Below are 115,343 nucleotides of genomic sequence, written 5' to 3'. Positions count from 1 at the left end.
TCGTCCAAGTTAAAGTCGAAAGTGTTTTCTCCACTGGCCACTTCGAACTTCTTCTCGATCTTGATCACTTGAGGAGGAGCAGCCATCGGAGGAGGCGTGGGATTGCTGTCGTCCTCGGATGCTTCAACGCTTGGCACACCAGCAGTGATTTGAACTCGATGTGTTCCGATCACAGCTCCCTTGAAGTCATCGTAGTCAAGTTCGTAGGTCCCGTCCGATTTTGTAATTGCTGTCGATGTTCGTCCATTATCAGGGATGAACTCCACAATCGCTCCAGCGACGGGCTGTCCTTCCTTAGTCACTTGCCCCTTGACGACACCCAGGTCGATGCCGCTGCCACAACCCAGTGAGAGAAGTGGAATGGCCAACAGGAGGGCACTGATTTGATTCTGCTGCCAGAAAGTCATTGAAATCACCTCTTAAAACACTTAGTAAAGTAAATTGAAGTTTGCAGATAATAAGATGCGTAGGTTTTCTTAGAACTCGCTGATGACGGTTCGGTCATTCCGAATGCTCAAAGCGAGCAGTGTATCGAAGTCGATGTTCTCGGAGAGGAATCGAACCGATCCATCGGCGAGAGTCACTTGAACTCCCCCAGTGTGGTTCGAGCGGAATCCAGTGTGGCCACCATAAGGGATGTCGTGGCCGTATCCGGGGCCGTTGTAGTTAATCTGATATCGAGGCACGGTGATGTTGAGCGACCATCCCAACCATGCGTGGTTGGCAGGTCCTGCTCCCCAGAATCCACCTGCCCAGTTGCTTGGTCGTGCATCGACATCGGCACCGTCTGAGTCACGAATTGTGTAGCTGGAGTGCTCTCCGATGGCGATCGTGTTCGTCGTTCCATCGAGGAACATTGCGATGCGAATCGGTTGCGTGTCGCCGTTCATGTTGATGATTGCACCAACTTGATGATCCCAACCGTATCCAGTCCAAATTCCTCCAGAAGGAACCGTCGTCGTTTCAGGTTTCCAGTAGCCACCTGAAACTCCGGAGTAGTCCATGACCTGGTAGCGGATGTCTTCGGGAGCATCAGGTAATGCGCGAGTTCCTCCATTTGTCGTTTGCAGGCGAGTCGTTGGAAGATCGCTCGACGGGCAGTTGAAACTGGAGACGCGAGTCTGTTGCATCAGGTCCCAGTTGAGGTTTGCCCCGCTCTGCATCGTCCAGTCAGTCCCTTCCCAGATGATTTTGTTGTAGGCAGGTCCCTGATCGATGTATGGAAGGATCATCGTGACCCAAGATGCATTGCGTTGATCGTCAGCGGTCATGACGATGTTGCCGGGAAGCATCGAGTAAACGTCGTGATAGTTGTGGATCGCGAGACCAAGTTGTTTCATGTTGTTCTTACATTGGGTCCGCCTTGCTGCTTCACGTGCCTGCTGGACTGCGGGGAGCAGTAGGGAGATGAGAATTGCAATGATCGCAATCACGACCAGCAATTCGATCAGCGTGAATCCGTTCCGTCTCGATTTTTTGGTAAACATTCTTAGCAACTTACTTCTCTATAACGTCTGAGTGTTGAGCGCTTGTTCGGTGCTCGATCGAGAAAGCAAAGCAGATACCATTGAACTATGTCGATCAATCTATGTGATCGTCGAAGCTCCGTTTCACTAGGTAATTCGCTGGTCGAATACGCAGGTGTCTGATTCCCCTGCATGAGAAACGCCGTTGCATACACAACCAAACGGACCATTCAATCAGAGTGGACTGATGTCAGTAGGGATTTCATGCAGTCAACGTCGGCACTATTGCGCAGCAATGAAGCACGGCTTCTGACAGTGATGCATTCGATGTCTCGCTCCGTACAGAAGCTCTCTGCGACGCATGAAGTTCTCTCTTCGTGATGCTGTGACTGATTGAAGAAGTGCAGAGATCAACGCGCGTCACTTCGAACATGATGCATGGGAAAGAACAGCAGTCTCGTCTTTGTTTTGGAGCGATGTTTGAGTGTCCATGCAGCATTCAGCAAGTGAACTCTGCTTGTGAGGAAGCAGAATTCGCACCGGAGTTGTAGAGCATTTTCTAGTCTTGTGTGCACGATCTCGCACGAGCAAGCACAGCGTTGAATTTATAGAACAGTGCAAGCGAGTGCACAGGAAAGAGCAACTTGCTCTAGTTGGTCACGTTCGCTCCGGGGAGCACGAGCGGGTTGAATCGATCGACTGGTTCCCCTGCTGACCAGGAGATTCCACGCAACAGGAGAATTCGAAAAAGTGGATCGTCAAACGTCCATGAGTAATGACCGGGGATCGAGACGAAGACCCGTCCACCGGAGTGTTGCTTTGCCCAGAACATCGGACGTGGTTGATTTTCCTCAATGGAATGCCCCAGAACACTTACTTCAGTGAGCTCGCCGGTGAGATTCCAGTAACTCTCGTCAACCATTTTTAGCACCCTGAAACCGCGTGCGATCGGATGATCCTGTGCGTCGAAATCTACTTTCAGCGGACCGTGACGAAAGCGAGATCCCGGTCCCCACGCCTTTCCAATTCGACCAGCGAATTCGGGAGCATGCTCACGGCCATCGACTGCCCAGTGAATATACGTGAGGCCTCCACCTCGGCTCAAAAAGCTATCGATTTTGTCGCTTCGCTCCTGGTTCCAGTCTCCACGTTGATAGAAGACCATGGCATCGGCTTTCTCAAGTTCGTCATCGTCAGGCCATTCCATGGCTTGAACGACCGTGACGTTTTCGGCAATCGAAAACAACTCGCTCCAACTCTTCAGCCAAGCTGGGTAGTCGTGTTCGCCCGGTCCATGGTCTTTCGCCCCGCCGACCAGAACGACTCGCAGCGGCTTCCATGAGTTCGGTTTGAGTGGCGATTCCGACAGAAAGCTTTGGACTTCAGCGAAGCTGCGCGGCGAAGGTGGATCGACAGCAACTCCTACAGTGGGCATCGACGGTCCGCGAGTCAGGAGGAATGTCAGAAGATCACGTTGTTCCTGATCGGAGAGCGTTTTGAGCAGCCCTTCAGGCATGACCGATTTACTCGATGGTTTGACTAACTCAATCTCATCAGGATCGATGACCGTCGTTTTTCCGGCTGAATCGCTGACATGCAGTTGCCCTTTTACGGTCTGTGAGAATCCTTGAATGACTCGACCATCATCCAAAAGATAAATCGAAGTTAAATAGTCAGGGTTAATTGCAAAGCTGGGATTCGTAATATCTCTGAGAACGCTCGCGTAATCTCGGTGGATCAAGTTCGAGAGATCCGGACCGATCGAGTTTCCACTGCCGTGAATCGAATGGCACTTCGCGCAACCCTTCTCGGAGTTGTGAAAGACGCTCCAGCCTCGAGCCCAACTCCCTCCCTTCAGTTCCGGGATCTCGGCAAGATCTTTACTCTGCACTTCGTGGTTTTCAGTTTTGGCCCAAGGCAGCAGGACGCGACTCGGGGGCATTGGACGCAACCGCTCATCTTCATTGGTTCTGTATGCGATCGAAAATTTCAGCGCTTGTTCGAGAGAGTCGGACTCAAAGCGCACGTTAACATCCGCCAAATCTCCGGATTCAACAGCGATCCCGGAAGCCTCAGAGATTGTGCCACCCTCCCGGTGAACTTGTAGCTCGGTTCCACCGGGGACGTCTAGATGAACAACTTCTGGAGGCAATTCGTATTCGATTTGAGATCCAGGTTGGACTTTCGGGCGGAGCATCGCATCGAGTCGCATTTGCGCAGATAGTCTCCATTCTCCGGGCTCTTGTGCGACTCGCCACAACTGATCATGAAACGCCGAACCGGTGGTCCATTCTCTCGCTGCTTTCAAGTCGAGAGTTGGAAGCCAACCACTCCAGACGACTTCGCCGTGTTGAGAGAATGCAGCCTCACATCCCGAGAGGTTAAATCCGAGGTCGATTGCATCGATTTGTTGCGACTCGTCTTTGCTTCCCTGTGTTTCTTGTGCCTCACATATCGATCTTGGAAGCGTGAGTGAATAGTGTTCCGCAACGGACAATTGATCGGTGGCAATCACCAATGTTCGCAGGTCAGCTGTTTGCTGAACCGAATGAATTCGAATCCGCCGTCGCGGCGAACGTTGCTGGGCATGGACGACCGAATACCCGGGCCACAACGATTCAAACCGATCCCCAGCACGAACAAATGGACCTGCTGTGATTTCGACTTGTTCCATGGTTCCACGCAATCGCTCGGCCGGAATCGGACGGTCAAACTCGACACGCAGTTCGTGGGAAGATGCTGGCCAAACCAGTGTGGGCTGCGGACTTTCTGGCTCTCGATATTCGACTTTTAAGAGCTTCCCGATCCCGGCTGGACCGCTTCCCCAGTCAGGTCCGCCGCTGTGGACTGCTACAAGCAATCCGCCATCGGGAGTGAGGCAACAATCAACCGGGAGCATGTTCAGGCAAGCGAAGAGATGGTTCCTCGCGACATAGCCAGCTTCCGTTTTCGACAGCTCCGTGCGATACAGTTTTCCTCGTGAGTATCCAGTCACGAAGGCATCACCGACCCAGTGATCTGGACCGAAGGTGTTGCCGTCAGGAGTGATCGGTTCATTAAAACAGAATCCGCACGTTGACTGATGTTGCGGCCCGTAGTCGAACGTGCTTGGTTCATCGATGACATCAGGGAGATGCTTCGGATGCCGAGGAGGAAAGCCATAGTGCCTGCCGGTTTGGATGTGCAGCAACTCATCGAACGGATTTCCATTCGCCAGCCATGTAGCCCCCTCCTGGTCAGTGCAGAACAAATCACCTGCCCTGTTAAATCGAAGACCGACCGGAAAGCGAATCCCGGTGCAGACGATCTCCCGTTGCTTTCCGTCAGGAGAAATCCTGAGGATCGTTCCTCGCTCGCTGCTCAGATCGAACTGCGACTCACCCTTGTCGTTGATGAGGTATGCATTCGTGAAATCGGTAGTTCCTCGCCCGAAATAGACACTGCCATCTTTCGGGCTAACAGCGACTCCCAGGCAGTCAACGTTGTGCTGCAGAGGTTGCCAATCGTTGGCGAGAATGCGTTCTTCATCAGCACGTCCATCACGATCGGTGTCCAAAATGAGAGTGCATTTGCCCTTGCACGCCACGTAGACTCCGTCGCCATCAGGGAACCCAGGCGTGGTCAGATCCATTCCGATGGGCGACAGGATCTCGCCATGATTCTCCCAGAACAGCGAATACTGATCCGGAAGTCCATCGCCGTTTGTGTCCGTTAATCGCCAGATGTTTCCGTTGTAGCCCAATGCGATCAGTGTTCCGTCCGGGCGATATAGAATGTTATTAATATTTGGCAATTCGATCGGAACTTCACGCACCGCGAATCCGGGGACAAAGACCTGCGCCAACGGAGGGTTTTCAACGCGAACGAGTGGTTCACCTCTGTCTGTTCGAATCGGAACCGGCAACTTCTTTGTCGTGCGGTATTTGTGCTTGAGGTACTCTTCAACCCTTCTTCGTTGATCCTCAGTCAGTAAGCGGTCATAGACGAGAATTTCTGCGATGTCCCCGTCGAAAAAAGCCTGCGGCTCAGGTGATCCTCCACTATTGTTGTATCTACGACCACCCAGCACGACTTCTTCTGTATGAATCGAGGAGTCAGTCTGACGCGGACGACTTCCTTGAAAGTCACCATTCACCCAGACACCAATTCCGTCAGGGCCACCGCTTGATGTGACGCACATGTGAGTCACTGATCCGAACTCGATCGGGCCTTTCAACAGATTGGATTCCCCACCTGCGCCGACACCTTCGACATTAATACTTCGCTGGGTGGAGGCAGAACCACTTCCCTGATCGATGTTGAGTCCACTCTGATAGTCATTTCGATCCTTCGCGCTGAACGAAATCCACGCGGAGTACGGAGCCGGAGTTGAGTACGTCGCTGAGACGATGAAGACTGTCAGCTCGTCACATGTCGTTTCTGCGATCGAAGATGAAAGAAAGTCATCGCCGGAAAAAAGGACTGATCGAAAGTCTCCGGTTTGGTGAAAAACTGGCTGCCGATCGGTTTCCGTTTGCGTCAGATCACGGCGATTTCCAGAAGCATCCGGCCAAACTGAGACAGGCTCGCTCTCAGCAGGCGCGGTCACTCCGCGAGCTTCGAAGGCGGAATCTATCCGTGAAGCATCCAGCCAAAGCATTAAATTATCTTTGATTGGCAATGCAGGATCGGACCACATTTCTGTGGCTGGGACTAACTGACGAAGAGTCTCTTGACCCACCGATTCCGTTGTTGCCCAGACGAGCAACATGAACGTCAAAGCGATGGCAGATGGATTCGCCGCGCGCGCAGCAACGAAGATTTTGTTCACGAAAGAATCTCGATTGAAGACAAGTTTTTAAGCAAGGTCACGCACAGGAATTCGTGACAATGGTTTTAGATCGAACTTAGTTTGTTCGATTTAGCTTTAAGTCGACGAACTGTTGGACTTGGTCTCGAATCGCGGTTTCGGTCGGTAAACGTTCCATCGAACTCGCTCCGTAGAAGCCGTGGATGTCGCAGTTCTCCAGCATGAACTTTGCATCTTCCGGCATCGAGATAGGGCCGCCGTGACAGAGGACCAGAATATCCGTGCGCACGCTACGCCCCGCTTCGGCAATCTCGCTGACGCGGCGGACACAGGCGTCGAGTGAATTCGCCGTTTCAGCGCCGATGGCACCGCCGGTCGTTAAGCCCATGTGAGCGACCAGGATATCGGCACCAGCTTCGGCCATTTGTACTGCTTGCTCTGGATCGAAGACGTAAGGAGTTGTTAATAGTTCCAGCTTGCGGGCAGCGGCGACGCACTCAACTTCCAGGTCGTATCCCATTCCGGTTTCTTCGAGGTTGGCGCGAAAAGTTCCGTCGATCAAGCCGACCGTTGGAAAGTTCTGGATGCCCGAGAATCCGAGATCGATGAGTTCTTTCAGAAAATGGTCTCGAAGCATGAAGGGGTCGACACCACACACGCCAGCGATGACGGGCGTTGATTTGACAGTCGTCAACACTTCCTTCGCCATGTCTTTGACGATTTCATTTGCATTCCCAAAAGGCAAGAGTCCGGATAGAGATCCGCGGCCAGCCATGCGGAATCGTCCGGAGTTGTAGATCACGATCAGGTCGATTCCGCCCGCTTCTTCGCACTTGGCACTAATTCCAGTACCTGCCCCACCACCGACGATTGGTTTGCCTTCAGAAATTTTGGCATGGAAACGGTTCAGGATTTCGGTTCGATTTTGTCGCATGATTTTAGTCGTTTCAAAGAGGTAAAGAATTCAAGTGGAAGATCATTCGCTCGGCAAATCTACGAGCTTGCTTTCGCAGAGAGTTCGCTGAAATGCTGAAGGAGAGCTTCGGAAAACTCGGGAGCATTGATCTCATAGGGCAATCGAATGCATTGCCGTGTGTCAGATTGTTGAAGGTGTTCTTCGAGGGAATCGAAAAGTGCGTGATCTGCTTCCGGATCGTGAAACGGTTGTCCGGGAACGTCGAGTAGAGACAGGCCACCTTCAGGAATGAGTAAGCGTAACGGCGCGACCGATTGATTCAGCTTGTCAGCGATCCAGCGTCCAATTTGTTTGCACTCGACTGCATTCGTCCGCATCAATGTGACTTGGGCATTGTGGCAGTGCAACAATCGGTCTTGGAACTGTGGAGGAACTGTTTCGCGGGCTCCAAAGTTCACCATGTCCAATGCACCCAAGCTTAGTATATAGGGGACGCGGCTTCTGAGAACACGATCGAACCGCTCCGGACCGGCGGCGAAGACTCCGCCAACAATTTCGTCAGCCACTTCGGTTGTTGTGATGTCCATGACTGCTGTGAGAAATCCTGACTCGACAAGCTGTTCCATGGCTCTGCCTCCGGTGCCTGTTGCGTGGAAGACCAGACACTCATTGTTGTCTGCTTCCAACTGCTGGCGAACCTGAGTCACACAAGGAGTCGTCACACCAAACATTGTCAGCCCAACAGTGTTTCGCGGCGGAACTTGTGAGTCAGTCGTTTTTGATGTCGTCGCTTTTGAATCGGGAAGAACCATCCCGGCCATTGCATCTGCTGCGTTGGTGAGAATTCTTTTCGACACGACATTCAGCCCTGCGATGTCGACCACCGAGTAGAGCATGAAAATGTCGGAGCAATCGACGTACGGTGCGACGTTACCGCTGGCGACAGTCGAGACCAGAATCTTCGGCATTCCGATTGGAAGTATTCGCATTGCCGGAGCGATGAGAGATGTCCCTCCGCTGCCTCCGATTCCGATGACTCCCTGTACCCTGCCCGCTCGTTGCTCACTCAACATGAATTCGCGGAGGCATGCCGACATTTTCGCGATGGCTTGTCCGCGATCGCCTGACGTCGACTCGTTTTGTGTGACCGTAGATTGAATCGCAGACGCTGCTAGGACTTCTTCCCGCGACACATCTGCCTCAGCGGTCAGTTCCGGATCCGTTCCAACATCGACTGTTCGGACAGCGACGCCACGATGGCGCAATCGATCAGCCAGAAAGCCCAGTTCGGCTCCTTTAGTGTCCATTGTGGCGAGCAGATAAACGGCAGCAGATTCACGTTGACTATTCACAGGGTAACACCTTCGTAACAGTTGAATCGTCTGTTCTCTGATAAGCAACTTCTGGTCCAATGCCTCTGAGAGCATGCGATGACATGAACATCAGCTAGTGATTGTCATGAAAAACACTTCGATATCGTCAGGAGCGTCGCTTTGGAAGCGCTTCGGTAGTTACAGTTAAGTGACAGTCGGTAACAATTGTTACCCACGACGAAACAGCTTCGAACTCCCTTCTTCCCATCAAGAACTATTGAATTGATGACTACGATACAATCGCGAGCTGAGAAACAGGAAGCTCGACCACTTGTCGCCGTCGTGGCGGGCTCGGGTTTGGTGGCTCGCTGCGCCATCGATGCTGGGGCGGATTTGCTTTTGGCTCTCAACGCCGGGATGTATCGAACGCACGGAGTCGGGACGCTGGCTGCGTTCTTGCCGCTTGGTGATGCGAATGAACAAACAGACCGACTGTTGCGATGGGATGTCTTGCCTCATGCGAAGAGCACTCCTGTCTTCGCCGGTCTCTTCTGCGGAGATGATGAGTCCAGCCTGATCGCATACCTCGATCGCTGGAGAGAATGGGGAGTCGGGGGAATCGTCAATTGGCCCGCATTGGGGTTTGTCGATGGCGAGTATGGGCGAGTTCTACAGGAGAATGGCTTCAACACGGAAGCAGAATCAAAGTTGTTGACGCTGGCGAAAAGTCGCGGATTTCAGACGCTCGGCTTTGCATTGTCGAATGATCAACTTGAGTCGTTTCTCGATGCAGGAGTTGATGGCCTGATCTTGAATCTGGGTCTGACGAAGCAGTTGGACGACGTCCGGGATCGTCGCGATCAGATGCAGCAAGCAGTGACGCGCATGAATGAGATGCTCAATCTGGCCAACCGGTTGAAGCCAAACGTCCCCTGCCTGGCATTCGGTGGTCCGATCACGACGGCAGACGATCTCAAGACTCTCATGCGGCAGACTTCCGTTCACGGATTCGCAGGAGGGTCAGTCTTCGAACGATTGCCAGTGGAAGCCGCGATTACGTCGACAATTCATCGATTTCAAAGTTCGATGGAAACGGTGGACTATGAACGCAGTGCTCGAGGCTTCGGCCCGATGATCGGTCGCAGCCCGGAAATGCTCGAAGTCTTCGACTTAATTAAGCGTGTGGCTGGGCATAGCGTGAATGTGTGCATTGAAGGCGAATCAGGAACCGGTAAAGAACTCGTCGCTGCTCAGATTCATCGTTTGAGCCGAAGACACGCCGGACCGTTCATCACGCTTAACTGCGGAGCGATTCCGGACAGCTTGCTTGAGTCGGAGTTATTTGGCCATGAGAAAGGTGCGTTCACGGACGCAGATCGCCGTCGACGCGGAAAGTTCGAACTGGCCGACAGCGGAACTCTGTTTCTGGACGAAGTGGCGGACCTCAGCCCGCGAGGACAAGTTGCTCTGTTGCGAGTGATTCAACAACAGGAAGTCACTCCCATTGGTAGTGAGGTCTCGCGATCGCTTGATGTCCGAGTGCTGACAGCTTCGAACCGACCATTGCGAGAACAGGTCGAACAGGGGCTGTTTCGTGAAGATCTTTACTACCGATTGAACCAGATTACGTTGAAGATTCCGCCACTCCGATCTCGTCGAGATGATTTGACTCTGCTAGCTCAGGAGATCGCTCGTCGATTGCACTCAGAGATGAATCGAAAGTCATTCGACATCAGCCCGGCGTTTCAGAACAAGCTGCTTCAACATTCGTGGCCCGGGAATTTTCGTGAGCTAGAAGGAGTGTTGCGCGAATCGGCAATTCGCGAAGATGGAGATGTGCTGCACGGTCGACACTTCATTCCGGACGGGATCTCATCGTCATCCGGCCGGCAAAGTGACGATTCGCATCGACCAATTACACCTGTGCTCGATCTCGAGAACTCTCTCGCAGGTGATACGACAGTCAGCAACCGCATGAAAGCAGAAGCTGCGGTTCAGCAGTGTCATGGAAATAAAACGTTGGCCGCCAAGACTCTCGGAATATCTCGGAAGACGCTGTATTGCTGGCTGAAGGAAGACAATGTCGATTGAAGTAATTCGATGAAAAACGTCGAGTGGTTGATCGTCGTCCGAATATTGAAACGAGGTCCGACTGGTATCGACCCTCTCCTGCACTTTCTTTCCGATGAATGTTGCAATTGGTGCTTTCTTGTTGTGGAACGTGCGTGTGAATTGCTTCGCAGTCCGCTTCGAATTACTTTCGCAGGGAACATTCATCACTAAGTGCCAGCAATTTTAGATTCATTACACGCTGACAACATTCAGACGGAATCATCATGCATCAATTCACTCCCCAAGCGTGGGTCAACCAAAGCTGTGCAATCGCGAACTTTTGGCGCAAGAGTAAAGCAAGCGGCGTTTGCATTCTATTCGCTGCTGTGGCAGCGCAGTTGTGGTGTGCTGGACTTACATCGGCCGCAGAATCTTCTCATCCGAACGTCATCGTGATTATGACGGACGATCAGGGGTATGGTGAGTTTTCATGTCATGGAAATCCGTTGCTTGAAACGCCATCCATTGATCAACTGGCGAGCGAGAGCGTTCGGCTCACTGACTTTCATGTCTCGCCAATGTGTACGCCGACGCGTGGCCAACTCATGACCGGATTGGATGCTTTTCGAAACGGTGCGATCAACGTCAGCAGTGGGCGAACTCTGTTGCGTCCGGAGCTGAAGACGATGGCGAATGTGTTTCGCGATGCAGGTTATCGGACCGGGATTTTTGGAAAGTGGCATCTCGGCGACAATTACCCGTTTCGACCTGAAGATCGTGGCTTTGATGAGGCTCTGTGGTTCCCGTCTTCGCACATCAACAGCGTTCCTGACTTCTGGGACAACGACTATTTCGAAGATACATATCTGCACAACGGAGAGCGACAAGTTTATGACGGCTACTGCACAGACATTTTCTTTCAGAAAGCGATGGACTGGCTGGAGTCGACCACTTCGGACCAGCCGAGTTTCGCATACATCCCGCTCAACTCCGCCCATTGGCCGTGGTTTGTTCCCGAGAAGTACCGTCAGGCAGTTCAAGCTTCCGTTGACGCGAATCCGGAAGTGACCAAACACCTCTCGCCGGAGAAGCGGAGGAATCTTGTCAGCTTCCTCGCGATGGGAAGCAATATCGATGACAACGTCGGTCAGCTTCTTCGATTCCTCGACGATAAAGGGCTCGCAGACAACACAATTGTTGTCTTTTTGACGGACAACGGAAGCACGATGGGTGCCGACTATTTCAATGCCGGAATGCGAGGAAAGAAGACGACCCTCTGGGAAGGTGGTCACAGGGTTCCCTGCTTTATTCGGTTTCCGAATGCTCTCAAAGCACAGGACGTCGAGACCCTCTCGCATGTGCAGGATTTGCTTCCCACGTTGGCAGACTTGTCGGGATGTGAAGATCAATTGACCGGTGAGCTTGATGGTGAAAGTCTGGCTCCGATTTTTCGCGGCGAGTCCGATTCGATCGACGATCGTATGCTCGTGATTAACTACAGTCGCATGCCGACGTTTCGAGTCACGTATACCGATGGCAATCCGGCGATCCCTCAAAAGGAGGGGGCGTGTGTGATGTGGAAGAACTGGAGACTTCTCGAAAACCGGATGCTGTTCGATGTCTCACAGGATCTGCATCAGGATCACGATATCGCTGCCGAGAACTCGGAAGTCGTCCAGGCGATGCAGGCACATCTCGACCAGTGGTGGGACGGTGTGAAAGATGAAGTCATGGAGCCGCAGCGTGTGGTGATCGGTCACTCGGCAGAGAATCCGATGCTGCTAACCGCGTGTGAATGGCTGGACGTCTTCGTCGACCAGCAGGTGCAGATTCGCAGAGGCGTTCAAAAGAATGGTGTGTGGCACTTGGTTGTTGCAGAACCGGGAACGTACGAGTTTGAGCTTCGACGTTGGCCGCGCGAAAGTGGCCTGCGATTGAGTGATGGATGTCCGCAGCTTCAGGTGACCGACGGGACATACGTGGCCGGCAAAGCATTACCAATTCATCATGGCCGGCTGCGAGTTGGAGACGGTTTCGATCAGACGACCGATGCAAACTCAGAGGGAACGTGTTTCCAGTTCAAGGCCAACCTCAATGCTGGACCAATTGAACTGGAGTCCTGGATGCTCGATTCCGCAGGGAATGAAATCTGCGGAGCATACTATGTCTACGTGAATCGGATCGATTAACAAATCTAATCGAATGGAAGTCGCACGCTTCAACGTGGCTGCGGTAAAGCTGTTACTTCACCACGACGAAGTGCGGGTCCGCCATGATATCTTCGTTGAATTCCTTCCAACTAAAGTTGTCAGCGCGGCCATTAAACGGGTCGACAATTGAAATTGTTGTTCCTGTCGGAGTTCCATCGCCCCACATGCGATAAACCGTGATGACATGATTCAATGAGAGCCGTGGAAAGTCGAAGAAGCCAAACAAAGCCAGTCGACCGCGTTCGAGGTATCGTTTCATAACCGAGACAGTCACAGTCGTCACCGCACCCATTCGGACATCAAAGCATTGCATATTCAATGCGGTCGCCAGCCTTCGAGTGTTGCCAAGATCTTGCACGGGAAGTGTGCCGTCGACATTCACTCGAACGCCATTGTCGCTGGCAATTTGCTTCACGTCAGAGACCATCAGGTGCCGACCGCGATCACGTCCACGAGCCATCGCTGTGGCCGCCGCCCAGCAGTCGTTTTGGGAAGGTTGTCGAATGTGTGCAATCGGGTGTGTAACGCGAAAGGTAGCCATAGGTATCTCCTCATTTCGGGAAAGTGAGCGCGGATTGAGCCCGTCGCTTTAAAATAAGATGCTCGTCTCTAAGCATTGATTCGAGTGGTTTGAAGTCGAAGTCTTCTGCTCTTTCCCTGATGAATTCAGGCAATCGATCGAGCAAATCTCGACAGAGTCAAACACGAAACGGCGAAAGCACAACTGTTTTCGTCTGACTCACAGAAGAGTTGCTAAGAAACTGGACGAAAACGGAAAATTCTTCGTCACAAATCAGCGCGAACCGCGCGGCAGTCGAATTGAAGGCTTTTAGCAGCCCAATGAGGTGCTCGTGAATCCTGAAATGCAAATGGTTTGTTGCATATTTTCAATTGACGTTTGTCTCACCAGCCTTTTACGGTGTGGAAAGTATCATTTTCGACCGGATTGTTCCTGCTCTCGGAAACACATAAGAGGCGAACAAATGCTTCGAAAAACATTTCTCCTGCTGGCAGCAATCTGTAGTGTCGGTGCGAGTCAGGCAACCGTAAATGCAGACATAGTCATTGCAGAAAATGTCGTAACGGGTCCAGGGTCTGGACTTGCGGTATTCACTGGAAACTCTCGTGGTCAATCCTTTACAGCAACCCAGTCAGGCCGGTTGACGACGATTGAATTGCAGGTATGGAGAAGTATTAATGGTACTCCCACGGACGATTTAAACGTCTCTTTGACAACACTGAATTCATCCGGAACACCGGATCTATCAAATGTACTGGCAACTCGAACGCTGTCAGCTGCGGAGATTCCCACTACTTCCTTTTCAACTGCTCTGGTACCGGTTGACTTTTCTTCATCGATGGTCGAATTGATGGCAAATACTGATTACGCGATCCTGCTGACCAGCCTCACAGGAACACTTCCGGATTGGTATCTTTGGACATCAGGGGCAGGGACTGCATATTCAGATGGGATCGGGTTTAGTGGGAATACATCATTCGTGGCGGACACGACTTTCGATTCCGGTTTCCGCGTCAACGGGACTGCAGTCGTCCCGGAGCCAGCTTCGGCACTTTTAATGTTGTCAGGCGTGTGTGGGGTGGGACTTCTTCGTCGACGTTCACGAAATCGTTGAAGTGTACTGAGGACGTGAAGACAAAGCTCTCCTTTCGAAGCACCCTTTCGAGAATCTTTGACTCCAGCAGGCGATCATTTCTCGCCTGCTGGAGTTTTTTATTTCTGGCGACTGTCAACAGACTTTCGTGAGGCTGAATCCTGGGACGATCTCATCGATTGCTTCGTAAGTCTCAAGTGCCCCGGCGGAGCGTTTGACGTCAATTAAATCTCTGAAGTCGGCTCAAGAATAAAGAATCGCGAACACTTTTCCTCTTCCTCCATAAGCGTGATCATTAGGCAGTTGATCACTGTTTGAAGACAGAAGTTACTTCACCTGTCGGGCTTGTCGAAGGGAGAGTTGTTTGAGAGTTCCGAATGATCTCTGGGATCAGCGAATTGTTGAGGTCTGCAGAGAGCGTCAACGTGAAAGCGAGTTTGATCGAATGATCCAGTGGCTGGAGTCGCTACCGCCAAACGCTGAGCGATTCGCCGATCAACTGGTCGAAACACATCCGATCCTCTGGTGGTCGAATTTTATGGGCTGCATCCAGGCGGGGCTCGAGGAGTGTGATGAGGAAGCGTATCGCATTGCGCTCAAGTTTCTCTTGGATGACCTCAAAACACCTTTCGGAAAAATCCACAAGCGTCAATTTCTGAAGCGATTTCGTCGACAGAGACAACTCATCAGTTGGGAAGACCACCGGGCACTCTCTGCGGTTTACGAACGACTATCGAAACTGCGCTATCGCCCCCAAGAGTTTGATGAACTTGAAAAGCTGCTGGCAGAACTCGATTCTGACTCGTCACGTGCTGCGCATTGATTCGATCTATGACGTTCCCTCGGCGCACTTTTTGAAGTCCGAATGCCTGCCTGTTCGAATGCGATTCAACTACGCGAGGATCTCTTCGATCGCTTCGTAAACCTCAATCGCTCCGGCGGCGCGTTTCACGTCGTTGAATTCTCCATAGTCGCGCTGGGCGTGACGAATCGCGAACACTTTTTCCTCATCCTCCATGAACGTGATCATCACGAAGTAGTTCAGCGCTCCCATCGCGGATTGACCCGGTGTTCCCGTTTGAACTTCTTCCAATTCCAGAGACTTGATGGCGTCTGCGGGAATTGTCCATCGCTGTTTCTTGCCTTCAAACAGAACTTCTCTGGTCGCCCTATCGACCTGCAAAAATCCCATTTCGTGAAGCACCTGAATCGTCTTGGCCATCTGGTCAGGTTCCAGAATTTCGATCGGAACCAAGTCCTCAGAATCGAGATCAATACGGACACCTGAGCGCTTCCGAATCTGATCAAGCGCCATGTCCATCAGGTCGAATGAAGCGGCCGCAGTTGCAATGCGATCTGTGTAGGTGCCTGCGACGTAAAGTCCCCCGATTGAGGTCATGATCAGTAGCCCGAATCGCACGACACCAAGGTTGTTCCAATTCTGGTAGCCGTAGTAGCCAAGATATCCCGTCAAGAGCAGCCACAATCCCACAGCCCAGCATTGATGAAAAATCGCTTTGACCATTCCTCCAAAATTCATCAACCCCGGAGTCCCTTCCGGAAGCTCTTCGATAGTTGCGCGGCTGGACGAGTCAGGGGATTCGCTTTTCCACTGAAAGGCTTTCTTGAACTCCTGGTCCTGATCTGGTTCCCAGCCATCGAGTCGCACCGGTTTGCCGCTGTCGTGGATCGCTTGAGCGACGCGAGTCAGTCCAGCCTTGGAGTCGATGCCGATGGCCTGCTCTTCTCCGTCGTAGTGAAAGAAGAGAGCCGGTTCCGGCCACTTCGACTCCTCTGGCAGAACGATCGCGAAGCCAGGAATCTCAGATAGCTTGTACGTCGTGGGCTGCGAGTACTTTCCCATATCGCCCCCGACGACGATTGAATCATCCAGCAGAACTGCTTGCCGACGAGTTTCGACGCCATCGATCACCCACCAGATGGCGGCCGCGAATCCGATACTCATCCCGATGATTTCAAACCAGTTCTTGGGCTGACCGGCTGGGGCTGCGAAGAAGAAAACAAGTCCCACAACCGCCGCAGCCGCTCCGAGAATGAGGACCAGATTGAGCCAAGACCTTGAGGTGCGAATCCGTTGCTGAAAAAACCAGGGTTCATTCCAGACAAATCGTTTTCGCTCAAAAAGTGCCATGTCGCTAGCCTGCCGGAGTGTTGACGAATTCTGTTTGGATCTCTGTCCAAAGGAGCGGTCAACCTAGCGGTTCGAACGTACACTCGCAACGCATTTGTTGCAGTTGATGTGAGAAAACGAGTTAGCTGACGGAGGATGATTAAGAAGCGGTGAACGGAGAACTCAGCTATCGATGGAAGTCGGGACTGCTGCCTGAGCAAGGTTCTCGTCGACGTGCTGGCTTTTGCTTGACGGCTTTTCGGAAGTTGCTTTTAGTCCGATGATGGCAGCCACGAGCAGAAGCAGAAAGAAAATACGCGTTGCAGAAACCGACTCGTTGAGAACGAACATTCCAAAGAGCGCTGACCCCACAGCCCCGATCCCGACCCAAACTGGATAAGCTGTCCCGATGGGAAGATCACGAACAGCGATCGACAACAGAATCATGCTCGCAATGAGTGCGATGATCGTCCAGACAGAGGCCCAGAACTGTGTGAAACCGTCGGTGTATTTGAGTCCGACTGCCCAACCGGTTTCGAGGAGACCGGCAACAAAGAGAATGATCCAGGAAAGATTCATGACGCTCCTACGGGTTTGAGTCCAGTAAGTGCGTCGTCTTGTCGTAACCGGGTACGGCGCGTCTCGTCCGGGAGCGAAATTCTACGCACCAGGTTGTGCCTAGCCAAGATCGTTGAGCAAATTGCCGACTCTTTTCTTCAGGAAGAAGAACTAGAAAGAGGTCGCACACCAGCTCAACATTTGGGGCGAATGACATTCTCAGCGATGAGTGACTTGAGGCTACGGAAACCTACCTGTTCTTTGGAGTCTTGCGGTTCCGAGGGGCCCGCAGAAGAGGCAGGCAACCGATGATGAACAGCGCAAACGACGACGGTTCCGGAACGACGGAGTTGGCATTGACGGTGACTTGCCAGTTGTCGATTCCCGAATCGGTCATCGTTTGCAGCGGCGACCCTGTTCCGTTGGAAACGCCGTATCCAAACTGAATCGTCGTTCCTGTCGCCGAAAAGTCTGGAGTTTCGCCCGCTCCTCCTATGCGGCTAAAACCACTCGCAACGAGATTCGGAAGAGTGAAGCTGTTCCATTGATTCGCAGGTGCTTGAATCAGTGGATAGCTGTTCGAAGAGTAATAGAACCCGTCCTGGAACAGCAGAGCTGTGTAAGCGACGGCGTTTGAGGCTCCGAAGTCGAATCCAATTAAATCAAACGCAAAGTCGAGGCTCTGAATTTCCCCTTGAGTGGACGGATCATAGATCGCCGCACTGCGTAAGTGGCCGGTGAAGATGGAACCGGTCGGTTGAGTCCCGCCGTAAGTGTTTTGAATTTGCCGAAAAGTTCCCGGATTCCCTCCCGAAGCGGTCTGCCCAACATTGAAAGATGTGCCCCCGGTCGAAGCAATGGTGGTGGCAGTCCAGTTGGCGTCTTCGAATGTCCCATCCGAAAAGGTCATCCCAGCGCGACATGTCGTCGCACAAGCCAACAAGAATGAGACACAGACAACTTTGTGCATGCACATGACAGGCCCTTCCGTTTGAAGTGATCCTTGTTCAGGTCTCCTGACTTCACCCTACCCGTGCAAAAAGTCGCGTGCAAGAAATTTCCAGACTTTGCACGGAACGTCCAGTCGCTTGGAACGATAGTGATCATGTTCTAATCTACCCGTTCACACCACACTGTAGAGCACTGCGCCGCAGTTGGATTCGACGCCACTTTACATAACTGGAGCACTGACAGTGTCAGAACTTGGACTCGCCAATTTTCGCAAGGAGACCGACTTTCTGATCGGAATCGATTCAGATGGCTGCGCGTTTGACTCAATGGAAATCAAGCATAAAGAATGCTTTATTCCAAACTTCATCAATTACTTCGGGTTGCAGCCCATCTCAAAGTACGCTCGCGAGGCTGCCGAGTTTACGAATCTCTACTCCAAAACTCGCGGAGCTAACCGGTTTCCAGCATATCTGCTGGCGTTGGACCTGCTCGAAGAACGCGATGAAGTCAAACGTCGTAACGTCACTCTGCCCAAGCTTCAGGGAGTTCGTGACTGGGTCGAACGAGAAACCAAACTCGGCACAAAAACCATCGGTCCAGAGTCAGAAAAGACCGGCGATGCTGATCTGAAACAAGCTTACGCCTGGTCGAAAGCAGTCGATGAGACCGTCAAGGACATGGTCCATGGCGTCCCACCGTTTCCGGGTGTTCGTGAAGCTCTTCAGAAAATGAAGGAACAGGCTGACCTGATCGTGTGCTCGGCAACTCCCAACGAAGCCTTGCAGAAAGAATGGACCGAGCACGACATCGATCAGTTCGTCAAATCGATCTGCGGACAGGAAGCTGGCAGCAAGAAAGAGTCTCTCTCTGCTTGTCAGAAGATGGGCTACGAGCCTGAGAAAATGCTCATGATCGGTGATGCTCCCGGCGACATGAATGCCGCACTCGCCGTGGGGGCTTTGTTCTACCCGATCAATCCCGGACACGAAGAAGACAGCTGGTCACGCTTCCTCGACGAAGCTTGCGATCGATTCTTCGCTGGCACCTACGCCGGAGACTATCAAAAGAAAGTCATCGCCGAGTTTGACAAGTACCTTCCGGAACAGCCTCCCTGGAAGTAATTCGGCAAATTGAATGAAGCATTGAGCCACCGGGAGATTTCCTCGGTGGCTCTTTCGTTTTTCGAAGGGAATAAGACGAATGAAAGAGTATCGCGTCGCGATTCCTCAGGAAGACTTGTATCTGATCGACTTTTCTCAAGAAGGTCATCCGGGTGTCGGTGTCGTCAACGCAGCCCTCCACAATTTCGAACCCAAGGTCGTTTTCGGTTGGCATTTGACGTTGATGATTGAATTCGCCGACCTGATCGATAATGGAATGCCCTCCAAGGAGGAGCGAGAGCTCGTCGATCCATTTTGTGACCGTGTTGATTCATTGATCAAAGGCACAGATGGAAATCGGCCGAATGCCCTGTTTCTCGCGAGGCTGACCTGGAACGAAACCCGTGAACTCATCTGGCGCGTTCACGATCCCGAAGCAGCAGACGCAGTTCTTCAGAAAATCATCGAAGAACACCAGTTCCCGCGACCATTCAATTACGAGATGGATCACGATCCCGAATGGGAGAAAACGAAGTGGCACCTCAAGGATGTTGAATCAAATCGCTGATTCTCGTGAACTGAGGCAAAGTTGGTGTCGCAACAGACTTAAATCCGGTCGTCGAGCCTCACGTTCCGCGGCCAATACTGGACGCATCGACGTGTGGTTGTTATCAAATGCGATTGCAGAACGATCGTCGTTGAATTTGAAATTTTTTCAGGAGAAATCTCTCAATGTCATTTCATGTTGGTGAAGCCCTCGTCGGTGAAGGTAACGAAGTCGCTCATATCGACCTGATCGTTGGAGACAAAAGCGGTCCTGCGGGAATCGCATTCGCAAACGCACTGTCAACTCAGTCCGCTGGACACAGCAACCTGCTGGCCGTTCTTGAGCCAAATCTCGCTGTCAAACCAGCGACTGTCATGATCACTAAAGTGACGATCAAAGGCGCCAAGCAAGCCGTTCAGATGTTCGGTCCTGCTCAGCGTGCAGTTGCCGATGCAGTCGCAAACTGTGTCGCTGAAGGCACAATTCCAAAGGACCAGGCAGAAAACTTGTGCATCGTCTGCGGTGTCTTCATCCACTGGGAAGCTGAAGACGATCAGAAGATCTACCAATACAACTACGAAGCGACCAAGCTTTCAATCGAACGTGCCATGAAGAACGAGCCATCTGCAGAAGAGATGGTTGCGAAGAAAGATACTTCATCGCACCCATTCTTCAGCAAGAGCTAAAGCACGTTCAATTCTGGTTTTGCAGCGATGCGTTCGAGTGACTCACTCAGAGTTCTCGCTGAGCCAGGCTGGGGATTACAATCTGTGAGCACCCCCGACCATTCGATCTGGGGTGCTCATTTGATTATTTTCTATTGAAGCCTCGCTCAATGATCGGAGTCGCTTCGTTGAATCTTCCTTGCCGACCAGAGACTTCGAGTTAGAAACTGTTCTGGAGTGTCATGAGACTCTGGCTTGCAGTCATTTCAGTTTAGAACAGAACTCGTCGCGAGTTCCTCACTCCCTGCCGACACCGGACTTGGTATGAAAAAGATCCTCATCCAACTCGACACCGATGCCCTCCCTTCTTCGTTCGACCGCGTTGTCGCCATCGATGCAGGTGTTGACGAACTTCTCAGCTATGGAAACGTGACACCCGAGAACGTGGCCGGTCTCGTTCACGGAGCAATCTTCACTCGAAAACCCGATGACCTCAGCCAGACGGCGCTGTTCATCGGTGGCAGTCACGTTGAGTCTTGCCAGCGTCTCCAGCAGAAAATCCTCGAAACATTTATCGGCCCGATGCGGGTCTCCATGATGCTTGATCCAAATGGATCGAACACAACAGCAGCAGCAGCTGTGCGTTGTGCTGCCCGTCACCTCGATTTGAAACAAGCCGAAGTCCTCATTCTCGGCGGAACAGGACCTGTTGGCCGTGGCTGTGCAGAAATTCTGGCCACCCTTGGAGCTAAAGTTCGTGTAGCATCGCGAAGCTTGGAACGGGCTCAAGCTGTCTGTGCCGAAGTCCGGCATTCCGCCCCGGAAGGCAATCTCAGTGCAGCCGAATTTTCAGATGAAGGCATCGCCGCTGCCGTTGATGGAGTCAGTCTGATCATCGCAGCTGGGGCGGCTGGCGTTCGTTTTCTGACCGCTGAAGAGCTGGAAGGAATCGACACCTTGAAAGTCGCGATCGACGTGAACGCCGTTCCACCCACCGGGCTGGAAGGAATCGACCCATCAGCCGAAGCCACCGACCTCAACGGCGTCACCTGCTACGGAGCTTTGACCGTGGGAGGTTTGAAAATGAAAACCCATCGATCCGCCATTCGCACTCTCTTTTCATCGAATGATCAGGTCTTGGACTCAAAAGCGATCTACGCAATTTCAGGCGACGCTTCCTGATTCGTCAGGATGTCTCAACGTGAGGTCGATCTGAAACACTCCTCTCAGAGTGAGCGAGTTTTCGATTGAACATCACCCTGCGCCAAAACGCATTCAGGAACTCCTTTGTCCCGATGAATGCGGCGTTGCAGCGATCGCTGATCTCATATTGCGAAAGCGACAACCTCGACGCCGATTTTCAGACTTCGAGTAAGCGTACATCGTTGACGCAGTCCCTTGGCACTCAATAGTCTTTCGAATGTAAGTTTAGTGTGGCGGTTTTGTGATTTGGAGGTGTATCATGCGGTTTGGAGTTTGCCTCGCGGATCGTAACGACGAAATCAATCGATGGCTGGAAGACAATCCCCTGGTCCTCGGAGGCGGCGCGATTGTCCTTGGACTCGTTCTACTCGGTTCAGGAGTTTACGAATTGAAGTCAGGCGTGACACGAGACAAGAAAGGCCGAGTCGTCGAAGGCCAAATGGGAAAGACACTCTCAATCGTCCGAATCGTGATCGGAGCAGCCATCTGCCTGTTCGGTGTCTATAAACTGATCGCCTGACGATTTATCGTCAGGACTTTCATTCGCAGGACTGTGTCAGAAGACTTCTCGTTGGAGTCAACTATGAACAATTTAGGAAGTAGACACTCAGATATCATCGTCATCGCTGTCAATATCTACACCGGCTTCCACGAGTTCTCTTTCGGTTTCGACAAATTCATCAGGTGAGATCTGGAGGGTGTCCCGGTACTCAAGTGCCTCAGGTTCTGCCACATACTCGACGGTCCCGTGATGATGCTCGACTGCTTCGACGATGGTCGAAAGATCAACGTTGAAGTATTCCTTTCGAAAGTTCACACGGTTGACTCTGTACCGTGCTAATTCACGATGTAGTCGCTTTTCTAAGTTTGGAGCATCGTCGCATCTGATCATTGCATGGACGTCAAATGGGAATGGCACGCTTGCATCTCCGAGTTCTTTTACTCGGTCCATCGGATCGCGTCGCCGCGTCATGCCAACTTTATAAACATTCTCGCCAAACGAACCGATGTTCGACAAGATGTAGACATTCCCCTTCTTCGTCAGTTGAGCCATTGACTTCGCTCGCTCAGCGTTGGATTGGGCTTCTTCAAGCTGTCTTTGTAACTCTTCGATTTCCGAACTGTATTGCCCTTGCTGAAGTTTGAGTGCTTCTTCAAGTCGATCCTGAATTTCCCGTTCCTTATCCTCTGCTTCTTTGACAGCCAACTCATGTTCTCTGCGGGCCCGTTCTTCTTCCCGCATTTGTTGTCGAATTTGTCGCTGTTCTTCTTTCAGGACTTGTTCACGTACCTTTTCTTTGTACTGAGCCTTGAGGTTGGCGAGAGATGATTGTCTCAACCCATCGGGAATCTCGTAACCAATCGAGTCAACAAAGTCGAAGGTTCGGTTGAGAGCCATTTTCTGACGCTGGTAGTTTTCCGGATCTGCACGAAGTTTTTGTGATGTCCATTTCAGATGATCTTCGACCAAACGCTTTGCCATTGTGTAAATACGCTGCTCAATGTGCTCGACTGCCTGTCTGTCCTCAGTTGCTAATTTACGGAGGTGCTTTGCTTCATCCCGGGCTTTCTCAGCCTGAACGTAGATCTCCTCATAGTAGGTTTCGATCCGAACGTCACCAATTCGGAGCAGGTTCTTGTAGCGTTGAGTGAGTTCGCTATTTCGTTGCTCAAGAATTCGGATGTAGTCATACGCTTTCTCAACGTTCTCCAGCTTGATTTCTAACTCAGTTGTTTCCGCATGCCGGATGAATCCGAAGATACCGAACCCGATTGAGATCATGGCCGAGATGACAACAACGATCCAGCTGTTGAAGACACCGAGAAGTGTGATGAAGGCAAGAAATCCCAAGGTAATCGCAATCACCATCGAGAGTTTCTCTCTCCAGACAGTGCGTTCAGAGGGCTCCGGTTTCGGAGGCGGTTGAGGAGGATTCCGGTAGTTGAAGAACCAAACTGTTGAGCCACATTTGGGGCACTTCATCCGTCGTTCGTTTTGAAGCCTCGATTTTGAGTGACACTTTGGACAGATCCGCAGTTCATCATCCCAAAACTTCATCATTGTGCCCTTAAGATATAGATGCCAACAGCGAGTTCATCATGTGTCGCCAGATCTTAACACTTGAGAAATTCTGTTCCAGTCCACGGGTTGCGCCTGCAGTGTTCACTGCCCGGGAGAAGTGTTTGAAGTGAACACACATCGTCGATGTCAGGTCGACATTTCAAAGACGCCTCGGATCGAATTAGATCGGTCGGACCAGATGACACTCAATCACCGCAAGAGAATCTCAGTCTCTAACAAAAGAGCACGCTAAGACCGAAGTCAAAGCGTGCTTTATTGCTTTGCAAAATCGTTCTGTGTCTAACTGGCCTACGCGATGATCGGTTGGATCGGTTGAACGTGTTCAACACCGACGAGTTTTTGGTCGAGGCCGCTGAAAAAGTAGCTGAGGCGGTTGGGGTCGAGTCCCATTTGGTGCAGGATGGTCGCGTGCATGTGTTTGACATGCAGACGGTCTTCGACAGCTGCGCTGCCGAGTTCGTCGGTTGCTCCGTAGCTGACGCCGCCCTTAATTCCTCCACCTGCCATCCAGGTTGTGAACCCGTATGAGTTGTGGTCTCTTCCGGTGCCTTTGGCGTATTCAGCGGTTGGCTGGCGTCCAAATTCGCCTCCCCAGACAACTAGTGTTTTGCCGAGAAGCCCGCGTTGTTTGAGGTCTGCCAGCAAGCCCGCGATTGGCTTGTCTGTTTCGGCAGCGTGCAGGTTGTGGTTCGTTTCCATGTCCGTATGGGCGTCCCAGTTCGCGTCGTTGTGGTGGCCTCCGGAATAGATTTGAATGAAACGCACGCCGCGTTCAACGAGTCGACGGGCGAGCAAACATTGTCGACCGAAGTGAGACGAAACGGGATTGTCGAGCCCGTACATCTTCTGCGTCGATTCAGTTTCATCCGAGATATCGACTGCCTCCGGAGCATGGGCTTGCATCTTGTATGCAAGTTCGTAGCTGGCGATTCGGGCAGAGAGGTTTGTGTTGTCGAACCGCGATTCAAGATGCTCTTCGTTGTATTGCCGAAGCGTGTCGAGCATTTTTCGCTGGGCGGAAACCGAAAGGTCCTGAGGAGGTTTCAAGTCGAGAATTGGTTCTCCGTTTGATCGCATGACCGTGGCTTGGTACGAAGCTGGCATGTACCCCGAACTCCAGTTCTTCGGTCCCGAGATCGGGCCGCCGCGTGGGTCGAGCATGACCACGAATCCGGGCAGATTGCTGTTCTCAGTTCCCAAGCCGTAGTTGAGCCATGAGCCGAGGCACGGACTTCCGGACAGAATCTTGCCGGAGTTCATCATCAGCATGGCTGAACCATGAATCGGGCTGTCAGCCGTCATGGAGTGAAGAAATGCGATGTCGTCAACATGCTGGCCAACATTTGGAAACAGGTCACTGACCGGTTTTCCGCATTCGCCGTACTGTTTGAATTTCCAGCGTGGCTCGATCAGACGTCCCTGATTCCGGTGCCCTCCCCGACCGAACGTTTTGACTTCGATGGTCTGGTTGTCTCGACCGTACATTTCAGGCTTGTAGTCGAACGTGTCCATATGGCTTGGTCCGCCATACATGAACAGGAAGATACAAGCTGTCGCGTCGGGATCGTAATGCGGTTCCTTCGGAGCGAGAGGATTCTTGAACTCGGAAATGCCATCAGCTGCGACGGCTTGCGAAGCGAAAAACTCTTCATCAAGCATTCCGGCCATCGCGGCACCGGTGAATCCTGCACCAGCTTGCCAGAGAAATTCGCGACGGGTACGTCCGCAGAAGTTTTGAGGTTGTGACATAAGATTGCTCTTCAGAATGTCATTCTTCAACAGGCTCGGTCATCACCTTCGATGGTAAATTGGGTGACCGGCGAATTGTTGAATGTTTTCAATGAGGCGGGGGAATGCAAACAAACTGATTTCAGGCAGATTCAATGCCGCCCAAGATGTTGGTCTTCATTCCAATCAATCGAGGATCTTCGATAGATTATCTGCGACAGGCGATTTGCTGTCCAGTTGCGATCGTCAAATCAGCGAATTACAACGGTTGTTTGCAGGATTTTCTCAGCAGATTTTCACCTGCTTGTCAGTCACTCATTCAACTTTCAGAAGTCTTTTCCTTATGCCTTTGACGTTTCGGCTGCACACGGAATCATCAATCCCTCTGGAGGTCGATTCCCTGAAACTTGAGACATTGAGGGATCAAAGCCTTCCGGAAATTGAAAAGACAGAAATCTTTCGTGGGAATCAGAAAGTTCCTGTCTCGGAGTTCTTCGACGTTTCCGGATCAGCAAATGAGGATCAAACCGTCGTCTGGGAGGGAAATCTCGCCAAGGTCAAATTGATTGGAGCGCACCTGACGGAAGGAACAGTCCACGTTGAAGGAAATGTCGGGATGCATCTTGGGGCATACATGACTGGCGGAGAGATTCGAGTCGTTGGTGATGCTGCGGATTGGGTCGGGGCGGAAATGTCGGGCGGAAGAATTCACATTCAGGGAAATGCCGGAAATCTGCTCGGTGCCGTCTATCGCGGAGGCAGGAAAGGGATGAGAGGCGGAGAGATTCTCGTTGAAGGAAATGTTGGGAGTGAAGTCGGTCACACTATGCGACGAGGGTTGATCGCCATTGGCGGAAATTGTGGAGACGCTGCCGGAGTCGGAATGATTGCGGGAACGATCTTTGTGTTTGGCAAGTCCGGAATTCGCAACGGAGCGGGAATGAAGCGGGGGACCATTGGTTTGTTTGGAAGTGGTCATTCTCCCGAAGTGCTTCCGACCTTTCGCAAAGCCAATGTCTATTCGCCGTCATTCCTTCAACTCTATTTCCGGTTTCTCTCGGAGTGTCGCTTTTCAGTTCCGGAGAATGTCTTGCGTGGTCCTTTCCAACGCTACTGCGGAGACCTGTTAGAGATGGGTAAAGGAGAAATCCTGACGCTTGTCAATTGAATGTCGCTGCATAGCCTTTGCGATGTGTGCGTCGATTGTCTTTCTCTCCTTTCGCTTCGCCAATGAGATACGTTCTTCATTCGAAGCTGCAGTGATCGGACAACCGCGATGAATTTTGCTAACCTGAAGCACCGTTAAAGTTGGATTGCAGCGATGAGTGTGAGCAATCGCTGTATCCAGCAAATGAACGAACTCAGGTGAGTGCAGAGAGACCATGAGAGTGGTCGAGCGTTCGAATTGCTGATCGCATCTCTTCGAACTCAAACAGAGAATGGAATGGCGAATGTATTCTCTTCGGTCGGCCCGTAGTTCCGAACGTGATGTCGTTGCTCAACTGATCTATGACTCGACAAATCACTGGTACGAGTCTCATGGCTTCGGAAAAATCTTTCAGGGGAAGCCGGAAGATTGCCGAGTCTTTTTCGACGTCTACGAACAACTCGATCCGGGGTGTTGTCTTGTCGCAGAAGATGATGAAACCGGTGAGATTATTGGCTCCTGCTTCTATCGTGAACGGCCGACACATTTCTCGCTGGGCATTATGAACTCGTCGCCGAAAGCGGCGGGCCGGAAAGTCGCGAGAACGCTTCTCCAAAAGATCGCGTCTCTGTCGAAATCAGCGGGAAAACCACTGCGTCTGTTCTCGAGCGCGATGAATCTCGATTCGTATTCACTTTATAACCGTCAGGGTTTTGTTCCCTACGTTGTGTATCAGGATGTGATTTTCACAGTTCCTGAAGATGGTTTGCCAGCGGAGAACGTGCTCTCAGCGAGTGCTGACAACTCCGAGATTCGGAGCGCCAGCCTGGAAGATCTGACAGCTATCGTTGAGCTTGAACGACAGGTGTGGGGAGTCTCGCGGGAAAAGGACTGGCGATACTTCCTGGAGGACTCTTCGGGAATCTGGGACGTGTTGGTCGCTGCCCAAGGAGAACAACTGACCGGAGTAATGGCTTCCGTCCGTTCTTCGGGATGTCAAATGGTGGGCCCTGGTGTATCAACCGATTCTGAAGTCGCGGCGAAGCTGATCTCTCGAGCCCTCGACCGATTTCGTGGAAGCTCGGTGGTCATTTTGATTCCTTCAAAGGATCAGTCACTGATCCAGGCGATGTATCAACTCGGAGGAAAGAATTGCGAGTTGCATTTCGGTCAGTCTCTCGGTGACGCTCCGACAATAAACGGAGTCGTGGTGCCATCGTTTCTTCCCGAATCTGGTTGACTACCAACCGCGTTGACGGCCACTCGTTTTTCTTCGATCACGTTTTCTACTTCACACACAGCGATATCGAATTGCTCCTGAAAGATGAGATCAATGCGAATTTCCTCTGCCTGTTTCTTGTTCTTCCTTCTCTCGCTGGCGTTGAGTTGTGCACCAGCCCAGTCGGCGGACCGTCCGAACATTCTTTGGATTGTCGGAGAGAATCTTGCTCATGATCTTGGATGTTATGGTCAAGAGAACGTCGAAACCCCGAATCTCGATGGACTCGCTGAACGGGGGGTGATGTTTACGAACGTCATTGCCACTTCGCCTGTTTGTGCACCGAGTCGATCTGCATTAATGACCGGGATGTATCAAACAACCACAGACATGCACAACATGCGATCGCATCGTGACGATGATTTCCGATTGCCTGCCGGTGTGCGACCACTAACACATCGATTGAAAGATGCTGGTTATGTCACGGCCAACATCACCACGATGGCTGATAAGACGGTCGGAACCGGAAAGCTCGATCTGAATTTTGTGAATGAAGGTCCTGTCTACGACACCGATGATTGGGGCTCGTTGGCGCGGCAACAACCGTTCTTTGCGCAGATCAACATGCCGGAGATCGAGTACGACATCTACGATCGCAAGTCGGCAGAGAAAGAACGCGTCGTCTGGGTGGGAGAAGAATGGCATCCACAGATTGCGACCGCAGACAACGTCAATCCCCCCTCTTACTATCCCGATCATCCGGTCGTCCGCGAAGAGTGGGCGCGCTATCTGAATTCTGTTTCAGGAATGGATGTCCGAATCGGATGGATTTTGGAACAGCTTGAGCGTGATGGGCTGAGCGATAACACGATCATTCTCTTCTTTGGTGACAATGGACGACTCGAAGCCAGAGGCATTCACTGGTGCTTTGATTCCGGGCTTCGTGTTCCCCTGATTGTCTACTGGCCCGAAAAACTGAATCCTCCTGAAGACATCGTTCCCGGCACGGATCAATCACAGCCGATCAGCTTACTCGATGTCACTGCGACAACTCTGGCCATCGCTGGTGTTGAGCGTCCGTGGGGGATGCAGAGCCGCGTCTTTCTCGGACCACAGGCTGATTCTCCGAGGTCATATGTCTTCGCGGCCCGTGACCGCATTGATGAAACAGTCATCACGCAGCGATCAGTTCACGATGGACGCTTTCACTACATTCGCAACTTCACTCCGGGGGCTGGCTTCTCCACGCTGAACCGCTACAAGGAAAAGTGTTTCCTCGTGAAACCGCTGATGCGGCAATTGCAGAGTGAAGGTCAACTGGAAGGGCCGCCTGCTGACTTGATGCAACCATTCCCCGAGGAAATGCTCTTCGATTTAGAAAGCGATCCCGAGGAACTGAAGAACCTTGCCGCCAATCCAGAATACAAAGAGCCACTCCTCAGGATGCGAGCAGCCTTGGAGACGTGGATTGTGGAATCGAACGATCGAGGAATGCAGCTGGAACCTCACTCGGTTGTGGAACCGTTTGTCAAAGAGATGCACGACTGGTTCGGAACACCAGATGGCTTGGACTCAATTCATCAATCCCCTGTCTTCGATGTTCCCGAGAATTAAAACCTGCGGCAAAATTCGAAAAGCAACCGGCTTGGCTTGATGATTCATTCGTGAAGACGAAATCCAGGAAAGGCAACCCATGAAGACGATCAATATTCTTCTCTACCTGATTCTGATCCTCATCGGGAAAGGCGTCGTCGCTCAGGAGGCTGAGGACAAGCTGCGAATTATTTGCTTCGGAGCTCATCCGGATGATGCGGAATATAAGAGCGGCGGTTCCGCAGCTTTGTGGGCGCAACTCGGACATCACGTAAAGCTGGTGTCGGTCACGAATGGAGATATCGGACACTGGCAGATGGCAGGCGGCCCGCTTGCTCAGCGTCGAGCGAAAGAGTCTGCACTCGTTGCGGAACGTTTGGGCGTGGAGTCCGAAGTGCTGGACATTCACGACGGAGAGCTCTTGCCAACGCTTGAAAACAGAAAGAAGATCGTCCGGCTGATTCGAGAATGGAACGCAGATATTGTCATCGCCCACCGTCCGTGGGACTATCATCCCGATCATCGTTATACTGGCGTTCTTGTTCAGGATGCAGCATTCATGGTGACGGTTCCCTTCTTCTGCCCGGAAGTCCCGCATCTGACAAAGAATCCAGTCTTCCTGTATTCGAGTGATCGGTTTCAACGCCCCTACCCTTTTCGAGCTGACATTGCTGTCTCGATTGACGACGTCTTCGAAAAGAAAGTCGATGCATTGATGGCCCTCGAATCACAAACATTCGAAGGGGGAGCACTCGGGAACGCCGACTTCGTTCAAAGTGTGCCGCCAGCGTCCGAACCAGAGTTCCGACGCGCGTGGTTAAGAGAGAAATGGGACCGCCGCGCGAGCGGAGAAGCGAATCAGTTCCGCGATGCACTGATCACCTGGTACGGCGAAGAAGCGGGACAAAACGTGCGGCACGCCGAAGCTTTCGAAATCTGCGAGTACGGACGGCAACCTAACCACCGAGAGATCCTCCAACTGTTTCCGTTCCTTCCACAGCCCGAATAAATGCGGCGCTGATTGTGGCGATCATCGAACCACGAGACGATTCGTATTCTGATTGCTGATATCCACAGCTGTTGATTGTGGTTCGATTCGAGCTTCCGTAGCATGCAGGCACGATTGAGAGTGTTCAGGAACATTCTCATCGATGGAGTGCTCAACAATCTCGCATGTTGAAAGATTCAGATTCCTGAATCGATCAATTCATGATGGTGTGTGGATTCCAATAACGGACTCCCGCACAACATTCACATCCCTCATTCTCGCATAAAGCTTCAGAACGATGAGATTTCGAATGAACGTTGGAAGGGGGACCGATCTTTCGGGGCTCCTTTATTGTCAACGTCGGTTCCCGAATTGCCTGTGGTTCGTAGTACCGCTTCTGGTCGGCTGCGGAGGAACCGGGCCATCAAATGAATATCAAGAGCCTCCGCCACCGGATGTGCAATACGTGACGCCTGTTCGAAAAACAGTCACGCTTTACATTGAAGAAAACGGCGAGACTGAGGCTGTCCAAAGAGCGAATGTTCGCGCGCGAGTGAAAGGCTTTCTTGAAGAGATGTTCTTCACTCCCGGTGCAGAGGTGAAGAAAGGCGACATCCTCTATGTGATCGAAAAACAGGAGTACGCCGCTGCTGTTGCTTCTGCGAAAGCAGCCGTTAATGCTGCCGAAGCTTCGGTTGAAGTTGCGAAGGCACAAGTCGGCGTCGCTCAAGTTGAAGTCTCACGAGCTGAGCAAGACTTCCAACGAACTCAGGCACTGTTCGACCGCCAAGCCTCGAATCAACAGGAACTCGACAACGCAACCGCCAATCGCGATGCAGCCATCGCTTCTGAAAAGATGGCAACGGCGACGGTCGACAGTCTTGAAGCGGAGCTTCAAAAAGCACGGGCGAATCTTGATCAGGCTCAACTCGACCTCGACTACACGGAAGTGAAAGCACCGATCGACGGTCACATCACGAAGACTGACGTGAAAATCGGAAATCTGGTCGAGAGCGGAACAGTGCTCGCCACGGTGGTCTCTCGGTCACCGATCTATGCCAACTTCAACATCAGCGACCGTCAGGCTTTGAGTCTTCAAAAAGCCAGACTGGAGCGAGAAGCACTCGAAGGAGGTGAAGCAGTTTTCGACTATCGAAGCATTCCGGTTTTCCTCCACAGAGAGATTGACACCGGTTTTCCATTCAAGGGGCACGTTGACTACATCAGCGAAGAGGGAGTCGATCAGTCTACGGGAACTCTGGCAATTCGTTCGATCTTTGAAAACAAATCGGGCGAAATCTTCACCGGCTTGTTCGTCCGCGTCAAAGTCCCCGTCACTGAGAAAGAGAATGCGTTGCTTGTTCCGCAACTCACAGTGATGCGAGACAGACGTGGTTCCTTCCTTCTGGTGATCGACGACGAAGACGTCGTCCAGCGCCAACCGGTCAATGTCGGAGAAACCTTCGAAGGGCTGGTCGAGATAGTTAGCGAACTCGACGACAACGCACGAATCCTTATCGATGGCACTCAACGCGGTCGGCCAGGTGTGAAGGTGAGTGCTAAAGAGTGGAAAGGGACAGTCGTGCCAACACCCGATGACGGTTCAGTCGATGATGTTGGCGACTCGGACGCAACAGAGAACTCGGACGACACTGGTGGATCAGACAAGGCGGAAAACTCTGACGAGTGAGCCCCCCCAAAAGTGAGGACAGTCGGGATCAGAGTTTCGATTTGAAATTCAAGTCGAAACGAATTCAGCCCCAAACTGAAAACTCACTCTATGAGTCGTCGCTGAACTCCGTCCCCGTTCGATTCCATCGCCTTTCAAAATCGTAAGAGCAGTTCGCATGTCGCGATTCTTCATTTACCGTCCGATCTTCGCTTCGGTCATTTCGATCGTCATTATCATCGCCGGAATTGTTTCGTTCGGAGCATTGCCGGTTGCGAAGTTTCCGGAAGTCTCTCCCCCAACAGTTCAGGTCAAAGCGGTCTATCCGGGGGCGAATGCGTCCACGATTGCCGAGACTGTCGCGACACCGATTGAACAGGAGGTGAATGGCGTCGAGGGGATGATCTATATGTCCTCGACGAGCGCCAGCGACGGGTCTTACACCCTAACAGTCACATTCGAGTTGGGGACCGACATGGACATTGCTGCTGTTCTGGTGCAGAACAGAGTCGCGATTGCCGAGCCCAAACTCCCTGAAGATGTTCGTCGACAAGGGATCACGACGAAAAAGCAATCGACACAAATTCTGCAATTCATCGCCCTCTCCTCCCCGGATCAAACTTACGACGCCCTCTTCCTCAGTAACTACGCGCTCACTATCAAAGACGAGTTGAGTCGAGTCGCAGGCGTTGGGGACGTGATGGTCTTCGGCGTCGGGGATTACGGCATGCGTGTCTGGCTCAATCCTCACCTTCTTGAACAGCGAGGTTTGACAACCGAAGACATCGTCCAGGCAATCCGAGAACAAAACGTACAGGTTGCTGCAGGTCAGATTGGTGCTCCACCGACACCACCGGGAACAGAGTTTGAACTCACCGTCAATGCTCAGGGGCGATTGGTCACGGTCGACCAGTTCGAAGAGATCATCGTGCGGACCGGAGACGACGGAAAAGTACTGCGTGTCGGCGATGTTGCACGCGTGGAGTTGGGAGCGAAAGCTTACACGTTCGATTCGACATTTAACGGACAGCCATCTGCTTCGATGGCGATTTATCAGCTACCGGGAGCGAATGCACTCGACACAGCGAAGGCAGTCGAAGTACGCATGGCTGATTTGGCAGCGGACAGAAACTGGCCTGAAGGCATGGAGTATTCCATCCCATTCGATACGACGTTGTTTGTGACCGCTTCCATTAACGAAGTTTATGAAACACTCTTTGTCGCAGCTGCGCTTGTGGTGATCGTGATCTATCTCTTTCTCCAGGACTGGAGAGCCACAATTGTTCCCGTGGTTGCAATTCCTGTGTCGTTAATCGGCACGTTCGCAATCATGGCGGGGATCGGGTTTTCGATCAACATGCTGTCGCTGTTCGGAATCGTGCTGGCGATCGGTATTGTCGTGGACGATGCCATCGTTGTTGTCGAAAATACCACTCGCCATGTTGATGCTGGAATGTCTTCGAAGCAAGCAGCCGTGAAGGCGATGGAAGAAATCACCGGTCCCGTTATTGCCACGACGCTGGTGCTCCTCGCGGTGTTTGTTCCGACCGCGTTCATGGGAGGGATTACCGGTCAATTGAATCGTCAGTTTGCCCTCACGATTTCAGCCGCCGTGATCATTAGTACGCTCAACGCATTGACCATGAGCCCTGCCCTATGTGGGTTGATTCTTCGACCAGCTAAGGAGAAGAAGAACGTCTTCTTCCGAGGATTCAACAACGTCTTCGATTGGGGAACGCGTGGCTACAAGTCCGTGATCGGTCGTCTGGTGAAACTTGTCACGCTTGTCATGTTGGTCTACGTCGGGCTTGTGAGTCTGACCGGGTACAGCTTTGACAAACTTCCCACGGGTTTCGTTCCGGTCGAAGATCAGGGATACATGTTTGTCAATGTTCAGTTGCCGGATGGAGCCACTCTTGATCGAACTCGAAATGTGCTTGCAGAATTGGAAACGCTTTACGAAGGGACACCCGGTATCGCGAACTACATCAACGTTTCTGGGTATTCTCTGCTGAGCGGAAACGCAGGCTCCAATCAGGGGCTCTCCGTGCTCGTATTCGATCCATGGGACGACCGAAAGACACGTGAAACAAGTCAGCAGAATATTCTGGCCACGTTGCAGCAGAAGTTTTACGGCGTGACCGATGCCATTGTCTTTGGATTCATTCCTCCGCCGATCGATGGACTTGGAAACGCTGGCGGGTTTCAGATGGAAATTCAAGACCGAGGCAACGCTGGCTACCCTGAACTGCAAAACGTCGCCGAATCCGTTGTGCAAGCTGGAACTGACCAGTCCGGCCTGACAGCCTTGAATACGACCTTCCGAGCGAACGTTCCGCAGTTGTTTGTGGAGATCGACCGGACGAAAGCCAAAACGATGAATGTCCCGTTGAGTTCAATCTTCGGGACTCTTCAGGCATATCTCGGTTCGGCTTATGTGAATGATTTCACGTATCTAAACCGTTCGTATCAGGTGCGAGTTCAGGCTGAAGCAGAATATCGGGCGTTTCCGTCAGACATATCGGCATTGAATGTTCGTGATCTCACCGGACAGATGATCCCCCTCGATTCACTCGTCTATGTCGAAGACGATTTCGGGCCAACAACAGTTCGACGGTACAACCTGTATCCCAGTGCTTCGGTGAACGGATCGGCAGCTGCTGGGTTCAGTTCCGGTCAGGGGTTGGAGTTGATGGAGCAACTCGCCGCACGAGAACTCCCTGACTCGTTCGGTTACGAATGGACGGGGCTGTCGTATCAGGAGAAAATTGCCTCAGGTGGTCAAATGGCCATTTTCGCGTTGGCTGTCGTCTTCGTCTTTCTGGTGCTCGCTGCTCAGTACGAAAGCTGGACGAGTCCGGCGGCTGTGATCGCAGTCGTTCCATTGGCAGCCCTCGGAGTTGTGCTGGCCCTCACTTTGCGTGGAGCCGACAATAACACTTACACGCAGATCGGAATTGTTCTTTTGGTTGCTCTGGCGAGTAAGAATGCGATTCTGATCGTCGAATTCGCGAGCGAACAGCGTCGACTCGGACTCTCAATTCAAGAGGCTGCCGTCAAAGCAGCCGAGTTGCGATTCCGAGCGATTCTAATGACGGCTTTCTCCTCGATTCTCGGCTTCCTTCCGCTTCTGGTCGCTTCGGGAGCAGGTGCCGCCAGTCGGCAAGCGGTTGGAAATGCCATCGTCGGTGGAATGTTGGCTGCGACGCTCTTTTCGTTTCTGTTCGTCCCGACATTCTTCGTCCTCTTCCGTGGACTCGCTGAGTGGAGAAACACAAATAGCGAATCTTCGACTGTCGCAGTTGAGACAAGTGGAAGTGACAGCGCACAGACTCCGACACCTCCGAATACAGAGAACAAGTAACGAACGCTCGATTTCGTTATCAGGAGATTGCCACGAGTGCATGTGCAGCAAACCAAGAGTTTTTGTTTGAGCAATTGAACCCTAGAGAACAACCGACTGACAGATCAAAGGACACGGAATGTTACTGGTGGGAATTGTCTCGGCGACGCTTGTTCTGACGTGCGTTGCCATCCACTACAACACGTTCACCTTGCTGGCTACTCCCAGCGATCAGGTGCATTTGCGGAAACGCTGGTGGATCAATGTGACGATTCTCGGAGCACTTTTGGCCCACATCCTTGAGATGTTGTTGTTCTCGATCGTCTACAAAGTTCTTAGCGACTTTCCCGGCAACGGTTGGATTCAAGATGGAAACGGCGTCCGCTCCGAGGACTACTGGTACTTCTCCTTTCAGGTGTATACGTCGCTCGGGTTTGGCGATATCGTTCCCGTCGGTAACCTGCGAATGATGTCGGTACTCGAAACATTGATCGGGCTGGTTCTCATCGCCTGGACCGCATCTTTCCTGTTCGTGGAGATGCAGTCATGGTCGGTGGTTCATCCACGCATTGGAACGATCGCTCGGGTAAATTCTCGACGATCACATGCTCATGAAGACGAAGAAGACTCGTCCGAAGATTGATGTGAGTTCCGTGGCAGTGTCTCTCATTCTGTGACTGCGCGATGCAGGTCAAACAGTTCCAGAACTTGACTCTTCACCCTCAGGAGTCGAGACCACCAGAAGTTGCTCGGGCCAGCGGCCAGCCATCATCTCCGCGATTCCCTGAGTCTGTTCGAACTCATTCAGAGTGATTCGAATTCCAGAGGTGATCGGAACCGCCAGGAACATTCCCACAACGCCCCATAGCATCCCCCAGAACATCAAAGCCACGAGCACGACGATCGGATGCAGATCGGAAGATTTTCCCATCAGGCGTGGCTCAATGACGTTGCCGCTGATGAATTGAATCGTGCTGGTGAGTGCGACGACGAGACCAATCCACAAGATCCCCGCCCCGGGCTGCAGGATGATCAACGGCAACGGCAGCAGGCTGGCGATGATTGGACCGATGTTCGGAATGAAATTCAGAAAGCACGCCATCACACCGAAAGCGAGCGCCATCGGGATTCCGAAAAACCAGAGTGTCATGCCGAAGATGAACCCGGTCAGAACCGAAATCACCGACTTCAATGACAGGTAAGAACGGATCTGGCGATCAATCTCGTTGAGAACCTGCGGGCGAGCAGACGGGTTCGGGACCCCCAACATCAGAAAGAAGACGTAAATCAAGACAATCACACTCGTGGAGATCATCTGCAGGAACAGCTGAGACATATCGAAGAACCCAGCCCGTACCGTATTCGTGAGGAACTGGCTGAATGTATCGTCGTCGCCGGTTCCGATTCCCGGTCGAGCGGGTGGGGTGTTTGGTTTGGTTTGCGAATCGACCGGCGTGATTCGATGCGGTGAGTTCAACGCAAGAACTCCAGTTTCCGCCGGATTCTCATTCTCCTCTGAAGAGACCTCTTCGACTGCATCATCTTGAGTGGATTGTTCAGACTGCTCAGAAGACTCTTCGTCGGGCGGCGTCGTTTCCTCTAATTGCGGTTCAGCGTCGTTTTCGCCGGGATTTCTCGGCGGTTCTGACTCCGGGTTTTCGGAACCAGAATCACCGCGATTTTCACGGCTAACTTCAGGAGTTGACTCCGAGGAATCGTCCGGTAGTCGCTCCTCGGGACTGGACGAGTTGGAATGTTCAGATGTCCGATCAGTCACGGAATCGGATTCTGAAGTCTCATCGGTGTCGGGAGCAGACTGCATAATCAACGGCGGATCCCGTTCTCCAAGACGTTTTTCCTGAGGTGCCTCTGGAGCTTCGGGCTGCAACGGCATCGGGAGGACCGTTCGAATGTTCCGCATCATGAGCTGTAGCTGGGCTTCGTACGTCCCCCAGTTTTGGGAGAGGTCCACCACCGACGCCCAGAGCGACGCCATTAACATCACCATCACCAGCGAGCCCACCAGAAAGGCGATGACAGCTGCCGTAAATCGAGACGAAGCGATCGACTTTTCAAGTAACTCCAGAATGGGTGTGACTCCGTTCACGATGAACACAGCCAGCACGAGTGGAACCAGAACGGGACGTAGCCAGTAAGCTGCAAACGTCGCCAGGACAGCTGTGATGAAAAGCAGACAGGCGGTTTGGAGTCGACCCTCGGAAACTTTGATCATCTGAAGATGTACTTCCTATGGGATTGAATTGCTGCCACTTCAAGATTTGCCGACGAGCGCGCCGAATCCGTGTTCACGGCATCCGTTGATCGCTTCTCAACGTTCTCCGAATCGTGACGAATCAAATTCTTTCTGAAATCGTCGTTCGATCCCAGAATCCGACTCGGGATTAATCGTTGAAGGCGAATCGTCGCTAAGGACACCGAAACGATCCGTTTCGAAGTTCAATGGATACGTTCAGAACGAATCGATCTTCACTGTAAAGACCTGATCACTTGAATGCGAGCGGAGTCATTGAGCGCGATTGAAGTCAGTTCATCAAGACTGAACAACCCAATCAAAATGACGATCAAAGCGTTTCAGATTTGCTTCGTTCGCATTTGCTGAACAAGTGCTGGAGAGAGTGCGAAGACGAACAGCCCACCCAAATAGACAGCGCGTGTCGTTCGATCGGCATTGAGAAAGTATTCGCTGGGGCGATAACCGCTCACTCCGATATCCAGAACCAGACCTGACACGATCAGTAATCCGGTTGCAAATGCACCCGCTATGAGGAGAGCTTTCGTTGAGAGTTTTGAACCCATCCAACGCACAAGAAGTGCGGCGGTTATGAAAATCAACACAAGCATAATCGGAGCTTCAACGAGCCCCGCCGCTCGTCGACCGACCTGTGGCAGGAAGGAGAGCTGACGGATTTGCTGCACAAGGAAGTGCAGTGTGACTGTGATCAGAAAATAAAGTCCACCAAATTGCATGATTCTCATGCCCTACCCTTGTTCTTGTTGCTGGCCCATCAACAAACGCACATGGGTTATTGTTCTGTTATCCCTCTCAAAATGTAAACCTCGATCTCACCGAACGAAGCTGAAATCACAATTTTTCTCGGAATTTGACCGAATGTCTTAGAAACACGAACGGTGAGGAGATTGAGGGAGTTTCGGCGATCTCTCGGAAATTCAAACTGGAGATCTGAGGGCATTTCCAGGTGGTGCTGTCCGAGATCCGGGCATCTTGTTGCCTTGGATCAACAACATTCCAGGAGCACCGGGGCCAGCCATTTCACCGGAAGATTTTTGCTCTCCGGAATGGCTGGACTTTCAAGGAATGGCACTTTTGCTCGAACGAATTGATGCCAACAAGTGATCCAGATGCCGTAGAATGTGGCTGCAAACCAAAATGTTTGTAGCTGATCTTCCATAGTCAGTCGGCTTGGTCGAAGCCATGCTCTGATTGGGGATCAGATTTCATCCAGTCGAGTTCGAATGACATTCAGAAAAGGAGAACTGTGCTATGGAACCGAACTTTTCTTCGAACGAACGTGGGCAGTCACTGTTTCGTCGAGACCCCTTTCAAGCTCTTCAGCAGGAGTTCGACAACATGATGAACCGTTTCACCCGCCAGTGGGAGGGTTCAGGAGGTTCCTCCAAAGACGTGCGAGTTCCGGAAGTCGACCTCGTTGAAACGCCCATGGAAGTTCGAGTGGTGATGGAACTTCCCGGAGTGGAATCTCATGAGATCAATCTGGAGGTTGTCGGACTTCGCTTGTACGTCAAAGCGGAGCACGTCGACGAGACAGCCGAAGTCGAGGGGACACAACACCAGCAAGAACGACGCAAAGCCTGCTTCTCACGAGTTGTGGATTTGCCGTGTCTGGTGCGAGAAGACGCAGCACATGCTGTCTTCCAGAATGGAGTTCTGACCGTCACCCTTCCGAAACGGGAAGAGGAAAAACGTCACACGATCGTTGTGCAAGCGTCAGATGAGTGAGCAAAGAATAACCTCGGAAGCGCAGTGACGTGCTTCCGAGGTTTATGTTCCAGTTTCTGCAGCAACAGGCTGAATGGTGTTAGCGACCACCCTTTTTTGACCAGCTGTCTTTCAGGGAAACGGTGCGATTGAAGACCAGTTGACCGGAAGCTGAATCCCGGGCGTCCTGAATGAAATAGCCTTTTCGCTCAAACTGGATTGGCATATTTCCATTGTCGTCAGCGAGACTCGGTTCGAGGCGGCATCCCTTCAGAACACTCAACGAATCTTCGTTGAGCGCTTCTTTCCAGTCTTGTCCCTCCGGCATGTCAGCGGGGTTCTCGACTTTTAGAAGGTGATCGTAGAGCCGAACCTCAGCTTCCACGGAGTGTTCAGCGCTCACCCAGTGGATGGTGCCTTTCACTTTTCTTCCGTCCGGAGCGTTGCCCCCTTTGGTCTCAGGGTCGTATGTACATCGCAATTCGACGATGTTTCCGTCTTCATCTTTGATGGCTTCCTGACAAGTCAGAAAGTATGCCCAGCGAAGGCGGACTTCTCTACCGGGTCCGAGTCGGAAGAACTTCTTCGGAGGGTCTTCCATGAAGTCTTCGCGCTCGATGAAGATCTCACGACCGAACGGAATCTTGCGAGTTCCCGCGGACTCATCTTCCGGATTGTTGACCGCGTCGAGTTCTTCCGATTCCCCCTCTGGGTAATTGGTGATGACGACTCGCAGCGGATCAAGAACTGCCATGCGTCGTTCTGCCCGCTTGTTCAAATCGGCACGGAGAGCATTTTCGAGAACGACCAGATCGGTGAGGCCGTTGTACTTGGTGACGCCGATTTCCGAGCAGAAATTCCGGATCGCTTCCGGAGTGTATCCCCGCCGTCGCATGCCGCTCAGTGTCGGCATCCGCGGGTCATCCCAGCCGTCGACATAGTCTCCATCGACAAGTTCGATGAACTTCCGCTTGCTCATCACGGTATATGTGAGATTTAAGCGAGCGAATTCATACTGATGTGATGGAAAGATCTCGAGCTTCTCGATGAACCAGTCGTACAGCGGTCGGTGAGTATCGAATTCCAGCGTGCAAATCGAATGAGTGATCTCTTCGATCGAATCGCTCTGCCCGTGGGCATAGTCGTACATTGGATAAATGCACCACTGATCGCCGGTTCGATGATGTTCCGCGTGACGGATTCGATACATCAGCGGGTCGCGGAGAATGAGGTGCTTGGACGACATATCAATCCGAGCGCGCAGCACATGTTCGCCGTCGGCAAACTCTCCGTTTCTCATTCTGGAAAACAGATCGAGGTTTTCTTCGACGGAGCGATTGCGAAACGGGCTTTCCTGTCCCGGCTCGGTAGCTGTTCCGCGTTGTTGACGGATTTCCTCAAGCGTCTGGCTGTCGACGTAAGCGAGTTCTTTACGAATGAGATCGCACGACCAGTCATAAAGTTGTTCGAAGTAATCGGACGCGAAGTGCAACTCGTCCCACTCAAATCCCAGCCAGCGAATGTCTTCTTGAATCGACTCGACGTATTCCACATCTTCTTTTGTGGGATTTGTATCGTCGAATCGGAGATTGCACTTGCCACCGAACTCTTTTGCGATGCCGAAGTTCAGGCAGATCGATTTCGCATGGCCGATGTGGAGGTATCCATTTGGCTCTGGAGGAAATCGTGTGTGAACGCGTCCCTGGTGTGTATTGGCCTGAACATCGCGGGCAACAATTTCCCGGATGAAGTCGAGTTTGGCAGATTCCGAGTCTTCAGACTGTGGTGCGGTTGGCATGTGGGTCCTTCCAAAGGCTTGATCAGTGACGGGGATTCTAAAGAACTCTGAGGATCTTCAAAACGCTGACTTGTGAGTCACTTGCTGATTCTGGATGATTTCGATTCACGTTGATGCGTTTTACTGACGCAGTCTGTGTCATTCAATTCCCTGAACGGTTTCCGCCTCATGCCAACAATTCCTCCCCTCCTGCTTCGACTCCTTTCCGTCGCCACGGTGCTTCTTCCCGCCATTTCACTTCATGCTGCGGAACAAGCCGATTCGGACCGACCGAATATCATCGTGATCATGTCTGACGACATGGGCTTTTCAGATATTCAACCGTATGGAGGCGAAATTCAAACCCCGAATTTGCAACAGCTCGCAGATGGAGGGCTTCGATTCACTCAGTTTTACAACACAGCACGCTGTTGTCCTACTCGTGCTTCGCTGTTGACCGGGCTTTACCCTCATCAGGCGGGCATCGGCCACATGATGACGGATCGCAAGATTGCTGGGTATCGTGGGAATCTCAATCGTCAGTGCGTCACAATTGCTGAGGCATTGAAACCTGCCGGATATTCCACGTACATGTCGGGAAAATGGCATGTGACGCCTCAAGTGAAGCCGGATGGCGACAAGTCGAACTGGCCGCTGCAGCGAGGGTTCGATCGGTTCTACGGGACGATTCACGGTGCTGGCAGCTTCTACGATCCGAATTCACTGACCCGCGACAACACCCAAATTTCTCCGTATGCCGATTCGGAATATCAGCCTGAAACGTACTACTACACTGACGCTATCAGTGATCAGGCGGTTCGCTTCATCGATGAGCATTTCCAAACCCCGGAATCAAAGCCGATTGAGCCGTTTTTCATGTACGTCGCGTACACAGCAGCACACTGGCCGATGCACGCACTTCCCGAAGATATCGCCAAGTATGACGGCGTCTACGATGAAGGTTACCGAGAGATTCGTCAGGCGCGTCTCGACCGTATGAAAGAATTGGGACTCGTTCGTCCCGACACTGAGTTGCCAGCAGACGCGGAAAACTGGAACGAAGTCGAGCATCGGGAATGGGAGATTGCGTGCATGCAAGTCTATGCAGCGATGATCGACAACATGGATCAAGGGATCGGACGGATCGTCGAGAAACTCGAACAGCTGGGTGAACTCGACAAGACCCTTATTTTCTTCCTGCAGGACAACGGAGGATGTGCGGAAGGACTGGGCCGGGGTTCGAGCGGTGATCTGGCGGAACGCCCCGAAAGTCCAGGAGAAGCGATGGACTCCGCGGAGTTACAGACAGATATGATTCCGAAAAAGTCACGAGATGGATATCCCGTGGTTCAGGGTCCCGGAGTCATGCCCGGCCCTGCTGACACATACATCGCCTACGGGCGAGGATGGGCAAACGTTTCCAACACTCCATTCCGCGAGTACAAACACTGGGTACACGAAGGCGGAATCTCCAGCCCTTTGATCTGCCACTGGCCGAACGGAATTTTCCGCAAAGGGGAATTGGAATCACAGCCCGGACACCTCATTGACATCATGGCGACCTGTCTTGACGTTGCGGGCGCAGAGTATCCAAAACGCATCGGCGAAAACGACATCAAGCCGGTCGAAGGCAAAAGTCTGCAGCCTGCGTTCTCAGGTCAGGAGATTGAACGCGACGCTTTGTTCTGGGAGCACGAAGGAAACCGAGCTGTCCGAGTCGGCGACTGGAAACTGGTTGCCAAAGAAAACCAGCCGTGGGAACTGTACGATATCTCCGTTGATCGCATCGAAGCCAATGATCTCTCGGCCGAGTACCCTGCCCGGGTGCGTGAACTCGAACAGATTTGGGATCAATGGGCAGCCCGCGCTGATGTCCTTCCGCTTGGAGCCTGGAGGGGGCCGAAGAACAACGATCATTCGAAGAAGACAGAATTCGATCTCCAAGCTGGGGCGGTCCTGTCGAAGTCAGAGTCTCCGAATCTCGTCGGAAAGCCGTACTCGATCAAAGCTCAGTTGAAGACGTTTTCTCCCAACGGAGTGGTTGTCGCCCAAGGAGGAGTGACGCATGGGATCTCGTTGTACCTGCAAGATGGTCTCCTCCACTTTGCCGTTCGCAGCAGTGGGAGTCTCGAATCGGTGAGTTCTGATTCACCGCTCGAAGACGCCCAGCAGATTCAAGTCATTGTTCGAAAAAACGGGCGAGTTGTTCTGAAAGCTGATGGCGAAAAGATTGGCAGTGGAACGATTGAAAAACCGCTCGAAAAAGTTCCCGCCGAAGGTTTGGAAGTTGGCGTCGATGCTGGCGATCCCGTCGCGAAATATCCCCGAGAATTTGCCTACGACGGTGAAATTGAAAACGTCGTGATCGAAATTGATCCCTCAAAAAAGTGAAGGAACCCGTAAGAAGAGTCGATTGTAGGCGTTGCCCGACTCTTCGAGAGTGATCTCATTTGATGCGCAGAGCGGGTGACATCGTCCTCCCGGAAGCATACGATGAGAGTCTGCAAGAAGTGTGAAAGGTGCCTGTCGATCTGATTTGCATGCGACGGGAACGAGGGTTTCCTCCGATTCTCAACCATCGCCCAACTGTTGGCGTCAGAATCAATTTCGCTGGCACCTGATTCACAACACATCTACTACCCCGGACGAACTTATGGCGATTTCATTTAAGTGTTCCTGTGGACGCGGTTTCAAAGTCCCCGATGAAGCTGCCGGAAAGAAAATGAAATGCAAGGAATGTGGAGAAGTCGTTCAGGTCCCTGCTCCCAAGGTCAAGCAAAAAGTCGCGGCTCCGCCGGCCAGCGAAGATGATTACGGGATGAACTTCGGTCTGAAGGAAGATCGGATTCTGCAGGAACTTCCTCCGCGAAAACGACGAGCGGACGACGAACCCAAACGCAAAAAGGGGTCGAAGTCCAAGAATCAAAACTCCAACACTGGAGTCAAAGTGGCCGTCGGAGTGGGTGCGCTCCTGATTGCCGGGATCGGGGGATTTTTCGCCGTTCAGAATATGGGAGGCGGCAACAGCGCTCCCAAGCAGCCTGAAGTGGTCAATTACTCGACGTTTGAGCACGATCTCGGTCAGTTCAACATCAAGTACCCCAGCGACTGGGAAGTCGATAGTGGCGGTGGTCAGGGCGGTCGTCCTCCCTTCGCATCTTTTGAAGACGGTACGGCACGCATTTCGATTCGTCACAGCCTCGCAGGAGCTCCTATTGCCGATATGGCGTCTCTGCCAGCGGGAGGTCCCATTATCCCCGGAGAGGCACCCATTGATGAACTTCCACCGGCTGCGAAGGTTCACGAATTCCTCACCCAGAAACAGTTCGAAATGGACTACTCAGACTACGAAGAAACCCCGGGCGAAGAATTTGATGTCCCATATGGGAAAGGTTGGCTCGTTGAATTCACTGGTAGCGAAGGATTCAGTGGAAAACTGCGAGCCTATCGGCTGACGCTCGCTGGTACGCAGTGGCAGTACAACATTGTTGCGAAATGCCCCAATAACCGCTGGGAGAAATACGAGCCGATTTTCAAGGAAGTGATCAGTAGCGTGGCACGCTAGTCGCAAACTTCTGTCGCAAAATGGATTATGTCGAGCAGCTGTTTTGACGCGTGCTTGAGAATGCGCCTCCTCGAGTGCGGTTCGAATTTGGCGATCAGGCGTTTTTCGCGGTAAGACTTTGAACCAACAAGGCGTCGTAATCGCAGAACTGAATGACTCTACTCCTCTTTCATGGCAAGAGCCATTCAGGCGAGTCGAACTGACCTTTTCGAACAACGCAGCAGCGGCGAAAACTTCGATTATTATCAACTGAGTGTCGCATGGACGAAAAACTTTGGTTCCTCAAAGAGTGCCCGTTGTTCGAACGGTTAACCGAACAACAGATCGAGCACTTGGAATCCGCCTCACAGAGCCGCTCTTTCGGCAAAGGGGAGATGATCTATCTCCCGTCAGATGCGAGCGAATCAGTCCTGCTCCTCACCAAGGGCCGCGTGAAGCTGTTTCATGTGACCTCTGATGGAAAACAGGCTCTTCTGGCTCTGATTGAGCCGGGAGAGGTATTTGGCGAACTGGCTGTCTTCGATGGTGGGCAACGCGAGGAATTTGCGGAAGCAATGATGCCCAGCACGTTGATTCGCATTCCGAAAGCGATCGTTCAGGAACTGATGGAATCAGAAGCCAATGTGGCAATTGGCATCACCAAGTTGATGGGGTTTCGTCGCCGCCGTGTGGAGCGTCGGTTGAAGTCCCTGCTCTTTCGGTCCAACCGTGAGCGATTGATTCATCTTCTGATCGAACTGGCAGATCAATATGGTGTGAGAACTCCGGACGGTGTTCGACTGAAAATCAAGCTTTCGCATCAGGAACTGGCCAGTATCATCGGCAGCACTCGTGAAACAGTGACCGTTGTGTTGGGAGACTTGCAGTCCGAAGGGAAACTGACGATTGAGCGAAGGCATCTCATCCTGAACAATATCGAGCAACTGGCGTCCAGTATTGGTGTCACGTCACCAAAGATTCCGGTAGACAGCCCCTTCCTGCACAGAACAGCCCGGCCAGCTCGTTATGGGACCTGATTCTGCGAACAAAGTTGGCGGATTGCATTGTGTTTGTGGGGTGCTTTACAGTCTTGCTCGCGAAGGGTCTCGATAATCTTGTGTGTCAGAACAGTCTTGTTGTGAAAAGGATCAGCGGCAGCATCGTTGCGTAAGCTTCCATGTTCGAAAGCATCAACTGTTGAGTGGGGAGTGACAGCCTGAAATGCTCATTTCAGGTCGTTCGTGCAGGCGGAGAAATTTGATGTCAGAAAATTCGGAAAACTCAGAGCGCAACGAAGGTTGGTGTGACTGCCCTGCAGGCGTGATTCGATCGATGCTGGATCGACAGAAGACTTGTCGTCGACAAGAGAAGCTCAAGCGGTTGACCGCGATCGGGGGATCTCTGGCCGTCTTCCTCTTCATCGGATTTCTGGTTTTGCAGTCACAACAACAGGTCGTCGCTGGGCACATGACCTGTGCGGAAGTCATCGATCAGGCGGAAGAATATGTGGCTGGCAAGCTGACTGAAGTCGTCGCTGGCAAGTTTGAAACCCACCTGGATCGTTGCCCCAAGTGTCGGGACCACATCGAAACAGTTCGAACCGGAAGTGGAACGCATTCGAGTCCCGAACACGACTCAGGCGAGAAATCTCCCCAACAGGGATGCACGAAAGAGAACGGACGCCAACTCGTCGCCGATGTCCGATCGACGAATGAGCTGATCGCCAACCGCTAATTGAGAATCGCTCTCAGGTGGTCGCCTGCTCCACCGAACTCGACGAATCAAGCGAGCGCTCCGGCATTTTTGATCGCGAAACTGCTGCCAGAAGCCATATTGGTTGACGAGAACATCTCCGAGTTTGATTTTTACTCACTCGCACGAGCAACGTGCTCTACAGCCACTCGGATTCGTCAACCCGTTCTTCTGTTTCTTGGTGTGGATTTGAAGCTGTCGTTCGCGAAGTTGCTTCGGAGCGTGTTTCACCCTGCTGCTTCTTGAAGCTGTGCGGAGCGGGAATTGGGAGAGTTTCCGCACGATCGACTCGGAAGTTCGATTTCTCTTCGATAATGGATGTCGCATCGAAGCGGCGACCGAAGTATTTCTCCTGAGCTTCCTTATTGTTCAGCACTGTCTCGACATCACCACTGACGACAACGCGGCCATCGCAAATGATGTTGCTGCGATCGGTGATCGTCAGGGTTTCGCGTTCACGGTGGTCCGTCAGCAGAATCGAAATCCCGGAATCTCTCAGTTCGCCGATGATGTCTTGAATGTCGTTGATTGTGGTCGGATCAATCCCGGTGAACGGCTCGTCGAGAAGAATGATCTTCGGCTTGCTCGACAAACAGCGGGCAATTTCGAGACGACGACGTTCACCACCGGAAAGGGTCGACGAGATCTGTTTTCGTTTGTCGTCGAGACCGAATTGACCGAGCAGCCTGTCGAGTCTTTCCTTCCGCTCTTTCCGTGAAAGTGGCAGGAACTCCAGAATGGCGATCAGATTCTGCTCGACAGTTAACTTGGTGAAAATACTCTGATCTTGTGGCAGGTAGCCCATTCCGTGACGAGCCCGCTTGTACATTGGCCAGCGGCTGACATCGACTCCGTTGAGAAAGACTTTGCCCTTGGTCGGTGAGGTCAGGCCACAGGTCATCCGGAATGTGGTCGACTTTCCCGCACCGTTGGGACCCAACAGCCCCACGATCTCTCCCGGTTCAACGTCGAACGAAACACCGTCGACTGCCCGTTTTCCGCCGGGGTAGACTTTGACCAGGTCTTCGCATTGCAGGATCGACATTGCTTTCCTTAGACCATTTTCATGGTGTCTCTGCACTCACCTGAACTCGTCTTAGTCGATAAATGCTCGTGTCCGCCAGCGGATGACCGGCAACGAAGGATGAAGTTTCACCGGGAGTAATCTTCGAGCATTCTCATCGAATAGTGTTCTGAATCATTCGTTGCTTCAGAAACAGCACTGAGACGAGTTCTGGCGGAGTTTGGATTCCGTTCTCAGTTTCACGCCAGGTTCAATGGCCGAAGAATACCCGAACTCGTGGAATCACTACAAGATGACACCGCAGTTCGGATTTCAGGTATTTACGCGAACAGAAAGTTTGAGGACGCAGGGACGAGAATTCGAACTTCTCGGCAAACTGCCATTTCGGCCGCTTTACAGAGTGACGGTGACCTGTAAATATTGCAGGTTTTCCCGATCCACTCTCACAGGATGATTCACGTGAGTCAGTCACGTTCAGATGCCTTTGCTATTGCCGTTTCGGTGTTGGTCGTCGACGACGATGAACCGCACGCCCAGGCAGTGGCTGAAAGCCTCGAACGCATCAACTGCGAGTGTACGATCGCAAATTCCGGCCCGCGTGGAGCGGAGCTAATCGAAAGCCAGAACTTTGACGTCATCATCACCGATCTCAAGATGGACGATGTCGATGGGCTGGAGATCCTCCGAAAGGCCAAGGAAGAACTCCCCGATTCGGAAGTCATCGTCCTGACGGCCCACAGTTCGGTGCCGACCGTTGTCACCGCGATGCAAAGCGGAGCTTACACGTATCTCACGAAGCCTCTTGATATTCAGGAGTTACGTCAGGCTGTCGAAAAAGCATCGAGTCGCATTCGCCTTCTGAGACGAAATGTCGCGTTGTCGCGTGGACTCGACGAAAAGTTTGGGTTTGAGGGGGTCATCGGCAACAGCCCATCGATGCATCGTGTAATCGAACAGCTCAAGAACCTGGCTCCCACCGACACGACGGTGCTGATTCTCGGGGAAAGCGGAACCGGAAAAGAACTCGTCGCTCGTGCGCTTCATCAAAACAGCCCCCGCAAGAGCAAGCCGTTCGTTCCGCTGAATATCTCCGCTCTGCCCGAAAGTATCCTCGAGAGTGAATTGTTCGGCCATGAACAGGGAGCCTTCACCGGAGCGGCCTCGAAGCGAATCGGAAAATTCGAATACGCCAACGGCGGGACGTTATTCCTCGACGAAGTTGGGGAAATGCCGACTGATACGCAGATCAAGCTCTTGAGAGTTCTCGAAGATCGACGCATTACACGAATCGGTTCCAACGAAGAGAAATCGATCAATGTCCGGCTCGTGGCTGCGACGAATGCCGATTTAAAGCAGGCCATGGAAGAAGGGACTTTTCGCAGCGATTTGTATTACCGATTGAGTGTCGTCACGATTTACCTCCCGCCGCTGCGTGATCGCCGAGAAGATATTCCCTTGCTGATTGACCACTTCCTGAAGGAATTCTGCAAACGACAGGGCCGCGAAGTGGAAGGAATCAGCCGGGCGGCGAGGCAGGCACTCATGACCTTTGACTGGCCCGGAAACATCCGCCAGCTACGCAATACAATCGAAGGCATGCTCGCTCTCGATGTCGACGGCCTGCTGGATGTCGACGATCTGCCGAGCGAACTCGCTGAACTCTGTGGTCAGTCGAGTGACGGAACGGCCGGAGGGGCTGGAGCGGACGTTCTCATCGGCCGTCCACTGGAAGAGGTCGAACGTTATTACATCGCGCGAACTCTTGAACTGACGGGCGGAAAACGCGAAGAGACAGCTTCCATGCTGGGCATCGGCGAACGGACGCTGTATCGCAAGATCAAAGAATACGATCTCAAGTAGATTTGTTGCCAAGTCCGTGGCCTGTGGCGCTTTTCATCGTAGATTGACTGCACTGAGACTTGGAGATGCTCTCGATACGTTGTCTCAATCAGCACAAAATCACCAACCGGTGACGCAACGGAATCGATCAATGGATGATGACCCCATACACTATTTCTGACTGAGTTTTTTGAATACTTCAAACGTGATGATCGGAGTCACAGATGCAGGGGAGTCAACGCGTCATTGACGCTCTCAACGCGGGACTGACAATCGAATTGACAGCGATTAACCAGTATTTCGTTCAGGCCAAAATGTGCACCAACTGGGGGCTGAACAAGCTGGGAGCTCACCACTATCAGGAATCGATCGAGGAGATGCAGCACGCAGAACTTCTGATCGACCGCATTCTCTTCTTTGACGGAGTGCCTGAAATCGCACGCTACGACGTGATCCGCGTCGGCGACAACGTCAAGCAGCAACTGGAAAACGATCTCGCTCTCGAAATCAATGCCAGCAAGACCTACAACGAGGGGGTTCAGATCTGCCTCGAGGAAAAGGATGCTGCCAGCCGCGAAATCATGGAAAAGATCATCGTCGAGACCGAAGAAAGCATCGACTGGCTGGAAGCCCAGCTTGATCTGATCGATAAGCTCGGCATTGAAAACTACATGCTGTCGCAAATGGGCGAATCAAAAGAGTGAACGCCAGCTCGAACTGGGTCTTCCCGCAGTCGCAAGACGAGTGGAATAAGACTCTGCAAGAGCTGCGATTTCGTCAGCGTTTCGAATAATGTGATGAGTCCGGGGGCAGGCATTCGAGAGAGTGTCTGCCCTGCTCTATTCCTGGGCTGGGCATTGAATGTAAAGAGCAATTGCCGACAGTCGGCTTCCCAGACTCACTGGCTCGCTTATTCTTCCTGAGTCGATCGGTCTGAACTCAATGATGTCGATTAGCTACGCGCTTCCGAGCGATCGCTTTGGTACTGGGCAATGAGTTGCTTGATTCTTGAGCGACATCCCATGCAACCATCTCCAGCGCCGCACAGGCTGCGGACTTCCTGATGGCTCTCTGCTCCATATAGATTGACGCAGTCGGAAATCGTGGAGTGCGTGACATTCAGGCATCGACAGACGACGGCATCTGAAGCAGTTTCGGAATCAGATTCAAAGATTTGACTCATTTCCACCTCTGTTTTGTTGAGACTGAGTCTCATGAGCAGGAAATGGTATTTTCGATTTTCTCGTCGGTCAATCCAAAAACGCCCCGATCACAAAAGTTTCCAAGAAGTGGTGATCCCAACGAACTCCGCAGCTTTGCCGAGGAAATCCGCAATGAACAGCAGAATTCCCCATCTGTGAATTGGCTTGAGTGGCGGATTTATAGGTAAGTCTTCGAGGGCTGGAACCGCTCTCTGGTGTCGACTATTGTGATGACGCATCAAAGAGTTCAAACTAATCGTCCGCCGCCTGTGAGGAGATTTCGTTGTCGCTGACCGTCAAATGCTGTGCTCTCAACTCTGACGAAGGTCCCCATTTCTCACTGCTGTCTGAAAAGGGCTTTGAAGTACTCCCGGGAAACCGGGACAGAAGTTTCTGGGAGGCAACCAATCTCATCGAGGAACTTTCAGGCTGTTGTGCTGTGATCGCCGGTTCCGAGCCTTACACCCCGGAAGTCATCAAGAATTGTCCGGATCTCAAAGTCATCGCACGGACAGGAGTCGGCTTCGATGCTGTCGATCTCGAAGCTTGTGATCGTCAGGGTATCGTGGTCACGACCACTCCGGGCGTGAATCATCACTCCGTTGCAGAACAGACGATCGCGCTGCTGATGGGCGTCTCGCGCGGATTTCCTGACAATGATCAGCGAGTTCGTTCCGGGGCCTGGAAGCGGATTGCCTATCCTCGCGTCATGGGAAGAACGCTCGGGCTGGTTGGCCTCGGCCGGATCGGACAAGCAGTGGCAACAAGAGCGATTGGCCTGGGCTTGCGTGTCGTCGCTCACGAGCCATTTCCCAACAAAGAGTTCGTCGAGAAATGGAAGATCGAAACGCTCGAACTCGATGACCTGCTTGGCCAATCGGATTATGTGTCACTCCACAACCCGATGACTCCGCAGTCGTTGAAAATGATGAATCGAGACACGTTCGCGAAGATGAAGAAAGGTTCCGTCTTCATCAACACTGCCAGAGGAGCACTCGTCGATGAATCCGCTTTAATCGAGGCCCTGCAATCCGGTCATCTTCGAGCAGCTGGACTGGATGTCTTCGATGTTGAACCTCTCCCGACCAGCAGCCCGCTGATTTCGATGAGCAACGTTTTGCTGTCCGGACATGTGGCCGGGCTGGATGTCGAGTCACAATTCGACACGCTCACGATGGCTGCCGAGACAATCCTCTCTCTGAAAGACGGGGGATGGCCCACAGAATGTATTCAGAATCTCAAAGGTATGAGCGATTGGAAATGGGATCGCTGACTCGAATGAGTGACGGTCGGTCGCAGTTGACGATTGGCTCGCGTGCGCTGAATTCCTCCTGATGCCTGCCGATCTAACAAGAGTTGTGTGACAAGTGCGACGTTGCAAACCCTGCTTGCTGTAGTCCTTCGATTGGAGATGAGTGAATGGTTCGCAGTATTGTCTTCCGAATTCTTATGGTGTGCAGCTTGCTGAATGCCGCAGCGATGGGCGCATTCGCTGGCGATCAAGATCTCGCCTTGAAGGCTGAGCGAGTGCTGTTTCTTGGGGATTCGATCACCCATTCGGGATACTACATTTCGCTGATCGAATTGGAGTTGCTTCGCCAATCGTCGGACGCGATGCCGGAAGTCATCAATCTCGGTCTGCCAAGCGAAACAGCTTCTGGCTTGTCTGAACCGGGGCATCCCTTTCCTCGTCCAAACGTTCACGAACGACTCGAACGGGCACTTGAGAAATTGAAGCCAGATGTTGTCGTCGCGTGTTATGGGATGAACGACGGGATCTATCATCCGTTTGATGAAGACCGATTTGAGATTTATCAAACTGGGATCAACTCGCTGATTGAGAAAGTTCACAATTCGGGAGCGAAGCTGATCCTGCTAACTCCTCCTCCTTTCGATCCGCTGCCGTTGAAGATGAAAGGCAAGTTGGTGTCTGCGGACGCCGATGAGTTTGCTTATTACTCGATTTACGACAAGTACGACGACGTCATCAAACGCTATTCTGACTGGATTCTGGCTCAGAAAGATCGAGTCGAAATGGTCATCGATCTGCACACACCGGTGACGAAGTTCGTCGCGGAGAAAAGGAAGAGCGACCCGGAATTTGTGTTGTCAGGTGATGGCGTTCATTTGGATCAAGAAGGGCATCGCATCCTCGCTGAAGCGATTCTCAATGCCTGGGGAGTGAAGCTTTCTGCTGAGGACGATCAGTCCCTCGAAAAACTTGTTCACCAACGACAGATGCTCTGGCATGCAGCATATCTCTCCGACGTCGGACATGTTCGTCCCGGAATGAATGCCGGCCTGCCGCTCGATGAGGCCGCAGCTAAAGCCGGTGAGCTGACGAAGCAAATCGATGATCAACTGGCGAAAACACAAGCAAGTGAGAATTCGCAGTAGAACTGCTCTCTTCCAGCTTCCGTGAAAAAAAGAATCGATGAGCGACAGATCAGCTCATCGATTCTTGATTGTCATTTGGTAGCTTTGAAGCAGCTCATCTTCTGTGACGTTCTCTTGTCACCTTCCGACACGACTGTCATCGACCGTTTCGATTTCAGCAGTGCGAGTGTCATCGATGATGAGGATTTAGAGCATTCTCAAATTGAGTTTCCACTGGAAGGAGTCGCTTGCTCTAGAACTGGCGAGGGCGAGCTTTCCCCTGAACTCGCAATGGGACTCCCAGAATTCGGAGAAATCCTTCGGCGTCGTTCTGGTTGTAGTCCGCTTCGTCGGCTGCTTCCATGGAAGCAATCGCTTCGTCGTAGAGAGAATTGGGAGAGGTTCGACCAATAATTCGGACGTTGCCTTTGTAAAGTCCGAGTGTGACTTCCCCGGTGACAGGCTGTTGAAGCTGTTGAATGAATGCCATCAGAGCATCCATTTTCGCACAGTACCAGAAGCCGTTGTAAACCATCTCTGCCACTTCCGGGCTGAGGCGATCACGCAGGTGAATCGCGTCGCGATCGACAGTCAATTGCTCAAGTGCCTGATGGGCCGCGTAAAGACAAGTCATTCCTGGAGCCTCATAGACTCCCCTGCTCTTCATTCCGACAAATCGGTTTTCGACGATGTCGATGCGTCCGACGCCGTTGGCTCCTCCCAGCTTATTCAGTGCGTCGACAACTTCGAATGCGTTCTTCTTTTCTCCGTTGATGCTGACCGGAATTCCGGATTCGAAACCGACTTTGACAGTCGCTTCCTGATCAGGAGCTTCTTGTGCTGAGACGGTCATTCCGAAGTCAATGATCGGAAAACCATCGACGTTCGGGTCTTCGAGGTCGCCCGCTTCGTAGCTGATGTGCAGACAGTTTTCGTCCGATGAATACGGTTTCGACGCGGTGGCCTTTACCGGGATATTCTTTTCCGCACAGTACTCGAGCATCTCTTTTCGGCCGGGGAACTGTGATCGAAACTCGTCCATTCTCCAGGGAGCGATGATCTTGACCTTTGGGTCGAGGGCTTCTGCTGCCAGTTGGAACCGGCATTGATCGTTCCCTTTTCCGGTCGCTCCGTGTACGTATGCGACTGCCCCGACTTCGCGAGCACGTTGCAAAGCAATCTTTGAAATCAGGGGACGTGCGATTGATGTCCCGAGCAGGTAGATGTTTTCGTACTTCGCCTGCCACTGCAAAACAGGGAATGCGAAGTCGCGGCACAACTCTTCCTGAACGTCGACAGCGATCGAAGATTTCGCCCCGATATCGAGAGCTTTCTTGAGGATGGCTTCGATGTCTTCGCATGGCTGGCCAAGATCAACGTACAGGCAGTGAACATCGTATCCCCGGTCCATCAGCCAACCGACCAGAACTGAAGTGTCCAATCCACCGCTGTACGCCAGTACCACCGAATCTGCCATGCCGTCCTCAATCTTTCTCTGTCAGTGCCGTTGATGTTGTTTTCGCTCAGCCTCGAAGCTGATTGCCGATGGTTCCGCCGCTCCAGTTGTTGATGCCCTGAATATTGAGGCGAAAATACAACCGAGGTTCGTTGAATTCTGTTGAATTGTTCACATCGTCTCATTCCAGAATGAGAACATCAACAGACCGCCGAGACTCCATGCAGATTTTTCGTCACTGAGAACCCACATGCCTTCAAATCAAGGCAACCTGACAGCCAGAATTGGAGTCCGTCGATGTTTAGAGCAAGTTGCTCTTTCCTGTGCACTTGCTTGCACTGTTTCATAAGTGAAAAGGCTGTGCTTGCTCGTGCGAGATCGTGCACTCAAAATCAGAAAGTGCTCTAAGAGTCTGTCGAAGCACAGATCGGACAGTCAGAACGCCTCTCAATCGGCAGCTTGCGAATGTCCATGTCGCGGAGATTCATCCACAACATTTGACCTGTCAGCGGTGAGCCGACTCCTGTGATGAGTTTGATGACTTCCACCGCTGCCAACGAAGCGACTGTTCCCGAAACTGCTCCAAACACAGGAAACTCCCGTTTCCAGTTCGCTGGATCATCCGGATAGATACAAGAGAGACAAGGCGTCGTTCCGGGAAGAATTGTCGTCAGCTGAGCAGAAAAGTCATACATCGCTGACTCGATCAGCGGCTTTCTATAGCGGACACAGGCTGCATTCATGGCAAAACGCTCAGAAAACAGCGGAGCAGCATCGACGACCATATCGACTTGCGAAACCAGGTGTTCTGCATTCTCCTCGGAGATGTTCTCCGCCACCGGAACGATTTCCGTATGCGGATTCAGTTCTTTCAGTCGACGAGCCGCAGACTCAATTCGTGAATTCCCGAGCCAGTTCGTGGTCATCAGCAGTTGGCGGTTCAAATCGCTCGGTTTGACATTCCCCGCATGCGCGAGCACCAGTTTCCCGACACCAGCAGCTGCCAGATAGTACGCGACTGTCCCACCGACACCGCCCAGTCGAGAGACGAGAACACTACTGGCTTTGAGTCGTTGCTGCCCCTCTTCGCCGATATCGGGAGTCCACATCTGCCAGGCGTATCGACTCCGCTCCTCATTACTCAAATCGGGCAGTTCGGACATGCGAGGTAATCTTTCCATCAGAGTGAATTCGAGAGTCGAGATTTCCACCGATTGTTCGGCCGGTCAGCTCACTTGAAAACGACTTCCAGGCTTCAAACGTGATCGATCTCTAGAACCAGTTCAAGAGGGGCTTACCCCCCGGAAATGGGAGGATAGAGGGTGACGACGTCGTTGCTTGACAGTTGTCGCGTTTCGAAGTCACTCGCTGTGACGGATGCCTCGTTGACGAAGACCAGCAAACTGCGACGTGGCTGTTGCTGGTCATCAAGTATTCGGCGGCCGAAATCCTCGCCGAACTTTTCGCTGAGGGTCATAAACAAGTCGCATAGTGAGATTGAATCGACATCAACGACCGTGTCACGTACTCCTGAACTTTCGCGGAGTTGTGCTTCGAATTGTACGCGAATACTCATGATTCGATGGGGAGTCCCTGAAGGTTGACTTCGATGAGTTGACCATGTTTGAGGAGAAACCGGCGATCCGCCAGAGCGAGAGCTTCTTCCTCGCTGTGCGTGACGTGGAGCGTGGTGATTCCAAAGTCTCTCGTCAACCTTCTGACGAGAGTGTGCATCTCAGACCGTGTTTCCTGATCGAGCGCACTGAACGGTTCATCGAGCAACAAAGCACGCGGACGAAAAACAAGAGCTCGTCCCAAAGCGACACGCTGAGATTCCCCTCCGCTGAGCCCGTGAACTGTTCTGTCGACAAGGTGCTCGATGCCGAGAAATTTGCTGAGTTCATCAACGCGCTGACGAATTTCCTGCTTGGGAACTTTCCGCAATTTGAGTGCGAATGCAAGATGCTCTGAAACATTGAGATGAGGGAATAGAGCCAGATCCTGCGGAACATATCCGAGCCCACGATCTCCCGGGAGCCAGTTCGTTACGTCGACTCCATCAAGGAAAATGTGTCCAGAGTCGACCTGTCGAAGCCCGCAAATTGATTCGAGTAGCGTCGTTTTTCCGCCGCCGGTTGTTCCCATCAAAATGGCGTACTCGCCTGCCTCGATGGTAAAACCGACATCGCGGACGGAGAACGCTCCTTGCTGAACGTTGAGGCTGCGAACTTCGATCATCCTCTGACTCCCAATCCGACGAGTCGAAGGATCATGAGAATGACCATGGCCATCGCGACCATCAATAACGAAACTGCGACCGCAGCTTCAAGGTTGCCGATACTCAACTCGAGGAAGACCGTCGTCGAGAGAACTTCCGTTCGAAATCGGGTCGCCCCTGCGAAGACAAGGATAGGGCCAAACTCTCCCAAGGCCCGTGCCCATGCAATTGTGAAGGCTGCCGTCTCACCGCGAATCGCTTGTGGAAGCGCGATCTGAAGAAATGCCTGAAGCCGCGTGCATCCCAGCGTCCGGGCGACATCTTCAGGACGTCGATCGATCTGATCGAACGTGACGCGCATCGTCCGGATCGCGAAAGCACAAGCGACCGCAAACTGCGAAAGCACAACAGCTGGCCAACGATACGTCACAGGGAAACCGACATCGTCACGAAACCAGTTTTCCAGCTCCCAGCCATTGATTGGAAGGTGAAATAGAATCAGCAAACTCAAGCCGAGAACAAGCGGCGGCAGCACGATGGGTATGTCGACAATTGTGTCGATCAGCCAGTCGCCCCGGAATCGATGTCGGGACAGCAGGTAAGCAAGCGGGGTCCCGATCCAGATCGAGAGAAATGCCGAGACCGTGCAGGTTTTTAGTGTGAGCCAGAAGGCGTGTTGAATTTCGGGTTTCTGAAGTGCGTTGCGAAAGTCTTGGAGCGTTGTGTAGCGAATGTCTGCGATGACCAGAAACGCAATTAGAAGTACGTATACCGACGAAATCAGTCCGAGGATGAGAAAGAAATCAATGTCAGACCGCGTTCGCATTTGACGAATTGGACCTGTGGGAGGAGTACGATTAAGTCTGATCACGAACGGTGCCATCGTGCCGAGGGTTCACAATAATCAATCCCGGACATTCTCAGAGCGTAGCACTTTTTGCAAACTTATCGTAAAGACCGGAACAAGTTGTTCACTTCTGTGCAGTCCAGCGAAGAGTCTCAATCAACTCTCTTTGCGTTTAAGACTGCAAGCTCATCAGTCTGAATTCGAAGAAGTCTTACTCCGCCTGCCAGACAAATCCGTTGGCCCGAAATCGTTCCTGGGAATCCGTGGACTGGATCTCTTTCAGTAATCGTCCAGCCAAGTGACTGTACGGCGTCTTTTGAGAGATTGCAATCGGTTGTGTTGCCTGTGAACACTCAAGCCCAGTGATTCGAATGGCATCGAGCACATCCCCCGAACCAGCTGCGTTGCTCAGGTATGCGACCGCTGCGTCGAGTGAACCGGTCTTAAGTTGATTCACAAGCATGTCGCCAGTCGGCGTTTGAACGGTGACGTTCTCCATGACTTCCAGCTTGAGTCCACTTTCTGTGAGAGTCTGTTGAGTTAGCCATCCCATGGCGCACTGCTTTTCATGCCCGATTCCAACACGCAAGCCAGGTCGAGTGAGATCGCGAAGCGATTTGATCCCGTGAGGATTTCCTTTCTCGACAAGGATCACCAACTCATTCCGCGAGACCGGCAACGGCGTTCCAAACTGGTCGCTGACTTGATTCATGAACTCAGTATCGCAGGCAAAGTAGGCATCGGGATGTTGGCCAGCCTTCATCTGTGCCACGAGAATTCCGCATCCGTTGTAGACCCGGGAGATGGCGACCCCTTCTCTCTGTTCGAAATCGATGAGTGTTTGCTCAATCGCTGGTTGGAGCATGGAACCGGCGAACACGCTTAGTTCGGGGACATCAGCCCATTGATCGCCATTGACTGGTCGAAATCCGAGTTCATCGTAGTAGCGTTGCCCTCGATCACTTGCGCCAAGATATCTGGCGAAGTGCAGTGCACGGGCTGAGTCTTCGGAAGCATTGATCACACCGACTGCGATTTTAGCAATCGCCGTATCGAACACCGGAAGCTTCACTGCGGTGAGATCAGGATACGTGGCCAGCACTGCATCGTAGACGATTCCGGCATCTGCTGCTCCAACGATCAAGTCGTTGGCGACATCTGTCACTGTCGTTCGATAACCGACCGTCGCTGCATCGAGTTGTTCCCACTGCCCTGTCTTTTCGAGGACTTCTCGAGTCTGTTTGCCGACTGCGGCGGCATCAGGATTTGCCTGAACGAGGCGAATGTCTTCACGAAGCAAATCGTCGAATGTCCGAATCCGGGATTCTTCTCCCTTGCGAACCGCGATGACAACCTGCATTTCCGCAAGTGGAATGACTTCCTCGACGAGTCCACGTTCAAGGCTGATGTCGAGGTAGCTGTCATCCGCCGGAAGGTAAAGGTCTCCGGTCTTGCTGACTTCGAGCGATGACAGCAGAGACTGAGATGGCCCGTACTGAATTTCTACGCGTCGACCGGTTTCATTTTCGTAGTCTTCGCGGATTTTCTCGACTACAGCGCGATTGCTGGCGGCGCAGTACATTAGAAGGGCATCATCGGAATTCGCCTGCGAGCCAGATGCTTCTGTTGTGGAACTTGTCGCTGGCTGATGATGTTTTCGCGAAGGACTTTCAGTCGCTAACGAGTAGAGCAGCAGCCCCATCACAATCAGCGAGCCGAGCAACGCCAAAGACATTCGATTCATGAATCACTTCCTCGGAGAGTCAGTTGCGTTTGTCGATTGGAGAGAAGATGAGGAGTGACTTCGCGCGCCGGAATGACGCTGGTCTCCGAGCGCTCCTGCGGAAGCCCGGGCGGAATTTCAATGAGCTCTGGCTCCGCATTTGGGGATGTGCGCTGCAGCCCGTCGTCAAGAAACTCCGGGTCTTCTTCACCGAACAGTTCACCATGCCAGTCGGTCGAAATGAGGAGATCAAAACCGGGGTTCAGATCTTTCACCTGACAGGAACATGCTCCGCAAAGAAACACACAGAGTTGGTCAATCAGACTTGGATTCAGAGCTCTTGCTGGAATCACTTCGAGTGCACGTCCGCGTCCGAAGACAGGGACGATTAACGGATCTCCCGAGTCGTAAGCCTCCGGATGGAACTTCGTAAGCCACTCCCTCAAGAAAGCTTCTTCCGGATCGTCAGCATCGACTTCGAGAACTGTAAACCTCATGTCGAGAGGAATCGCCGCGTAGAGCTCAGATCCGGGAAGTCCGATGCCTTCCGGGAATGGAATCTGTCGAGCAATTTGAGGCAGTGAGTCCTGCAGCTGCGCGACCACCTGAGCCGATTTTTCGTCGTCAGTCGATTTCAAAACGAGCCAAACGATCGAGTCACCACTCAAGAGCCGCTCACTCAGTTCCTTGCGAACAGGAGATGTCAACATCTCGTCTACCGCGAGTTGATTCACTGGACCGGTCCAGATGGTCAGCGACTTTCCCCGCCCTGCCCTCGATCGAACAATTGCGGTCGAACCGCTGAATGAATCGAGGTCAGGCAATTCAATTCCGAGTACTTGCAACGATTCTGCGAGAGTTCCGTCACTGACATCACGGAGAATGACTTTGACGTTGGAATGACCGGAAGCTGAATCGAGTTGGGACACAACACGTTGTTCCGATTCCGACAACGGTGCCTCGTGAAAGACGATGACTTCCATTGCGTCGGGAGTCCATCTTTCCAAGGCAAACCGAAACACCGGAATGTTGCAGGCATGTGCGCAATCCGCACTGCAGATGAGAGTGCAGACGGTGATGATGGCGATCAAGAAACGCATGAGATTACTCTTCCTCGCCGACAAAACAGATCACTTCTCCATCGAGCGTTGATAGGAACAGCTTCGACTGTGCTGCTGCCAAGCCATCCCAGGCTGGCAATGTCTTCAAGTCGACCGTTCCGTCAACCTCTCCTGTGTCCGCATTGACGGCCAGCAGTTGACAGCCTTCTTTCCCGGCGAGGATTTCGTCTTGTCGAGCCAGTAGTGCGACGACCGATTGATCCTGTTCAGTAATCTGTTTGAATGTTTCTTCTTCGTCGATGATATCCGCAGGGCCAACGATGAAGAGTGTGCGTTCGGCAAGACACATTCCCCGGACATAGATCGGAACATCGGACGTCCACTTCGGCTGAAGCTGAGACGCCATCCCGTTGCGGTTCCCGCCTGATTTGCGAGGTTTCGCTACGAACATCATCGCTTTCCCAAATTTTCCGGGGACGGACTTGCCGCTCTTGAGAGTTCCCGGGTTGCCGTATTCTGATTGGTCTTGGGCTTTCTCGTTGTCGAACGAAACGGAAAGGACGGGATTGTCTGAAAGTTCGACGCCATCCTGGAAACGTTCTCGGACTTTGTCGGCGGAGACGGCTGAGAAGTAAAGCCGCACTTCGTCGATCGACCCGGTGAACCCGTTTTGTCCTTTGTAATCTCCAGCGGCAGTTCCTTCGTCGGAACCGATTTCGAGTGGTTGTTTCGGATTGGTTGCGAGAAGTCCTTTCGCTGTCCCTTGGGCAACTTCTTCGCCGTCCACATAGAGTGTCATCGTTGAATCATCATTCAAGACGCCAACAGCGTGGTGCCACCCACCGATGACACGCTTACTGTCTGAGATGGAAGCGTGTTCGAAGTCGCTTCGAATATGGAGTTCCAAGCGTCCATTCTTTAATGCGAGAGCAAATCCGTCAGTCGGACCTCCGCGAGCGAGGATCACACCGTTCGGTTTTGTGGCATTGAACCAGGCTTCGACGGTGATCGGTTTCCCAGTTGGATCGAGATGGGCAGTCGGTTTGAACTGGGCGAACGATCCGTTGTTGTCGCTCCCTGTGTCTTTCGCAATTTTCACTTCCGGTGGTTCCGGAGGAGATGCGAAGAGTTGGTGTTCGAGTACGGTCGTCCATTTGTAGTACTGCGGTTTTCGACCGTACCCGTAAACGTAACCGCCGCCATTGACGAGAATGCGACCGGCGGGAGCGAATTTGCCTGCCTGATAGTAGCCCGCGTGTCCTCCTGCGAAGCTTCTTCCGTTGACCCAGTAAGCGCGGTGGAACCAGGTGTCATCGAGGAATCCCATCGGCGCGAAGAGATGAACTCCTTCGCCACTCTGAGCGGAACCCTGCTCGACAAAGTCACCAGAAACGGGGCCGATTTCAAGTCGATTTCCGTCCTGATCAAACTTCTGCGATCGCATGTAAATCTTGTCGCCATCGCTTGAAAGAATATCCGGAAGACCCACAGGCATCTGGAGAGTCTTCACAAGCTCTTGCAGGTTGTTCCCGGTCGCTGGGTTGGTTTCATCCATGAGCGTTTCGCTCAATTTCTTGCCAGACTTCAAATCGAGTCGGACGAGTCGTAGCCCACCGTCGAGAAAGTTGGACCGCCCAGCGACGGCATAAATGCTGTCGTTCTCGATCAGAACAGAACCATGAACCGGCCAGAGGGATTCGAGTTGCTCAAACGCCATCGTTCGACGATCGAGTGGAGCAGCCCGATACCGCCAGCAGAGAGATCCATCGTCTGAGGCTAAACAGTAGACCCATCCATCATTCCCTCCGAAGACGACGCGTCCCTGTTGAATCGACGGAGGAGAATCGATTCTCGCTCCGATCGTGTACTGCCAGGCAGTTTCTCCTGTCGCAACATCGAGCGCAAACAGCGTGTGAGTATCTTTCTGAGCGACATAGACATGGTTTTCAGCGATGACAGGCGGAGTCAGTTCCCCACCGAGAGTAGTCGTCCAGCCCTCTTTCAATTTCGACGGGACACGGCTCATCAAGGCACCCGACCGACCGGAGTCACCTCGGTAAGTGGGCCAGTCGACTCCGATTGAAGATTCGTCGATTGCGCTGAGTGGACGATCATATGCCGGTCCAGTTTCGAGTCGTCCTTCCTCCGGAACATCGAGTGGACGAGGACGAGTTGGAGCAGCAGGTGCAAGTGCATTGAACCCGAACAGCTTGGCTTCGGGATAGCACGCACAGTTGTGAGCGGGAGCGTAGGTCAAACCATTGCAAGGCATGACCCCGTAGAGACATCCGCCTCGAACCCAGTGATGAATGTCCCAGTGTTCGTTTTCGTAGTCGACGAACTCGATTCCGGTTCGGGAAGGCATCAAGTAGTTGTCGGTCGCTTTGGAGATGTAACAGCGATGATGGAACCAGTACGTGTCGACATCCGGCTCAAACGACTTTTTGACTTCGCCCGTTCGAGGATCACGTCCGGTGAAGACACCAGTGTCTTTCCCGGAAGTCGTGGGAGCGACCCAAACGAGGCCGTCGACGACCATCAAATCCTGCGGCGATTGGTATCCGGAGTTTGGATGTTCCGAGCTCCAGAGTTCTTTTCCGTCACTCGATTCGAGGGCCACCATTTTGTTGTCACCCCCAGCATAAAGGACAACGCCTTCGTGAATGAGCAGCCGAGGACCGAAGTTGAACGTGTATTCTTTCCGCCGCGTGACGGAGGATGTCTGCCAGGCAACGTCTCCGGACTTTCCATCGATCGCGACAATCTGGCTTCCATCGTGGAGGTAAACTTTCTCCTGATCCGCAGCCATAGTGAGCGGAGAAATGCCAGTCTTTTTCGCCCAAAGTTGTTCGCCGGATTCTGCGTCGTAGGCCATCACGATGCGAGGTTCTTCGTTCCAGAAGAAATTCTCCCGCACATGTGCCTGATCTCCAACGCCTCCGTTGAGTGGAATGTAAGCGTCGCGGGCTGTGCCCTCTTTGTTGACGACGAGGTAGATCGTCCCATTTGAAACGATGATTTCTTCCGTGCCGTCGGAATCTTCGAGAGTTCGCAACGTTTCTCCAGTGGCAGCATCAACGACTGAGACGGGAGCATCAATTCCGAGCGTGACATACACCTCGTCCTCAGTGGAAACGAGTCGGCGCGACAATTGTGTTGGTCCACTCTTGAGCGGCCACAAATGATCCTGCCACGACGCAATATCACGTTTCCAGAGAACGGTTCCGTTGAAGGCGTCACGCCCGATCAACTTCCACTTGGGAGGAAGCTGAATTGAGATCCGGCTGCCTTCGTCCTGAATGTAAAAAAGTCGTCCGCCTGATGAGACGAGAGCACTCATGCTCGCCATTCGATCGTGGTGTCGCGACCAGCGAGGGCTACCGACCCATTGCAAGTGCCGAGGCGGACCGACCACATCATCATGAGCGACTGCGTTTCCAGACGCATCATGAAAGTAATGCGACCATTCATCGATGTTGTCGGGGCGAGGTTTGACTGTCGCGGTCCAGTCACCGTTTTGATCTTTCAAGTAAGCGGTTCCATTTGGAACAAGAACTCGCATCACTTCAGACATGGGCACATCGCCGAGATCTTCAACCACCAGCAGATTGACTAGATTGTCGATGTAAGGGAGTTCAGTCGACGAAAGTTGGTCGACGGAGACAGCACCGTAGACTCCCGATTTGTGAAGTTGCTCTCGCATCTTCTGGACTTTGGCGGGATCACGATCAAGCCCGTGGACCTGAAACGAGTCGCTCGCTTTCAAGTTCGAAGTCAGTCTTCCATCGCCCAACCCAAGTTGAACGACAAAGCCACCACGAACACCGGTCTTTGAGAGGATCTCTTCGGCATCAATCGCGATTGCGGCAGAACCGCAGATGCCGAATAAGCTGCATGTCAGAAGGCAGGCGACGAGATGGAGAGATCGGGCTGAGTTGAGCAGCCGAGAGAAGAGCGAGAGCATACGCATTCGTGAAACTCCAGAGGGTGGAGACGCGCAGGAGAACGATCCAGAGTTCGAAGAACTCCACTCGCTGAGTCTAGCAAATCAGTCACAGCTGATGTATCCGGCGAAGAGACTTTTCTAGCGGTTTGCTTCAACAAACTGAGCAAGTTTACTCGGGTCATCTGAGCAAATCTCAAAGCTCTCAATCGCATCAGAAAAAGGGACTACTGCCCGGTTTTCTTTCGATAGAGATCGATGTGTTTATCGCGTAGCTCAGTCTCACCGGTCGAACCGTACACTTGGGCCAACCACTGGTGGAGTTGGGAAGCCGACGGGTTCAGTTCGAGTGCTCGCTCAGCGGCTTCTGCTGATTCCGACATCTCACCGTTTTGAGCAAGGATGTGTGAGAGCCGGCCAAAATATTCGTAGTCGTACGGATTGATCTCGACCAGTTGTCGACCGTATTTCAAAGCGAGATCCAGCTGTCCGGAATCGTGATACAGCACAAAGAGTCGCCGCAACAGGTATTCGTTGTCGGGATTCGACTCGAGTGCCTTTTCCCACGTCCTGGCTGCCATGCGATTATCTTCGAGAAGCCAGTAGGCAACGCCGAGCGAAAGTTGAGCTTTGAGATCGTCCGGGGCAGCTTTGAGCCACTCCTCGAGGATCTCAATACCGTCGCCAGCCAGAACATCATTCCCGGTTTGCTCTGCGGAGCGGATGATGGAAATCGCCGACGCCCGTTCCAGGTCGGCCTCAGTGAGAACACCATCTTCCTGACCGAAAACGTAGTAGACATTATCTGTCTTCTTGGAAGGCGTGGTTTTCTGTGGCCGACGAAGGATACGGTGGTCAGTCTGCGAGGTGTGAGGGACATCATTCGCCGCGAGTGAAGGCATGTGGCAGACGATGCAGGAATCTTCTTCGGTGACTTTTAAGCGGTCAGCCACTGGTTCCGTACACTCGACGTCATCGGGACCGTGGCAGGCGATGCACTTCGAGCGATAAAACTCAATTCGCTCAGCAGGCTTAGGAATTCGGTGCGGGTCGTGGCACGACGTGCAGCTCATCTGTCCGTCGCTTTTCTGGTAACAGACACTGCTCAACATTTGCTCTGCCTGATTGACTGCAGCGGTCGATTGATCCGATTCGACTCCGGTCCCTTTCAGGATGATCGCCCAGATTTCATCGACGGTGTTGCCCGGGCGGAAATCGAACTCGCTTCGACCGTAAAGCGTCACCCGGCTTTCCCCAATGAGGTGGCACTGAAAGCAAATGTGATCGCGGGCGCGTGGAGAAAGAGTGGACAAGTCCAGCATCGGATCGGATTCCGATTGCAGTTTTCCCTCGTGAAAGGCGACATGCTCTTCACCCGGACCGTGGCAGCGTTCACAGCCGATCGATTCTTCCAGGAACGGTTCCGGTTTGTACTGATCGGGAGCTGTTTCGATTTCCGCGACTCGTCCAGCGTGGCAACTCAGGCAGCCGTCAACGATGCGACGATCGAAGTGCAGGTTTCGACCCTCGTATCCCGGTGAAAGGTCCCATCGCTCTCCTCCCGAATACCAGGTGACCGGAGACATGAACAAAAATCCGCCGCGATCAATGAGATACGAACGCCCACGTTTTCCGGAGCCCACAGCGAATGCAACCGGCACCGGGAGATCGTAAACGACCTCGCCATCTTCGTTCGTCAGGATTTCGTGGTGGTACACTCCATCAGGAGTTTTCTCAATTTCATAAGACAATGTGACCGTCGATCGGGGTGCTCGAGGTGTGTCGAACTTGACGTTCTCTTCGTAATCTTCAAGAGGAGAAGCATGCATCACATCCGCCAGGGACTGACCCATGGGGTGCTGATGGAAATGGTCCGAGATTTCAGCATGGCACTCACGACAAGCTGCGCTTCCGACGAAGCCATCTGCAGGTTTGGCTGGAACTGACGGAGCAGCAAATCGCGATTCGGTATCATCGGCTTCTGCCTCAGAATCCGTTTCAGTTGACGGTTCCGGACGATTCTGACATCCGGCGATCACCATCGAACAAGCCAGTAAAGCGATCGTGAATAGGGGCCAGAAATTTGGCCGGTCAAACTGTCTCATCTGAATTTGTTATTCTTCCTGCGTGTCTGAATCGGCTTCGATAACGGTCAACAATTGATCCACAGCGACATCGGACACAACTTGTCGAAGACCGCTCGGCCACTTGATCTCGATTTCGCAACTGCCTTCATTATTTCCTAGACCAAAAAGGATAATCGGCTGATGGCTTGCGCAGTAGCTTGTGCCGCCGGGGAGTTGGGAAGTCAGTTCCAAATCTCCCTGACGCAGTATGACCTCTGCACCAATCCCTTGTCGATTGCTCGCCGTCCCGATGAGTTCAAGCTGCAGCCAGTGGCCGCTTTCCGAATCATTTCGCAGTAACGCGACTGGAGCAGTCTGTTGGGAAACTGCCAGATCAAGGTCACCATCTTTGTCAAAATCTGCTGAGGCGACAGCACGTCCGAGATACTCTCCCTGAAAATACGGTCCAGCTGTCTCGGTACACTCAATCCACTGAGACCCGTTGAAGCGAAACATCTGAGGCGGCATGTACCAAGCGTCTCCGGTCGTTTCTCTCCAGTCGTCGATGTGTCCATTGGCGACGAATAAGTCCTGCCAGCCGTCTTGATTGAAATCGGCCATGACCGTTCCGAAGGCGAGGAATGGGAGCGTCGGGAGATGCAATCCTGTTTCGCGAGTCGCATCTGTGAAACCGGACTCGCCCAGGTTGCGGTACAGCGTATTTGAGTCAGTGGTGAAGTGGGCAGCATACAGGTCTTGCCAGCCATTCCGGTCGAAGTCGCCAAAGGCCAGACCCATGCTTGCTTGAAATTGCCCGAGTCCGCTCATCGAACATCCGAGAGCCAACCCCTGCTCTTCGAATTTGCCACCACCCTGATTCACAAACAGGTGATTCGCTGTTGTGTCATTCGCGACATAAATGTCCTGCTTGCCATCACGGTTGAAATCAGCGATGACGACTCCCAGGCTTTTGCTTCCATCTGCTTCCAGTCCGCGAGCGGTGAGCTCTTCAGTAAATGTTCCGTCACCTTGATTGATGAAGCAAACATTTCGAATGGGGTCGACGTCTTTCGGGTGACAGATCCATGGTTCGCCTTCCTCACCAACACACGAAGTTGGATGGAACGGATCGTAGTCGACGTAATTGCAAACGTAGAGGTCGAGGTTTCCGTCCTGGTTGAGGTCACCCCACCCAGCACTGGTCGCCCACAGAGGATTCGACATTCCGCTCGCAGCCGCGACTTCCTCGAAAGTTCCGTCGCCGTTGTTGAAGTAAAAAGCGTCTTCTCCGACGTTCGAAACGTATAAGTCTTCGAAGCCGTCGTTGTTAAAATCTCCCGCAGCGACGCCGTGTCCGTACCCAATGTCCTTGAGCATTGCTGCTTCGGTCACTGATCGAAAGGTGCCGTCCTGCATGTTTCGAAACAGTTCGTCAATCGGTTCTCCTTCTCGCGTAGGAGCAGCTGGGTAACCTCCTTGGACGCAATAAAGATCGGGCCAACCATCACGGTCGTAGTCGACCCAGCCAATCCCGCCGGAAGTTGACTGCGGCATCAGTTTTTGGGGTGAGTCCCCGTTTTCGAACTCGAATTCAATCCCCGCTTCTTCGTGCGTGTCAGTAAAGAAAATCGGGAAATCGAGATCCTGCTCAGTCGCTTCGTCCACGAGGATGCTGTCAAGATCGTCGAACAGGCTCGACTTGTTTTGTGACTTTGAATCTGGCGAAGCTTCGCTGGATTCAGTGTCCGTTGTTTCAATGGACGCGACGCTGGGCGTGTTATTGGGATCTTCAGCCGGTTCAGGTGATGAAGATTGCTGGCACCCGGCGAGAAGCGTACAGATCGAAACAATGGCGAACGGCGATGCCATTGAAGATCGAAAGCGACTGAGACAGAGGCGCGGACCGATCCCGCGCTGAGATTGCCACATAAGATGTCTCGACCCAGATGATCGTTTGATGCACTCGCTGACTCTGTTCGGCCTGACAGAATCTTTGTGCAGAATGCTTGTTCGTCGTTGCAAATTCAAAGCTCAATACCAAAAAACCGGCCCGGGCGAGAAGGTTCTCGTCCCGAGCCGGTGTGGAAGTCTATCAACTAGACAAATTCAATCGTCAAGTTTGTTGGCGTTGACGAGTCTTAGAAGTCGCCGACGAGGTCGCCTGCACTTGCTGTTGAAAGAGCGAGCTGAACACCTTCGCGGTAGGTTGTTCCTTCGTGGCCAGCAACACCGATGTCGATGTTCTCGCTCAGGAAGCGAACAGCACCATCAGCCATCAATGCGTGAGCACCACCTGGGTGAGTACTTGACATTGAAGCTCCGCGGTTGTCGTTGTCACCACGGAAGTTGTAGACGTTGTCGGAGTTGATCTTCTTGCTCAGTGTGTCAAGCACGTTGATTGGAGAAATCCAGCTCGCGTTACGAGCAAAACGTGAAGGACGATCCTTCGAAATTCGCCAGTGATGGTTTTCGAAGACAGCGACGGTGTTTGAAGTTCCGTCGGTGATCTGAGCGATACGAGCTGATCCACGGTGCCAGAAGCATCCACGGTAGTCAGTGTAATCGTCCCAGTCTTCGTCGTAGGTTGTGACCCACTCAGGGCTGACCCAGCGAGCTCCGTGACGGGCATCGTGAGTTGTTCCGGTACCGACGTCACGCCATCCGCTGAAGACGAATCCGAGGTTACCAACGTAGTCACAGCGTCCACCTGGGTAACGAGTTCCACCACCGCCACCACCATCGGCGAATCCGCCGTTGTTCAGGTAGCAGAACGATGTTTCGTTCGATTCAGTTGTTTTCGACTGTGGATTACTTGGGCACTGCAGTGCAGGAATGATGGTCAGAGCCAGTTCTTGGACGCGAGGATTCCCGTATCCGTTTCCACTCGCCCAAGTTGCTGGGGCCGAGGTGAACGCACCGAGTGAATCGAGTTCTTGATAAAGCGGAGCCTGATCAAGGTATGGGAGCGAGGCTGTGACCCAAGAGATCGCGGACTGGTTTCGGCCAATCTGCCCATCTTCTTGTCCGGTCACCTTGTTGAAGATCGGCAAGGTTCCGTCGTAGTTGAGTGAGAACTGCCCGTAGGTGTCGTGGTAGTTGTGCAGAGCCAACCCGATTTGTTTCAGGTTATTCTTACACTGAGTTCGTCGGGCGGCTTCCCGAGCTTGCTGCACAGCTGGCAGCAGGAGTGCGATCAGGATTGCGATAATCGCAATCACGACCAGAAGTTCGATCAGCGTAAATGCCGACCGACGTCGTCTTCGCGTGTTCATGAGTCCATCCTCGATAAACAATGAAAAAAAAGCGACGATGGTGAAGTCACCGGCGCGAGATCATAAATGAAACCACCGCAGACAGTGTGCGATATGGAGTTCGTTATTTATTGCCAGCCTTACCACCACCGGGACCACGACGGCCAGCACTGTTGTACTGATCATAGTCATCAGTTCCGGCTTCCGGGGTTGGTGGGAGATCCTCTGGGATATCCCCTTCGCCACATCCGGAAATCACACAGGAAAGCAAGGCGATCAATAGAAAATGGCAGGCTTTCAGACGCATTGAAATACTTTTCGGCAAAATGTGTGAAATGAAACCAAGGGAGTTTCAGAATAAAAACTCCCCTAACCAATTCAAAAGTGTAGATCAAAGATCTCAAGCTGACAACAGAATCGTAGTTGTTTATTAGTCGGTTGTAATGAATTTTTTGTTGAATCGATGTGTGTCTGACTGCAAAAACGACCATGTCAACCTGAACGATTCCAGATGAAAACCGGAACCACGATGTCGTGATTACTGGTCACATGAAGCATTCATTCCGCTTCATGCTGTTTTAGGATTTTCGAAATGAATTGAGGGTTTGATTTGTGCTCCTGGAATATTTGTGCAGGTGTTCAGATGTCTGGTCGTTGAGAGTTGACTGCTCTTCGAACTATTTCACTGTTCGATGCAGACACATGGAAGTGCAGGTTCGAAATTCAACCAGAGTCGGCGTCTCCTCACTTTGACTAGGAAAAAACGGTACAAGACGCACTCAATGACTCGATTCTCGTACATCGAGGCTCAGACAATCGCAGTTGAATTGAGTCGATGATTCGTCTCGTCTAATGATTCAACTCTCGAACTGGGCAGACGTTTCGGGAATTCCGAAAACATTACTTTTTCGGAGCGAGCGATCCCTGCATGAACTGCCCAGCGGAGACGGTCGGCAAGCCTTCAAGTGAGCACCGAGACACTTGGAAAAGAATTCGCAGAACCGTTTGATTCAGATTATTCGACGCAATCAAAAAATTTTTGAAAACAAATTTCGCAGTGACAATATTTGTTATTCGCCTTGAGCTTTGGCGGATGAAAGCGTACGTCAGAGTGGGCTGTTAGATTCTTTTTTCGATCGCGTCGAGAGGAATCGATGGTCCAATCGAGTGCAGGTAGTCATAAATCTCCTGCATCAATTCGGGTGTGAGATCGCGGGCATTGGGGCGTTCGAAGAGTTGAGTTTGCAGGTCTTTTCCCTGTGCGGCGATCTTGGCGTGTTTGGAAGCGAGTTCGCTCTTTCCTAGTTTGCGATAGATGTCTGCCAAGAGCCATCGTGATTGCCACTCGAATTGGTTGATTTCCAGTGCTCGCTCCAGCGATTTGGCTGCTTCTTCATCGCGGCCCCGCTCCTGAAACAGCCATCCGCGATACCTCCAGAATCGACTATCTGACTCAGCTTCAGCACCAGCCTGGACGAGCAGTTTGGCGACGGTCTTGGGGTCTCCGCCGAACATCGCAAACTCAATTTGCAGCGACAATGCTTCAAGATTACCCGGATACTTCTGAATACAGCGATCGAGGAGCGTTTTGTCTCCGGGTGTAATGGTTTGGATTCCGAAAGTTGCCATCCCGCTGTCTTCGGTTCGTTTGGCTGCATAAATTGACTGGGCAACCTCAAGAGTCTCATCATCTCGGTCCGATTGACGCCAGCGGCTGACCTTCTTCAGACCATCCGAAAAGTTGAGGACATTCGCCAAGAGCAAGTACGGATACGATTCAGGTGGTTCACACCCCAATTCCATGGCTTGCTCAATTTGATCTCGCATCGCCTGGCGCTGAAGAGTCATCGCGTAGAAGTAGATCAACCGTTGATGGGCGACATCGGCAAGAGGGTCAATCTCGAGCATCCGCTTCCATGTCGCTTCTGCTGCATACGGCTGATTGAGGTCGGTGAACTGAAGTTCCGCACAGACTGCCAACGCTTGGAGTGCTCCGTGGTAGTCATCGCTCACTTTCGAGAGTGATTCCGCAGCTTCTTCCGGATCATCGAGTTGAACCGCCGCTTCCGCCAGAAAGACGAGAGCGTCATCGCTGTCGGGATCCATCTTTCGCCAAGCGAGCGCTGTTGATCGTGTTCCCGTCCAGTCTTCCGCCTCGATTTGAGCCTTGCAATCTAATTTGAAACGGGCAGCCCGATAGCTCTGAACCGCGTTGACGACGGGATTCTTCAATCCGAGCACAATCACCAAGAGGACCGCGAATAAAATTCCACGACGAAGAATCGTTTGGCGCGAAATGCTCCGAGAGTCTGTCGAACCAGTTGATTGGTTCTCAGTCTCTTGGGCGTCAGTTTCGGGCTTGGACGATTCTGTAGAGCTCAACATGACGAGGCATCTGCCCGTGAATCACGGGGAATTTTATTGATGGGAGTTCGGTGAATGGTTGAGGTTTCGACCATGTTATTCGATTCGCCGGCGACGATCGAATGCATCAAACAATATGTTAGCAGCGTGCTTGTGGCTGAACAGCCGCGAACCGATTGATCAAACTTTTGTCTTGAATGAAGAAATCGTGTTTCAAAGCACTCAAAAGTACGTCATACAAGCACCAAAGCGAAGTTCGGTTCGTCAGGATTTGCCGACAAGATTCGGATGAGACGGTCAGCCGAAATTGCTTGCGATCTTTTTGCGGTTTGCCGAGTTCAATTTCGACAGCGATTCCTTTACGACTGATTCGGAAAGAACTACACTTCCCCGCTGCAAAATGCTTCACAGCTGTCGACTTTGCATCTCTTTCGAGGTGTTTCTGGCAGCAGAATTGATGTGCACGCCCCTGTAGCTCAATTGGTAGAGCAACTGACTCTTAATCAGTAGGTTCAAGGTTCGAGTCCTTGCGGGGGCACTCTTGATGGGCACGTCTCTGCGGACACTAAGCTGTTTTCACCCAGGTGTCTGGAGAGATCGGCAGCGCGGGAGATTTCGCTTCGGTCGGCGAGATCATTTTCTGGTCAGATTTCCCCTCTGGTGTTCGGGCTTACCATTGACGGGAAATATCGAGATTCTCTGTTCTGAATCGCTCTTTTACGAACTTCAAAAATGTGCGGTTGAGCGGTTGCAATGTGCCGCTCGGGTTTGTCAAATCGTGCCCTGTTGAGACTGAGTCTCAGTGTTATGTAGGTTTCCTGAGAGTGATTAGCCAGCGCGATATCGCCAGCCAAAGCGAGTCAGGTGGATTCGAAATAACGGATGACCGGTTCCAAACCCTTCATTCGACGAGTCTATTCACATGTTCTCCGAGAGGCGATTCGTATGATTTATCGCAATTCTTCTATGCGCCGTCCTGGCTTTACGCTCATCGAACTACTGGTGGTGATCGCTATTATCGCCATCTTGATTGCTTTGTTGCTCCCGGCTGTCCAGCAGGCTCGTGAAGCTGCTCGAAGGACACAGTGCAAGAACAACATGAAGCAAATCGGTTTAGCTTTGCACAATTATCACGATACCTACAACAGTCTGGCTCCGGGCTGGGTGGACTGGGATGGATTGTGGGCCGATCCCCTTCGCACCGCCCATGTCAATGTTGCGATTCTTCCCTACCTGGACGCCGGAAACACAGCAAATCTCTACGACTTCAATGTTCGCTGGGATCATGAGAACAACGAAGACCTGGCGCAGCTGATGCCGGTTGCCTATCAGTGTCCGTCGACTCCAGGAGCGGGAATTCCTGAACCCAACAGTGGATTCCAGACGTCGGACTATACCTGCCTTCGGAGCGATACCGGATGGCTCACAGATGACAGCCCAGGAAAATCGATGTTCGATCAGAATACATTTCGACGGTTTCGCGATGTGACCGACGGATTGACCAACACGATCATGATTTACGAATCCGCCGGTCGCTCTTCGCTTTATGTCGGAATGCAAACCACGACAGCTCCTGACGGCTGGGATGGCGAGTATCGAAGTTGGACGGGCTACTTTAATTCGGGATGGTTGTACAACTTTCGGGTGACACCCGATTCAGGCGGTGGACCACCGAATGTCAGCTATTACGTGGGCAACGAAATCATCAACGTCAGCAACCTCTACAGCGCTGCATTTTCTTTCCACGTCGGTGGAGTTCAAATCTGCCTCGCAGACGGATCGGGGCGTTTTCTGAGCGAGAATATTGACATGAATTTGCTCAGCGCGTTGACCTCGGTGAATGGCAACGAAATCGTAGGGGAATTCTAAAGAATGTTCCCGCAGCAACTTATATTGATTCGCGAAAGACTTTCAGTCTCTCTATTGGCGGTGACTCTCGTCTTCACTGTTGGATGTGGGAAAGCCGACTGGCAGGCTGATACTTACCCTGCAATGGGAACTCTCACAATCAATGGAGAGACTCCCGTCGGCGCCCTCGTGGAACTGCACCCAAAAGGTGAGGCGACGGACGTTCGCAATTCACTCCCCTGGGGGCTCGTGGAAGAGGATGGGACCTTCACGCTTTCCACTTACGAAATGGGGGACGGGGCGCCGCCCGGTGAGTATGCGGTCACCATCAAGTGGTCACCCGATGTGAATTCTCCGACTCTGGCGGATCGGTTGAACGGTGCTTTCCGCGAACCGGGCCAATCTCAGTGGACGGTGACGATCGCGGAGGAGGACAACGAGATTCCTGCCATAGAGATCACTGATGCAAAAGTCAGCTCCAGCGAGCAGGCGGGCAAGAGGCGGAAAAGAGTTCCCGGACCGGATTTAGCGAGATAGCATCCTGTGAATGAAACGACTCAAACGGAAACGGCGTCTCGGTCCGGAGACTTCCGGTTAAAATTCCGACGAATGTGGTTGAAAGTCCATCGATGGCTTGGACTGACTGTTGGCCTCTTCTTTGTACTCCTTGGGCTGACGGGGAGCATTTTAGTCTTCGATCATGCAATCGATGAGTGGTTGAACCCAGATATCCTTCTCACACAGGGACAAGGGGAAAAGCAACCGGTTCAGAGCATCATTGATGCTGCCGAATCCGCTTATCCCGGAGATCGGAAGGCGACTTCCGCGACGGTTCCACGGGTCGAGAATGGAGTCTGGACGGTCTGGTTCACGGGGGGATCACGAGGAAACCTCGTTTTTACCGCAGTGCATGTCGATCCTTACACGGCGGAAGTTACCGGCCAGCGTGTTTGGGGCGAAGATCTGATGACCTGGATCTATCGGCTTCACTTCCGGTTGTTGGCTGGATCAGTTGGTGGAATCATTGTTGGTGTGCTCGGCCTGTTGATTCTGAACTCACTTCTTTCCGGGCTCTATTTGTGGTGGCCACTCCTGAAGAGTGGAATTCGCGCGGCGATCGCGATTCGAAGCGGTCCCCGATTCAATTACGACCTGCATAAATCGGTTGGGGCGTTCTCAGCGGTGTTTCTCCTTGTGATCACCTTCACTGGTGTCTATATGGAGTTTCCGAGCGTCTTCCGGGATGTTATTTCGAAGTTCGCTGCAACGACGGAAGGTCCCCGGAGATTGAAATCAGCCCCATCGGAAGACCAGGATGGAATTACGCTCGACGAAGCGATCGAGATTGCTTCGCAGCGTTTTCCGAATGCAAAGCTGGATCATCTTCATCCGCCGCGTCGGGAAGATGGTGTCTATGAAGTTGCCTTTCGACAATCGGATGAAGTTCAGCGTTCCTACGGGCGCACGCAAGTGTTTCTTGACCGCTACAGCGGGGAAATTGTGGCTGTGCGGACGCCGGAAACGGAAACTGCTGCCGACATTTTCTTCGCCTGGCAATTTCCACTGCATAACGGAGAAGCCTTCGGCCTCTTTGGTCGGTGGGTCGTGTTTTTTCTCGGGCTGACTCCCGCAATCTTGTACGTCACAGGGGTTGTGATCTGGTGGAGGAAACGCACGTCACGAAAAAGGCATCAGCAGCGTCATTCAGTTGTCGAAACTGAAGTTCGTGAGCCGGTCGCGGTGGGTTGAAAGCTCGAGTCGTCAGAAGCTGACCACGCGTCAACATTGGGCATGGTGCAACTCCACTTTGATCCTGTCGACGCAAGAGGCCGTTTTGGCACGGCTGTTTGGCTGATCGCCAAGGGTTGAAGCGGGTTTCTTCTTGGAGAACGGCTATTGCAACGGGTATAATTCTGAGGTTCGCGAGTTGAATGGTTCAGTGGAGTCTCTGCCATGATCTCAGCGATTCCGAAGGAACTCGATACAGCGATGAGGGGCAATAATGTCGTTTGTGCAGAACCTGTTTGCGGCGATTCTTCCATCAAGCTGGATGGACGAGATGCAGAAATCGACAGAGCGGTGGTCGGTTCGATGCTGTCGCTGCGACAACTCTCGCAGCCTCTGGGACGCTGGCGGAATTCGATGGGGCAAAATGAGTGTGGGCAACGTGCAGCGAACGCTTGCCTGGTGTCGCGACTGCCAAGAGGTGACAACAGCTGCCGTCGAGCGGAACGATGCTGCTGAAGATTCTGAGAGGTGTTTCGATCGCGTTGAGGCGAGTTAACTAAGGCGAATATGCAACGAGACTCGATCGATTCAATCGATCAAGTCTCGCTTTGTAGTCGCAGAACTGGCGATGAACATGCGGGCATTCAGTGTTCCCGCTCGAGCATAGGGCTCAATTTCTTTTGCGGCGTTTGACTCCTGCGAGTACGAGACTTCCAAAGCCGAGAAGAGCGAGGGACGATGGTTCCGGAACTGTATTGAGTTCTGAGTTGTAGCGGAGTTCGACGATGGCGTAGTTGTCTGGATTCGCTTCACCATAGTGAGTGAAGTCAGCTGCGAACGAAAGGACCTCTCCTCCAGCTCCATATTCGACTTGGAGAACTGTGAATGAGCCGGCAGCGAAATTGTCGAGACGTCCGGTGCTTCCGAATTCGAGTCCGGGCCGGTCAGGATCTTGAAAGGGAAACCGTTGGAAGTTGTCGTAAGTTCCAACGGCCAGCTCTGCGTTGAACGGAGCGGCGAAGTTCAGGAACCAGTGGTCGATTGTCGTCCCGCCAAGCGCAGGGCCGGTAATCCCAAAACCGATTCCGTTGTCAAAATTACGATCCGGAGTGAACGTCCATCCGTCTGCAGGTGAGACTGTATAATTCTGAAGACCGCGAGCCACCCAACTCGTCGGTGAGCTGTCGACGACTGTTAAACGCGTTTCAATTCCGGCGTGTGATGATTGAGAGAAAAGAAGAACAACACCGAGGCAAATTGCGCTTCGAAGAAAAGAAATCGGCACTTCGAACTCCAGAATGAAAACTGTGAGATGTGATCATCCGTGTCTGGTGCTTTGAAGGGTTGATCGGAGCGTATTGATCCGTGAAAACGGATGTCAACAAGTTTTCTTTCAACTTCAAGAAGTTCTTCGAAAAGCCTCATTTCTCGTTGTTCTTCAGAGATCTTTGTTGGTTTAAGTATCCACCAAAGATTAGGCGCTCATGAGGCGGCACGTCTTTTCACACTCACGACATGCTTCTGCACATTTCTGGCAGTGATCATGTTCGTGCTGGCCACATTGTTCCGCACACCATTCACAAGCTTCTGCGCAGAGGCGGCAGATTTGTTCTGCGAAGCGGCTATCACGCGACATCGCTTGAGCACAGAGCAGACAGAGGTCGATACATTCTCGACAGCAATGAGGGCAGTCGTTGTCGCTGGTTTTGCCAATCATTTCGTGCAGGCAACGTTCGCACGCCGTGGCACAACGCAAGCAAGCTTCGATGCAGTCAGTTCGCTTGGACATTTTCATCTCCTGTTCAAGAGTCAAGAATTCGTAGAGTGAGGCTTCGTTCGCTCTTGGTGCAAATCGTCGGTCTATGATGCAGTATCGTGAGCATGGGCTAAGAGCGCAGTGCTTCCACCAGCTCCGACTTGTTCATCTTGCTGCGGCCTTTGATGTCTCGTTCCGATGCGAGATTTCGAAGCTCGGCGACGGTTCGTTTTTCGAGTCGAGTGTTTGGATTGCCCGTGCCTTGTGTCGTCTTGTTGGGAGTTCGACCTTCTTTCCGTCGCTGCTTATTCACAGTCCGTGCAGCGATCTCTTCCGCCCGGTCTTCTGATCGTCCCCGTTCGAGTTCGTTCTCTTTGACGTGCTCGTACTGTCGTTCGTCTTTTTGAGTCCACTGCGGCATTGTTGAGTCCTCCAAATCGGGAAGCGAATTCGCACACGCTTCCGAAGAGTGATCACCTTTTGAAAGCGACGTTCTTTGATTGCAAAGCAGAAAACGCAAGCGCTGTGCCAGCTAAATCATTCAGCGTGAAATGACGACAAATCTCAGGCACGTCTGAATATACGAATCGATTTGATTGGCCGTTAAGCGTTGTGGCCGGTGGATGATCGACCGCCCTGCTCTGTTCACGATCAGATCACAACGAGAACTCATGCTGGAATTCGACGTTGAATGGAAAGCTCTTCACTCGCAGAGTGACCGATTAGATGTCTCGAGCAGTCGGTCGCTGGTTGCAATCATCACAGCAAGCTGTCACGATCATTTTCTGTCGTGGCTGAGTCTGCTTCGTCCTGAGGTCCCGCGATTGTTTGAGGACAATCGCCAGTGTGATAGAGGTGTCTACCGTGAGAGTTCGCGCTCAACTTTCCGTCATTGCTCTGATGACATTCTGGATGTGTGGTGGGGTTGTCTGGGGGGAGTCGGCTGAGAGTCCACAACTTGGCAACGGCACGCGAAATGGCTGGGCGGATCAGTCATCGATCGTGATCTGGACACGAACCACCCGGAACGCCGGAATGGCCGCCGAGGGACCTGAATTCGTCAAAGTTTCAGCGAAGCTGGAGCGAGAGATTCAGGAGTCCGGAGAGGAAGAGAGATATGTCACGGACCAGCTAGCAGAAGGAGCCAGCCTCGATGAAATGATCGGAGCCTGTCCGGGGGCAGCTGGCGAAGTGAGGCTCAGCTATCATGCTGCGAACGACTCAGATCATGTCGTGACAACCGAGTGGGTCGAGACCAAGGGCGATAGTGACTTCACTACCCAGTGGAAGCTCGAAGAGCTTAAGCCGGGGACGAAGTATCTTACGAAACTTGAAGCACGTCCTGTGGGGGGCGGTGATGTGACCGCGACGCTGAATGGAAGCTTCGAAACAGCTCCGCCTGCTGAGGAGAATGCGAACGTCAAGTTTTGCGTGACGACCTGTCACGACTTTCTGCGACGCGATGATGGAACGATCGGGCATAAGATTTACCCGTCGATGACGCAGATCGATCCCAACTTCACCGTGCATGCTGGGGATATCGAATACTACGACAAGCCACAGCCTTGGGCCTGGACGAAAGAGTTGATGCGATTTAAATGGGGCAGAATCTTTTCAATGCCTCGCAATCGAGAGTACTACTCGACTCACACAACTTACTTTATTAAAGACGATCACGATACATTAAAGAACGATACATGGCCCGGACAAGTTTATGGAAATGTCACCTTTGAAGAGGGTGTGCAACTCTTCAATGAAGAGCAGTTCCCCAGCCGGTCTCCTCGGTACGCAACCGTTCATTGGGGCAGCGACGTTCAAATCTGGATTCTCGAAGGACGCGACTTTCGCAGCCCCAACAACATGCCAGACGGTCCGGAGAAGAGTATCCTTGGAGCGGAACAGAAAGCCTGGTTGAAGCAAACTCTGCATGACTCCTCAGCCGCGTTCAAGCTCGTGTTCAGTCCGACACCGATCGTAGGTCCGGATCGACCGAACAAGAAGGACAATCACGCCAACACGACCTTCACCACCGAAGGCATCGAGCTGAGAGACTTCTTCAGTTCAATCGAGGGCGTCATCGTCTTTTGCGGAGACCGACACTGGCAGTATGCGTCAGTGGACGACGAAACCGGTCTTTGGGAGTTCGGCTGCGGCCCGGGAAGTGAAACGCATGAACTCGGTTGGAAAGATGGAGATGTCCGCCCCAACCATAAGTTCCTGCGAGTCGCTGGCGGATTCTTAAGCGGAGAAGTCGTTCAAGTCGATGAAAAACCTCAGCTCACGATTCGTCACTACACCGTTGACGGAGAGCCTCTCAGTGAATTCCAGTTTCCTGTCGAAGCATCCACGGAAGCGGAATTGCAATAACTGAGGTTTCTCTTGATCTTGGCCATTTCAATTCTGGGATGTTGAAAACGATCTCAGAATTTCCAGTCGGCGAAGAAGTAGTAGGACTCGGCGTTTCCTCGATCAGCAACTTGCGGATTCGGGTTCTCGGTGACAGCGTCTCCGTAGAAGAACCAGAAATAGCCACCCTGGAGTGTCAGGTTGCTGTTCACTTTATATGTCGCGACGAGGTCGAGTTCCGTACCGATGTGTCGACTTTCAGTGGCGACAATTCCACCGAATGGGGCACCAGCCACGTTCCAAATTGCGTCTTCCCGTTTGTCTTTGTCGAACCAGTGCCACTGAGCCTGGCAGTTCAATTTCTTGGAAGGATTCACGGTCAGTTGAACGCTGTAGTCCAAGAGGTTCTGACCGTCGAGGTTATCAATCTGTCCCCAGTAGGCGTGGCCGAGTGGGAAGAGCGTGCTGACGGTGTTGATGGTTCCGTCATCCGGATCGCTGTCACCTGAGCCCCAGAAGAAGACGCCGTCGAGAGTCGGAGTCCACGGCATGGTGTTGAAGGTCAATCCTGTTCGCGTCGACACAAACCCAGCGAGAACATCTCGGGCAGGTCCGGGACCAACGACATCGCTTCCCGTTTGGATAGCTCCTTCGTAGTCCCAACCGAGAGTCATCCAGAGATCGCCACATTCATCGTTGATCGGGACAGCCCCCGCGTAACGGCTTCCGAACGTGTGTCGATCTCCGTCAATCAAAGATGGGTTGTCGTCATCTTCGTCCAGCCACAGCCAGTAGAGATCGAGAACTCCGTTGGGGGCGTTCTTGTACGTCGAGTAGACACCGCTGAAGGTTCGACTTTGGTCGGGTGTGTCGTAGGACAGAGGTCGATTGATGTTCCCCGATGCTCCGTTGACGGGGCGAGTTGCGAATCCGTCGATGTTCCAGGCGTCGCTCGTGTAGTAGAGCTTGACACCTTCGAAGTTACGATAGGTGTTGGCCCACGCCAGTGGCGACACGAGATGCTGTGAACCGTAGAGGAGCAACTGACGTCCCGCTTTGACGCGAAGCTTTTCTCCGGTTCCCGAATCAAGAAGTTTCACATCGACGAAGTACTGCAGCAAATCGGTGCGGTTGACATCAATCGGCAGCGGTGGAAGTTCTTCGTTGAACGTCGAGGCGTCGATCGCTTCGACACGCGCGGTGAAGTCGTCTCCCATCTTCAATTCGAGGAACGGAGTGAGTCGCCACTGATCGTAGCTGGAATACCTTCCGTTGAGCGGAGGTCGCAAGCGATTTCGTTCGCTTAGATAGCGGTATCTCAGGGCTCCACCGGCTGAGTACGTGAACGGCCCAATCTCATTCCCTTTCAGACAGTCGAGAACGGATTTGTCGCTGCAAAGAACGCTGCACCAGCCTTCATCTTCGCATTCGATCGAATCGCATCCGCCAGCGACGGGAAGACATCCATCGCAAGGATCAGGAACACCGGAGAAGGGATCAGGGGCACAAAACGTTTCCGCTGAGGCTGGTGCGATCTCCGGGTACTCGAAATTGATCGGTCTCAGGAGTTCCTGGTCGGTCTCCTGTTCGAAGACCTGCTCGAAGTTCGCTTGAGTTGGCGGATGGTAGAAGTCCTGCGCAAGAGACGTCGACGCAAGCGAGGCCTGAGCCATTCCTGCAATGGCAAGAGAACAAACCACTCGGCGTAACATTGATTTACTCCGTCTCTATTTCCACGAAAGGTGAGACCATCCATTGAACGCGCAACGCAAGATCTGCGTTGTTGGGGCTCACCTTCAAAGGGCTTTGACGACGGTTCGAATCGGCGTAGTTGATGCGATTGCTGTAGAAGTTCGAAGTAGAATGAAGCGTTCGAAAGTGATTTCTCGCAGAAACCGGAATAATCGGAACACTCCTACAAGCGGTGTGACCGTCATGCCCAGTTGTGCAGCAGAATTGCTGAATTCGGACGCAAATGTCCGGAAAATGTATCGGCAGGGTTTGATGGGTTGGTGGGGCGAGGGAACCTCTTGAAGTTCTCCCTTTCAAATGGGGGCCCGAGTCCACAGTCGGGATCGATGTTGAAACACGCTCTTTGGCGACTTTTTCTGTAAATCGTAGCGGTCGTCAACTTGCCAACCGGTTCGTCGGGGACGCTCCCCCGGGGGGAGCGGTATGTGACTTGCTAATTCGCAGTTCCAAAACGGAGGTCATGCGCAAATAGGACTTTGAATCCCTGGACGCGAATCCTCATGGAACTGAATGAATTGCTCCAGAAATGGTGACGACAACACGTCCTCTGACACTCGAAGACTTTGAAAGTGACGACCCAGTGCCGTCATCTTCAGGGGGACTGCTGACGCTGCTTTTGAATGAACAGAGGACGTTGACAGCGGTCGAAGAGTTTTCGTTCAGTCACGATCAGGAGTCTGCTCCGGCTCAGTCGCAGTACTATTCGAAGCTGATGCCAATCTCGGTCCCGGGAGAAGGTGAGCAATACGCCTTCGAAGTCGAACTCGATCGATGTTCTGGTTGCAAAGCCTGCGTGACTGCCTGTCATTCACTCAATGGACTCGATGAGTCTGAGACCTGGCGCGACGTTGGGTTGTTGATTGGCGGGACGGAATCCAACCCTGTGATGCAACACGTGACGACAGCTTGTCATCACTGCGTTGAGCCGGGCTGTCTGATTGCCTGTCCGGTGAATGCCTACGAGAAAGATCCGCAAACGGGCATTGTCCGGCACTTGGACGATCAATGTTTCGGATGTCAGTACTGCACCCTCGCCTGCCCCTACAACGTTCCCAAGTATCACAGCAAAAAGGGAATCGTTCGCAAGTGCGACATGTGTTCGAGTCGGCTTGATGTGGGGGAAGCCCCTGCTTGCGTGCAAGCTTGTCCGCATGAAGCGATCTCGATCAAGGTCGTCAATATCGAGACGGTCAAGGAAAACGCTGAAGCAGATTCATTTCTGCCAGCTGCGCCGGAACCCTATCTCACATTGCCGACCACGAATTACAAGACCTCTCGCGTTTTCCCTCGAAACACGTTGCCTGCCGATTACTTTTCGATCAGTGCTCAACATCCGCATTTGCCTCTGATCATCATGCTTGTTCTGACGCAACTTTCCGTCGGAGCGTTCACGGTGGGATGTGCAATTGATGCCAGCACTGGCTCAAGTTTGCTGGACTTGTTCCGACCGTTGCAGGCGACCAATGCTTTGATCTTTGGATTGCTCGCTCTGGCCGCAAGTACGCTGCATCTCGGACGACCTCAATATGCGTTTCGCGGAATCCTTGGATTTCGACACTCTTGGCTCAGCCGGGAAATTGTGGCGTTCGGCCTCTTCGCGGGGCTGGCTGTGGCCTATTCGCTGTTCACTTGGATGACTCTCAAGCCTCCGATTGAGATGTCCATTGCGGATATCTGGATCGCGACCGCCCTGCCTTCTATGGGCATGCTTGTGGCTGTGACGGGATTTGTGGGTGTGCTTTGTTCGGTCATGATCTATGTCTTCACGAAGCGTGAGTTCTGGAATTTTGACCGGACTTTGATTCGATTTCTGTTCACCAGTTTCGTGCTGGGAGTCGCGACGACAATGCTGACCGCGTTTGCCATGCCACTGATGCAGCCGAACATTTCGTTCTCTTCTCTCGCCGATCATCTTCTGATTCCGCTGACGAGAGCGCTGATCGTGGGAGCGACAGCAAAGCTTGTTTACGACGCGATGTTGTTCCGATACCTGCTTGATTTTCGATACACCCCGATGAAGCGATCGGCGATGCTCTGTGCGGGACCGCTCCGCTGGATCACGGTGACTCGGTTCGCTGTGGGAGCAATTGGCGGAATCCTGTTGCCAGCGTTGTTGCTCAATCAATTTGCAGAAATGTCGAGCGTCTCAGGTGGATTGCTCGCCGTTGCTTTCGGGATCTGGGCACTTTGTCTGACGGGAGAGTTTCTCGAGCGATACCTCTTCTTCGCGGCCGTTTCCGCTCCACGTATGCCAGGAGGAGTTCGAGGATGACAACCCTGATCGATCAACTTCGTAAGCTTCCAGGATTCTCTTTGCTCCATCAAAAGGATGGAGTCTTAACTCGAGAACTCCTACGGGAACCGGGGATTCATGGCCTCGGACAAGTCCCGGCCACGCTCGCTCCCAACGGGACCACTCAAACGGTCTGTGGTTACTGCTCAACCGGTTGTGGTTTGCGTGTTCATCTAAAGGACAACGTTGGAATCAATTTGACGCCCACAACCGAGTATCCGGTCAATCTCGGGATGGCATGCCCGAAAGGCTGGGAAGCACTTACCGTTCTCGATGCTCCCAATCGGGCGACGACTCCTCTTCTGAAGAATGCCTCCGGCGAGTTTGTTCCCGTTGACTGGGAAGTCGCGTTGCGTGAGTTCACGAGTCGCTTTCAATCGATTCAAAAAGAACATGGTCCGGATTCCGTCGCCTTTCTCAGCACCGGCCAAATCCCGTGCGAGGAAATGGCATTCCTTGGGGCGCTGACCAAGTTCGGAATGGGGATCAAGCACGGCGATGGAAACACCCGCCAATGTATGGCAACAGCAGTAGTAGCTTACAAACAAGCCTTCGGCTTCGATGCTCCGCCTTATACGTATGCAGATTTTGAAGAGTCAGACTGCCTGACGTTTGTGGGTTCCAATCCTTGCATTGCCCACCCGATCATGTGGGAACGGGTTATGCGAAATCGCTGTTCTCCGGAAATCATCGTCATCGATCCACGGTCGACGGAAACAGCGATGTACGCGACGCAGCATCTCGCGATCGCTCCGAAGTCAGACCAAACGTTGTTTTACGGCGTCGCCCGAATACTGATTCGGAATGGATGGATCGATCAGAAATTCGTTTCGGACTCGACTGAAGGATTCGATGAATTCGCAGCCTTTGTGGAAGACTTTACGGTCTCTCGTGTCGCTGGGGAAACAGGCTTAAAGCCCGAGCAGATCGAACGGTTCGCCGAGACGATTCACGAGCGAAAGCGATGCAGTTTCTGGTGGACGATGGGCGTCAATCAGAGTTATCAAGGCGTTCGGACTGCTCAATCAATCATCAACGTTGCACTAATGACCGGAAGTCTTGGACGACCCGGAACCGGAGCCAACTCGATCACCGGACAATGTAACGCGATGGGATCGCGGTTGTTCAGCAACACGACGAATTTGCTCGGCGGACACGACTTCGGAAACGCTGAGCACCGAAAGAAAGTTGCTTCCATCTTGAAGATCGACGCCGAGCGCATCCCGAATGAAGGGAGCTGGGCGTACAACGAGATCATGGAAGGGATTTTGAAGAAGAAGATTCGCGGGCTGTGGGTCATTTGCACGAACACAGCTCACTCGTGGATCAATCAGAACCTCGCGAGAGACATTCTCGACCGACTCGATTTTCTTGTCGTTCAGGATATGTATCACGATACCGAGACAGCACAAATGTCCGATCTCGTTCTGCCAGCTGCTGGATGGGGCGAGAAGGAAGGGACGTTCGTCAATTCCGAACGGCGATTTGGAGTCATCAAGAAAGTTCGTCGGGCACCGGGGCAAGCACTTTCCGATTTCAGCATCTTTCGGCTCATTGCCGAGTCGTACAGTTGCGGAGAGATGTTCGCGAACTGGGACTCGCCGCAGAAGGTCTTTCAGCTTCTGAAGGAATGCACACGTGATATGCCCTGTGACATCACAGGGATTGAAGACTACGAGATGATTGAGGCAAACGGCGGAATTCAATGGCCTCTTAAGCAGGGAGTGACTGAGTTTGATCAGGAGCGTCGGCTGTTTTCTGACGGAAAGTTTTACACGTCGAGCGGACGAGCGAAGTTTCAGTTCGAGCCTCCGAAAACGCTCTCGGAACCTGTCTCCGAGAAGTATCCCTTCGTTCTTCTGACCGGGCGCGGTTCGGCTTCGCAATGGCATACACAAACGCGGACATCTCGTTCCGCAGTCCTCAAGAAGCTTTATCCAATCGATCCGTTCGTTGAGCTGAATCCGAACGATGCACGTAAGCTTGGAATTCGTCCAAACGAGTGGGTCATCATCGAATCACAACGAGGCAGAATGAGAGCGATGGCACTGCTGACCCGTTCTGTCTCTGCCGGGCAACTGTTTATTCCCATGCACTACGAGGGCACGAATCAGCTGACTGATGCGGTCTTCGATCCGTATTCAAAACAGCCATCGTACAAAGCCTGTGCTGTTCGGATTTCGAAAGACTCAAACTCCGCAGCAGCGACCCGTTCTCATTGAAGTTATCACACCTCAGTCAGATTACTAATGGATTTAATTTCTTAATGTCGGTGTAAGTTATGGCGTCAGAGAAAGAGTTTACTGAGTCTCAGAAGAACTTCCTTCAAGGATTCGCGATGGGATCAGACGTGGCCCGCAAAGTGCAAGGGCTGCCAATTATCTCAAACAGTGGAATTGCAGGTGTACAGAGAGGCGGGCCGCCGGGATTGGCTTTGGAACTCGGACCTCAAGGGGCGAAGATCACCGATAGCTCCAGTAGTCCGGAAGATGTGCAGACTGTTGCTCAGAATCAGTTTCTGAATGCAGGCAAGAAGCTCTCGAAAGAGGAGAAAGCCAAGCGTGAGAAGGATCCCTTCTCGATGTGGGCAGAGATGAGGGAAGCTGCTGCGGAAGACAAGTATCCAAAAGGTGATGATGTTTTCCTCTATAAGTTTCACGGGTTGTTTTATGTCGCGCCCAATCAGAATTCGTTCATGTGCCGGCTTCGCATCGCTGGTGGAGATCTCTCCAGCTGGCAATTGCGTGGAGTTGCCGACCTTGCGGACCGATGCGGTGGCGGATACGTCGACCTGACGACTCGTGCCAATTTGCAGATTCGCGAAATCCCTGCGAGCCGCGGCTGTGAGTTGCTCGAAGGGCTTGTTGATCTCGGTCTGGTGAACAAAGGGTCGGGAGCGGACAACGTCAGAAATATTACGTGTTCGGCGACGAGCGGAATTGATCCTCGCGAGTTATGCGAAACGCTTCCGCTGGCCAAGGCGATGCACCATCACATTTTGAATACACGTGACCTCTATCGTCTTCCGCGAAAGTTTAATATCAGCTTTGACGGAGGCGGCGAGATTCCAACGCTAGACGAGACCAACGATCTCGCCTTTCAAGCTGTCACGGTGACCGAAGAATTTGCATCGGAAGAGCTTCCTGCCGGAGTCTATTTTCGGTTGGCGTTGGGGGGGATCACCGGTCACGAAGACTTCGCACGTTCAACCGGTGTTCTGTTACGACACGAAGATTGTGTGCCTGTCGCGGATGCTGTACTGAGAGTTTTTCTGAGATCGGGAGACCGGACCGATCGAGAGAAAGCCCGGCTGAAGTATGTTCTCGATGATTGGGGATTCGAGAAGTTCCTGAAAGCTGTTGAGGAGGAGATGGGGCGCACCCTGCCCCGCGTGGAATCCGAACGGTTTGTTGATCCACTCCCGCCGGATCGATGGGCTCATGTTGGCGTTCATCCACAGAAACAAGACAACAAGTATTACGTCGGAGTCATTTTTCCAGTCGGTCGGTCGACGAGTAATCAGACGCGTGGGCTGGCGCGTATCGCTGAGAAATACGGCTCAGGTCGAATTCGATTGACCGTCTGGCAGAACCTCATCCTTCCGGACATCGACGAAGCAGATCTTGAAGCTGTCAAGCAGGAGATCGTCGACCTCGGACTCGACTGGAGTGCATCTTCCATTCGCAGCGGACTCGTGGCATGCACGGGGAACAAGGGGTGCAAATTCGCTGCGGCAGATACGAAAGGTCAGGCGATGTATCTGGCCAACTATTTGGAAGAGCGAATCGATTTAGATGTCCCGATTAACCTCCACTTCACCGGATGCCCGAACAGTTGCGCTCAGCATTACATTGGCGACATCGGAATGCGCGGGACGAAAGTCGAAGAGGGCGAAGAAATGGTTGAGGGCTACGAAATCGTCGTGGGTGGCGGTTATTCATTTGCTCAGGCAATCGGCCGTCAGTTGTACGCCGGTGTAGCGTTTTCAGACATTCCCCCCCTGATTGAGCGGTTGCTTCAATACTATCTCGATCAGCGAGAGTCAGGCGAAACGTTTGCTCAATTCGCGAATCGACACGAACTGGAAGACCTTCGTTCAATTGTCGAACCGCTGGTGCATGCAACTTAGTGAACGAATTGATCCCTGAAGAATTTTATAACACGTCACAGAATTAAGTTTGTACTACGAAATTTGGAGGACGATCATGCCCCCTGTCTCCTTGCTTCCTGAAAGTGCTCCGTTTTCCGAAGAACAGCGAGCGTGGCTTGATGGATTTCTGTCGGGATGGCTCGGTATCCAAGATCAGGGTGGCGCCTTGTCTGTGATGGATGCAATTCCCCTTGCTCCCGAAGAAGAAGTCGAGGAAGAAGATTATCCCTGGCATGATCCGTCCATTGAGATGGACGAACGCCTTGAGATGGCGAAAGATCGTCCTGTCGAGCGTCAACTGATGGCGGCGATGGCACAACTCGATTGCGGTTCGTGCGGGTACGACTGTCAACGCTATGCTGAAGCGATCGTGAACGGAGAAGAGAAGAGTTTGAAACTCTGCTCGCCTGGGGGGTCTGCGACGGCTAAGAAGCTCAAGGAACTCGTTTCGCTGAACGCCAATTCCGTCGGAGCCTCAAACGGCAAGAGTCCTGCAACGAACGGTAACGGAACCGCTTCGAACGGAACTGCGGCAGAACAGGGATACACCCGCGCAAATCCGTTTCCGGCCAAGATTGCGGCCATTCGAAATCTCAATGGAAGCGACTCTGCAAAGAGAACCTCTCACGTTGAGATCGATTTGACCGGGAGTGGCATCACTTATGAAGTTGGTGACTCGCTTGGGGTCTACCCGACCAACTGTTCAGAACTCGTTACTGAGATTATTAACGAATTGCGAGCCACCGGTGATGAGACCGTCGCGATCGATGGCAAGTCTGTGCCGCTCGTGGAAGCCCTCACTGACCACTATTGCCTGACTGAGATCACTGAAGATTTGCTTGCGGCGATGATTGGTAAGTGTGGGAATTTGAGTGAGGCGAAACTTCTTGAGCACTACATCGATGATGACGAAGACATCAGCGGCTGGGATGTGCTGGATCTCTTGCGGCAATTTGGATCAGCGAAACTGACCGCCGAGGAACTGACAGCTTCTCTATCCACGATGAAGCCTCGGTTGTACTCAATCAGCAGCTCTCTCAAAGCTCATCCGAATCAAGTTCATCTCACGGTTGGTCGCGTTGGTTGGGAGTTTCGCAATCGGATCCGAAAAGGTGTCGCGTCGACAATGTTCTCGGATCGAATGGCAATCGGCAGTACTGTCCGCGTGTTTGTTCACAAGTCGCACGGCTTCACTGTTCCGGAAGATCCGCACGCGAAAATGATTATGGTCGGCCCAGGGACGGGCATCGCTCCCTTCCGCGCATTTCTGCAGGAGCGGCAAGCTCGAAAGGCTGCTGGCGAGAACTGGTTGTTCTTCGGAGACCAGAAAGAGTCGTGCGATTTCCTCTATCGCGATGAACTCGAGAGTCTGCGTGGCAGCGGATTGTTGGGACAACTCGATGTCGCTTTCAGTCGAGATCAGCAAGAGAAAGTTTACGTTCAAGACCGTATGCGTGAGCGTGGAGCCGAACTCTGGCAATGGCTCGATTCTGGGGCGTACTTCTTTGTCTGCGGCGATGCGAAGAGAATGGCTGTGGACGTCGATCGAACTCTGAGGGAAATCGCCTGCGAGCATGGTGGGCTGAGTGAAGCGGATGCAGCGGCATTTCTCTCAGGACTTGCTAAAGAAAAGCGATACTGTCGAGATGTCTACTAAGCTCTTCTACCCGAGTTCAGTGGGCTGCGAGGACACTCAGAGCTGTATTCACTGCGATTTGTAGATGGTGCTCCGCCGTGACTTGTTGCGATCTGCGCGGGTGATGGCTCTCATCGACGTGTTTACATTCGGAATGTTCGCTGTAATCGGAATCGTCCATCGTCTTCCAGGAGGTCTGCGGAGTTGAGTCAGCGACGCAATCGTCAGGCGTGAAATAGGGTTGAGAAGTGGGCTGTCGAGCCTGTCGGTCTCATTTTCTCAACCTAGACGATTCCCCCGATCTCATGTTGATTCCTCTCAGCGACAACGTCGACAAAGAGCATCTCCCCATCACAGGGTTTGCGCTCATTGTGCTCAACGCTTACGTTTGGATCTACACGGCTCGGATGGGCGTTGATGACCAAACCATGCGGACGACTGTCCAGTTTTTTAACGACTGGGGATGCGTCCCGACCGATCTGGCAGATGGAAAAGTGGTTGGCCTGTTTACCTCCATGTTCATTCATGGCGGGTTCATGCATTTTCTGGGCAACATGATTTTCATGTGGACGCTGATGTGGTCGCTTGAGGCTTCCTTGGGATGGTTTCGATTTGCCCCGCTCTACATCGGCTCCGGGCTTCTTTCGGGCGTCGCTCAAGCGTCGCTGGACTTTTCGTCTGAGATTCCGTGCATTGGCGCGAGTGGAGCGATTTCGGGTTTGTTTGGTGCGTACCTATTCAAATTCGGCATGGCGACGAAATTCAAGATGCTCTTTTTCTTTGTGATTCGAGGGTTTGTTTTCACGATGCCTGCGTGGCTGTTCGGGGCCTTCTGGTTGGGAATGCAGTATTGGGGGCACTTCACGAGCGATCCATCCGAACCGGGTGTGGGATGGATGTGTCACCTGAGTGGATTTTTCATCGGGATGATCTTGTGCTGGATGCTTGATGAGAACGACGCTCAGCTTGAAGAGCGAGCTGGCGAATTGCGGATCGCGACAGCCAAAGAACGAGCTGCGAAGGAAGAGCTCAGTTCTCAATCAATTCAATACAGCTATGGACATGACGACGCAGAAGACGGCCCGGAGAATGCGTGTGTCTATTGCCAAACGGAGCTTTCCGACGAAGACATGATTGCGCCGACACTCTACCGCTGTCCGAACGGGAGCTGCGGGCAACTCAACATCCTCTCGACGGCACCAGAGAAAGTGCATCAGTAAGCTGTTTTCGTGCTGATGGGGTAAAGATGATCTCATCCCAATGAAAGTCATTTCCGATTCCAACGATTCGTTTGGTCAGTGCATTTGCTGATCGTGAGGAATTCGATAGGTTTCTTTCAGGAGCAGTCGACGAAATCTCCCGGATCGCCATACTTGTCGATCGCATTATCGTGATTCGTCCACAATCGCCGGCACTTGCAACGTTGTTCGAAGGCTGCGGTTGTCGTTACGAATCACTGACGACTGAATTGAAGAACACACACTCGGAAAACGGCATGTCTCAACGCACAGCAACGATTCAACGAACCACTGGTGAGACGCAGATCGAGCTGTCACTTGATCTCGATGGCTCAGGGAAGGCGTCGATTGATACCGGTGTCGGGTTCTTCAACCATATGCTTGAACTCTTCACCAAGCACGGATTGTTCGACCTCACAGTCAAAGCTGTGGGTGATACCGACGTCGATGATCATCACACAGTGGAAGACACGGGGATCTGCTTGGGACAGGCAATTCGACAGGCTGTCGGAGACAAGCAGGGAATCACACGCTACGGGTCGATGACGCTTCCTATGGAAGAGACGCTGGTGACTTCCGCTCTCGATTTAAGCGGTCGATACTGGTTTGTCGACAGCTATGAGATTCCAACGGAAAAGATCGGGACCTTTGATTCGCAGCTCGTTGAAGTCTTCTGGCAAGCTGTGGCGGCCAACGCGCTAATGAATTTGCATCTCGTACTTCATCACGGCAAGAACAGCCACCACATCGCAGAAGGCTTCTTCAAAGCGACAGCTCGAGCACTGCGGACTGCTGTAACTATCGATCCTCGACAGACCGGAGTTCCATCTTCCAAAGGTGTGCTGTAGGCGAGGCTTCGCAGTGATTCTGCACTCGCAACGTTCGACTCAGGAGTTATTGGCTGCCTGATTCCAATTCGGAGTCGAGAAGGTGTTCGTTAAACCAATCGATGACAGCTTGGAAGGCTTCTCCTTGCTTGCCATTTAAACCGTGATTGGCTTCCAGCAGCAGCAACTGATGGTCGAGTCCGTTCTTTTCGTATTCGGCAGCGATCCATTCACCGTGTCGGGGCGGAACGAGATCGTCGAGTGTTCCGGAGATGATCAGGGCTGGAGCATCATCTGCGGTTACGAACAGCAGCGGCGAATACTTGGCAGCCTCTTCAACGCTCAAATCAAGCGCAGGAAAGTTTCGGTAAGCGGGCAGCGATTCTTCTGCTTCCCAGACAGCCACGCGAAGGTCCGATGGAGGAACAAGTGCAGCGACAGCAGCGACGCGATTTCCGGTTCGCAGAACAGGGTCGACTGCCGCGGGATCTCCATCATCTCCCGTCGTTGCCAACATGAGCGAAAGATGTCCGCCGGCGCTCATTCCCATAACTCCGAGTCGATCAGGATCGATTCCGTAATCGTAAGAATTCAGCCGAATGAAACGGATCGCCCGTCGAACATCTGAGACAGCGTCGGGAATTCCGTAAACCGGGCTGCTGCCATGACGCACGGCGAACACAGTGTAGCCTTCGTTCAGATAGGGTTGGAAGAATGCTTGTGCCTGCTGCGGCGGAGCCCACTTCGAGTACCATCCGCCACTCACCATGAAGGCGATCGCCGCACCGTTCGCGGGTTTCCCGGTCGTTTTGGAATCCGGGCGGAAGATGTCGAAAGTCATCGCGAGACCATCTTTGTGGCCATAGACGACATCGGCAACGATGAGCGGTTGAGGTTCCGCGTCGGCGACTGCAGGCTCAGCGGAATACGCTGGAGTGCATAGAACAAGGAGCGCCAGAGTTCGAGTGGCTAAGAGTTTTCCGGCACGCTTCAGGAGTTCAATTCGTGACATCGAGTGGTGTTCCGTTTGAGGTCGGTTGCGGAATGGATATCGAAAGTCAGACAACGCGTTTTGCACGCCCGAACTTGAGAACTCTTCGGTTACAAGATTTCTGCGGGCCGTGGGATCGTTCGAGAATACTCGCCACAGAATTTCATCGCAAACCGACTGAGGGAAGTTCTATCGAAGCCTTCGTTCCACGAGAACTCTCAGTCCCCTGACCTGTCAATTGAGCCGTACGAGGAACTCGTCACTAACTCACCGGGCTGGTTGGAGATTTTCGAGTCTTGAATTGATCGCTGCCTACGCTTCTTCGGCCGAAAGAGTCTCTCTGCGAGCAAACTGCAATCTTTGTTGAATGACGACGATCAAGAAACCGAGTCCCGACAGAATCCATGTCGATGGTTCGGGAACGGAAACCATGTAGTGGCTGCTGAGCATCATCTTGTCACGCTTGGAAAGGCCGACAAATGGGTCAGCTCGAATTACGGTTCCCATGCCATCATCGATCAGGTTGAAGTCGGGGTCCATGACATTCATGCGCATTCCGCTGGCGCGTGGGTCGTCATCGAGTCCCAACACATGACCAAATTCGTGAGCGCCCAAGTTCTTCATGAACGTCGGAGCCACGGCTGAATGCCCGAGTGAGCCGCCAAAGATTTCGATAAAGCCTTCAGTGATGTTCACATGATCCATACCGGTTGGAAATGGGTCAGGGACGAATCCACCTCCAAAGCCACCTGCGTCGGTGTTCATCGGCTTGATGTCAACATCGACGTAGTTCGTGGCACCTGCGGGAGGTTCACCATTTTTGAATTGAACGGTGATCTTCGGAAGCATGGAGGCAACCGAGTTGATGCCCATTTCGAAGTTCATGCGGTCCGCGCCTGCCAGTCCCGCCGGGATAAAGATCATGATCGTCGTCGGCTCCGACCAACTGTAACTCTGCACGCCGGGCCGTGCTGGAACAGCATCGATGAAGTTGGCCGTTGCTTGAGAATTGAAGAACAGCAAAAGTAACAGGACGAGAAAAGATCGCAGCGTGAATTGAGCGTGATTCATCGTTTCGCCTCAGTTGCAGACTTTGTTTTCGCCTCCGACCAGCATCTTTGAGAATGCCAACACTTGAGTCTGCTGAATCGAAAGCAGCAAAGCAATTTTTTTCTTTGAGAAGACTGAGTTTCAACACGTTTTCACGAGTGAGTTTCGTCACCGATTGGATGAGACAGTCTTTGAAACAGCAAGCGGATTGAAAAAGAACTCAACGGCGAGTAGCGTGAGCTTTTCGTTGACTGACGTCACTGGTGCAATGGACCGTTCTTCGCCGTTTGTTCTTCCGGCCAGCACTTCAACAAATCGAGGAGTCGAAACTTGTCCGTTGAGATTCGAAACTACCGAAGCACAGACCGAAGTGCTGTTGTTTCGCTTTGGAATGAAGTCTTTCCTAACTCAACGGGACACAATGATCCGGAAGCATCGATTGACCGAAAATGCGAGCACGATGACGGTCTCTTCTTTGTCGCTCAGGATACCGGAGAGATTGTCGGTACCGCAATGGGTGGCTACGACGGACATCGTGGCTGGATTTATTCTCTGGCAGTTTTGCCAACTCGCCAAAGACAGGGAATCGGTCGATTACTCATCCAGCACACTGAAGTTGCATTGGCGAAACTCGGATGTCCCAAGGTCAATTTGCAAGTGCGCTCCGACAATGGAGAGGTCGTCGCATTTTATCAATCACTTGGTTACGAGACTGAGCAGCGCGTGAGCATGGGGAAACGAATCGATGAAGCTGCAAGCTGAGGGTTCAACCAGCGAGATCCTGATTGGGAGTAAGTGCTGATGCCACTTTCGCAATCTATTTCTCATGCTGATTAATGATTTGCGGTTCGCATTATGCTTCGCTCATCTCGGCTTCATGCCATGTGAAGTCTTGCGATTTCACCACGGGAATGGCTCGTTTCCTCATACGAATTGATGGCAACCAGTCCACGAGAGTTGAGTTTCGAGTCTATTGCTCAGCGAGTGAAGACTGAAGGTGAACTGAAATCGAATCGATCGAGCTCAAGAGGTGGATGACATGAGAGCATCCACCTGATTCAGAGTTCCTTCGCGTTCGTCTTCAACGATCAATGATTGATCAGACGAGTTCCCGGCTTTGACACTCACCTGCGCTCATCACACCTTCGTCCTGTCCGTCCTCCATGATTTCCAAAGCGAGTTCGTCTCCTTCGACATCGAGAAGTGTGACTGTGTACTCACCTACCTGAAACGTTTCACCGACCGACAATTCGATAAGATGCTCTTGCACTAGGAATCTCCACGAGCGGGAAAGCTGAGTTGCCAGAAATGAAGACTGACGAACGATGCTTTTGAATTGCTTTGAAGGTCGGACTATAACGCAGGTCGAAGAGATTCGCCAACTGAAAATCCGTCAACCTTTCAAAAAAAATGTGTGCCACCTTTGGCACCATGTTCCCGATTTCTCAAGACACATTCTCTCATGAAACTTCGCTGTCACCCCTCTGACTTCTGTGTCGACGAATGCAACTCACTCGCTGTGGGAAGAACTGGAAGCTTCGCAGTCTACCGATTGAAGAAGTCCGGCTGGACGACACTTGATGTTCTGCAAAAGCTTGCCCGCGATCTGAAGTTGGATCGTCGACGTATTCATCATGCGGGGCTCAAAGATCGACATGCTGAGACATCTCAAGTGATCACGATTGAGCGTGGACCACAGCGTGATTTTCACTTTGAAAGTTTTTCAATTCTGTATCAGGGTCAGGCACAACGGGCTGTCACTGCGCATGACATCGAGGGGAATACGTTCTCATTGGTCGTGCGATCGGTCACAGCCAGCGAACGTTCTCAAGCGGAGATTTATCTGCCAGTCGTTCATTCAACTGGCTTGATGAACTACTTCGATGACCAGAGATTCGGATCATACATCCCCGGTCATCCGTTCATCGCGGAGCATTGGATTCGTCGAGAGTACGAACAAGCTTTGTGGCTGATGTTTGCAGAGCCACGAGAGGAAGATGGTCGAGACGAACGTCAGCAGCGAGAGATTCTGAGGACACACTGGAATCAATGGTCGCAGTGCAAACAGGAACTCGAACGGTCTCATCGTCGCAGTATTGTGACGTTCCTCGACGATCGACCAGGAGACTTCAAGGGTGCCTGGGAACGAGTGAATGCAGATCTTCGCGGGCTCTGCCTGAGCGCCTTTCAAAGCTATTTGTGGAACGGAACTGTCGACGGTTTGATGCGCGAGCAACTGGCCGATGAATCGCGACGAGAGATGCACATTGTCACTGGCCCGTTGGCTTGTCCGGATCTCGTCGAGAAGCAGAAGCTGGGCGACCTTTGGGAGATGCAAATTCCCCTGCCCTCAGCTCGCTTACTCAAACAGAACGACACTGACCCGAACGTACTTGAGATCGTGAACAACGGGATCGAGAAACTCGGATGGCGACTGGAAGAGATCAAGGTGCGAACTCCGCGGGATCGATTTTTCTCACGCGGGTTGCGCTCTGTGATCGTCCCGGTCAACGATCTTTCATGGAAGGTTTCTGAAGATGATCTTTTTGAAGGGCGAGACAAACTGACGCTGAAATTTACTCTGCCGAAAGGAAGTTACGCGACCATGTTGATCAAACAGATCATGCCGGCGGCCGATCAGGACTGACTTCAAAAGACTGAGCGACATCATCGGGGATCGCGATGAGCCGACCGGCTTCCGTCGTTACGAACGCCCAGTTCGTTTCAGCCCGGGCCACCAACTTCCCGGACTCACTGAAGACAATCTCGTATTTGCGAAGAGAGCTGAATTTCTTCATGTCCGCGACCCAGGTATGGATCGTCAGCTCATCGCCCAGAAGTGCTGGTCGGCGATACTCGATGAAGTGCGACCGGACGACCCATGCCCAACCATTCTCCCGGTAGCGCTGCGTCGACCAACCCTGAGTCGCTGAATGATCGATCGCTGCCGACTGCATCCATTCAAGGTAAGCAACATTGTTCGCGTGATTCTGCGGGTCGATATCCTCGTCACGCACTGTGTGCGAGAACTCGTGATAGCGTGCCATGTTCAGTCTCTCTGAGTCGATTTTAAGTGGTATGTTTGACGGGTGACTGCTTTGTCGCAGAGTCGGTTATCAGCATTCGAGCGGTCAAAAGTCTGCGTCAGTCTCGCACGTCGAATGCCAGTCATCAGCAGGCAAGAGTTTCACTTTGTCGTGTGGTCGATATGATGGGCATCTACTCTCAACATGAGGTTTAACCTTCCGTGATTTTACGATATCGAACGCACCTTCGACTCGGCATCTTTCTGTGTGTCAGCATGCTTCTGATCTCTGGATGCCAGCGATTTCAGTCTGAAGACGTGACTTCAGGTGATGGAGCTGATCATACAGCCGAACCAGTTGATCCCGAAGAACAAGTTACACCGGCATCGGGAGCGAACGAACCGACGGACTCTGCGCAAAAATCTCCGGAAGAAGTTGTCGCTGCTTTTGAAGGACTCTCTCCGTCCCAACGCACGGCACAACAGATTGCTGAAGTGAGTGAGCTTCCAAAAGGTCAAGAAACGATTGTGACACTCGACCTGACAGATGGGCTGTTGGGGGATGCGGACCTTCAACCGATCTCGAAGCTTTCGAATCTTCGCTCATTGAATTTGAACAAAGTACCTATCACGGGAGCGGGGTTGAAAGAGTTGGCTGGGCTCAGCCAGTTGGAAGAGCTGATTCTTGATTCGACACAGGTCGGGGACGATGTCGGTGACGCTCTCAAAGAGATGCAGAGTCTAAAGGTTCTGAGTTTACGACAGACGGGGATTTCTGATCAGGTCTTCAATTCGCTTGCCAAGTTACCTCATCTCGAAGTGTTGCACCTCGATGGTAACAAGGTTCTGCGCGGGAAGGATTTCGGGATTCTCGTTGAGCAAGGAAATTTTCAATCGTTGAAAGAGCTCACAGCGGCCGACTCCCAACTCGGTTTTTATGGATTCCGCACTGCTGATCGACTGGCGAATTTGGAAGTCCTAAGGATCTCCAATTCTGGAGCTCACGATGGAGCACTTGAGGCCATTTCAGGCTGTCCGCAGCTTCGAGAGTTGGATCTTTCGTCAAATACAATTGGCGATGCCGGGATTGCACATTTGAAGAAGCTCAAGACACTCAAAACACTCAAACTCGCGGGATGTCAAAGCATCACTAACAGTGCTCTTGTCACGATTCGAACGATGAAGCAACTGAAAGTGTTAGATCTCACCGGTACGAATTGCAGTCGGGCAGCGCTTGAACTCCTTGCGAAAGAGCATTTGCCGAATACGAACGTCGTCGGAATTTCGGTCGTTGAGTCAGAAGACGTCTCGTCACAATAGACAATGCCAGGCCTAAGTTGCTTCAAGAATTCAAGTGATGATTCCGAGCTACTCTGATGAAGTCGCGAATGAAAGGTCAGGATTGCATGAGTGAGATCGAACAAGTCGCTCACTGGATGCGTTCTGCGAAATCAGTCATCGCGTTCACCGGAGCGGGGATCTCGACAGAGAGTGGAATTCCCGATTTTCGGTCTCCCGGTGGAGTATGGTCGAAGAATCGAACTGTCTATTACGACGACTTTCTCAGCTCCGAAACCGAGCGGCACGAGTACTGGCGGCAGAAGTCGCAGACACATGTTGAATTCAGCCGAGCGAATCCGAACTGCGCTCATCAAATTCTGGCGAAATGGGAATCGCTTGGATTGATAGAGGGAGTGATCACTCAGAACATTGACGGTCTGCATGCGGAAGCAGGCAGTCGCCGAATTTGGGAGTTGCACGGAACAGCCCGCGAAGTCGGTTGTTTAAGTTGTGAGAAGCGTTGGCGTGCCGACTCGTGGATTGAAGAGTTTCTCGAGACCGATCGGGCTCCTCGATGTCCTGAGTGCAATGGCTTTCTCAAACATGCCACCGTTTCATTCGGCCAAGCACTTCCGATGGAAACGTTGGAATCAGCAATGGAAGCGGCGCTGCAGGCGGATTTGATTCTCGCACTCGGTTCATCGCTTGTCGTCTATCCTGCAGCAGAAATTCCCGAACGAGCAAAGCAATATGGGGCGCGACTGGTGATCATTAATCGTGATCCAACGCCACTCGATCATCAGGCCGACGTCCGGATTGCGGATAGCCTCGGTGCAAGTTTGACCAGCATCGATGAGCTTCTGAATGACGGAGCGCAGTCCGAATGAACGACTCCCGTGAATGGTCATTTGACGGTATCAACAATCGGTTGATCAGTGAGATTCCTTGCTTCGTGCGTAGACAGCATCTGTTCGAGGAGATGAGTTTCGTCGGGACGAGTTGTACTTTCCGAGCGAGAGCATTGCCTGATTTGGTGTGCACGATCTCGCATGAGCAAGCACAGCCTTTTAACTTACGAAACAGTGCAAACGAGTGCACAGGAAAGAGCAACTTGCTCTAAGAAATGTGGATAGGTTGATCGAGTGATTGATTCATTGCGAGATTCCAATCACCGGAAGTCTCAACACCTTCACCGCCCTGCTCTGGTTGGAGCGCTCGCGCTTGGAACGGGCATCGCACTCGATTCGATTCTCTTCGCATCAGATCTCATCTCGTTCAAGGCAGTTTGGGGGGCTGGATGCCTGTGTCTGTTGATCGCAACAACTGCGATCTTCACTCAGAGAGAGCGTCTGGCCACATGGGCCGTCCTGCTTTGCTGCGTCATGGCCGGAGCCATCCGACATCACCAGATTGCCGAGTTTGAACAGGAAGCGACCGTTCGAGCGTATGCGAATGCCGAAGGTGATCCCGTTCGAGTTCGTGGACAACTGAAAACGAGTGTTGTCATCGATGAAGCTGAGTATGGTCCCCGCATTCCGTCGTGGCTCGAACTCGACTCTTCAATTTGCGACTTGAAAGTTCATGAACTCCAAGCATTGCAAGAGTGGGAAACTGTTTCCGGGACTGTGCGAGTTCGCGTCAGTGGGCACCTCACGACCGCACAGGTGGGTGATCTTGTCGAAGTCGTCGGGACGCTACGACTTCCTCAGCCAGTGAGCAATCCCTCCGGTTATGACTACGCCGAAATCCTTCGAAGAGAAGGAATCAGCGCTCTTCTCAGCGTTTCTCATCCGGCAGCTGTTGAAGTCATCTCGACTCCGTCGAATCTATGGTGGAAACTGCTTCGAGTTCGAGAGGCTGTTCGCAATGAATGTCGACGTCTGTTTGTCGAATACTTAAGTCCCAAGTCACAGTCGCTGGCATTGTCCATGCTGCTGGGGGATCGAACGCAACTGACGAAGCAGGACCGTGAGATTTTTCAAGAGAGCGGTGCCATGCATCTGCTGGCAATCTCCGGTCTGCATGTCGGAATTCTTGCTGGGTTTGTGACGCTAATCTCCCGGCTGGTCGGTTTGTCAGAGAGAAAAACGGCGGTTGCAATTCTCGTTGTGACCGTGCTTTATGCAGGTCTGACGAATCACCGTCCACCGGTTCTGCGGGCAACTCTTCTGATTTGTCTCGTCATCTTTGGAACGACTCGTCGCCGACATGTTGACTTACTCAATGCTTTAGCCTGTTGTGCGATTATTCTGCTGCTGATTTCTCCCGAAGATCTCTTCGACCTCGGCGCTCAACTCTCGTTTCTGGCCGTCCTGGCGATCATCTGGAGCATTGATCTCTTGAAACGTCTCCGAGTGACCAGCTCAAAGAGTGACGTTCTTCTTTCAGAAAACTGGCGCTGGGTCGAACGGACCAAGCCTGCTCTTAGATGGCTTGCGCAAGGGACTGTGATCACTGCCACAATCTGGTTTGTCACGTTCCCATTGATTCTCTCTTCGTTTCATATCGTGGCTCCCATCGGATTGCTGTTGAACCTGTTGCTGATCCCGGTTGCGGGGCTGGTATTGGGAGCCGGGTATGTCTTCTTGCTGACCGGATGGTTCCTGCCTGTGCTCGGTCACTTCACTGGAACAGTCTTCGATACTGCTCTGCGATGGTTTCTGTGGATCATTCAATCAGGAGCTGATCTTCCGGGCGGGCACTTTTGTTTTTCCGGTTTTCCGAGTTGGTGGCTCGCCGGATTTTATGTGCTGCTGCCGGTCTGTGTGTCGGTGAGTCAATGGCCCATGGTGCAAAAATTTAGCTGTGCTTCGCTGTGTGTTTGGTGTTTCGCAATAGCCTGGTACGCGATTCTCCCGACGAAGAACGATGAGTTGAGAGTGACTGTTTTAGACGTCGGCCATGGACTTGCGATGGTGATCGAACTTCCATCCGGAGAAGTTCTACTGTACGACGCTGGCAATACCGGTAATGGTTCACGGGCTGAGAATGCGGTGAAGGACTATCTCTGGTGTCGAAATCGACATCACATCGATGCAGTTCTCGTCTCTCATGCAGACCACGATCACTTCAGCGGGCTCTTCGGAGTGATCGATCACTTCCCGGTCGGGAAACTTTTGCTGAGCCAGTCTTTCCTCGACTTTGATCAACGTGGGACGTTTGAGCTGTGTGAAGCAGCTTCCAGACGCGACGTCACAATCGAACTTCTTCAGGCAAACGATCGACTCAAGACCAGCGATCACGATCCGCCCGTTAGCATCGAGTTGCTTCATCCCACCGGTGACTTCGAATCCAAATCGGACAACGCTCAAAGTCTTGTTTTGAAGCTCTCGTACGGTGATCGGTCGTTGCTGTTGACGGGAGATGTCGAAGAGGAAGGTCTTGATCGACTCTTGGATCTGCCGCAAGAACAATGCGACGTTCTGATGTCTCCGCATCATGGGGCGAAGAATTCCAATCCGTTGGATCTCCTCGAATGGAGTTCGTCCAAGCTGTTGGTCGTGAGCACTTCAGATCGATCGGTTGGTCCGCGACTCCGTTCTTTTGTGCCGAGTGGCGTGGACGTCGAGACGACAGTCGAGTCGGGAGCGTTAACGCTACGCATTGATCGATCCGGAACCATTTCGGTCGAGCGGTTCCTGCAAGAAGAAGATCAGTAGCGGACACGACGAACTGAGTAGTTCGGTCTTCAATCCTCAATAGTTCGCGGCTCTTCGGAATTCTTTAGGCAGCCCGATACTGGCTGGTCACCGGAATCCCCATGTCGGAGTGCAGGTCGGAGAAAAGCCTCTCGAGCGCCTTGGTGCTTTTTCCCCAGTCGAAGGCCTGTCCCGGAATGTTTGTCAGAGCACTGACGTGTGCCACATTGGACTGTTTTGTGACGGTGATTCGAATTTCACCTTTGAGGGCCCAAATCGAAGATGGAAACTCAGCAATCAGCGTACAGCGGTCATCTGCCTGCTCAACACGCTGAAAAGGTTGTGTGTGTTTTGCCAGCGAACAGAGAGCTCTCGCGAGAACGACTCCGGGAGGGGCACTCACTGTCCCTTCTCGTGTTTTGCCGGTGCGTACACCAAAGGAGGCATAAAGAGGCTGAACGACAGTGGCCAGTTTCGCCAGAGGAATCGGCGACGGAACAATCTTGTCGTAAATCGCGAGACAGTCTTCTCCGGAAAAACCTTTGATCGCTTTTGACCCATGATCGGCGATTGCCGAGCGGACGATGTCTGTGTTCAACACCTGTTCGTAGCAGATGTCGTCTTCCCATTTGACCGAATGAGTCGGAGGAGAAATCAATTCATTCTGAGGCGGAACGACGTTGGTTTCAGGAGCAATCCCATCGCCCTGATGGAGAGGATGCCCACACGAAAAACAGAACTTCCCGTCAGCTTCCACGCCGCATTGTGAACAAAACATCGTCACCCCTTCCCTGAATTGACGAATTTGATCAGCCCTGAAGGCAGTATTTTCCTAACGATTCGATCGGTTGAGCGCGAGGGTTCAACGATTTTCACGTTTGTCGACGAAAAAAATTTTCGTGATCCGGACAACTGAGTGCTCCGTTCACGTCTTCATACGTCGTTCGTTTCGGTTGCGTGCAGACGATGAACTCTGGTTTTCAAAGGTCTGCCAGCACCCGAACCTCATGGCGGGCGGCTATTTTGCGCAATTTCTCAAATTATGTCGATCCGTGTTTTTCGAGCGTTTCAGTGCTCGTTAACGGGCTCTCTCCAGAGATTTACCCGCAGTCAATCAGTGTTGCCGCAAAACTCATTCGAAGTTCTCAAACCAGAATTTAATAGTGTACGAGACGGGGATCGTAAACCTATCATCAGGCTGGCATGCAGAAACGTGACATGAAATCATTTCTCTCAGAGAACGAATCGGTTTTGGACCGACCATTCCTAGAGTTTCATCGCTTTCGCTCACATTGCGATGAATTCGATGTGGGAATGCAGTCGAGAACAAAATAGTTCAGGAGTTGAATCCATGATGACAATGTTGGGACTTCCTTTGCTGATCGGGGGTGTATTGTTGGTTGGTGCTTTGATCGCAATGGCATTTCGAAAAAATGACTGAAGGTCTTCGCGCGACCTGAACTGATGCGAAGACAGTTTCAGATGTTGTTTTTACGGACGGATACGATCGACTGTCCACCAGGATCGAATCAGCCGAAAAAGGTCGCGGAATAAGAGGCGAAGTTGTCTCATGTTCTGGCCTGTGCTCTGCGTGCGAACGGAAAGTTCAGTCGTTCACGGCGATTGGAGGAGCGACCGGATTGCCGAACCTCCCTCCAGCAACCGCCTCTGCATTTAGTTTAAGTGAGTGACCAATCGAGGCTTTGGATCTCAAGAAGCCGGGGTTTGAAACCGACGCTTAAGTTCCGCGAACTCTGATTCCAGTTTCTCTCGACGTTCGTCAGCCTCAAACTGAGCAGCGAGTTCGTCGGCATCGGGATCTTTTCCCTCGAGACGATCGTAAGCCTGCCCCAGACTCTCTTCCCGATTCACTTTCTCTTCCAGACGATGAAACTGAGCGAATGCAGAATTGGATTCTGCGGAGTCGATCGCGCGGTTGATCTTTTGACGAGACTGCGCTTGTGCAAGTCGAGCGATCAGCAGCGTTCGTTTATGCCGGGCCTGTCGAATTTTGTCTTCGAGGTCCCGATACGAAGATTGCAACTTCGCCGTCTGTGTACATTGAGATTCATACACCTTCTCGATCGTTTGAAGTCGTTCTTCGTGGCGCAACTTCTGATCGAGGGCTTGTTTGGCCAGTGTCTCTTTGCCTTTCTCCAAAGCTGATTCCGCCCGCCCTTCCCATTCTCCGATCTCACTTTGAATGGACTCGATTTCCTTGCCAAGCTGAATTTCGTCGGTAATCGCAGCTGCGACTGACTGCTTTACCGCGCGCAGTTCATCTTCCATATCGCAGATCAGTTGATGAAGCATTCGTTCGGGGTCCTCGACCTTGTCCCGAATGGCGGTGATGTTCGAACGCATTACGAAAGTAAATTGTTGAAACCAAGACATTGTCATTCTCCGATAGTTAAAGAAAGAGTGCAGCATCAAGATCGCAAAGCAGCCACAAATGCGTGCTTCGCAGAAGAATCAGTTCCATGTTTCGAGTTCGGCAGCGATGAAGCGGAACTTTTGAAGCATCGTTTCGCGGTGACGTTCGCAATACGCTGCCAACCCGATGACGGCCAATCCAATGACGATTCCGGTCAGCCAGAGCAGGCTCGGATGATCAAACGTCCCACGGATGACGAGTGCGAGGAGATCGGCAATCAGGAACGCCGTACCGGTGTACATCAAGGCCTTAATTCGCAGCCCCATCGAAACGATCAAGATCAGAAGCGACAACACCATCAACGTGACGATGTGAAGCCAGCTTCCTCCCACAATCTGAAACGTCGGCGAGACGAGAACCGTCAGGGCACCAACATAGCGGAGTGGATTGTGGAGTCGTTTCGGGATTTGTGACCGCAATGTTTCCACGAGAACCAGGACCGACAACCCGGCCGGGATGAGGAAGAGTTGTGGATCGGTCCAGCGAAGTTCTTTCCAAAAAATGGCCAGTGAGAAGTTGAAAATGGCAGCGGAAGCGACGACGAACCAGGGACGATCGTGTTCGATTCCTTTCCAGAAGTAGAACGCTGAAGTCAACAACAGCGCGAGGCTCTGAACTCCGAACCACTCAGGGTTTGGATAGGCAAAGAGCTGGTGAATGACCATCGGTATCGTTGCTGCTGGAAGTGCAGTCGCGGTCTTTCGAAGCGGCCCGGAAAAAACAGTCCACGAGACCGAAGACTTCGCTTGATGTGCGAGTCCTAACGTCCAGATGGCCAGAATCGTCGGGGCGAAACTGCTCAACGTCACACCCAGAGGTAGGAATCCAGTCCACCGCAGATGGACGATCGCAGCGACAACAAGTCCGATGGCCAGCCAAGCTCGATTGGTGGCACGGGCTGCCAACATCCAACTGATATTGGTGCCCTCAGCAGCTAAAGCGGAGTGATGACTCATCTTGCGAGCGAGTTGAGCCTGCAACGCAGCGACAATCATGAGGCTCGTCGTTCCGAAAAGTGCGAGGCCATTGTGAGTGAAGTCGCTCCAGAGTGTGAAAAGAACAGCTCCAAGACTCAGTGCTTGGAAAAGTTCTGAAGTCAGGTCTGAGAATTGGCTACGAGTCGGAATTGCACCCGACCATCCCCAGGCAGAGAGTGCCGCAGCCAATGAAACCGGGAGTGCAGCGACGGCGAGTTTCTCCGGCGGAATGTCGAAGAGGAATCGCGAGTCGGGAAGAACAATTTGCACCACAGCCACGAGAAGCTGTACGTTTCCAATCAGCAGAAGAATCTCTGAAAACTGGCTGCGACGTCGATATACGGTCAGAAGCAAAACGCCTGCGACGCTGATGAGACCAGCGATGCGGCATGGGCCGACGAGGAACGGGATGGTCATGACGGCGATGACACCCAGTGTCGCTGCGAAACACCACTCAATGGCACGCACGGCATATGAGATCTCGCCGTCAGTGCGTTTGTTGTCGACTGAGGTGAAGCGAAGTGCGACTGTTCCGAGTGTCGAGAGAGTGGCCCATGTGACAGGAATCCAAAGCACTCGGTCGAAACCTGTGATGTGCGTTAAATTGGCCAGCAATTTCGGCGTAAGTATTGCCGTCATGATGAGGGCGAACGCGTGAGTCGTAATGACGAGGACGGCAGAATTGTTCTTCCAGGCCAGGTAAGCTCCGGTCAAGAACGCTATGGCGACCGGGAGCCAAACTTCAATGGAGAAGTGAGCCTGCATATGAGCCAGGATGTATGGGACCAGAATCGTCTGTAGGGCAACGGTTCCAATGCTCGTGACGATCTTTGCCGCAGGGGCGAAGACGATCGAGAGCGTCCACTTCGGGAATTTTCTTAAGACAGCTGCACTCGCACAGAGCGCGACGAGAAGACTTCCGGTGAGAGTGAATAATGAGGCTGTCGACCAGTTGTTGTGGCTCGCAAACGTGATCGGAAGACTCAATAGAAGTGTGAGTGTTAGAGCGCTGACCCAAGTCGACTTGAGAGCGAATGCATGTCCCAACAGCAAAGCGAAGCAAAGGACTCCGGTGAGGATTGGAATCGATCCGCTGGGAGCCAAGGCGATGAAAATGATCGCACAGATTGTGATGATGCCGATGCTGCTCCATCGAAAAATTTCCGGAGGATTCCATTGAACTTCTGAGTCACTCTTCAGTCCGAAGCGGGAGACTTTGCGGTCGAAATAGACTCCGGGAAACCAGAAGAGCCCTCCGGCAATCACCCAGGTTGTTAACGAAAGTCCAATGCTTCCATTTACGTTTAAGACCTGCTGGAGGAATGGAGTCGCTCCGAGAGTTGCGAAGAACGCTGAAAGAAGTGTCGCGAATCTGAGGAAGGGAAGACGAAACAGAACAGCTTGTCCGGCAAACAAAATGGTGAACAACACGCACACCGGAAACATGGCTTTTGAATGGGCACACGCGACGGGCAAGAGAAGCAACGGCAGGCCGAAAGAAAAAGACTGGAGTTGAGGAGAGAACAACGTCTCGCCACGTCGTTTAAGCCAAGTGGAGATCCCGGAAGTTCCGATCAACAGCGGAAGGTAAGTCAGTCCATAGAAGGCGAACGGCATTCGACTCTCGCCGATTGCTGAAGACCCGGCATCCAGCACAGTCCTCACGAGTTGTTTCATGAAGACTGGCGACGTTTGGTACGAGACCACAATCGCGAGCATCATCAACCATACGAATTCTTTCTTCTGCGTTCGACGGGCAGCGAACCCCATCACCATTGCGGCGAGCAATGATGTTGGGACGATTGCCACTGTCGCTGGGAATCCGTAAGCAGAGATCGCAACTCCCGCGATGACCATCGCGATGCCGCCCAGCAACGCCAGGACAACACTTGTCGGTTGAGTCGGAAGAGCGGTTTCTGAGCGTGCCTGAATAACTCGTGCCAATGAGTCGGCTGCCTGGAGGATCGGGATGGCGGTTAAGACGATTCCCAACCCAATCCATTGCGCGGGGATCTGCGGTGCAAGCATCGTTGCAAACAGCAACAAGAATTGAACACCAAGCAGAATGATCGGAAAGAATCCGAAGATCCGAGGAGCTCGAAACTCTTCAGCCAGCCAGAAGGCATGCCGATTGACTTTGATTGATCCGACGGCAAAGACAAGCCAAAGAAAGAGAGCCGAGAGTGGAGCAATTGTCGAGGGGAGAAGCGGAATCACTGCTCCACTGACGGAGAGAACCAAATAGCTGACGAGAAAAGAGTTTTGCGGCTTTCGCAGAAAGTGAGTGAAGATTCTGCGTGCTGCGAACAGTGAGAAAAGACAATTCCCTGCCAGCAAAAACAGGAGACCAGATTGTGCGAGTACCCCGTGAATCGTGAGCATTTGGTTCGGTTGAACCCAGCGATACGCGACGAAGTTCAAGGGAATTAGCAACGTCGTCAGTGCCATCAGCCCCGTTCCAGTCTTGCGCAGACTCAAACGGTGATAGGCGAATTGCCCGCTCAAATGAATCCCGACTGTGTACGTCAGAAGGACGGCATACTTCCAGAGAGGGGGATAAGAATCCCAGTGCGACGTCACAAGCATCGCTGAAGAGCTGAAAAGGATCAGCGTTCCCACTCCCAGCAGCCACTTGATATTTCCCTCTTGAAGAAAGGAATCAAGAAAGCGGACGACCGAAGGAGTGTCTTGCTCTGGTGTCGATCTCATTGAGTGGCTCCGAACACAGCTTGTTGAACCTGAAGCAATGGGAGTGCTTCAATAGCTGAACAGGCGGAACAGGAGCCGATCGCTCACGCGATTTTTGGTCTAAATGTTCTTCTCCAAGAGATTTTTTTGATCCGACGCCGTGGTCCAATCATGGTCGGTCACTCTTTGAGCCGTGACCTATTCGGTGTCGACCTCATCGACGGCGTATTCCTCGAGTTCTTCGAGTGATGCAAACTCAAGGGCCGACATGTGTGTTGCCGCGAGGACGACGCCACACGCTCGCCCGTGGTCGTATGCTTCTTTCCAGCGACCGGCGCAAACACACCACTGATCGCCCGGTTTCAAGCCGGGAAACTTAAACTCTGGAACCGGTGTTGTGAGATCGTTTCCGGTTTCTTTTGAGAACTCCAGGAAGTCTTTGGTGACTCGACAGCAGATGACATGCATTCCGAGATCGCCGGGGCCTGTCGAGCAACAGCCGTCTCGAAACCATCCGGTCATCGGGTCTGTTGAACAGGATTGCAGTTCGCCGCCAAGTACATTCTTTCCGCGTTGCATGATCGTAATTTCACTCGATGAAATGAGGGTGTCTAGTTTGAGTCTAAGCGCTGGTCACCTGATCTCAACAGTGTAGTTTGGTAATTTCTTTTCGACTTTTCCGACCTGAACAGCTTTTGTGGCGAGCCTCAACTGATCGAAATGTGCGCGTGATGTTTGAACTTCAGTCCGTGAGTCTCCATGATTTGGTCGGACATGTTCGACAACTGATTCACCCGTCAGGAAGCCCCATGAACAAATCTCTTTGCTCGCTGGCCTGTTGTTTTGTCGCGATTGGAATGTCGTCGGCGTTCGCTTCGACTCCCAATGTCGTTTTGATCGTGAGTGACGATCAGGGCTATAGCGATCTCGGAATACTGAACGACGAAGTCATCAGCCCGAACCTCGACCGAATCGTGAAAGAGGGAGTGCTGCTGACAAACTTCTACGTGGCCTGGCCAGCCTGCACTCCGTCTCGAGGAGCGTTTCTGACCGGTCGTTATCCACAACGAAACGGCATGTACGACATGATCCGCAATGAAGCTCCGGACTATGGTCACAAGTATACGCCTGAAGAATACTCTGTGACCTGGGAGCGGATCGGCGGCATGGATTTGAGGGAGAAACTCCTTCCTGAGTATTTTCAGGGAGCTGGCTATCAAACGGCGATCTTCGGCAAGTGGGACCTGGGAATGAGCCGACGTTTTCTTCCCAAGCAGCGTGGTTTTAATGAATTCTACGGACTGGTGAATACCGGAATCGATTACTTCACGCATGAGCGTTATGGCGTTCCGAGCATGTATTCCGGAGACCATCTGACGGAGGAAGACAAGGGAACTTATTGCACAGAACTGTTCGAACGTGAGGCGGTCCGCTTTCTCAAGGAGAATCACGAGCGACCATTTTTTCTGTATCTCCCGTTCAATGCTCCGCATGGTGCGTCCAATCTTGATCCTGCGATTCGCAGTGCAGCCCAGGCTCCGGAGGAATACAAGAAGCTGTACCCGCATTTGGAAGACTCATTGCGTAAAAGCACGAAGTACGGGAAACCGGCCATGGTTGCGACTCCGGAGAAGCGGCGTCTCGAATACCTCGGAGCAGTGACAGCGATGGATGATGCGATCGGGAGCGTGCTAGAACTTCTGGATGAGTATCAAATCGCGGACAATACGATTGTCATTTTCTTTTCGGATAACGGAGGCGGAGGAGGAAGCAAGAACAGTCCGCTGCGAGGTGGAAAGTCACAGATGTTTGAAGGGGGCGTCCGTGTCTGTGCTGCGGTACGAGGTCCGGGAATCCCCGCTGGCTCAGTCTGCGATGAGTTTCTAACGAGCTTGGAATTGCTTCCGACAATCGCAGCCAAAATTGGTGTTCAACCTGATTCAGGAATCGTGCTTGATGGCTTCGACATGTGGCCAGTGCTAACTGGTGAAACGGAGTCGCAACGGAAAGAGATGTTTTGGAAGCGACAGAACAAAGAAGGAGCGCGCGTCGGAAACTGGAAATGGGTTCGACACGGCGATGACCAATTTCTGTTTAACCTCGACGATGACCTGGCAGAGCAGAACGATTTGATTGAGCAGATGCCGGATCAGGCCGACCGCTTGCGAGAAGCATTCGCCAATTGGCTCGACGAGATGGAGGCTGCGGAACCACGCGGTCCTTTCCGGGACTTTTAGTCTCGTTCGGTCACTCCGATTTTCTTCCCGTCAATCTTCTCGAGGAGCGACAAAACTGCCGGCGAGGATTGTTGAGCGGCGAATGTGGAGATTTTGATTGTCGTCAGAAGTAGCGACCGGTGATCTGCTTTGTTTTTGCATGTGATAGTGACGATTGATGTCCGGGACATCTGAGAATCTTCGTGCACCTCCGCACGACAAATTGAGGTGCGCCAGCGAAAAAACAAAGAAACTCGTGTGAAGGAATTGGAAAGTCCGGCTCGATTCCAATCAACTCCTCTTCTCCAGAATTGCAAACTTCACTGAACTCTCCATCATACGTCGATTTTCGGTCGGTTCGATGACCCACCATTGTTACCTACTCCAGGATGGAGCGATTCCGAATGTCAATTCAGCCCACGCGCCGCCGGGCAAAGAACTTGTTTTTTGAGTTGATCAAGGGAGACATGCAGACGATTCAGCGCTCGGGACGTTTCCGCGAAACGATCAGCGTCACGTCGGCCATCCGACTAATCGGAATCAGTAAGAAATTGCTCGGCGCTGGCGTATTCATTGGAAAGTGGAAGTGCTGTCCACTGCAATTGAACCAGCTTTCGACGCTGACTCCTCAGGTATGCGTGCGATTCAACAAGGACCTCAACTGGACGTTGTTTGGGTTAGGTGAAGATGTTCAGGTCAATGGACGAACTTTGCCCGACGTCGGCTGGGAGTTGGAAGTTGGAGACGAAATTCAGATTGAGTCGTACCTGTTTCGTGTCATCGAAAAGCCGACAACCTCTGTGAGACCGCAGGAAGTTGCAGAAGTGGGGACTGTTGAAGACTTCGATGCCCCAACGGTCAACATTGATGAACTGATGAGTCAGGTCCAAAACGCACCAGAGAGCATTGAAGACGACCCATTGGCCGAGACCGATTTCGATCTGAGAATGTCCTGAAAATCCTTAAGAATTCTGGTGAGTGGGAACTGAAAAAGTCCTCCAGAAACTCACACTCAAAAGTTCAATCCACGTCGAACATTGAGGATAACAGAAGCCATGTGTCTTAGCGGACTCTAAGGCCCGGAGAGACGAGGAACTTCTCCGCAGCTTCGAAGACGTACTTCACCGAGATCGCCATGATTGCAGCGGGAATGGCGCCTTCAAGCATGTGTGCTTCGCTGTTCAGCCTTAAGCCGGTCATGATGGGCTGACCGTAGCCCCCTGCCCCAATGAGACCGCCGAGCGCGGCATATCCAACATTGATGACAGCGGTCGTTTTGATACCCGCGAGAATCATGGGGGCACTCAAAGGGAGTTCGACAAGTCTCAATCGTGCTGCCGGGCCAAGGCCAAGAGCGGTCGCTGATTCGATTAACGACTTTGGAATTTCAGTGAGTCCGGTCATCGTATTGCGAATGATCGGGAGCAGGCTGTACAGGAACAGAGCCACCATCACCGGAAAGGCACCAATTGATGGAAGGCCGACGCGAATGAATAGAACTCCCATGAAGACAAGCAAAGCCAGTCCGGGAATGGTCTGAATGATTTCAGCGGTGCCGAGGATGATTTGTCCGGGGAGCTTTGTCTTCGCCGCAATGATCCCGGCAGGAATTCCAACGAGGATCGCAGCAGAGAGCGAGATCACGACCAGAAACAGATGTTCCAACGACGTCTTCCAAATCCGCCTGGTGAGCGATTGCGAAGCACTTTTGACATTGAACCCGAAAGTCTTGTTCACAAATTGACTGGCGACGTCCGGTTCACTCAGTTCGTCGATTTCGACAGCTTCATTCAACCGAAGCATCGTGCTATCCGACAGTTTGCCCTCCATCGATTTGAGCAATTTGACAAACTCGGGATTCGTCTCTTCGAGTTGGGTGCGATACAAGTAAACCGCGTCGTACTTCGGAAAGTAATTTCGATCGTCTTTTAGAAGCTTCAAGTCCATTTCGAGAATGTGCGGGTCGGTCGCGTAGGCATCGGCAACGTCAATTTCGCCAGCATCGAGAGCACGATAGGCGAGTGTGTGTTGAATTCCTCGAATGTCTGCGGGACTCAAATCGTAGGTTCGTTTTAAGCTGGGCCATCCATCTCCACGATCCATGAACTCGTTACTGAAAGCGTATTTGAATTGAGGAAACTTGCTGAGGTCGGAGATTTTCTCGATGCCAAATTCTTCGGCTCGCGATCGCTTCATCGCAATCGCGTATGTGTTATTGAAGCCGAGAGGTGCGGTCATCGACACTCCACTCTCTTCGACTTTCTTTTCGAGAGACTCATCATCGGGAAGAGGTTGTCCTCGAAAGATTTCCTGCCGCAGTGTTCCGGTATACTCGGGATAGACATCGATCTCTCCGGACACGAGAGCGGACCAGAGAACTTGGGTGCCTCCCAGTTCCGTCACCGGTTCAGAAGAATTTCCACTCTCGATGGCCAGAGCGCTGGCGATTTCAGCGAGAGTGACTGACTCGGTGAACCCTTTGGCAGCGACTCTAAGTCCGGAGGCAGACATCAGAGATGTGACGACCAGGAGAACGACGCAACCGGAGGCAAACCATACGACATTTTTCATACTCATATGAGTTCCTCCACAGAATCAAGTTGAGTGCGTTGTGCTCGGATGAAATCTGTGACGAAAGAGTCCGTCGGATTATTCAGCAGGTCCTCGAACGAACCTGTTTGCAGAACACGTCCTGAGTTGAGCACGCTAATGCTGTCCCCCAGAAAAGCGGCTTCTCCGATATCGTGAGTGACGAGAACGACCGTCTTTTGCAGCGTGCGAAAGATCTCACGCAGTTCTGCCTGCAGATTCGTGCGAATGACCGGATCGAGCGCACCCATTGGCTCGTCGAGCAGCAAGACATCTGGATCGAGAAACAGCGCTCTCATAAGAGCCACGCGCTGCCGTTGACCACCGGAGATTTGTCGTGGGTATCGCGTGAGCGTTTCGTCATCGAGATGCACGAGTTCTAACAGCTCGTGCATGCGATCACTGATTTTCTGAACAGGCCAGCCCAGGTGTTTGGCGAGCAGCGCAACATTCCCCTGCACTGTCAAATGCGGGAAGAGTCCGCCGTCCTGAATCATGTATCCGATACGGTGGCGGATCGTAGCGATGTTCTCTCGCGTGAGCGGTTCTCCATCGAACAGAATTTCTCCTCCGCTGTCCGGCTCGACAAGACCGATCATCAATCGCAGTAGTGTCGATTTCCCACAGCCACTCGTTCCCAGGAGGACAGATGTTTTGCCCTGTAGGAACTCAATGGAAGTGGGAGCCAGGACCAACTTCTCGTCGTAGGTTTTCGAGACATTGGTCAGGCGGAGCATTTGGGAAATCCTGTTTCGTCCGGAGATGAATTGCCGTTTACCCCGTGCCGAGTTTTTGGTCGTACGCGTCGAGGTCCTTCATGAATACGGCGAGAGAAGACTGCATTGTCTCACGCTGAATTTTCCATTCTGGAGAATCTTCTGTATGTTTTGAACAGTGATCGATGAACAGCCGGTAGAGATACTTGAACAGATGACGCGGTGCGCGAAGTCGATCAAAGACGGTGATCAACTCCTGCTCGCTGATTGAGTCATCAAAGAGATCACTGATGCTGGGCCGGTTCTCGGCCAGTTTTGCACAGGCTCGAAGTCGATCATTCGCGACGTCGTACAAACCTTGTCCAGTCCAGTTGAGGGACGGAATCAAGTTTTGCTTGTCGAGTCGAGAACGTTCATAGAACTCTTTTTCCTGTCGGTTCAAGAATCCTGAGAGTGCCGCGGGGAGAAGCAGTTTGAAGGCGATGCCTGGATGCTTCAGGAACTTGTTATCAAAGAGCGGCCAAATAAGATCGCGCATTCGCTCTGGGGAGCCGTTGACCAGGTGTGGCTCATCGACTCGGTCGACGAGGACTACGATGCTTTGGAATCCGAGATCGGTGAGAACTGACTGCAACTTATGCAGCAATTCATAGCGATCGTCTCCGCGCGCACGAGTCGGGAGTGGTTGGCCACTGATCTGAGATCGATCGAAGCGGGCCAAGATTCGTCGCAGGTCAGTCCGACTCTGATCGGAAATCCGAACCTGGCTTGCTGCGCGTGTGGCTGTCCAGAAGTTTCGAATGAAGTTCCAGATGGCTGGCAGCCAAGCGGCAATGATGATCGCCAGCGTCCAGCCGGAGAACAACTGACTCCACGGAGTTTCGGAAACCTGAAACACCCCACCAATGATGGCGAGGGTGACAATCGCTCCGAGCCCGATGTCCCAGTAAGACTTCCAGGTCGTCACTTTCAATTTCCGACGCAATTGATTCCAGCGGCGGACAGCTGACTCATCTCGGTTCTGGTCGTAGAACGTTGCGAGCAGGAGAATGTCGCGGCGTTGATTTGGCTTCAAATCGTCGATTTTGGCAGGGTCGACCGATTGAGAAGGGTCTTTCGCGTCGACGCCGCCGTTGCGAATGATGTCCGCCAGTCGGGTTGTCGCGAGAGTGAGAATCGCATCCATGTGATCCCACAGCTTCCAGTTCTGGAGAGCCTTCTCAGCTTTGCGTCGCCGACCGTGCAGACGTTCACGGAAGCTGTCGAGGAATGGATTGAAGTTGTCGTAGTGGATTGTGAACGCGCGTTCTTCAGGATGAGTTTCGTTGAACTCACGCAGACGTCCGGCAATTTGAAGCCGCAATGCGGTTTTTCCGCTCCCCTGCTCTCCGAAGACGACCGACGTCGATGGGGCTCTGGGATCGCCATAGATTTTGTCCCAACCGGAATGGTATGTCCCGGTCAGACAGTGCTCGATGAAGACTCTGTCTGATGAAGCGTCTTCTTGGGCATAAGGATTTTCGGTGATCCCATAATGATCCAGAAACTGATGGACTTTCATCGGAGTCTCACACCTTTCCATGGGTGTCGGCGGTTTTGCCAGTGAAATTGCAACTTGCGACCCAGCGCAGCCACGAAGTTGCTATCTGATCGGTTCACGACATCACGCGACCAATCACGAACTGTTGATGAAATTCCGAGATCACGGAATTTCAGTCGAGAGGAATGAAAACGGTCTGTCGGTATCCTCGTCTCAGTCGTTTAATACATACGGGAACGGTCCGCAACTGCTGCGAAAACTTTCCCTCGGGTTTCTCAATAGCTTACGACCGATCATGACTTTGGAATCAGCCAGTGCTGATGTGTGTCGCAGCAACGATCTGACACAAATCTCCATGAAAAGATCATCTGCGATCTTGTCGACAGCGTTGTAAGCCTCTGAAGTGATACGTGATAAATCAATTCAATTCGAGAAATCAGTCGCTTGAGCCAGTCGATTTTTCGCTCGATTCGCGGACCTGAGTCAATTGTGTTCTCAGGGAGTCGACAGCAGCTGTGTGGTCGGGATCAGTCGCAAGATTTGTGAATTCGCCGGGATCGGATTCGTGGTCATACAATTCCTCTCCCGAATTGCCCCAACGGTTGAATCTCCAGGGTCCAGCTCGCAATGACTCTCCGCGTTGATAGGTGACGGTGTAAGCATGAGCATCTGCGTCCATCACATTGCCTGGCGATTCCAGAATCGGGACGAGGCTTTGTCCCTGAAGGATTTGAGGAGACTTCTTCTTGAGTCCACACAAATCGGCGATCGTGGGATACAGATCAATCAACTCAACAATCTCGCTGTTCGTCTGACCGGCTGTTTCTGTGTGGTCAGGTGAAGAGATCAGCAGTGGGACTCGAGTGCTGTCCTCAAATAGACTCAGCTTCTGCCAGCAGTGGTGCTCTCCGAGATTGT

At 52.4% G+C, this 115,343-nt stretch carries 88 protein-coding genes, 1 tRNA gene, 1 pseudogene and 1 riboswitch (2 of these 91 only partly in view); of the genes and pseudogenes, 44 read left to right on the top strand and 46 right to left on the bottom strand.

The window, feature by feature from the left end:
* The 5 genes from AB1L42_RS03065 to AB1L42_RS03045 form a co-directional block, all read right to left on the bottom strand.
* A protein-coding gene (locus tag AB1L42_RS03065; RefSeq protein ID WP_367051065.1) for a hypothetical protein crosses the window boundary here: on the bottom strand, positions 1-407 show its 5' portion. Its footprint begins 55 nt before the window's first position; only the first 407 of its 462 coding nucleotides appear in the window; its start codon is at positions 405-407; its stop codon lies beyond the left edge, outside the window.
* A 69-nt stretch (positions 408-476) separates the two neighbouring features.
* Positions 477-1,487 carry a DUF1559 domain-containing protein gene (locus tag AB1L42_RS03060; RefSeq protein WP_367051063.1) on the bottom strand — a complete coding sequence of 337 codons (1,011 nt, stop codon included), beginning with the start codon at positions 1,485-1,487 and terminating at the stop codon, positions 477-479.
* 628 nt (positions 1,488-2,115) lie between these two features.
* Positions 2,116-6,276, bottom strand: coding sequence for a ThuA domain-containing protein (locus AB1L42_RS03055; RefSeq protein ID WP_367051060.1), 4,161 nt, complete (start codon positions 6,274-6,276; stop codon positions 2,116-2,118).
* 76 nt (positions 6,277-6,352) lie between these two features.
* Positions 6,353-7,189, bottom strand: coding sequence for a phosphoenolpyruvate hydrolase family protein (locus tag AB1L42_RS03050; protein WP_367051057.1), 837 nt, complete (start codon positions 7,187-7,189; stop codon positions 6,353-6,355).
* A 59-nt stretch (positions 7,190-7,248) separates the two neighbouring features.
* Entirely contained in the window at positions 7,249-8,523 is a 1,275-nt protein-coding gene (locus tag AB1L42_RS03045) for a Tm-1-like ATP-binding domain-containing protein (RefSeq protein WP_367051053.1), read from the bottom strand.
* A 246-nt stretch (positions 8,524-8,769) separates the two neighbouring features.
* Here AB1L42_RS03045 and AB1L42_RS03040 point away from each other — a divergent pair, with 246 nt between their 5' ends.
* Positions 8,770-10,575 carry a phosphoenolpyruvate hydrolase family protein gene (locus AB1L42_RS03040; protein WP_367051050.1) on the top strand — a complete coding sequence of 602 codons (1,806 nt, stop codon included), beginning with the start codon at positions 8,770-8,772 and terminating at the stop codon, positions 10,573-10,575.
* Positions 10,576-10,820: 245 nt separating this feature from the next.
* A complete protein-coding gene (locus AB1L42_RS03035; protein WP_367051047.1) occupies positions 10,821-12,725 on the top strand; it encodes an arylsulfatase in 1,905 nt (634 codons plus the stop codon).
* Positions 12,726-12,777: 52 nt separating this feature from the next.
* On the opposite strand, the gene AB1L42_RS03030 is transcribed toward AB1L42_RS03035, so the two are convergent.
* Positions 12,778-13,287 (bottom strand): papain-like cysteine protease family protein, encoded by a 510-nt coding sequence (locus tag AB1L42_RS03030; protein WP_367051044.1) that lies wholly within the window; start codon positions 13,285-13,287, stop codon positions 12,778-12,780.
* 442 nt (positions 13,288-13,729) lie between these two features.
* Here AB1L42_RS03030 and AB1L42_RS03025 point away from each other — a divergent pair, with 442 nt between their 5' ends.
* Together AB1L42_RS03025 and AB1L42_RS03020 are read left to right on the top strand one after the other, a co-directional pair.
* Positions 13,730-14,380, top strand: a complete 651-nt coding sequence (locus AB1L42_RS03025; protein WP_367051042.1) for a VPLPA-CTERM sorting domain-containing protein — start codon at positions 13,730-13,732, stop codon at positions 14,378-14,380.
* A 343-nt stretch (positions 14,381-14,723) separates the two neighbouring features.
* The gene (locus tag AB1L42_RS03020; protein WP_367051039.1) at positions 14,724-15,182 is read left to right on the top strand and encodes a hypothetical protein; all 459 of its coding nucleotides are present in this window, start codon (positions 14,724-14,726) and stop codon (positions 15,180-15,182) included.
* Between the two features lie 69 nt (positions 15,183-15,251).
* Here the strand turns inward: AB1L42_RS03020 and AB1L42_RS03015 are convergent, their stop codons facing one another.
* The 3 genes and pseudogenes from AB1L42_RS03015 to AB1L42_RS03005 all read right to left on the bottom strand — a co-directional run bounded on the left by AB1L42_RS03015 (position 15,252) and on the right by AB1L42_RS03005 (position 18,024).
* Positions 15,252-16,511 carry a hypothetical protein gene (locus tag AB1L42_RS03015; protein WP_367051035.1) on the bottom strand — a complete coding sequence of 420 codons (1,260 nt, stop codon included), beginning with the start codon at positions 16,509-16,511 and terminating at the stop codon, positions 15,252-15,254.
* A 240-nt stretch (positions 16,512-16,751) separates the two neighbouring features.
* Positions 16,752-17,069: pseudogene (locus tag AB1L42_RS03010) on the bottom strand (SMR family transporter); the annotation flags it as partial.
* A gap of 27 nt (positions 17,070-17,096) precedes the next feature.
* Positions 17,097-17,161, bottom strand: a riboswitch (guanidine-III (ykkC-III) riboswitch).
* A 137-nt stretch (positions 17,162-17,298) separates the two neighbouring features.
* The gene (locus AB1L42_RS03005) at positions 17,299-18,024 is read right to left on the bottom strand and encodes a hypothetical protein (protein WP_367051033.1); all 726 of its coding nucleotides are present in this window, start codon (positions 18,022-18,024) and stop codon (positions 17,299-17,301) included.
* Positions 18,025-18,241: 217 nt separating this feature from the next.
* Here AB1L42_RS03005 and AB1L42_RS03000 point away from each other — a divergent pair, with 217 nt between their 5' ends.
* From AB1L42_RS03000 to AB1L42_RS02980, 5 genes are all read left to right on the top strand, one after another.
* Positions 18,242-19,120, top strand: coding sequence for an HAD hydrolase-like protein (locus AB1L42_RS03000; protein ID WP_367051030.1), 879 nt, complete (start codon positions 18,242-18,244; stop codon positions 19,118-19,120).
* A 79-nt stretch (positions 19,121-19,199) separates the two neighbouring features.
* Positions 19,200-19,667 (top strand): DUF695 domain-containing protein, encoded by a 468-nt coding sequence (locus AB1L42_RS02995; RefSeq protein ID WP_367051027.1) that lies wholly within the window; start codon positions 19,200-19,202, stop codon positions 19,665-19,667.
* 164 nt (positions 19,668-19,831) lie between these two features.
* Positions 19,832-20,332, top strand: coding sequence for a formaldehyde-activating enzyme (gene fae, locus AB1L42_RS02990; protein ID WP_367051024.1), 501 nt, complete (start codon positions 19,832-19,834; stop codon positions 20,330-20,332).
* Between the two features lie 303 nt (positions 20,333-20,635).
* Positions 20,636-21,493, top strand: a complete 858-nt coding sequence (locus tag AB1L42_RS02985; protein ID WP_367051020.1) for an NADP-dependent methylenetetrahydromethanopterin/methylenetetrahydrofolate dehydrogenase — start codon at positions 20,636-20,638, stop codon at positions 21,491-21,493.
* A 280-nt stretch (positions 21,494-21,773) separates the two neighbouring features.
* Positions 21,774-22,034: a hypothetical protein gene (locus AB1L42_RS02980; protein ID WP_367051018.1), complete on the top strand. Its 261-nt coding sequence runs from the start codon at positions 21,774-21,776 to the stop codon at positions 22,032-22,034.
* 87 nt (positions 22,035-22,121) lie between these two features.
* Here the strand turns inward: AB1L42_RS02980 and AB1L42_RS02975 are convergent, their stop codons facing one another.
* Positions 22,122-23,498, bottom strand: a complete 1,377-nt coding sequence (locus AB1L42_RS02975; RefSeq protein WP_367051016.1) for a GIY-YIG nuclease family protein — start codon at positions 23,496-23,498, stop codon at positions 22,122-22,124.
* A 387-nt stretch (positions 23,499-23,885) separates the two neighbouring features.
* Positions 23,886-25,346: a DUF1501 domain-containing protein gene (locus tag AB1L42_RS02970; RefSeq protein WP_367051014.1), complete on the bottom strand. Its 1,461-nt coding sequence runs from the start codon at positions 25,344-25,346 to the stop codon at positions 23,886-23,888.
* 322 nt (positions 25,347-25,668) lie between these two features.
* Between AB1L42_RS02970 and AB1L42_RS02965 the strand changes: the two genes are divergently transcribed.
* From AB1L42_RS02965 to AB1L42_RS02935, 7 genes are all read left to right on the top strand, one after another.
* Positions 25,669-26,493 carry a formylmethanofuran dehydrogenase subunit C gene (locus AB1L42_RS02965; protein WP_367051012.1) on the top strand — a complete coding sequence of 275 codons (825 nt, stop codon included), beginning with the start codon at positions 25,669-25,671 and terminating at the stop codon, positions 26,491-26,493.
* A 283-nt stretch (positions 26,494-26,776) separates the two neighbouring features.
* Positions 26,777-27,712: a GNAT family N-acetyltransferase gene (locus AB1L42_RS02960; RefSeq protein WP_367051010.1), complete on the top strand. Its 936-nt coding sequence runs from the start codon at positions 26,777-26,779 to the stop codon at positions 27,710-27,712.
* 93 nt (positions 27,713-27,805) lie between these two features.
* Complete coding sequence (locus AB1L42_RS02955; protein ID WP_367051008.1) at positions 27,806-29,305, top strand: sulfatase; 1,500 nt, start codon at positions 27,806-27,808, stop codon at positions 29,303-29,305.
* A 79-nt stretch (positions 29,306-29,384) separates the two neighbouring features.
* Complete coding sequence (locus AB1L42_RS02950) at positions 29,385-30,293, top strand: PIG-L family deacetylase (protein ID WP_367051006.1); 909 nt, start codon at positions 29,385-29,387, stop codon at positions 30,291-30,293.
* Between the two features lie 289 nt (positions 30,294-30,582).
* Positions 30,583-31,962, top strand: a complete 1,380-nt coding sequence (locus AB1L42_RS02945) for an efflux RND transporter periplasmic adaptor subunit (RefSeq protein ID WP_367051004.1) — start codon at positions 30,583-30,585, stop codon at positions 31,960-31,962.
* 157 nt (positions 31,963-32,119) lie between these two features.
* The gene (locus tag AB1L42_RS02940; RefSeq protein WP_367051002.1) at positions 32,120-35,305 is read left to right on the top strand and encodes a multidrug efflux RND transporter permease subunit; all 3,186 of its coding nucleotides are present in this window, start codon (positions 32,120-32,122) and stop codon (positions 35,303-35,305) included.
* Between the two features lie 118 nt (positions 35,306-35,423).
* Positions 35,424-35,927: a potassium channel family protein gene (locus tag AB1L42_RS02935; protein ID WP_367051000.1), complete on the top strand. Its 504-nt coding sequence runs from the start codon at positions 35,424-35,426 to the stop codon at positions 35,925-35,927.
* Between the two features lie 48 nt (positions 35,928-35,975).
* Here the strand turns inward: AB1L42_RS02935 and AB1L42_RS02930 are convergent, their stop codons facing one another.
* The gene (locus AB1L42_RS02930) at positions 35,976-37,517 is read right to left on the bottom strand and encodes an AI-2E family transporter (protein ID WP_367050998.1); all 1,542 of its coding nucleotides are present in this window, start codon (positions 37,515-37,517) and stop codon (positions 35,976-35,978) included.
* A gap of 359 nt (positions 37,518-37,876) precedes the next feature.
* The gene (locus AB1L42_RS02925) at positions 37,877-38,281 is read right to left on the bottom strand and encodes a hypothetical protein (RefSeq protein ID WP_367050996.1); all 405 of its coding nucleotides are present in this window, start codon (positions 38,279-38,281) and stop codon (positions 37,877-37,879) included.
* A 526-nt stretch (positions 38,282-38,807) separates the two neighbouring features.
* Here AB1L42_RS02925 and AB1L42_RS02920 point away from each other — a divergent pair.
* Complete coding sequence (locus AB1L42_RS02920) at positions 38,808-39,284, top strand: Hsp20/alpha crystallin family protein (protein WP_367050994.1); 477 nt, start codon at positions 38,808-38,810, stop codon at positions 39,282-39,284.
* 79 nt (positions 39,285-39,363) lie between these two features.
* Here AB1L42_RS02920 and AB1L42_RS02915 read toward each other — a convergent pair whose 3' ends face one another.
* Positions 39,364-41,061, bottom strand: coding sequence for a glutamine--tRNA ligase/YqeY domain fusion protein (locus AB1L42_RS02915; RefSeq protein ID WP_367050992.1), 1,698 nt, complete (start codon positions 41,059-41,061; stop codon positions 39,364-39,366).
* 135 nt (positions 41,062-41,196) lie between these two features.
* Between AB1L42_RS02915 and AB1L42_RS02910 the strand changes: the two genes are divergently transcribed.
* The 4 genes from AB1L42_RS02910 (at position 41,197) to AB1L42_RS02895 (ending at position 46,318) form a co-directional block, all read left to right on the top strand.
* Positions 41,197-43,431, top strand: coding sequence for an arylsulfatase (locus tag AB1L42_RS02910; RefSeq protein WP_367050990.1), 2,235 nt, complete (start codon positions 41,197-41,199; stop codon positions 43,429-43,431).
* Between the two features lie 262 nt (positions 43,432-43,693).
* Complete coding sequence (locus AB1L42_RS02905) at positions 43,694-44,605, top strand: hypothetical protein (RefSeq protein ID WP_367050988.1); 912 nt, start codon at positions 43,694-43,696, stop codon at positions 44,603-44,605.
* A gap of 260 nt (positions 44,606-44,865) precedes the next feature.
* Entirely contained in the window at positions 44,866-45,621 is a 756-nt protein-coding gene (locus AB1L42_RS02900; RefSeq protein ID WP_367050986.1) for a Crp/Fnr family transcriptional regulator, read from the top strand.
* A 223-nt stretch (positions 45,622-45,844) separates the two neighbouring features.
* The gene (locus AB1L42_RS02895; protein ID WP_367050984.1) at positions 45,845-46,318 is read left to right on the top strand and encodes a zf-HC2 domain-containing protein; all 474 of its coding nucleotides are present in this window, start codon (positions 45,845-45,847) and stop codon (positions 46,316-46,318) included.
* Between the two features lie 157 nt (positions 46,319-46,475).
* Here AB1L42_RS02895 and lptB read toward each other — a convergent pair whose 3' ends face one another.
* Complete coding sequence (gene lptB, locus AB1L42_RS02890) at positions 46,476-47,381, bottom strand: LPS export ABC transporter ATP-binding protein (protein ID WP_367050982.1); 906 nt, start codon at positions 47,379-47,381, stop codon at positions 46,476-46,478.
* 429 nt (positions 47,382-47,810) lie between these two features.
* Between lptB and AB1L42_RS02885 the strand changes: the two genes are divergently transcribed.
* Positions 47,811-49,220, top strand: a complete 1,410-nt coding sequence (locus tag AB1L42_RS02885) for a sigma-54 dependent transcriptional regulator (protein WP_367050980.1) — start codon at positions 47,811-47,813, stop codon at positions 49,218-49,220.
* A 203-nt stretch (positions 49,221-49,423) separates the two neighbouring features.
* Complete coding sequence (gene bfr, locus AB1L42_RS02880) at positions 49,424-49,903, top strand: bacterioferritin (RefSeq protein ID WP_367050976.1); 480 nt, start codon at positions 49,424-49,426, stop codon at positions 49,901-49,903.
* 248 nt (positions 49,904-50,151) lie between these two features.
* Here bfr and AB1L42_RS02875 read toward each other — a convergent pair whose 3' ends face one another.
* Positions 50,152-50,382 carry a (2Fe-2S)-binding protein gene (locus tag AB1L42_RS02875; protein ID WP_367050974.1) on the bottom strand — a complete coding sequence of 77 codons (231 nt, stop codon included), beginning with the start codon at positions 50,380-50,382 and terminating at the stop codon, positions 50,152-50,154.
* 302 nt (positions 50,383-50,684) lie between these two features.
* Here AB1L42_RS02875 and AB1L42_RS02870 point away from each other — a divergent pair, with 302 nt between their 5' ends.
* On the top strand, positions 50,685-51,674 hold the full coding sequence (locus AB1L42_RS02870) for a phosphoglycerate dehydrogenase (RefSeq protein ID WP_367050972.1): 990 nt from the start codon (positions 50,685-50,687) through the stop codon (positions 51,672-51,674).
* A gap of 146 nt (positions 51,675-51,820) precedes the next feature.
* A complete protein-coding gene (locus tag AB1L42_RS02865) occupies positions 51,821-52,798 on the top strand; it encodes an SGNH/GDSL hydrolase family protein (protein ID WP_367050970.1) in 978 nt (325 codons plus the stop codon).
* Between the two features lie 232 nt (positions 52,799-53,030).
* On the opposite strand, the gene AB1L42_RS02860 is transcribed toward AB1L42_RS02865, so the two are convergent.
* The 13 genes from AB1L42_RS02860 to AB1L42_RS02800 form a co-directional block, all read right to left on the bottom strand.
* Positions 53,031-54,254 (bottom strand): argininosuccinate synthase, encoded by a 1,224-nt coding sequence (locus AB1L42_RS02860; RefSeq protein ID WP_367050968.1) that lies wholly within the window; start codon positions 54,252-54,254, stop codon positions 53,031-53,033.
* 383 nt (positions 54,255-54,637) lie between these two features.
* On the bottom strand, positions 54,638-55,396 hold the full coding sequence (locus tag AB1L42_RS02855) for a HesA/MoeB/ThiF family protein (RefSeq protein WP_367050966.1): 759 nt from the start codon (positions 55,394-55,396) through the stop codon (positions 54,638-54,640).
* Between the two features lie 131 nt (positions 55,397-55,527).
* On the bottom strand, positions 55,528-55,809 hold the full coding sequence (locus tag AB1L42_RS02850) for a MoaD/ThiS family protein (RefSeq protein WP_367050964.1): 282 nt from the start codon (positions 55,807-55,809) through the stop codon (positions 55,528-55,530).
* Entirely contained in the window at positions 55,806-56,471 is a 666-nt protein-coding gene (locus tag AB1L42_RS02845) for an ATP-binding cassette domain-containing protein (protein ID WP_367050962.1), read from the bottom strand. Before AB1L42_RS02845 ends, AB1L42_RS02850 begins: the two co-directional genes overlap by 4 nt.
* The gene (locus tag AB1L42_RS02840; protein ID WP_367050960.1) at positions 56,468-57,334 is read right to left on the bottom strand and encodes an ABC transporter permease; all 867 of its coding nucleotides are present in this window, start codon (positions 57,332-57,334) and stop codon (positions 56,468-56,470) included. The genes AB1L42_RS02845 and AB1L42_RS02840 overlap by 4 nt, the downstream gene beginning before the upstream one ends.
* A gap of 175 nt (positions 57,335-57,509) precedes the next feature.
* Positions 57,510-59,042, bottom strand: a complete 1,533-nt coding sequence (gene modA, locus AB1L42_RS02835; RefSeq protein WP_367050957.1) for a molybdate ABC transporter substrate-binding protein — start codon at positions 59,040-59,042, stop codon at positions 57,510-57,512.
* The gene (locus tag AB1L42_RS02830; protein WP_367050955.1) at positions 59,039-60,121 is read right to left on the bottom strand and encodes a hypothetical protein; all 1,083 of its coding nucleotides are present in this window, start codon (positions 60,119-60,121) and stop codon (positions 59,039-59,041) included. Before AB1L42_RS02830 ends, modA begins: the two co-directional genes overlap by 4 nt.
* Positions 60,122-60,125: 4 nt before the next feature.
* The gene (locus tag AB1L42_RS02825) at positions 60,126-64,052 is read right to left on the bottom strand and encodes a PQQ-binding-like beta-propeller repeat protein (RefSeq protein WP_367050953.1); all 3,927 of its coding nucleotides are present in this window, start codon (positions 64,050-64,052) and stop codon (positions 60,126-60,128) included.
* A gap of 200 nt (positions 64,053-64,252) precedes the next feature.
* The gene (locus AB1L42_RS02820) at positions 64,253-66,130 is read right to left on the bottom strand and encodes a tetratricopeptide repeat protein (RefSeq protein WP_367050951.1); all 1,878 of its coding nucleotides are present in this window, start codon (positions 66,128-66,130) and stop codon (positions 64,253-64,255) included.
* 9 nt (positions 66,131-66,139) lie between these two features.
* Entirely contained in the window at positions 66,140-67,960 is a 1,821-nt protein-coding gene (locus AB1L42_RS02815; protein WP_367050949.1) for a CRTAC1 family protein, read from the bottom strand.
* 269 nt (positions 67,961-68,229) lie between these two features.
* Positions 68,230-69,363 carry a DUF1559 domain-containing protein gene (locus AB1L42_RS02810; protein WP_367050947.1) on the bottom strand — a complete coding sequence of 378 codons (1,134 nt, stop codon included), beginning with the start codon at positions 69,361-69,363 and terminating at the stop codon, positions 68,230-68,232.
* A gap of 103 nt (positions 69,364-69,466) precedes the next feature.
* Positions 69,467-69,649, bottom strand: a complete 183-nt coding sequence (locus AB1L42_RS02805; RefSeq protein ID WP_367050945.1) for a hypothetical protein — start codon at positions 69,647-69,649, stop codon at positions 69,467-69,469.
* Between the two features lie 812 nt (positions 69,650-70,461).
* A complete protein-coding gene (locus AB1L42_RS02800; RefSeq protein ID WP_367050943.1) occupies positions 70,462-71,727 on the bottom strand; it encodes a tetratricopeptide repeat protein in 1,266 nt (421 codons plus the stop codon).
* Between the two features lie 444 nt (positions 71,728-72,171).
* Between AB1L42_RS02800 and AB1L42_RS02795 the strand changes: the two genes are divergently transcribed.
* From AB1L42_RS02795 to AB1L42_RS02775, 5 genes are all read left to right on the top strand, one after another.
* Positions 72,172-72,244, top strand: a tRNA-Lys gene (locus tag AB1L42_RS02795).
* A 344-nt stretch (positions 72,245-72,588) separates the two neighbouring features.
* Positions 72,589-73,575 carry a DUF1559 domain-containing protein gene (locus AB1L42_RS02790; RefSeq protein ID WP_367050941.1) on the top strand — a complete coding sequence of 329 codons (987 nt, stop codon included), beginning with the start codon at positions 72,589-72,591 and terminating at the stop codon, positions 73,573-73,575.
* Between the two features lie 3 nt (positions 73,576-73,578).
* Entirely contained in the window at positions 73,579-74,091 is a 513-nt protein-coding gene (locus tag AB1L42_RS02785) for a hypothetical protein (protein ID WP_367050939.1), read from the top strand.
* Positions 74,092-74,163: 72 nt separating this feature from the next.
* The gene (locus tag AB1L42_RS02780; RefSeq protein WP_367050937.1) at positions 74,164-75,303 is read left to right on the top strand and encodes a PepSY-associated TM helix domain-containing protein; all 1,140 of its coding nucleotides are present in this window, start codon (positions 74,164-74,166) and stop codon (positions 75,301-75,303) included.
* A 253-nt stretch (positions 75,304-75,556) separates the two neighbouring features.
* Entirely contained in the window at positions 75,557-75,838 is a 282-nt protein-coding gene (locus AB1L42_RS02775; RefSeq protein ID WP_367050935.1) for a hypothetical protein, read from the top strand.
* A gap of 114 nt (positions 75,839-75,952) precedes the next feature.
* On the opposite strand, the gene AB1L42_RS02770 is transcribed toward AB1L42_RS02775, so the two are convergent.
* From AB1L42_RS02770 to AB1L42_RS02760, 3 genes are all read right to left on the bottom strand, one after another.
* Entirely contained in the window at positions 75,953-76,567 is a 615-nt protein-coding gene (locus tag AB1L42_RS02770) for a PEP-CTERM sorting domain-containing protein (protein WP_367050933.1), read from the bottom strand.
* Between the two features lie 189 nt (positions 76,568-76,756).
* Positions 76,757-76,918: a four-helix bundle copper-binding protein gene (locus AB1L42_RS02765; protein ID WP_367051694.1), complete on the bottom strand. Its 162-nt coding sequence runs from the start codon at positions 76,916-76,918 to the stop codon at positions 76,757-76,759.
* Between the two features lie 250 nt (positions 76,919-77,168).
* A complete protein-coding gene (locus tag AB1L42_RS02760) occupies positions 77,169-77,459 on the bottom strand; it encodes a Rho termination factor N-terminal domain-containing protein (protein ID WP_367050931.1) in 291 nt (96 codons plus the stop codon).
* Positions 77,460-77,902: 443 nt separating this feature from the next.
* Between AB1L42_RS02760 and AB1L42_RS02755 the strand changes: the two genes are divergently transcribed.
* On the top strand, positions 77,903-79,405 hold the full coding sequence (locus AB1L42_RS02755; protein WP_367050929.1) for an alkaline phosphatase D family protein: 1,503 nt from the start codon (positions 77,903-77,905) through the stop codon (positions 79,403-79,405).
* A 53-nt stretch (positions 79,406-79,458) separates the two neighbouring features.
* Here AB1L42_RS02755 and AB1L42_RS02750 read toward each other — a convergent pair whose 3' ends face one another.
* Complete coding sequence (locus AB1L42_RS02750) at positions 79,459-81,096, bottom strand: alginate export family protein (RefSeq protein WP_367050927.1); 1,638 nt, start codon at positions 81,094-81,096, stop codon at positions 79,459-79,461.
* Positions 81,097-81,662: 566 nt separating this feature from the next.
* Between AB1L42_RS02750 and AB1L42_RS02745 the strand changes: the two genes are divergently transcribed.
* The 6 genes from AB1L42_RS02745 to hisB all read left to right on the top strand — a co-directional run bounded on the left by AB1L42_RS02745 (position 81,663) and on the right by hisB (position 91,301).
* The gene (locus tag AB1L42_RS02745; protein ID WP_367050925.1) at positions 81,663-83,408 is read left to right on the top strand and encodes a DmsC/YnfH family molybdoenzyme membrane anchor subunit; all 1,746 of its coding nucleotides are present in this window, start codon (positions 81,663-81,665) and stop codon (positions 83,406-83,408) included.
* Positions 83,405-85,651, top strand: coding sequence for a nitrate reductase (locus AB1L42_RS02740; protein WP_367050923.1), 2,247 nt, complete (start codon positions 83,405-83,407; stop codon positions 85,649-85,651). The genes AB1L42_RS02745 and AB1L42_RS02740 overlap by 4 nt, the downstream gene beginning before the upstream one ends.
* Positions 85,652-85,710: 59 nt before the next feature.
* A complete protein-coding gene (locus AB1L42_RS02735; protein WP_367050921.1) occupies positions 85,711-87,558 on the top strand; it encodes a NirA family protein in 1,848 nt (615 codons plus the stop codon).
* 76 nt (positions 87,559-87,634) lie between these two features.
* Positions 87,635-89,236 (top strand): sulfite reductase subunit alpha, encoded by a 1,602-nt coding sequence (locus AB1L42_RS02730; protein WP_367050918.1) that lies wholly within the window; start codon positions 87,635-87,637, stop codon positions 89,234-89,236.
* A 284-nt stretch (positions 89,237-89,520) separates the two neighbouring features.
* A complete protein-coding gene (locus AB1L42_RS02725) occupies positions 89,521-90,435 on the top strand; it encodes a rhomboid family intramembrane serine protease (protein WP_367050916.1) in 915 nt (304 codons plus the stop codon).
* A 275-nt stretch (positions 90,436-90,710) separates the two neighbouring features.
* Positions 90,711-91,301, top strand: coding sequence for an imidazoleglycerol-phosphate dehydratase HisB (gene hisB / locus AB1L42_RS02720; RefSeq protein WP_367050913.1), 591 nt, complete (start codon positions 90,711-90,713; stop codon positions 91,299-91,301).
* Positions 91,302-91,347: 46 nt separating this feature from the next.
* Here hisB and AB1L42_RS02715 read toward each other — a convergent pair whose 3' ends face one another.
* Positions 91,348-92,292 carry a prolyl oligopeptidase family serine peptidase gene (locus AB1L42_RS02715; RefSeq protein WP_367050911.1) on the bottom strand — a complete coding sequence of 315 codons (945 nt, stop codon included), beginning with the start codon at positions 92,290-92,292 and terminating at the stop codon, positions 91,348-91,350.
* A gap of 291 nt (positions 92,293-92,583) precedes the next feature.
* Entirely contained in the window at positions 92,584-93,342 is a 759-nt protein-coding gene (locus tag AB1L42_RS02710) for a PEP-CTERM sorting domain-containing protein (RefSeq protein WP_367050909.1), read from the bottom strand.
* A gap of 309 nt (positions 93,343-93,651) precedes the next feature.
* On the opposite strand from AB1L42_RS02710, the gene AB1L42_RS02705 reads away from it, so the two are divergent.
* Complete coding sequence (locus tag AB1L42_RS02705; protein WP_367050907.1) at positions 93,652-94,083, top strand: GNAT family acetyltransferase; 432 nt, start codon at positions 93,652-93,654, stop codon at positions 94,081-94,083.
* Between the two features lie 337 nt (positions 94,084-94,420).
* On the opposite strand, the gene AB1L42_RS02700 is transcribed toward AB1L42_RS02705, so the two are convergent.
* On the bottom strand, positions 94,421-94,591 hold the full coding sequence (locus AB1L42_RS02700; RefSeq protein ID WP_367050905.1) for a hypothetical protein: 171 nt from the start codon (positions 94,589-94,591) through the stop codon (positions 94,421-94,423).
* Between the two features lie 192 nt (positions 94,592-94,783).
* Here AB1L42_RS02700 and truD point away from each other — a divergent pair, with 192 nt between their 5' ends.
* A complete protein-coding gene (truD, locus tag AB1L42_RS02695; RefSeq protein ID WP_367050903.1) occupies positions 94,784-95,968 on the top strand; it encodes a tRNA pseudouridine(13) synthase TruD in 1,185 nt (394 codons plus the stop codon).
* Here truD and AB1L42_RS02690 read toward each other — a convergent pair.
* Positions 95,943-96,368 carry an acyl-CoA thioesterase gene (locus AB1L42_RS02690; protein WP_367050901.1) on the bottom strand — a complete coding sequence of 142 codons (426 nt, stop codon included), beginning with the start codon at positions 96,366-96,368 and terminating at the stop codon, positions 95,943-95,945. The two genes, truD and AB1L42_RS02690, sit on opposite strands and share 26 nt — an antisense overlap.
* A 200-nt stretch (positions 96,369-96,568) precedes the next feature.
* On the opposite strand from AB1L42_RS02690, the gene AB1L42_RS02685 reads away from it, so the two are divergent.
* The 3 genes from AB1L42_RS02685 (at position 96,569) to AB1L42_RS02675 (ending at position 101,286) form a co-directional block, all read left to right on the top strand.
* Positions 96,569-97,666 carry a hypothetical protein gene (locus tag AB1L42_RS02685; RefSeq protein ID WP_367050899.1) on the top strand — a complete coding sequence of 366 codons (1,098 nt, stop codon included), beginning with the start codon at positions 96,569-96,571 and terminating at the stop codon, positions 97,664-97,666.
* A 68-nt stretch (positions 97,667-97,734) separates the two neighbouring features.
* Entirely contained in the window at positions 97,735-98,514 is a 780-nt protein-coding gene (locus AB1L42_RS02680; protein WP_367050897.1) for a Sir2 family NAD-dependent protein deacetylase, read from the top strand.
* A gap of 255 nt (positions 98,515-98,769) precedes the next feature.
* Positions 98,770-101,286 (top strand): DNA internalization-related competence protein ComEC/Rec2, encoded by a 2,517-nt coding sequence (locus AB1L42_RS02675; protein ID WP_367050895.1) that lies wholly within the window; start codon positions 98,770-98,772, stop codon positions 101,284-101,286.
* A gap of 64 nt (positions 101,287-101,350) precedes the next feature.
* Here the strand turns inward: AB1L42_RS02675 and AB1L42_RS02670 are convergent, their stop codons facing one another.
* The 4 genes from AB1L42_RS02670 to AB1L42_RS02655 form a co-directional block, all read right to left on the bottom strand.
* Complete coding sequence (locus AB1L42_RS02670) at positions 101,351-102,043, bottom strand: hypothetical protein (RefSeq protein ID WP_367050893.1); 693 nt, start codon at positions 102,041-102,043, stop codon at positions 101,351-101,353.
* A 932-nt stretch (positions 102,044-102,975) separates the two neighbouring features.
* On the bottom strand, positions 102,976-103,659 hold the full coding sequence (locus tag AB1L42_RS02665) for a PspA/IM30 family protein (RefSeq protein ID WP_367050890.1): 684 nt from the start codon (positions 103,657-103,659) through the stop codon (positions 102,976-102,978).
* 78 nt (positions 103,660-103,737) lie between these two features.
* Positions 103,738-107,385, bottom strand: coding sequence for a hypothetical protein (locus AB1L42_RS02660; RefSeq protein WP_367050888.1), 3,648 nt, complete (start codon positions 107,383-107,385; stop codon positions 103,738-103,740).
* 177 nt (positions 107,386-107,562) lie between these two features.
* Positions 107,563-107,943 (bottom strand): DUF2237 domain-containing protein, encoded by a 381-nt coding sequence (locus tag AB1L42_RS02655; protein WP_367050886.1) that lies wholly within the window; start codon positions 107,941-107,943, stop codon positions 107,563-107,565.
* Between the two features lie 230 nt (positions 107,944-108,173).
* On the opposite strand from AB1L42_RS02655, the gene AB1L42_RS02650 reads away from it, so the two are divergent.
* A complete protein-coding gene (locus tag AB1L42_RS02650; protein ID WP_367050884.1) occupies positions 108,174-109,601 on the top strand; it encodes an arylsulfatase in 1,428 nt (475 codons plus the stop codon).
* Here AB1L42_RS02650 and AB1L42_RS02645 read toward each other — a convergent pair.
* Entirely contained in the window at positions 109,598-109,771 is a 174-nt protein-coding gene (locus AB1L42_RS02645; RefSeq protein ID WP_367050882.1) for a hypothetical protein, read from the bottom strand. The two genes, AB1L42_RS02650 and AB1L42_RS02645, sit on opposite strands and share 4 nt — an antisense overlap.
* 213 nt (positions 109,772-109,984) lie before the next feature.
* On the opposite strand from AB1L42_RS02645, the gene AB1L42_RS02640 reads away from it, so the two are divergent.
* Entirely contained in the window at positions 109,985-110,536 is a 552-nt protein-coding gene (locus tag AB1L42_RS02640; protein WP_367050880.1) for a hypothetical protein, read from the top strand.
* A 106-nt stretch (positions 110,537-110,642) separates the two neighbouring features.
* Here AB1L42_RS02640 and AB1L42_RS02635 read toward each other — a convergent pair whose 3' ends face one another.
* The 4 genes from AB1L42_RS02635 to AB1L42_RS02620 all read right to left on the bottom strand — a co-directional run.
* On the bottom strand, positions 110,643-112,157 hold the full coding sequence (locus AB1L42_RS02635; RefSeq protein WP_367050878.1) for a glycine betaine ABC transporter substrate-binding protein: 1,515 nt from the start codon (positions 112,155-112,157) through the stop codon (positions 110,643-110,645).
* Complete coding sequence (locus tag AB1L42_RS02630; RefSeq protein ID WP_367050876.1) at positions 112,154-112,906, bottom strand: ATP-binding cassette domain-containing protein; 753 nt, start codon at positions 112,904-112,906, stop codon at positions 112,154-112,156. Before AB1L42_RS02630 ends, AB1L42_RS02635 begins: the two co-directional genes overlap by 4 nt.
* A gap of 37 nt (positions 112,907-112,943) precedes the next feature.
* Positions 112,944-114,446 carry a hypothetical protein gene (locus tag AB1L42_RS02625; protein WP_367050873.1) on the bottom strand — a complete coding sequence of 501 codons (1,503 nt, stop codon included), beginning with the start codon at positions 114,444-114,446 and terminating at the stop codon, positions 112,944-112,946.
* Between the two features lie 415 nt (positions 114,447-114,861).
* Positions 114,862-115,343, bottom strand: partial view of a sulfatase gene (locus AB1L42_RS02620; RefSeq protein ID WP_367050871.1) — the final stretch only. 1,006 nt of this gene lie beyond the right edge of the window; the window shows 482 of its 1,488 coding nt (coding positions 1,007-1,488); its start codon lies beyond the right edge, outside the window; it ends in the stop codon at positions 114,862-114,864.

The organism is Thalassoglobus sp. JC818 (assembly GCF_040717535.1).
In the GTDB taxonomy this organism is placed as follows: Bacteria; Planctomycetota; Planctomycetia; order Planctomycetales; family Planctomycetaceae; genus Thalassoglobus.
Note: the sequence above shows the minus strand (reverse complement) of the source record. Positions and strands in the feature narration are given on the sequence as shown.

Bases quoted from the DNA above. Each gene is read 5' to 3' on its own strand.
- AB1L42_RS03060 (WP_367051063.1), bottom strand. From the start codon at position 1,487: ATGTTTACCAAAAAATCGAGACGGAACGGATTCACGCTGATCGAATTG.
- AB1L42_RS03050 (WP_367051057.1), bottom strand. From the start codon at position 7,189: ATGCGACAAAATCGAACCGAAATCCTGAACCGTTTCCATGCCAAAATT.
- AB1L42_RS03040 (WP_367051050.1), top strand. From the start codon at position 8,770: ATGACTACGATACAATCGCGAGCTGAGAAACAGGAAGCTCGACCACTT.
- AB1L42_RS03035 (WP_367051047.1), top strand. From the start codon at position 10,821: ATGCATCAATTCACTCCCCAAGCGTGGGTCAACCAAAGCTGTGCAATC.
- AB1L42_RS03030 (WP_367051044.1), bottom strand. From the start codon at position 13,287: ATGGCTACCTTTCGCGTTACACACCCGATTGCACACATTCGACAACCT.
- AB1L42_RS03025 (WP_367051042.1), top strand. From the start codon at position 13,730: ATGCTTCGAAAAACATTTCTCCTGCTGGCAGCAATCTGTAGTGTCGGT.
- AB1L42_RS03015 (WP_367051035.1), bottom strand. From the start codon at position 16,511: ATGGCACTTTTTGAGCGAAAACGATTTGTCTGGAATGAACCCTGGTTT.
- AB1L42_RS03005 (WP_367051033.1), bottom strand. From the start codon at position 18,024: ATGTGCATGCACAAAGTTGTCTGTGTCTCATTCTTGTTGGCTTGTGCG.
- AB1L42_RS02995 (WP_367051027.1), top strand. From the start codon at position 19,200: ATGAAAGAGTATCGCGTCGCGATTCCTCAGGAAGACTTGTATCTGATC.
- fae (WP_367051024.1), top strand. From the start codon at position 19,832: ATGTCATTTCATGTTGGTGAAGCCCTCGTCGGTGAAGGTAACGAAGTC.
- AB1L42_RS02985 (WP_367051020.1), top strand. From the start codon at position 20,636: ATGAAAAAGATCCTCATCCAACTCGACACCGATGCCCTCCCTTCTTCG.
- AB1L42_RS02980 (WP_367051018.1), top strand. From the start codon at position 21,774: ATGCGGTTTGGAGTTTGCCTCGCGGATCGTAACGACGAAATCAATCGA.
- AB1L42_RS02975 (WP_367051016.1), bottom strand. From the start codon at position 23,498: ATGAAGTGCCCCAAATGTGGCTCAACAGTTTGGTTCTTCAACTACCGG.
- AB1L42_RS02970 (WP_367051014.1), bottom strand. From the start codon at position 25,346: ATGTCACAACCTCAAAACTTCTGCGGACGTACCCGTCGCGAATTTCTC.
- AB1L42_RS02965 (WP_367051012.1), top strand. From the start codon at position 25,669: ATGCCTTTGACGTTTCGGCTGCACACGGAATCATCAATCCCTCTGGAG.
- AB1L42_RS02960 (WP_367051010.1), top strand. From the start codon at position 26,777: ATGTATTCTCTTCGGTCGGCCCGTAGTTCCGAACGTGATGTCGTTGCT.
- AB1L42_RS02955 (WP_367051008.1), top strand. From the start codon at position 27,806: ATGCGAATTTCCTCTGCCTGTTTCTTGTTCTTCCTTCTCTCGCTGGCG.
- AB1L42_RS02950 (WP_367051006.1), top strand. From the start codon at position 29,385: ATGAAGACGATCAATATTCTTCTCTACCTGATTCTGATCCTCATCGGG.
- AB1L42_RS02945 (WP_367051004.1), top strand. From the start codon at position 30,583: ATGAACGTTGGAAGGGGGACCGATCTTTCGGGGCTCCTTTATTGTCAA.
- AB1L42_RS02940 (WP_367051002.1), top strand. From the start codon at position 32,120: ATGTCGCGATTCTTCATTTACCGTCCGATCTTCGCTTCGGTCATTTCG.
- AB1L42_RS02935 (WP_367051000.1), top strand. From the start codon at position 35,424: ATGTTACTGGTGGGAATTGTCTCGGCGACGCTTGTTCTGACGTGCGTT.
- AB1L42_RS02930 (WP_367050998.1), bottom strand. From the start codon at position 37,517: ATGATCAAAGTTTCCGAGGGTCGACTCCAAACCGCCTGTCTGCTTTTC.
- AB1L42_RS02925 (WP_367050996.1), bottom strand. From the start codon at position 38,281: ATGAGAATCATGCAATTTGGTGGACTTTATTTTCTGATCACAGTCACA.
- AB1L42_RS02920 (WP_367050994.1), top strand. From the start codon at position 38,808: ATGGAACCGAACTTTTCTTCGAACGAACGTGGGCAGTCACTGTTTCGT.
- AB1L42_RS02915 (WP_367050992.1), bottom strand. From the start codon at position 41,061: ATGCCAACCGCACCACAGTCTGAAGACTCGGAATCTGCCAAACTCGAC.
- AB1L42_RS02905 (WP_367050988.1), top strand. From the start codon at position 43,694: ATGGCGATTTCATTTAAGTGTTCCTGTGGACGCGGTTTCAAAGTCCCC.
- AB1L42_RS02900 (WP_367050986.1), top strand. From the start codon at position 44,866: ATGGACGAAAAACTTTGGTTCCTCAAAGAGTGCCCGTTGTTCGAACGG.
- AB1L42_RS02895 (WP_367050984.1), top strand. From the start codon at position 45,845: ATGTCAGAAAATTCGGAAAACTCAGAGCGCAACGAAGGTTGGTGTGAC.
- lptB (WP_367050982.1), bottom strand. From the start codon at position 47,381: ATGTCGATCCTGCAATGCGAAGACCTGGTCAAAGTCTACCCCGGCGGA.
- AB1L42_RS02885 (WP_367050980.1), top strand. From the start codon at position 47,811: ATGATTCACGTGAGTCAGTCACGTTCAGATGCCTTTGCTATTGCCGTT.
- bfr (WP_367050976.1), top strand. From the start codon at position 49,424: ATGCAGGGGAGTCAACGCGTCATTGACGCTCTCAACGCGGGACTGACA.
- AB1L42_RS02875 (WP_367050974.1), bottom strand. From the start codon at position 50,382: ATGAGTCAAATCTTTGAATCTGATTCCGAAACTGCTTCAGATGCCGTC.
- AB1L42_RS02865 (WP_367050970.1), top strand. From the start codon at position 51,821: ATGGTTCGCAGTATTGTCTTCCGAATTCTTATGGTGTGCAGCTTGCTG.
- AB1L42_RS02860 (WP_367050968.1), bottom strand. From the start codon at position 54,254: ATGGCAGATTCGGTGGTACTGGCGTACAGCGGTGGATTGGACACTTCA.
- AB1L42_RS02855 (WP_367050966.1), bottom strand. From the start codon at position 55,396: ATGTCCGAACTGCCCGATTTGAGTAATGAGGAGCGGAGTCGATACGCC.
- AB1L42_RS02850 (WP_367050964.1), bottom strand. From the start codon at position 55,809: ATGAGTATTCGCGTACAATTCGAAGCACAACTCCGCGAAAGTTCAGGA.
- AB1L42_RS02845 (WP_367050962.1), bottom strand. From the start codon at position 56,471: ATGATCGAAGTTCGCAGCCTCAACGTTCAGCAAGGAGCGTTCTCCGTC.
- AB1L42_RS02840 (WP_367050960.1), bottom strand. From the start codon at position 57,334: ATGGCACCGTTCGTGATCAGACTTAATCGTACTCCTCCCACAGGTCCA.
- modA (WP_367050957.1), bottom strand. From the start codon at position 59,042: ATGAATCGAATGTCTTTGGCGTTGCTCGGCTCGCTGATTGTGATGGGG.
- AB1L42_RS02830 (WP_367050955.1), bottom strand. From the start codon at position 60,121: ATGCGTTTCTTGATCGCCATCATCACCGTCTGCACTCTCATCTGCAGT.
- AB1L42_RS02825 (WP_367050953.1), bottom strand. From the start codon at position 64,052: ATGCGTATGCTCTCGCTCTTCTCTCGGCTGCTCAACTCAGCCCGATCT.
- AB1L42_RS02820 (WP_367050951.1), bottom strand. From the start codon at position 66,130: ATGAGACAGTTTGACCGGCCAAATTTCTGGCCCCTATTCACGATCGCT.
- AB1L42_RS02815 (WP_367050949.1), bottom strand. From the start codon at position 67,960: ATGGCATCGCCGTTCGCCATTGTTTCGATCTGTACGCTTCTCGCCGGG.
- AB1L42_RS02810 (WP_367050947.1), bottom strand. From the start codon at position 69,363: ATGAACACGCGAAGACGACGTCGGTCGGCATTTACGCTGATCGAACTT.
- AB1L42_RS02805 (WP_367050945.1), bottom strand. From the start codon at position 69,649: ATGCGTCTGAAAGCCTGCCATTTTCTATTGATCGCCTTGCTTTCCTGT.
- AB1L42_RS02800 (WP_367050943.1), bottom strand. From the start codon at position 71,727: ATGTTGAGCTCTACAGAATCGTCCAAGCCCGAAACTGACGCCCAAGAG.
- AB1L42_RS02790 (WP_367050941.1), top strand. From the start codon at position 72,589: ATGACCGGTTCCAAACCCTTCATTCGACGAGTCTATTCACATGTTCTC.
- AB1L42_RS02785 (WP_367050939.1), top strand. From the start codon at position 73,579: ATGTTCCCGCAGCAACTTATATTGATTCGCGAAAGACTTTCAGTCTCT.
- AB1L42_RS02780 (WP_367050937.1), top strand. From the start codon at position 74,164: ATGTGGTTGAAAGTCCATCGATGGCTTGGACTGACTGTTGGCCTCTTC.
- AB1L42_RS02775 (WP_367050935.1), top strand. From the start codon at position 75,557: ATGTCGTTTGTGCAGAACCTGTTTGCGGCGATTCTTCCATCAAGCTGG.
- AB1L42_RS02765 (WP_367051694.1), bottom strand. From the start codon at position 76,918: ATGTCGCGTGATAGCCGCTTCGCAGAACAAATCTGCCGCCTCTGCGCA.
- AB1L42_RS02760 (WP_367050931.1), bottom strand. From the start codon at position 77,459: ATGCCGCAGTGGACTCAAAAAGACGAACGACAGTACGAGCACGTCAAA.
- AB1L42_RS02750 (WP_367050927.1), bottom strand. From the start codon at position 81,096: ATGTTACGCCGAGTGGTTTGTTCTCTTGCCATTGCAGGAATGGCTCAG.
- AB1L42_RS02745 (WP_367050925.1), top strand. From the start codon at position 81,663: ATGGTGACGACAACACGTCCTCTGACACTCGAAGACTTTGAAAGTGAC.
- AB1L42_RS02740 (WP_367050923.1), top strand. From the start codon at position 83,405: ATGACAACCCTGATCGATCAACTTCGTAAGCTTCCAGGATTCTCTTTG.
- AB1L42_RS02735 (WP_367050921.1), top strand. From the start codon at position 85,711: ATGGCGTCAGAGAAAGAGTTTACTGAGTCTCAGAAGAACTTCCTTCAA.
- AB1L42_RS02730 (WP_367050918.1), top strand. From the start codon at position 87,635: ATGCCCCCTGTCTCCTTGCTTCCTGAAAGTGCTCCGTTTTCCGAAGAA.
- AB1L42_RS02725 (WP_367050916.1), top strand. From the start codon at position 89,521: ATGTTGATTCCTCTCAGCGACAACGTCGACAAAGAGCATCTCCCCATC.
- hisB (WP_367050913.1), top strand. From the start codon at position 90,711: ATGTCTCAACGCACAGCAACGATTCAACGAACCACTGGTGAGACGCAG.
- AB1L42_RS02715 (WP_367050911.1), bottom strand. From the start codon at position 92,292: ATGTCACGAATTGAACTCCTGAAGCGTGCCGGAAAACTCTTAGCCACT.
- AB1L42_RS02710 (WP_367050909.1), bottom strand. From the start codon at position 93,342: ATGAATCACGCTCAATTCACGCTGCGATCTTTTCTCGTCCTGTTACTT.
- truD (WP_367050903.1), top strand. From the start codon at position 94,784: ATGAAACTTCGCTGTCACCCCTCTGACTTCTGTGTCGACGAATGCAAC.
- AB1L42_RS02690 (WP_367050901.1), bottom strand. From the start codon at position 96,368: ATGGCACGCTATCACGAGTTCTCGCACACAGTGCGTGACGAGGATATC.
- AB1L42_RS02680 (WP_367050897.1), top strand. From the start codon at position 97,735: ATGAAAGGTCAGGATTGCATGAGTGAGATCGAACAAGTCGCTCACTGG.
- AB1L42_RS02670 (WP_367050893.1), bottom strand. From the start codon at position 102,043: ATGTTTTGTTCACAATGCGGCGTGGAAGCTGACGGGAAGTTCTGTTTT.
- AB1L42_RS02665 (WP_367050890.1), bottom strand. From the start codon at position 103,659: ATGTCTTGGTTTCAACAATTTACTTTCGTAATGCGTTCGAACATCACC.
- AB1L42_RS02660 (WP_367050888.1), bottom strand. From the start codon at position 107,385: ATGAGATCGACACCAGAGCAAGACACTCCTTCGGTCGTCCGCTTTCTT.
- AB1L42_RS02655 (WP_367050886.1), bottom strand. From the start codon at position 107,943: ATGCAACGCGGAAAGAATGTACTTGGCGGCGAACTGCAATCCTGTTCA.
- AB1L42_RS02650 (WP_367050884.1), top strand. From the start codon at position 108,174: ATGAACAAATCTCTTTGCTCGCTGGCCTGTTGTTTTGTCGCGATTGGA.
- AB1L42_RS02645 (WP_367050882.1), bottom strand. From the start codon at position 109,771: ATGTCCCGGACATCAATCGTCACTATCACATGCAAAAACAAAGCAGAT.
- AB1L42_RS02640 (WP_367050880.1), top strand. From the start codon at position 109,985: ATGTCAATTCAGCCCACGCGCCGCCGGGCAAAGAACTTGTTTTTTGAG.
- AB1L42_RS02635 (WP_367050878.1), bottom strand. From the start codon at position 112,157: ATGAGTATGAAAAATGTCGTATGGTTTGCCTCCGGTTGCGTCGTTCTC.
- AB1L42_RS02630 (WP_367050876.1), bottom strand. From the start codon at position 112,906: ATGCTCCGCCTGACCAATGTCTCGAAAACCTACGACGAGAAGTTGGTC.
- AB1L42_RS02625 (WP_367050873.1), bottom strand. From the start codon at position 114,446: ATGAAAGTCCATCAGTTTCTGGATCATTATGGGATCACCGAAAATCCT.